The 114246-nt window shown below is 52.0% G+C and carries 113 protein-coding genes, 1 tRNA gene and 5 pseudogenes (1 of these 119 only partly in view); 53 read left to right on the forward strand and 66 right to left on the reverse strand.

Annotated features, from left to right (window positions below; genetic code table 11):
* Positions 1-1322: 1322 nt before the first annotated feature.
* The 8 genes from DBY68_RS10900 to DBY68_RS10935 form a co-directional block, all read right to left on the reverse strand.
* Positions 1323-1664 carry a type IV toxin-antitoxin system YeeU family antitoxin gene (locus DBY68_RS10900; protein WP_108476223.1) on the reverse strand — a complete coding sequence of 114 codons (342 nt, stop codon included), beginning with the start codon at positions 1662-1664 and terminating at the stop codon, positions 1323-1325.
* Positions 1665-1674: 10 nt separating this feature from the next.
* A complete protein-coding gene (radC, locus tag DBY68_RS10905) occupies positions 1675-2217 on the reverse strand; it encodes a DNA repair protein RadC (RefSeq protein ID WP_108476222.1) in 543 nt (180 codons plus the stop codon).
* A gap of 12 nt (positions 2218-2229) precedes the next feature.
* On the reverse strand, positions 2230-2673 hold the full coding sequence (locus DBY68_RS10910) for an antirestriction protein (RefSeq protein ID WP_017694583.1): 444 nt from the start codon (positions 2671-2673) through the stop codon (positions 2230-2232).
* 30 nt (positions 2674-2703) lie between these two features.
* On the reverse strand, positions 2704-3525 hold the full coding sequence (locus DBY68_RS10915; RefSeq protein WP_023343037.1) for a DUF932 domain-containing protein: 822 nt from the start codon (positions 3523-3525) through the stop codon (positions 2704-2706).
* Between the two features lie 119 nt (positions 3526-3644).
* Positions 3645-4118: a hypothetical protein gene (locus tag DBY68_RS10920; protein WP_023343036.1), complete on the reverse strand. Its 474-nt coding sequence runs from the start codon at positions 4116-4118 to the stop codon at positions 3645-3647.
* A gap of 71 nt (positions 4119-4189) precedes the next feature.
* Positions 4190-4642, reverse strand: coding sequence for a hypothetical protein (locus tag DBY68_RS10925; RefSeq protein ID WP_108476221.1), 453 nt, complete (start codon positions 4640-4642; stop codon positions 4190-4192).
* Between the two features lie 35 nt (positions 4643-4677).
* Positions 4678-5394: a WYL domain-containing protein gene (locus DBY68_RS10930; protein ID WP_057775073.1), complete on the reverse strand. Its 717-nt coding sequence runs from the start codon at positions 5392-5394 to the stop codon at positions 4678-4680.
* Between the two features lie 243 nt (positions 5395-5637).
* Positions 5638-6513, reverse strand: a complete 876-nt coding sequence (locus tag DBY68_RS10935) for a GTPase family protein (RefSeq protein WP_039268712.1) — start codon at positions 6511-6513, stop codon at positions 5638-5640.
* Between the two features lie 435 nt (positions 6514-6948).
* Between DBY68_RS10935 and DBY68_RS10940 the strand changes: the two genes are divergently transcribed.
* From DBY68_RS10940 to DBY68_RS10955, 3 genes and pseudogenes are all read left to right on the forward strand, one after another.
* Entirely contained in the window at positions 6949-7530 is a 582-nt protein-coding gene (locus DBY68_RS10940) for a ComF family protein (RefSeq protein ID WP_108476220.1), read from the forward strand.
* Positions 7531-7532: 2 nt separating this feature from the next.
* Entirely contained in the window at positions 7533-8087 is a 555-nt protein-coding gene (locus tag DBY68_RS10945; RefSeq protein ID WP_108476219.1) for a hypothetical protein, read from the forward strand.
* A gap of 278 nt (positions 8088-8365) precedes the next feature.
* Positions 8366-9808 (forward strand): annotated as a pseudogene (locus DBY68_RS10955) (IS1182 family transposase).
* A 366-nt stretch (positions 9809-10174) separates the two neighbouring features.
* Here the strand turns inward: DBY68_RS10955 and DBY68_RS10960 are convergent.
* The gene (locus DBY68_RS10960) at positions 10175-11092 is read right to left on the reverse strand and encodes a hypothetical protein (protein ID WP_012543045.1); all 918 of its coding nucleotides are present in this window, start codon (positions 11090-11092) and stop codon (positions 10175-10177) included.
* A 415-nt stretch (positions 11093-11507) separates the two neighbouring features.
* Between DBY68_RS10960 and DBY68_RS10965 the strand changes: the two genes are divergently transcribed.
* Complete coding sequence (locus DBY68_RS10965; RefSeq protein WP_108476218.1) at positions 11508-12086, forward strand: inovirus-type Gp2 protein; 579 nt, start codon at positions 11508-11510, stop codon at positions 12084-12086.
* Between the two features lie 107 nt (positions 12087-12193).
* Positions 12194-12403 carry an AlpA family transcriptional regulator gene (locus DBY68_RS10970; protein ID WP_072123577.1) on the forward strand — a complete coding sequence of 70 codons (210 nt, stop codon included), beginning with the start codon at positions 12194-12196 and terminating at the stop codon, positions 12401-12403.
* A 232-nt stretch (positions 12404-12635) separates the two neighbouring features.
* Here DBY68_RS10970 and DBY68_RS10975 read toward each other — a convergent pair whose 3' ends face one another.
* A complete protein-coding gene (locus DBY68_RS10975) occupies positions 12636-13244 on the reverse strand; it encodes a DUF1062 domain-containing protein (RefSeq protein ID WP_108476217.1) in 609 nt (202 codons plus the stop codon).
* A 295-nt stretch (positions 13245-13539) separates the two neighbouring features.
* Between DBY68_RS10975 and DBY68_RS10980 the strand changes: the two genes are divergently transcribed.
* From DBY68_RS10980 to DBY68_RS11005, 8 genes and pseudogenes are all read left to right on the forward strand, one after another.
* Positions 13540-13791: a zinc ribbon domain-containing protein gene (locus tag DBY68_RS10980; RefSeq protein WP_108476216.1), complete on the forward strand. Its 252-nt coding sequence runs from the start codon at positions 13540-13542 to the stop codon at positions 13789-13791.
* A 131-nt stretch (positions 13792-13922) separates the two neighbouring features.
* The gene (locus tag DBY68_RS23085) at positions 13923-14282 is read left to right on the forward strand and encodes a hypothetical protein (RefSeq protein ID WP_233503885.1); all 360 of its coding nucleotides are present in this window, start codon (positions 13923-13925) and stop codon (positions 14280-14282) included.
* A 148-nt stretch (positions 14283-14430) separates the two neighbouring features.
* Positions 14431-15078, forward strand: a complete 648-nt coding sequence (locus DBY68_RS10990) for a Qnr family pentapeptide repeat protein (protein ID WP_233503886.1) — start codon at positions 14431-14433, stop codon at positions 15076-15078.
* An 814-nt stretch (positions 15079-15892) separates the two neighbouring features.
* Entirely contained in the window at positions 15893-16270 is a 378-nt protein-coding gene (locus DBY68_RS10995) for an SH3 domain-containing protein (RefSeq protein WP_108476215.1), read from the forward strand.
* An 82-nt stretch (positions 16271-16352) separates the two neighbouring features.
* Positions 16353-16565, forward strand: a complete 213-nt coding sequence (locus tag DBY68_RS22770) for a hypothetical protein (protein WP_146745456.1) — start codon at positions 16353-16355, stop codon at positions 16563-16565.
* Positions 16565-16786: pseudogene (locus tag DBY68_RS23090) on the forward strand (MFS transporter); the annotation flags it as partial. The gene DBY68_RS22770 and the pseudogene DBY68_RS23090, both read left to right, overlap by 1 nt.
* Positions 16779-17465, forward strand: a pseudogene (locus DBY68_RS11000) (class I SAM-dependent methyltransferase); the annotation flags it as partial. The pseudogenes DBY68_RS23090 and DBY68_RS11000, both read left to right, overlap by 8 nt.
* A gap of 126 nt (positions 17466-17591) precedes the next feature.
* Entirely contained in the window at positions 17592-17780 is a 189-nt protein-coding gene (locus DBY68_RS11005) for a zinc ribbon domain-containing protein (protein WP_108476213.1), read from the forward strand.
* A gap of 126 nt (positions 17781-17906) precedes the next feature.
* Here the strand turns inward: DBY68_RS11005 and DBY68_RS11010 are convergent, their stop codons facing one another.
* Entirely contained in the window at positions 17907-18143 is a 237-nt protein-coding gene (locus DBY68_RS11010) for a hypothetical protein (RefSeq protein WP_108476212.1), read from the reverse strand.
* A gap of 460 nt (positions 18144-18603) precedes the next feature.
* Here DBY68_RS11010 and DBY68_RS11015 point away from each other — a divergent pair, with 460 nt between their 5' ends.
* The 6 genes from DBY68_RS11015 to DBY68_RS22775 all read left to right on the forward strand — a co-directional run bounded on the left by DBY68_RS11015 (position 18604) and on the right by DBY68_RS22775 (position 25319).
* Positions 18604-18990 carry a hypothetical protein gene (locus DBY68_RS11015; protein ID WP_108476211.1) on the forward strand — a complete coding sequence of 129 codons (387 nt, stop codon included), beginning with the start codon at positions 18604-18606 and terminating at the stop codon, positions 18988-18990.
* The gene (locus DBY68_RS11020; protein ID WP_108476210.1) at positions 18991-19410 is read left to right on the forward strand and encodes a hypothetical protein; all 420 of its coding nucleotides are present in this window, start codon (positions 18991-18993) and stop codon (positions 19408-19410) included.
* Positions 19411-19495: 85 nt separating this feature from the next.
* Positions 19496-21199, forward strand: a complete 1704-nt coding sequence (locus DBY68_RS11025; RefSeq protein ID WP_108476209.1) for an N-6 DNA methylase — start codon at positions 19496-19498, stop codon at positions 21197-21199.
* The gene (locus DBY68_RS11030; RefSeq protein ID WP_108476208.1) at positions 21196-23484 is read left to right on the forward strand and encodes a sensor histidine kinase; all 2289 of its coding nucleotides are present in this window, start codon (positions 21196-21198) and stop codon (positions 23482-23484) included. The genes DBY68_RS11025 and DBY68_RS11030 overlap by 4 nt, the downstream gene beginning before the upstream one ends.
* Before the next feature lie 9 nt (positions 23485-23493).
* A complete protein-coding gene (locus DBY68_RS11035; RefSeq protein WP_108476207.1) occupies positions 23494-24558 on the forward strand; it encodes a hypothetical protein in 1065 nt (354 codons plus the stop codon).
* 14 nt (positions 24559-24572) lie between these two features.
* Positions 24573-25319 (forward strand): hypothetical protein, encoded by a 747-nt coding sequence (locus DBY68_RS22775; protein ID WP_146745457.1) that lies wholly within the window; start codon positions 24573-24575, stop codon positions 25317-25319.
* Between the two features lie 83 nt (positions 25320-25402).
* On the opposite strand, the gene DBY68_RS11040 is transcribed toward DBY68_RS22775, so the two are convergent.
* Both DBY68_RS11040 and DBY68_RS11045 read right to left on the reverse strand, forming a co-directional pair.
* A complete protein-coding gene (locus DBY68_RS11040) occupies positions 25403-26665 on the reverse strand; it encodes an integrase arm-type DNA-binding domain-containing protein (protein ID WP_108476206.1) in 1263 nt (420 codons plus the stop codon).
* A 198-nt stretch (positions 26666-26863) separates the two neighbouring features.
* Positions 26864-26948: transfer RNA gene (locus DBY68_RS11045), tRNA-Leu, on the reverse strand.
* A 220-nt stretch (positions 26949-27168) separates the two neighbouring features.
* On the opposite strand from DBY68_RS11045, the gene DBY68_RS11050 reads away from it, so the two are divergent.
* Positions 27169-28188 carry an NAD(P)-dependent alcohol dehydrogenase gene (locus tag DBY68_RS11050; RefSeq protein ID WP_108476205.1) on the forward strand — a complete coding sequence of 340 codons (1020 nt, stop codon included), beginning with the start codon at positions 27169-27171 and terminating at the stop codon, positions 28186-28188.
* 37 nt (positions 28189-28225) lie between these two features.
* Here DBY68_RS11050 and DBY68_RS11055 read toward each other — a convergent pair whose 3' ends face one another.
* Positions 28226-29866 carry a dihydroxyacetone kinase subunit DhaK gene (locus tag DBY68_RS11055; RefSeq protein ID WP_108476204.1) on the reverse strand — a complete coding sequence of 547 codons (1641 nt, stop codon included), beginning with the start codon at positions 29864-29866 and terminating at the stop codon, positions 28226-28228.
* A 135-nt stretch (positions 29867-30001) separates the two neighbouring features.
* Between DBY68_RS11055 and DBY68_RS11060 the strand changes: the two genes are divergently transcribed.
* Positions 30002-31504 carry a helicase HerA-like C-terminal domain-containing protein gene (locus tag DBY68_RS11060; protein ID WP_108476203.1) on the forward strand — a complete coding sequence of 501 codons (1503 nt, stop codon included), beginning with the start codon at positions 30002-30004 and terminating at the stop codon, positions 31502-31504.
* A gap of 116 nt (positions 31505-31620) precedes the next feature.
* Here the strand turns inward: DBY68_RS11060 and lptG are convergent, their stop codons facing one another.
* Both lptG and lptF read right to left on the reverse strand, forming a co-directional pair.
* Complete coding sequence (gene lptG, locus DBY68_RS11065; protein WP_108476202.1) at positions 31621-32703, reverse strand: LPS export ABC transporter permease LptG; 1083 nt, start codon at positions 32701-32703, stop codon at positions 31621-31623.
* Positions 32703-33803: an LPS export ABC transporter permease LptF gene (lptF, locus tag DBY68_RS11070; protein WP_108476201.1), complete on the reverse strand. Its 1101-nt coding sequence runs from the start codon at positions 33801-33803 to the stop codon at positions 32703-32705. Before lptF ends, lptG begins: the two co-directional genes overlap by 1 nt.
* A 268-nt stretch (positions 33804-34071) precedes the next feature.
* Between lptF and pepA the strand changes: the two genes are divergently transcribed.
* The 4 genes from pepA to DBY68_RS11095 all read left to right on the forward strand — a co-directional run bounded on the left by pepA (position 34072) and on the right by DBY68_RS11095 (position 39715).
* Entirely contained in the window at positions 34072-35583 is a 1512-nt protein-coding gene (gene pepA, locus DBY68_RS11080; RefSeq protein ID WP_108476200.1) for a leucyl aminopeptidase, read from the forward strand.
* Positions 35584-35747: 164 nt separating this feature from the next.
* Positions 35748-36191: a DNA polymerase III subunit chi gene (gene holC / locus DBY68_RS11085; protein ID WP_108476199.1), complete on the forward strand. Its 444-nt coding sequence runs from the start codon at positions 35748-35750 to the stop codon at positions 36189-36191.
* Complete coding sequence (locus tag DBY68_RS11090) at positions 36191-39046, forward strand: valine--tRNA ligase (RefSeq protein ID WP_108476198.1); 2856 nt, start codon at positions 36191-36193, stop codon at positions 39044-39046. The genes holC and DBY68_RS11090 overlap by 1 nt, the downstream gene beginning before the upstream one ends.
* A gap of 165 nt (positions 39047-39211) precedes the next feature.
* Positions 39212-39715: a GNAT family N-acetyltransferase gene (locus DBY68_RS11095; RefSeq protein WP_108476197.1), complete on the forward strand. Its 504-nt coding sequence runs from the start codon at positions 39212-39214 to the stop codon at positions 39713-39715.
* 10 nt (positions 39716-39725) lie between these two features.
* On the opposite strand, the gene miaE is transcribed toward DBY68_RS11095, so the two are convergent.
* Together miaE and rraB are read right to left on the reverse strand one after the other, a co-directional pair.
* The gene (gene miaE / locus DBY68_RS11100) at positions 39726-40484 is read right to left on the reverse strand and encodes a tRNA isopentenyl-2-thiomethyl-A-37 hydroxylase MiaE (RefSeq protein WP_108476196.1); all 759 of its coding nucleotides are present in this window, start codon (positions 40482-40484) and stop codon (positions 39726-39728) included.
* A 49-nt stretch (positions 40485-40533) separates the two neighbouring features.
* On the reverse strand, positions 40534-40953 hold the full coding sequence (rraB, locus tag DBY68_RS11105; protein WP_108476195.1) for a ribonuclease E inhibitor RraB: 420 nt from the start codon (positions 40951-40953) through the stop codon (positions 40534-40536).
* A gap of 160 nt (positions 40954-41113) precedes the next feature.
* On the opposite strand from rraB, the gene argF reads away from it, so the two are divergent.
* Complete coding sequence (gene argF, locus DBY68_RS11110) at positions 41114-42118, forward strand: ornithine carbamoyltransferase (protein ID WP_108476194.1); 1005 nt, start codon at positions 41114-41116, stop codon at positions 42116-42118.
* Positions 42119-42170: 52 nt separating this feature from the next.
* Here the strand turns inward: argF and DBY68_RS11115 are convergent, their stop codons facing one another.
* Positions 42171-42623, reverse strand: a complete 453-nt coding sequence (locus DBY68_RS11115) for a YhcH/YjgK/YiaL family protein (protein ID WP_108476193.1) — start codon at positions 42621-42623, stop codon at positions 42171-42173.
* A 219-nt stretch (positions 42624-42842) separates the two neighbouring features.
* A pseudogene (locus tag DBY68_RS23100) lies at positions 42843-42908 on the reverse strand (hypothetical protein); the annotation flags it as partial.
* Between DBY68_RS23100 and pyrL the strand changes: the two are divergent.
* The 4 genes and pseudogenes from pyrL to ridA form a co-directional block, all read left to right on the forward strand.
* A pseudogene (gene pyrL / locus DBY68_RS11120) lies at positions 42888-43021 on the forward strand (pyr operon leader peptide); the annotation flags it as partial. The pseudogenes DBY68_RS23100 and pyrL sit on opposite strands and share 21 nt — an antisense overlap.
* Before the next feature lie 5 nt (positions 43022-43026).
* Positions 43027-43962 (forward strand): aspartate carbamoyltransferase, encoded by a 936-nt coding sequence (gene pyrB / locus DBY68_RS11125; RefSeq protein WP_108476192.1) that lies wholly within the window; start codon positions 43027-43029, stop codon positions 43960-43962.
* Positions 43963-43974: 12 nt separating this feature from the next.
* Complete coding sequence (gene pyrI, locus DBY68_RS11130) at positions 43975-44436, forward strand: aspartate carbamoyltransferase regulatory subunit (RefSeq protein WP_015966133.1); 462 nt, start codon at positions 43975-43977, stop codon at positions 44434-44436.
* Between the two features lie 73 nt (positions 44437-44509).
* The gene (ridA, locus tag DBY68_RS11135) at positions 44510-44896 is read left to right on the forward strand and encodes a 2-iminobutanoate/2-iminopropanoate deaminase (RefSeq protein ID WP_108476191.1); all 387 of its coding nucleotides are present in this window, start codon (positions 44510-44512) and stop codon (positions 44894-44896) included.
* A gap of 420 nt (positions 44897-45316) precedes the next feature.
* Here ridA and DBY68_RS11145 read toward each other — a convergent pair whose 3' ends face one another.
* From DBY68_RS11145 to mgtA, 3 genes are all read right to left on the reverse strand, one after another.
* The gene (locus DBY68_RS11145; protein WP_108476189.1) at positions 45317-45721 is read right to left on the reverse strand and encodes a hypothetical protein; all 405 of its coding nucleotides are present in this window, start codon (positions 45719-45721) and stop codon (positions 45317-45319) included.
* Positions 45714-46385 carry a hypothetical protein gene (locus tag DBY68_RS11150; protein WP_233503887.1) on the reverse strand — a complete coding sequence of 224 codons (672 nt, stop codon included), beginning with the start codon at positions 46383-46385 and terminating at the stop codon, positions 45714-45716. Before DBY68_RS11150 ends, DBY68_RS11145 begins: the two co-directional genes overlap by 8 nt.
* Before the next feature lie 132 nt (positions 46386-46517).
* The gene (gene mgtA / locus DBY68_RS11155; protein ID WP_108476187.1) at positions 46518-49226 is read right to left on the reverse strand and encodes a magnesium-translocating P-type ATPase; all 2709 of its coding nucleotides are present in this window, start codon (positions 49224-49226) and stop codon (positions 46518-46520) included.
* 389 nt (positions 49227-49615) lie between these two features.
* Between mgtA and treR the strand changes: the two genes are divergently transcribed.
* The 5 genes from treR to nrdG all read left to right on the forward strand — a co-directional run bounded on the left by treR (position 49616) and on the right by nrdG (position 56952).
* The gene (gene treR / locus DBY68_RS11160) at positions 49616-50563 is read left to right on the forward strand and encodes a trehalose operon repressor TreR (RefSeq protein ID WP_108476186.1); all 948 of its coding nucleotides are present in this window, start codon (positions 49616-49618) and stop codon (positions 50561-50563) included.
* A 131-nt stretch (positions 50564-50694) separates the two neighbouring features.
* A complete protein-coding gene (treB, locus tag DBY68_RS11165; protein ID WP_108476185.1) occupies positions 50695-52113 on the forward strand; it encodes a PTS trehalose transporter subunit IIBC in 1419 nt (472 codons plus the stop codon).
* Positions 52114-52164: 51 nt separating this feature from the next.
* Positions 52165-53820 carry an alpha,alpha-phosphotrehalase gene (treC, locus tag DBY68_RS11170; protein ID WP_108476184.1) on the forward strand — a complete coding sequence of 552 codons (1656 nt, stop codon included), beginning with the start codon at positions 52165-52167 and terminating at the stop codon, positions 53818-53820.
* Positions 53821-54202: 382 nt separating this feature from the next.
* Complete coding sequence (gene nrdD / locus DBY68_RS11175) at positions 54203-56341, forward strand: anaerobic ribonucleoside-triphosphate reductase (RefSeq protein WP_108476183.1); 2139 nt, start codon at positions 54203-54205, stop codon at positions 56339-56341.
* A 146-nt stretch (positions 56342-56487) separates the two neighbouring features.
* On the forward strand, positions 56488-56952 hold the full coding sequence (gene nrdG, locus DBY68_RS11180) for an anaerobic ribonucleoside-triphosphate reductase-activating protein (protein ID WP_108476182.1): 465 nt from the start codon (positions 56488-56490) through the stop codon (positions 56950-56952).
* A gap of 24 nt (positions 56953-56976) precedes the next feature.
* On the opposite strand, the gene DBY68_RS11185 is transcribed toward nrdG, so the two are convergent.
* The 13 genes from DBY68_RS11185 to pmbA form a co-directional block, all read right to left on the reverse strand.
* The gene (locus tag DBY68_RS11185) at positions 56977-58890 is read right to left on the reverse strand and encodes a PRD domain-containing protein (RefSeq protein ID WP_108476181.1); all 1914 of its coding nucleotides are present in this window, start codon (positions 58888-58890) and stop codon (positions 56977-56979) included.
* A 20-nt stretch (positions 58891-58910) separates the two neighbouring features.
* Positions 58911-60062 (reverse strand): lactonase family protein, encoded by a 1152-nt coding sequence (locus tag DBY68_RS11190; protein WP_108476180.1) that lies wholly within the window; start codon positions 60060-60062, stop codon positions 58911-58913.
* Between the two features lie 147 nt (positions 60063-60209).
* A complete protein-coding gene (locus tag DBY68_RS11195; RefSeq protein WP_108476179.1) occupies positions 60210-60950 on the reverse strand; it encodes a KDGP aldolase family protein in 741 nt (246 codons plus the stop codon).
* Positions 60947-62065: a DgaE family pyridoxal phosphate-dependent ammonia lyase gene (locus DBY68_RS11200; protein WP_108476178.1), complete on the reverse strand. Its 1119-nt coding sequence runs from the start codon at positions 62063-62065 to the stop codon at positions 60947-60949. The genes DBY68_RS11195 and DBY68_RS11200 overlap by 4 nt, the downstream gene beginning before the upstream one ends.
* On the reverse strand, positions 62049-63182 hold the full coding sequence (locus DBY68_RS11205; RefSeq protein WP_108476177.1) for an amidohydrolase/deacetylase family metallohydrolase: 1134 nt from the start codon (positions 63180-63182) through the stop codon (positions 62049-62051). The genes DBY68_RS11200 and DBY68_RS11205 overlap by 17 nt, the downstream gene beginning before the upstream one ends.
* 43 nt (positions 63183-63225) lie before the next feature.
* Positions 63226-63870 carry a DUF4310 family protein gene (locus tag DBY68_RS11210; protein ID WP_015966148.1) on the reverse strand — a complete coding sequence of 215 codons (645 nt, stop codon included), beginning with the start codon at positions 63868-63870 and terminating at the stop codon, positions 63226-63228.
* A gap of 13 nt (positions 63871-63883) precedes the next feature.
* Entirely contained in the window at positions 63884-64660 is a 777-nt protein-coding gene (locus tag DBY68_RS11215; RefSeq protein ID WP_108476176.1) for a DUF4311 domain-containing protein, read from the reverse strand.
* Between the two features lie 21 nt (positions 64661-64681).
* Entirely contained in the window at positions 64682-64981 is a 300-nt protein-coding gene (locus DBY68_RS11220; protein WP_015966150.1) for a DUF4312 family protein, read from the reverse strand.
* 2 nt (positions 64982-64983) lie between these two features.
* Positions 64984-65346 carry an SFCGS family glycine-rich protein gene (locus DBY68_RS11225; protein WP_008786042.1) on the reverse strand — a complete coding sequence of 121 codons (363 nt, stop codon included), beginning with the start codon at positions 65344-65346 and terminating at the stop codon, positions 64984-64986.
* Positions 65347-65356: 10 nt separating this feature from the next.
* The gene (locus DBY68_RS11230) at positions 65357-65695 is read right to left on the reverse strand and encodes a PRD domain-containing protein (protein WP_108476175.1); all 339 of its coding nucleotides are present in this window, start codon (positions 65693-65695) and stop codon (positions 65357-65359) included.
* A 351-nt stretch (positions 65696-66046) separates the two neighbouring features.
* The gene (locus DBY68_RS11235; protein WP_108476174.1) at positions 66047-66592 is read right to left on the reverse strand and encodes a DUF2726 domain-containing protein; all 546 of its coding nucleotides are present in this window, start codon (positions 66590-66592) and stop codon (positions 66047-66049) included.
* Positions 66593-66681: 89 nt separating this feature from the next.
* Positions 66682-67071 (reverse strand): cytochrome b562, encoded by a 390-nt coding sequence (cybC, locus tag DBY68_RS11240; protein ID WP_108476173.1) that lies wholly within the window; start codon positions 67069-67071, stop codon positions 66682-66684.
* Positions 67072-67136: 65 nt separating this feature from the next.
* Positions 67137-68489, reverse strand: a complete 1353-nt coding sequence (gene pmbA, locus DBY68_RS11245) for a metalloprotease PmbA (RefSeq protein ID WP_108476172.1) — start codon at positions 68487-68489, stop codon at positions 67137-67139.
* A 94-nt stretch (positions 68490-68583) separates the two neighbouring features.
* Here pmbA and yjgA point away from each other — a divergent pair, with 94 nt between their 5' ends.
* Complete coding sequence (yjgA, locus tag DBY68_RS11250; RefSeq protein WP_015966156.1) at positions 68584-69135, forward strand: ribosome biogenesis factor YjgA; 552 nt, start codon at positions 68584-68586, stop codon at positions 69133-69135.
* Between the two features lie 137 nt (positions 69136-69272).
* Here yjgA and DBY68_RS11255 read toward each other — a convergent pair whose 3' ends face one another.
* Positions 69273-69812, reverse strand: coding sequence for a GNAT family N-acetyltransferase (locus DBY68_RS11255; RefSeq protein WP_108476171.1), 540 nt, complete (start codon positions 69810-69812; stop codon positions 69273-69275).
* A gap of 81 nt (positions 69813-69893) precedes the next feature.
* Complete coding sequence (gene mpl / locus DBY68_RS11260) at positions 69894-71270, reverse strand: UDP-N-acetylmuramate:L-alanyl-gamma-D-glutamyl-meso-diaminopimelate ligase (protein ID WP_108476170.1); 1377 nt, start codon at positions 71268-71270, stop codon at positions 69894-69896.
* Positions 71271-71445: 175 nt separating this feature from the next.
* On the opposite strand from mpl, the gene fbp reads away from it, so the two are divergent.
* Positions 71446-72444 (forward strand): class 1 fructose-bisphosphatase, encoded by a 999-nt coding sequence (gene fbp / locus DBY68_RS11265; protein ID WP_108476169.1) that lies wholly within the window; start codon positions 71446-71448, stop codon positions 72442-72444.
* A 39-nt stretch (positions 72445-72483) separates the two neighbouring features.
* On the opposite strand, the gene yjfF is transcribed toward fbp, so the two are convergent.
* The 4 genes from yjfF to ytfQ all read right to left on the reverse strand — a co-directional run bounded on the left by yjfF (position 72484) and on the right by ytfQ (position 77144).
* A complete protein-coding gene (yjfF, locus tag DBY68_RS11270; protein ID WP_108476168.1) occupies positions 72484-73476 on the reverse strand; it encodes a galactofuranose ABC transporter, permease protein YjfF in 993 nt (330 codons plus the stop codon).
* Positions 73463-74488: a galactofuranose ABC transporter, ATP-binding protein YtfT gene (gene ytfT / locus DBY68_RS11275; protein ID WP_108476167.1), complete on the reverse strand. Its 1026-nt coding sequence runs from the start codon at positions 74486-74488 to the stop codon at positions 73463-73465. Before ytfT ends, yjfF begins: the two co-directional genes overlap by 14 nt.
* Positions 74489-74498: 10 nt before the next feature.
* Positions 74499-76001, reverse strand: a complete 1503-nt coding sequence (gene ytfR / locus DBY68_RS11280) for a galactofuranose ABC transporter, ATP-binding protein YtfR (protein WP_108476166.1) — start codon at positions 75999-76001, stop codon at positions 74499-74501.
* A 186-nt stretch (positions 76002-76187) separates the two neighbouring features.
* The gene (gene ytfQ / locus DBY68_RS11285) at positions 76188-77144 is read right to left on the reverse strand and encodes a galactofuranose ABC transporter, galactofuranose-binding protein YtfQ (RefSeq protein WP_108476165.1); all 957 of its coding nucleotides are present in this window, start codon (positions 77142-77144) and stop codon (positions 76188-76190) included.
* 392 nt (positions 77145-77536) lie between these two features.
* Between ytfQ and ppa the strand changes: the two genes are divergently transcribed.
* Positions 77537-78064, forward strand: coding sequence for an inorganic diphosphatase (ppa, locus tag DBY68_RS11290; protein ID WP_108476164.1), 528 nt, complete (start codon positions 77537-77539; stop codon positions 78062-78064).
* A gap of 238 nt (positions 78065-78302) precedes the next feature.
* Here the strand turns inward: ppa and DBY68_RS11295 are convergent, their stop codons facing one another.
* The 5 genes from DBY68_RS11295 to tamA form a co-directional block, all read right to left on the reverse strand.
* Positions 78303-78653, reverse strand: a complete 351-nt coding sequence (locus tag DBY68_RS11295; RefSeq protein ID WP_108476163.1) for a type II toxin-antitoxin system ChpB family toxin — start codon at positions 78651-78653, stop codon at positions 78303-78305.
* On the reverse strand, positions 78647-78898 hold the full coding sequence (locus DBY68_RS11300) for an AbrB/MazE/SpoVT family DNA-binding domain-containing protein (RefSeq protein WP_108476162.1): 252 nt from the start codon (positions 78896-78898) through the stop codon (positions 78647-78649). Before DBY68_RS11300 ends, DBY68_RS11295 begins: the two co-directional genes overlap by 7 nt.
* A 206-nt stretch (positions 78899-79104) precedes the next feature.
* Positions 79105-79449, reverse strand: a complete 345-nt coding sequence (locus DBY68_RS11305) for a gamma-glutamylcyclotransferase (RefSeq protein WP_108476161.1) — start codon at positions 79447-79449, stop codon at positions 79105-79107.
* Positions 79450-79451: 2 nt separating this feature from the next.
* Positions 79452-83231 carry an autotransporter assembly complex protein TamB gene (gene tamB / locus DBY68_RS11310; protein WP_108476160.1) on the reverse strand — a complete coding sequence of 1260 codons (3780 nt, stop codon included), beginning with the start codon at positions 83229-83231 and terminating at the stop codon, positions 79452-79454.
* On the reverse strand, positions 83228-84961 hold the full coding sequence (gene tamA, locus DBY68_RS11315; RefSeq protein WP_108476159.1) for an autotransporter assembly complex protein TamA: 1734 nt from the start codon (positions 84959-84961) through the stop codon (positions 83228-83230). Before tamA ends, tamB begins: the two co-directional genes overlap by 4 nt.
* A 268-nt stretch (positions 84962-85229) precedes the next feature.
* Between tamA and msrA the strand changes: the two genes are divergently transcribed.
* Positions 85230-85871 (forward strand): peptide-methionine (S)-S-oxide reductase MsrA, encoded by a 642-nt coding sequence (gene msrA / locus DBY68_RS11320; RefSeq protein WP_108476158.1) that lies wholly within the window; start codon positions 85230-85232, stop codon positions 85869-85871.
* 2 nt (positions 85872-85873) lie between these two features.
* On the opposite strand, the gene DBY68_RS11325 is transcribed toward msrA, so the two are convergent.
* Positions 85874-86923 carry a LacI family DNA-binding transcriptional regulator gene (locus DBY68_RS11325; RefSeq protein WP_108476226.1) on the reverse strand — a complete coding sequence of 350 codons (1050 nt, stop codon included), beginning with the start codon at positions 86921-86923 and terminating at the stop codon, positions 85874-85876.
* Positions 86924-87113: 190 nt separating this feature from the next.
* Here DBY68_RS11325 and DBY68_RS11330 point away from each other — a divergent pair, with 190 nt between their 5' ends.
* The 4 genes from DBY68_RS11330 (at position 87114) to DBY68_RS11345 (ending at position 91942) form a co-directional block, all read left to right on the forward strand.
* Positions 87114-88268, forward strand: a complete 1155-nt coding sequence (locus DBY68_RS11330; protein ID WP_108476157.1) for a Gfo/Idh/MocA family oxidoreductase — start codon at positions 87114-87116, stop codon at positions 88266-88268.
* 83 nt (positions 88269-88351) lie between these two features.
* Positions 88352-89419: a Gfo/Idh/MocA family oxidoreductase gene (locus DBY68_RS11335; protein ID WP_108476156.1), complete on the forward strand. Its 1068-nt coding sequence runs from the start codon at positions 88352-88354 to the stop codon at positions 89417-89419.
* Between the two features lie 10 nt (positions 89420-89429).
* Positions 89430-90452 (forward strand): Gfo/Idh/MocA family oxidoreductase, encoded by a 1023-nt coding sequence (locus tag DBY68_RS11340; RefSeq protein WP_108476155.1) that lies wholly within the window; start codon positions 89430-89432, stop codon positions 90450-90452.
* 149 nt (positions 90453-90601) lie between these two features.
* Complete coding sequence (locus tag DBY68_RS11345) at positions 90602-91942, forward strand: hemolysin family protein (RefSeq protein WP_108476154.1); 1341 nt, start codon at positions 90602-90604, stop codon at positions 91940-91942.
* 65 nt (positions 91943-92007) lie between these two features.
* Here DBY68_RS11345 and DBY68_RS11350 read toward each other — a convergent pair whose 3' ends face one another.
* Positions 92008-92214 (reverse strand): DUF1107 domain-containing protein, encoded by a 207-nt coding sequence (locus tag DBY68_RS11350; RefSeq protein ID WP_015966176.1) that lies wholly within the window; start codon positions 92212-92214, stop codon positions 92008-92010.
* A gap of 324 nt (positions 92215-92538) precedes the next feature.
* On the opposite strand from DBY68_RS11350, the gene DBY68_RS11355 reads away from it, so the two are divergent.
* Positions 92539-93096 carry a YtfJ family protein gene (locus tag DBY68_RS11355; protein WP_108476153.1) on the forward strand — a complete coding sequence of 186 codons (558 nt, stop codon included), beginning with the start codon at positions 92539-92541 and terminating at the stop codon, positions 93094-93096.
* Here DBY68_RS11355 and cysQ read toward each other — a convergent pair.
* On the reverse strand, positions 93086-93829 hold the full coding sequence (gene cysQ, locus DBY68_RS11360; RefSeq protein ID WP_108476152.1) for a 3'(2'),5'-bisphosphate nucleotidase CysQ: 744 nt from the start codon (positions 93827-93829) through the stop codon (positions 93086-93088). The genes DBY68_RS11355 and cysQ overlap by 11 nt on opposite strands.
* Before the next feature lie 218 nt (positions 93830-94047).
* Between cysQ and DBY68_RS11365 the strand changes: the two genes are divergently transcribed.
* Positions 94048-95991: a bifunctional 2',3'-cyclic-nucleotide 2'-phosphodiesterase/3'-nucleotidase gene (locus tag DBY68_RS11365; protein WP_108476151.1), complete on the forward strand. Its 1944-nt coding sequence runs from the start codon at positions 94048-94050 to the stop codon at positions 95989-95991.
* A 111-nt stretch (positions 95992-96102) separates the two neighbouring features.
* Here DBY68_RS11365 and DBY68_RS11370 read toward each other — a convergent pair whose 3' ends face one another.
* Positions 96103-96483, reverse strand: coding sequence for a helix-turn-helix domain-containing protein (locus DBY68_RS11370; RefSeq protein ID WP_108476150.1), 381 nt, complete (start codon positions 96481-96483; stop codon positions 96103-96105).
* An 88-nt stretch (positions 96484-96571) separates the two neighbouring features.
* On the opposite strand from DBY68_RS11370, the gene DBY68_RS11375 reads away from it, so the two are divergent.
* The 4 genes from DBY68_RS11375 (at position 96572) to ytfE (ending at position 100137) form a co-directional block, all read left to right on the forward strand.
* The gene (locus DBY68_RS11375; RefSeq protein ID WP_108476149.1) at positions 96572-97420 is read left to right on the forward strand and encodes an SDR family oxidoreductase; all 849 of its coding nucleotides are present in this window, start codon (positions 96572-96574) and stop codon (positions 97418-97420) included.
* Between the two features lie 81 nt (positions 97421-97501).
* On the forward strand, positions 97502-98326 hold the full coding sequence (locus DBY68_RS11380; protein ID WP_108476148.1) for an AraC family transcriptional regulator: 825 nt from the start codon (positions 97502-97504) through the stop codon (positions 98324-98326).
* Positions 98327-98401: 75 nt separating this feature from the next.
* Positions 98402-99379 carry a DMT family transporter gene (locus DBY68_RS11385; protein ID WP_108476147.1) on the forward strand — a complete coding sequence of 326 codons (978 nt, stop codon included), beginning with the start codon at positions 98402-98404 and terminating at the stop codon, positions 99377-99379.
* Positions 99380-99474: 95 nt separating this feature from the next.
* Positions 99475-100137: an iron-sulfur cluster repair protein YtfE gene (gene ytfE / locus DBY68_RS11390; RefSeq protein ID WP_108476146.1), complete on the forward strand. Its 663-nt coding sequence runs from the start codon at positions 99475-99477 to the stop codon at positions 100135-100137.
* A 69-nt stretch (positions 100138-100206) separates the two neighbouring features.
* On the opposite strand, the gene DBY68_RS22910 is transcribed toward ytfE, so the two are convergent.
* From DBY68_RS22910 to fklB, 3 genes are all read right to left on the reverse strand, one after another.
* Positions 100207-100359: a Hok/Gef family protein gene (locus DBY68_RS22910; protein WP_108476145.1), complete on the reverse strand. Its 153-nt coding sequence runs from the start codon at positions 100357-100359 to the stop codon at positions 100207-100209.
* Between the two features lie 269 nt (positions 100360-100628).
* Complete coding sequence (gene cycA, locus DBY68_RS11405) at positions 100629-102035, reverse strand: D-serine/D-alanine/glycine transporter (RefSeq protein WP_108476144.1); 1407 nt, start codon at positions 102033-102035, stop codon at positions 100629-100631.
* Positions 102036-102346: 311 nt separating this feature from the next.
* Complete coding sequence (fklB, locus tag DBY68_RS11410) at positions 102347-102967, reverse strand: FKBP-type peptidyl-prolyl cis-trans isomerase (RefSeq protein WP_199538664.1); 621 nt, start codon at positions 102965-102967, stop codon at positions 102347-102349.
* Between the two features lie 231 nt (positions 102968-103198).
* On the opposite strand from fklB, the gene DBY68_RS11415 reads away from it, so the two are divergent.
* Entirely contained in the window at positions 103199-103852 is a 654-nt protein-coding gene (locus DBY68_RS11415; protein WP_108476142.1) for a LysM-like peptidoglycan-binding domain-containing protein, read from the forward strand.
* Between the two features lie 38 nt (positions 103853-103890).
* On the opposite strand, the gene DBY68_RS11420 is transcribed toward DBY68_RS11415, so the two are convergent.
* The 5 genes from DBY68_RS11420 to rpsF all read right to left on the reverse strand — a co-directional run bounded on the left by DBY68_RS11420 (position 103891) and on the right by rpsF (position 106407).
* Complete coding sequence (locus tag DBY68_RS11420) at positions 103891-104823, reverse strand: DMT family transporter (protein WP_108476141.1); 933 nt, start codon at positions 104821-104823, stop codon at positions 103891-103893.
* 144 nt (positions 104824-104967) lie between these two features.
* On the reverse strand, positions 104968-105417 hold the full coding sequence (gene rplI, locus DBY68_RS11425; protein WP_015368607.1) for a 50S ribosomal protein L9: 450 nt from the start codon (positions 105415-105417) through the stop codon (positions 104968-104970).
* 41 nt (positions 105418-105458) lie between these two features.
* On the reverse strand, positions 105459-105686 hold the full coding sequence (gene rpsR / locus DBY68_RS11430; protein ID WP_000135199.1) for a 30S ribosomal protein S18: 228 nt from the start codon (positions 105684-105686) through the stop codon (positions 105459-105461).
* Positions 105687-105690: 4 nt separating this feature from the next.
* Positions 105691-106005 (reverse strand): primosomal replication protein N, encoded by a 315-nt coding sequence (gene priB / locus DBY68_RS11435; protein ID WP_015966189.1) that lies wholly within the window; start codon positions 106003-106005, stop codon positions 105691-105693.
* A 6-nt stretch (positions 106006-106011) separates the two neighbouring features.
* Complete coding sequence (gene rpsF, locus DBY68_RS11440; protein WP_015966190.1) at positions 106012-106407, reverse strand: 30S ribosomal protein S6; 396 nt, start codon at positions 106405-106407, stop codon at positions 106012-106014.
* Between the two features lie 340 nt (positions 106408-106747).
* Here rpsF and yjfY point away from each other — a divergent pair, with 340 nt between their 5' ends.
* Positions 106748-107023, forward strand: coding sequence for a DUF1471 family protein YjfY (gene yjfY, locus DBY68_RS11445; RefSeq protein ID WP_108476140.1), 276 nt, complete (start codon positions 106748-106750; stop codon positions 107021-107023).
* Positions 107024-107085: 62 nt separating this feature from the next.
* Here the strand turns inward: yjfY and DBY68_RS11450 are convergent, their stop codons facing one another.
* From DBY68_RS11450 to ulaA, 7 genes are all read right to left on the reverse strand, one after another.
* Positions 107086-107637, reverse strand: coding sequence for a DUF1440 domain-containing protein (locus tag DBY68_RS11450; RefSeq protein WP_108476225.1), 552 nt, complete (start codon positions 107635-107637; stop codon positions 107086-107088).
* Between the two features lie 139 nt (positions 107638-107776).
* The gene (gene ulaF / locus DBY68_RS11455; RefSeq protein ID WP_108476139.1) at positions 107777-108463 is read right to left on the reverse strand and encodes an L-ribulose-5-phosphate 4-epimerase UlaF; all 687 of its coding nucleotides are present in this window, start codon (positions 108461-108463) and stop codon (positions 107777-107779) included.
* Positions 108463-109317 (reverse strand): L-ribulose-5-phosphate 3-epimerase UlaE, encoded by an 855-nt coding sequence (gene ulaE, locus DBY68_RS11460; protein WP_108476138.1) that lies wholly within the window; start codon positions 109315-109317, stop codon positions 108463-108465. Before ulaE ends, ulaF begins: the two co-directional genes overlap by 1 nt.
* Before the next feature lie 9 nt (positions 109318-109326).
* Positions 109327-109977 (reverse strand): 3-keto-L-gulonate-6-phosphate decarboxylase UlaD, encoded by a 651-nt coding sequence (gene ulaD / locus DBY68_RS11465; RefSeq protein ID WP_108476137.1) that lies wholly within the window; start codon positions 109975-109977, stop codon positions 109327-109329.
* Positions 109978-109990: 13 nt separating this feature from the next.
* Positions 109991-110455, reverse strand: coding sequence for a PTS ascorbate transporter subunit IIA (ulaC, locus tag DBY68_RS11470; RefSeq protein WP_000776505.1), 465 nt, complete (start codon positions 110453-110455; stop codon positions 109991-109993).
* Positions 110456-110464: 9 nt separating this feature from the next.
* Positions 110465-110770: a PTS ascorbate transporter subunit IIB gene (gene ulaB, locus DBY68_RS11475; protein ID WP_108476136.1), complete on the reverse strand. Its 306-nt coding sequence runs from the start codon at positions 110768-110770 to the stop codon at positions 110465-110467.
* A gap of 15 nt (positions 110771-110785) precedes the next feature.
* Entirely contained in the window at positions 110786-112183 is a 1398-nt protein-coding gene (ulaA, locus tag DBY68_RS11480; RefSeq protein WP_108476135.1) for a PTS ascorbate transporter subunit IIC, read from the reverse strand.
* Between the two features lie 360 nt (positions 112184-112543).
* Between ulaA and ulaG the strand changes: the two genes are divergently transcribed.
* Positions 112544-113608 carry an L-ascorbate 6-phosphate lactonase gene (gene ulaG, locus DBY68_RS11485; protein ID WP_015966199.1) on the forward strand — a complete coding sequence of 355 codons (1065 nt, stop codon included), beginning with the start codon at positions 112544-112546 and terminating at the stop codon, positions 113606-113608.
* A 146-nt stretch (positions 113609-113754) separates the two neighbouring features.
* Positions 113755-114246, forward strand: partial view of an HTH-type transcriptional regulator UlaR gene (gene ulaR / locus DBY68_RS11490; protein ID WP_108476134.1) — the 5' portion only. 264 nt of this gene lie beyond the right edge of the window; 492 of the gene's 756 nt are visible here — the first part of the coding sequence; it begins with the start codon at positions 113755-113757; its stop codon lies off the right edge, out of view.

Genomic DNA, 114246 nt, shown 5'->3' on the forward strand with positions numbered 1-114246 from the left:
CCTATTAAAATAACATGCTATAACTATAACAAAGCATTCTTTACTATTTTATCTCACACTTCATGACTTTGAAGGAGTATTTATCATTATTCCTAGACGCAACCAGAACATTGCCATCACCTAAAAATGAAACCTTAGCATTCTTAATGTTGGCACATGGACTTTTATCAAACATCTCGAGTGTGTAAATCATCCCTTGAGATTTATTATTGATATATGATATATAATCATTGCCTATGAGTCGTGAAAATTGAAAAATAAAAGCACAATAAATTATTAAAGATATAACTTGGATTATTAAAGTGCTTTTATGCAAAAACCTCTGCTGATTAGGTTCATATCCTGGCATTAAAAATTTCTTAAGCTTATCGTCATACAAAAAAAACCAGCACCATATAGGTACTGACACCAAAATAACCGCGAACAGTAAGATCATACAAAGAGGCACGATCAAAGGAATCATCGAAGCCGCAATAAATATCAAAGAGTGAGGGAAGTTTGTTGGTGAAACTGAAGTTATATCATTGATCACCACACCTGAAAGACATAGGGCGAAATTCACACATAGCGTGCCTCCTAATATTAGGATCCATTTACCCAATGTTGTTTCATATGCTTTTTATAAATAATAATTAGACTATGGAATACCGAAAAGCTCCAGTAAATCAAAGTCAGTATAAAGAACCCCTTCCACAAACCGTCTAACCCAAGGAAATTTAGAAGAAAACAAATGACGACTGCAACAATAAGATTCCTTATTATTTTTTGAGACGTATCAAGTTTGGAGTTAAAGGTTACAAGTTTATTAACGGTAGTTTTTTTTATCATCTCACACCCTGTTTAGTTCTAATTTATCCCACAAGCACTGTCTTTTAGACCAACTAGAAATTAATTTCATGATATACCAATTAACTGAATTGATTCATATCTTCATCCTTTTTGATTTTAAGCATCTCATAATGAAATTACTAGATATCAGCACAATCATTTTCATGATACATCAGAGGGTTAACGGAGTAATGCTATAGTCAGAACTGTTGCTAATACTCTGAAACTAACCTAGTCCCTTTTTTCCACATTGACACAATCCTGAGTCTACCAATACCACTATTATCTCTGGTTTCCAGACAAGTCAGCAACGACCATTTACGGCAGGGCTGCAGCAGCCCTGCCGAGCTTAGATTTCAATCAACTCAGGGATCTCTAACGAACCATTGACTTCAATGCCAAGATATTGAACCTTACTTTCCAGTTTCTTATTAGCTAGGAGCCCTCCAGGATTATTCCAGGTAGAGTTTTCATATTTGCTCTTGTAGAGTTAGTTAACGTTGTACAGGATAAATGACGATATAGACGTAACCGTGTGAACCAAGTGTATCGGCTTCGCAGGTGAAACCGTTGTGGTACAGGGTGACGCAGTGGGCATAGCGAGGATTCATTTCACCAGTGGTCAACATCGATTCCATCTGGCTGATAAAACGTGGGAATACTTCATTCAACTTCAAAGATTCTGCGTTACTGAATTCACCGGTAATGCTGACCCGGTCAGCCAGATAGTGCAGTCGGTTTCCCTCCTGTACCAGACGAGCGCCAAAGCAAGGCGTTACATTACGATTCAGTCCCCACTGGAGAAATGTATCGTTCTCTGAGTCAGTAGATTTCATTGAAGTACCCTCATATCCAGCCTCGCTCTGCAAACGACACAATGCCATCTGATCCGATAACCAGATGATCGAGCGTGTTCACATCAACCAGTGCCAGCGCTTCTTTAAGCCTGCCCGTAATGTTGCGATCGCACTGGCTGGGCTCCGGATCACCGGATGGATGGTTATGCGCCAGCACGACAGCTGCAGCATTGAAGCGAAGCGCTGACTTCAATACTTCTCGAGGATGGACCCGGACATGGTTAATCGAACCGGCAAATAGCGTTTCACTCTCCAGTAAACGGTGCTGGTTATCAAGATAGAGCACCATAAACACTTCCCGTTCTTGTCCTGCCAGATGTAACCAAAGCCAGTCACGGGCAGCAGTACTAGAGGTAAAGGATATGCCAGGCTGGCGCAGATATTTATCCAGCAGGTTGATGGCACGACGAATGCTGCGTTGGGCATAGGGGGTTAATCCGGAGGTCGCGAGGAACAAACAACCATGCTGGGCCATAATCGCCAGAGGAAAGAGTTCAGGCTGATATGACAGCGGGGGTAATGCGGTATTCATGTTCGGTATCCCTCAGTCGATGAGATGTATAATGGCGCTGCACTCTGGATGGTTCAGTGCGTAGTCGCGTAAGCGATAATAGTGCTCAGTCATCGCGTCACTCTCGGTGCGACAGGCGTGGTGATTGTAAGCCATCAGACAGGCGACCATCCCTGCAGCTTCACTAGTAAGCTCTGCACCATTGCCGTTCATGCTGTTGAACAGTATCCACTTCTCATCGTGGTCTGACTCGGGAGCCATAAAAGCGCCGCCGTTGCTGAGTATCGAAAAGCGCCAGATACCACCGTGGTAATCGGCACACAGCCGCTCCATCCAGGCGAAAATGCGAGGTTCAAGGGTTATCCATTGTGGGATGGAACCAAAGTGCTGCGGCCAGAAGCCGATGCGTAACTCGTCTGGGACCACTGAGGCAGTAATTGCGGTAAGCTCCGCGAACTGATGATTTTGTGTATTCATTAAACTATCTCCTTATGCCGGAACTCTTGTTTAACGCCCGAAAAAATCGAGCATGTTTTCTGCCATAACCCACAGGGCGCGATTGAGCTTCACATCGCCATCAATACCGGTAACAGCACGGGTGCGGCTGCTTTTCCCCTGAGCGGTTCGACCCGACAATCCACCTTTCATCAGGTTCTCCTGCACGCGCTGGTATACGGTCCACAGGTCATCGCTGTAGTCCTCCCGGCGACGTGGGGTCAGCAACTGCGATACCGTGACCGGCTGGTGCTCCTCACCAAATCGATACTTCAGTGCGGCATTTGCCAGCGCGTGACGGGCCGGGGCTGGTAACGCCAGCGACTGCATTGCATCGCGTTTCTCATCCACCCGGTCAAAGACCCCGAGCACTTCGTAAGCCCCTTCAATCACCTTCTCGACGACATTACCTTTATGCGGTACCCGCACTTCTCCGAATGACTGACCGCAGACCAGGCCGTTGGTACAGACGCCACGAAACAGTCCCGGAAGCATCTGATAGCTCGAGGAGCCGTCATGACTGTTGAGCAAAATGATTTCCGGTACCTGATGCCCGGTCAGTTGACTGGCACGACGCAGGCGAAGCATGTGTTTGGTGTGCTCCCGCTTGCTCTGGTCGCGGACCTTCGTCTGGCAGGCAAAGAACGGCTCAAAGCCTTCACGCTGCAGGCTTTCGAGAATGGTGATGGTCGGGATGTAGGTATAACGGTCTGAACGAGATTCATGCTTGTCACTCCCGAACACGCTGGGTACATGACTCATCAGCTCTTCATGGGTCAGAGGCCGGTCACGGCGTATCTGGTTTATACGACCAAAGCGGCTGGCTAATCGCATGGCTAACTCCTTATCTGATAATGAATTAAAAACAAAAAGGCCATGTTCCCGAAGGAGCATGGCCTGTTGCTATCTGGTGTTGGTATGTTGTGGGGTGGAGAGGTCTGAAATGTAAGTAACTAATCGCTGTAGTGTGTGGTCCGGCATTCACTGAGGTCAGACAGCTCTTTTTGCGTATTCTTCAGCCCCGGACTGAAGGAGCCAACTTTATTATTGTTGACGTAAACATCGAAATTGGACGACTGACCCAGCGCGTCAATAAATGACACCCAGGCATTATCACCATTTCGCCAGCCGAGGGATGAAGGTAACGGATACTGGCTGCTATCCATGACTACCGTTATTTCTGTCCCGTCGTCATGAGAACTTACTGATGTTCCATCAGGCAGGGTGAGATTAACACCGTGTTGCAGAATATTCTGCGCATCCGGATTGCCAGTACAGTTCAGATTAAACACCACCTTATCCGGGCTGGTAATGATATATTCGGTCACGCCCATCCCAAAACCACTCGTCCACATATTGGGAATAGCCTGTGCTGTTGATACAGAAGCCAGCATAGCTAATGTAACTATTACGTAAGGCAGTCGCATAATGTTGTCCTCAAATCATGTAATAAAGCTTTTGTTGTTTAAAACAATAAAGTAATGAAAAAACAGTTGGATTATTTTATTTGTTTGTAGCGAAACGCTTCTTTCCCGGCATAAATCCCGACAAGATCGTCATAACGAGGGTCCTTTTTATTCGGGCGGAACGTTACTTTCATATCGGGACTGCACATATCCTTCATGGTGAGATTGAATTCTTTACCTGGCGTAATGGTATATCCTGTTGCCACATCGTCTTTACTGGGAGTGATCCACCCCCATATGCCACCCGGACAATCTCTGGAAGGTTTCGAGCGAACAACAATAAACCATCCCATTGAATCCACTTCCGTCGCTGTACACAGTTTTCTGACCTGTCGGTGGGCATCACACCAGAATATATTCCCGCTCTTATTATTCACTGCCGCAGGCAGGAACCCGCTATAAGGACGTGCTGCGTGAGCATTACCTGCGATAAGTAAGGTGAACAACATGACTGGCAGTAAAGACAATAATTTCAATTTTTTCATTGCATTAACCTTACATTTAATTATGGAGACCATCTCTAATCAGTTTGTCCGGATTGCCCCCGACTTTCTGATGGAGAAAATGAATTCAGCGACTGTTGAATAAAACGGAAATGAGGTAAGGCTGAGATAAAATGTTTGTCCTCCGACAGCTGATGGAGGAGCTCACTGCGAATAAATGTTTCCCGGGATGGCCTTACCAGATGAATCTCATCCAGCCGGAAGACACGTAATTGTCTGTTATGTTCAGCGACCAGATACCAGTAACCATCCAGGGCGATTAGCCTGTAAGGTGCAACGGCCTCATGACGCTCCCCTTCAGTCAGAATGGTGATGCGCTGACATCCCGAAATAGCTCTGACCAGCCTGTAGAAGCAGAGCTTTCCTGCCGGGGGATGAGGTCTGTCCTGATGCCATACCAGACAAGGTCGCTCATCACAGTCCAGCAGGCTGCTGACCAGTCGCCGGTCAAAGCCCGGGAAAACCCCGGCCAACCCCGTGCGGTGAGCAAAGGTCAGAATATCTATTTCCTGCCGCGTACTGTGAATATCTGAGCGCAGACTGCACTGCCCCTGGTAATAATCCAGGTCGAGATACATCAGACGTTCCCGAAAGTCACGACGTAACGTGCGCTCTGACACCCCGAATTCAGTTGCCAGTTTGCGAATAAACAGAGTTTCACCGGACACCAGGCGGCTAATAATCAACGACAACCTGACAGCAAGCCGGTCATGTCGCCGCTCCTGAAGCGTCATGAAAGATTTCTCCTGAGAAGTTAACTCTCTGAATTAATACTGATTACTTTAAAGGAAGGAGTGGACAGGGTATGGACAACATCGGAACTATTTTTTATGAGCAATCCGGGCTTGTGGGCGCTCGTCTGACAGATAATGATACTTCGCCTGATTTAATTGTTGGTAAAACTCAGTGGACAGGACATGTCCACAATCAACAAATCATTAACAACCAGTTCATCATTCGCATAGAAAATTGCGATGTCAGAAGAATATCCAGTCCCAGACGGCCCGAGCGACCGACACCACCGCATCACGCACGCTACGGATCACCGTTTTCAGCGATGCAGGCAGGAACGACGATGACTCAGCCGTATCAAAAACCCGGCCCACAGCGTCGCCGAAACTGTCACGGGCCTGCGACTTTACCGGCTCTGTGCAGTGTCTCCCGTGCAGTTGTGTCACCACCGGACTGGTGGCGCGGTCAGGCAGACAGCGCATCATGTTTGCCACCATCTCCTCAATGCCCCATCCAGTGCGGGCTGACACCACACAAACCGGATGATGCGGTTTAAACATAGCCATAATTGCAGCCTGCTTCGCTTTAAGATTTCCCAGTTGGTGCGGTGAAGGTTTGCTGGTAAGGGTATCCCATTCATGACAGGGTTCTATTTTGTCGGCCTGGTTAATCACAAACAGTACCTTTTGCCTGTAAGTTTGCATCACACCGTGCCAGAACTGCTCGTCCACGGTCAGTGCCCGATCATCGGCTTTAATGACCCAAAGCACCAGGTCCAGTTCCGGCAGCATACGACGGTACAGGGCCCGGTATTCATGATCCCGCTGCCCGTTTTCACCTACACCCGGTAAATCGACAATCATCAGACTGTGACTACCACTTCGTAGGCGAAAGCGCAGTACGTCGCGAGTGCAGGCATTCACGTCACTCACCGGAGACACTTCCCCCCGGAAAAGTTCGTTGCAGAGAGAGGATTTACCTGCACCACTTTTGCCCATGATGCCAATCACCGGCTCGTAATGGGTCAGGTTCTGGATACGTTCAAGAATAAGCTGGCGAAGCGTGTGCGGAAGCGACGCGAGCGGTTGTTCAAGGGCCTGAAGGCCATCAGGTTTATTCATACAGTAGTCTCAGCGTGAAGAATTAAAAACCCCGCGTTCCAGTCAGGAAGGCGGGGATTCACTGAGATAATATCTGTCTGAAATTATTTGGAATATTAGGTTAACACGTAAAGGAAATTGTGCAATCCAGAACTGAACGATGTCCGCTTAGTGCCATAAGCAGAAGTTGGAGTGCCAGAGGTTTTCTATAAATTGATGGTCGTTTTACAGGGATACTTACACTCACACCATCAAGAAAAGCAGCCCTAGCCAGAAGTGGTAAACGTCCAAATGGCAGCCGAAAGAAGTGTCTTTTACGCACTATTCCCGGTGTTCAGTAAAACCGCCTATGCGACAGAGCCTTCATCCCAGACGCTTTCATTAAAACCACACTTTAAGAATGTTCTTAATTGGCATATCTTCATTCATATCTTGTAACAAGTGAGGGAAACACCGATGGAAGTGAACATCAAAGACATTGTGGGCAACTGGAATCGTGGTGTGGTACTGGACAAGCACAGCAAGTACAGCGTGGTGATAGGGCAAAACGAGTGGGGCCATAACATTTACGACACTACGCGTACTGAAGTGGGCGAAGCTCTCTTTCAGCTTAAGTACAGGTCTGACTGGAGTCAGGTTCATCCGCTGGCTCAATGCCTTTATGATGAAGCATATCCACTGTTTGAAAAGGTTGGGTTCATCCTTCCTATGGCTGCTTCTAATGTCCGTGCACGACAACCTGTTACAGAGATTGCTCAGGCACTGGCAAACTTAGCCGGTGTTCCCTGTTCTGACAATCTCCTGTTGAAAGCTCCTGGTGGTGTTTCACTTAAGAATCTGCATACCAAAGAGGAAAAAGTTGAAGCCATTGGGAACAGCTTTTCCGTAAACCCTATTATCACCAATCAAGGACAATGGAACGTTTTAGTGATTGATGACCTATACCATACGGGAGCATCAATGGAGGCTGCTTGTGCGGCGCTACGCGGCTATAATAAAATCAGTAATATTTACGTTGCGGCTCTTACTTGGAGATAACCATGACGACGATTTTCGTTGCTGGCTCTATAACCATTAAAGAACTTGATCCGCTCATCATTGAGCGGTTGAAGAAGATTGTAGACAAAAAGTATCGTGTGGTTGTTGGTGACGCTAACGGCGTAGATTCATCAGTTCAGCGAGCGCTTGTTGCGTTGAATTGTGAAACCACTACAGTTTTCAGCAGTTCGCCAAAGCCGCGAAACAACTTAGGTGCGTGGCCCGTAAATGTTGTCAAAACAGATTACAAGCGCGGAACACGTGAGTTTTACACTGCTAAAGATATCCAGATGGCCGAGAACGCAGACTGTGGCCTGATGGTGTGGGACTGCAAGAGTCCAGGTACGCTTAATAACGTAGTAGAGTTGCTTCTGCGAAATAAGTATTCAGTGGTGTTCGTCAACAAAATGCGTGGCTTTATTAAAGTTAAAACGCCTGACGATATTGATACGCTGATAAAAATGATGAAAACTACCGATCTGGAAAAGGCAGAAGACAAAATCAGTTTAAGCGGCAAGCTGGCGCGTTTGAAAAACAATCAGATGTCTTTTCTGTAATCATTCACTTCAATTCAGACAAAACCGCCGTCTGGCGGTTTTTTTTACGCCCTTTTCCTGGTGTGCGATAAAGTACACGATAGTGACCTGCTCCCTGGTGATTCACACAGAATGGTGCCAGCAATGTCCGCAGATCGCTCAGGCTGTGTGAAAACACCTGAGCACTTTTTGGTCTAAGCGATGGTTTCATATGATCAACCATTCTTTATAAACCCATGCCGCGGACTTACTTTTCCATTAAAATTATAAACATACAAGTGAACACTGCGGGTACCGACATGACCAATCACATTCAAGGACATGGCAGGCACCAGATGACATTGCTCCCAGATGCACTGGATGATTTTGTCACTGAAGATAACCCAGTCAGAGTAGTTGATATATTTGTAGATGGGTTACAGCTTGATTCTCTTGGTTTCAGAAGAGTTAACGCAAAGCGAACCGGACGGCCCGGATATCACCCTGCCACCCTACTGAAGCTGTACATTTACGGATATCTCAACCGAATTCAGTCCTCCCGAAGACTGGAAAAAGAGGCCCATCGGAACGTTGAACTGATGTGGTTACTTGAACGATTAACGCCTGACTTTAAAACCATTGCAGACTTTAGGAAAGATAACGGTGAAGGTATCAGGAATGCTTGTCGGGCCTTTATTGGCCTGTGCCGGCAAATGCAAATGTTCACTGATGTTGTTGTTGCTATTGACGGCAGCAAATTCAAAGCAGTAAACAGCAAACCGAACAACTTTACATCCTAGAAAGCCAAAGACCATATTGAGCGCGTTGAGCAAAGTATTACTTATTATTTAAACAAGCTGGATGAAGCCGACAAGAATACCGGGCCCAATGCAAGCACAAAGTTAACAGCCACTAAACTGGCCTGGCTACAAAAGCGTTTACGTGAACTTCAGGCAATCCAACACGCAGTCGCACAACAGCCAGATAAACAACTCTCTTTAACCGACCCTGACTCTCGGTTGATGAAAACAAATAATATGAACCGGCAAGTTTGCTACAACGTTCAGACAGCCGTGGATACGAAGAACCATTTGATTGTTGCGCATGAAGTCACCAATACAACAGATCGGGGGCAACTTGGTTCAGTGGCAACACTGGCTCAGAAAGCTGTTGGCCGGAAGGACATAACAGTACTTGCCGATAAAGGGTATTACAGTCGCAGCGATATTAAAACAGTTCTGGATAGCGGAGCCGTGGCTTTGGTGCCAAAGGGAGATACCTCTGGTGCTGAACGTAAAGGGCTCTATAATCGCTCAATGTTCAGATATAACAGGGAAAAAGATGTTTATGTATGCCCAATGGGCAACGAGCTTCAGAATCGATTTACCTCAATAGAGGACGGTCTGGAGCAACAATTATACTTTAACAATATTGCCTGTCGCGATTGCAGCCAGCGCTCCAGGTGTACCACATCAAAACGCGATCCAAGGCGTATACGGCGCTGGGTTCATGAAGCTGAAATGGAAGAAATGCATGCCAGACTTGAGGCATTTCCTCAAGCAGTAGTCATGCGAAAGCAAACGGTAGAACATCCGTTTGGGACAATAAAAATGTGGATGGGTGCAACGCACTTCTTGATGCGGAAATTTAAAAACGTCAGTACAGAAATTAGTCTGCATATATTGGCTTATAACCTGAAAAGGATGCTATCAATATGGGGTACTGAAGGATTGATAATTCAGCTGCAGGAACAATACGGCTAACGGTTCCAGCCATTTTATCCTCCAGTAACAACAAATATCAGGTTCTTCCCCGCAATAAAAAATTCTGAGTCACCCGAATAAAATCACAGATTACCTCGTCAACTTAAACGACATTATTAAAGCACAGATGAGAAATATTGTTTGGCTATTTGAAGCTATGAGTTTTCACATAGCCTGCGCTCACAGCGGACCTTCAGATCAGTCAGTTTGTACGCTTCGAGCCAGAAGTAAAAGTTCTAACTTCCATGCCTCGGCTACGGTGCTCTGTACGTAACGGGCAAGAGAGAGACAGCTATAGAACCTTGGTCGATTAAGATTCATAACAATACTGAGAAATCAGACGAAGAAACCGCTGGGATCACAACGCTATTTAGCAGATCGCCGATAAGATTTCGCCGCTTGCCAGGCATGTTTCATCTTCTCAATAAACTCCAGCTTCTCTTCAGGTTGGACGTTCCACACATCTATAGCCGCAATAATCATGTCATAACGCATAGAGGTATTATAAGGGCGAAGATAGCCTGCTATTCGTCCTTTTCCTTTGAGATAGTCCCAGAGATAGACTAACTGAATTTCGTCATCACGTGACATCCAGTCAAAATCTGTCAGAAAAAAATCATATTGCTCAAGCCAGCGCTCATGCAGTTTTTTGAAATAAGAGATCTTATCTCCAAGTGAGCATGGCGCTTCATCAATGTACCTCATCACACCATTGATGAGTTCACGCTCAGTTACCGGAGTGGGGTTATACAGAGAGGTACTAGCTCCCGCGTTCAGATAAAATCGGGAGAAAACGCGTTTCGGTTTCTTTAAAGCAGTGGCCTGTGGATTTGTTATCAGGTCCCAATCTATATCGTCCAGGTCAGTATTCAAATTAGAGAAATCAAGATTTGTGAAGATATTATCGTCCATTAAAAGAGAATTAAAACTACCAGAACAACCGACGTCATTCCCCAACCCACCAAGCGTCAGCCCTGCAGATAATACTGGGTATTCAAAAATATAATGGTGAGCAAACCACAATGCTCTTGGTGTACCTTTGAAACAATCAAAATAATCTTTATCAATCAGTAGCAGCTCAGCCCATTCTTTAAGAGTTTTCCGACCAACTTTGATCCTGTCCTGATCGCCTAGGAAATGCCGTTCAAGGATCTCAGAGATTAAACGTCGAAACTGATCCGGCGAATCATAAGTACTCCACTGTAAGGAGTAATCAGTGTTGGAAAGCGCACCAAGCATTTTTAGATACATTATCTCGTAGCGGATCATATCGTAATGCAACATCGTCTCTTCCCTCTAATTCTGGCTCCTGGACACAGATTAGCATGAGCATCTTTTAGGTAGAGGGAGGCGGGTCACAGGCTGAGGAATGGCTGATTTTTTACTGATATCCCCCTGATTCTATTGTGATAATACTCTGACACCTTACTGCATTATTCCTGTGATTTTTACCCTAGGATCGTCCTCTGTTCACCTCATTAGCATCGTTCAACAGCAAATATGAACATTTGGGTTTTTAGTATAATTAAGGGGCACTCCCTGTTTCTATACCACTCTGATTACAGCGTCTTCCCCCAACAAGCAACCCTGTCTGTATTCCCCTGGATACACGGCTCCCTGTATCTGCAGTATCCCCGCTTCTCTTAAAAATTACATCTCATCCCAATCCTTTGTACTCCACCTGACAAAGGATAAATCAATGCACACACCTTACCCTTTTAACCCCAGATACACGATGAACTGGTTTCTACTGTCTCTACTCAATGACCACCTGAATCAGCTACTGAACCGATACTCCCGAATACAGGCACTCAGACTCGACCTGTTCTATCAGAAAAGTACAGAACGCTATAAACGTCATTCATGGAACGAAACAGAGCGAGAGGTGCGTATGCTGGTTGAACGCACCCTGCAGCACACAAATCTGGCAGGGTATTTCTGGGTACTCGAGAATTCTGTAGACCACGGCTGCCATGCCCATATCGTGTTCTATCTCGACAGGCACCTTAACCAGGCTACCTACCCAATAGCTGAGAGAGTCGGAACAATATGGCGGGAAATAACGCAACGAGAAGGCTATTACAACCGCTGCGAGTACAAAACCACTTATGAAGTCAGTATTGATAGGCCGGTGAACTACGGTGATACCGAAGCCATTGGTAACCTCCGCTACATAATCAGCTACCTTGCCAAAGAAGAGCAAAAGCACGGTCATTATCATTACGGAGCCAGCGAGGTACCGCCGCCCAGCGGACTGGGGCGGCCTCGCACGGTGTAACTCACGTTCTGCACTTTTTTACGTATTAATCCATTGATGTGGAAGGGCTGGTGGTAACGAGCGATCAACCACCAGCTCAGGATAATCCCACACTGGAAGACAGCATCATGACTGAACAAATTTCTTTGCTTGATGACCAACTGGTGGATATGCGGTTCATCACGAAGCTAACGGGGCTAACAGATAAGTGGTTCTACAAGCTGATAAAAGATGGCCTGTTCCCGAAGCCAATCAAACTGGGTCGCAGCTCCCGCTGGAAGAAAAGCGAAGTTGAATTATGGTTACAGCAACGCATTGCCGATTCACGCGGCCATTGATACAAACCATTCGTTATAAGCTACACCTTTCCCGATATCCCAATCCTTAAAGCACCATTAGACTCGGCATAATTCAAACGATATGCTCTATCACCCCATTCACTAAAGTTCTCAATTCAGAAGCTGAAAAACAGAAGCTGAAAAACAGAAGCCCACCCTATCCCTGGCCTATCCGTTATTATGTTGAACGGCTGCCATACTGACGTTGATTTCCTGGGTGAGCTTCTTATTTTTAACAACGTGTCAGAACAATCCTGCGCCGGGCATACAACGTTTCCGCAGACAGCTGGAATTCATATTCCGCTGCCTTTAGCTTTCTCGATTTAAGCATCTTCATCGTAACGCCCCAAATCTGACCTGCTTCCACCTTTCTCTGAATTTCACCAGCGCTCAGCATGAGCTGTTGCTTCAAAATCGACAGCAGGCTGACCTGAAATGAACGGGAAGTCCTGACACGAACGCGGACCCGCTGGTGGGCGGTGATGCTTAACGGCCAGCGCTCATGAACGTTAAAGCCAAGCCGACCCGATAGCTCTGCGTTGTTTCGCTTCAGCATCGCGATATCATTTGCAAAGTGTTGTACCGTGGCGGCATCGTTTGTCATTAGCCGATGAAAAAGCTGGCGGTCAATTTTGCTGACGTGCAGGCGCGAAAACAGGGAGATATTCCAGGTGTAATCACAGTGTGTGCATTTATAGATACTCCATACATCCAGCAGCTTCTTTTGAGAATTAACCCGAAATGCACCTGACGGCGTGAAGTCCCGTTTAATCTTGCAAGAAGGGCATCGTTTCGCAATGCGCTGATACCCCACGGGCGTGACGGTCCATGTTACTTTCATAACGTACCTTTTTTAACCCATACAAAACCTAATCCGTACGAAACGGACTATGAATGTTTATGTATGAAAAATATTTAAGAGATATTTTTCAGCGGGTTAAAAAAAAGATTTCCAACGCTATAATCCTGTAGGTGACCAAAAGATATACCGAGACTAGCAAAGCGGTAATTATCGGGTAAATGAGTTCAATCAATATTGATGATGATTACATCAGGATCTATTGATCTGACACGCTAAACGCCGCGCAGTTATTCTGTATATTTAGTAAACAATCAAACGACAGAAGGAGCGCATTATGACCCCGTACGAACGGTTTTGTCAGGCCTGCGGAATGCCGATGTCCGCACCCGATGCACACAGTGCCAGCAATCAATATTGCGCGTACTGCAGCGACAGCAACGGCAATCTTAAACCCTGGGAAGAGGCGGTATCAGGCCTGGCCAGCTTCCTTGATTCCTGGCAAAAAGTCGGCCCGGAAGAAGCACAGAAGCGTGCAAAACGTTATCTGACGGCAATGCCAGCCTGGGCTCATAAAGCGGACGAGTGAACCTCAGTTAAGTTACACAAACCGAATTGACTCTCATCCCGTATGAGGTGGCAACAGATGACCACGCCGATGTCTGCCGTAGAGAGTCACAATATTAATCAGCACCAACACTTTAAGTTGTTGATTTTATAATGCTTATGATGAATAAGGCTCCACAATTTCTCTGTAAGAGCACTGAACGTCCAGATCTAGAAACATCTTTCCTTGATGGTAGCTCCAGAAATTCAGTGATATTACTGTCATCCGCTATTGGTATTGGGACATACAATCCTGGATGGCGCTGTTCGCTTCACGCCGGAGCTATAACGGGTAAAACGTCAGAACGTCATATTGGCTTTATCATTTCAGGGGAGATGATGGTTCGTGACAGCTCCGGAAATGAAAGTCTTGTTCATGCCGGTGAAGCATTTGAAGTTGCTGAAAATCACGATGCCTGGGTTGTGGGTGATGAACCGTGCGTTGCATTAGATTTCACGCAGTTACCACACTGATTTGTCATCATATTGAAAATATCCGGTTATTCATCCGTCTTCCCTGAGCCAGAGCTGTTTAAAAACCGGCTTTCCTTTTAACATCTCTATACCCCCGGCCAAATCATGAAATTAATATGTGAGATTTAAATATAACCAGATGAATATAATGACAACGCAGAAATTTGAAGAACAAAAGTTCTCAGAAAGTCACTTTACTGGTGAGAAAGTTTCAGGCGTGAAGTTTTACGCATGTGATTTTTCGGAAACAGATCTGACAGAAACGCAATTCATTAATTGCCATTTCTGGCATCCGGATAAACAGGTTGGGGGTGACTTCAGCGGAGCAAAGCTGAAGGAGGCCAGCTTTATAAACTGTGATCTGACGATGAGCACATTTAAGAATGCAGACCTGTTTGGTATTGAAATCAGGGACAGCCGCGCAATGGGGTGCAATTTCCGTCAGGCACGATTTATGAAAAAAATCAGTCCCCGACTCTGGATATGTAGTGCCTTCATAACCAAAAGTAACCTAAGTTATGCTGATTTTTCAGGCGCGACACTGGAAGAGTGTGAGCTGTGGGAAAACTGCTGGAACGGGACCATTGTCACCGGTGCCAATTTTAGTGGCTCAGATCTGTCTGGTGGTGATTTCACCAACTTCAACTGGCGCTCTGCTGATGTGACGAACTGCGATCTAAGGGGAGCTGTTACAGGGGAACTAGATATCCGACGCACCAATCTTGAGGGAGTCAAAATTGATGACGAGCAGGCTATATCATTGATGGCTTATGTCGGTATCACAGTAACTGAGTAGTATGGGTTGTCAGCATGAGAACGATCACGCTGCATGCGCCTCCATACAGGAACCCGATGAGCCATTTCTGAACCACTCTTGAAACTGACGATTTGCTCATAACTGACGGCATATCTGTTGCAGTGCAAATGAGTTAATGTGTTTTAAACAATGACCTCCTTTCAGATAGCATTATTGCTCGTATTTTATATGGTAATAATGAAATTTTTTACGAATATTTATTACCCCCTTCCATGTAATATTAAGAATAATAAGGACTATATATTTCCCTGCCTTTAATTGAACTTTAACCCTTCACTTTCAAATTATTAAGCGCGCCTTATACTTAATTCCTGACCGGGTAGAGCGAGAGAATCTATTTATAAAAATGTGATATTCGCCATTGACTAAAAATATATTATTAAGTATTTTTTAGCCACTGGAGTAGATGTTTATACCCGTAATCACTACTCTCTGAGCTGAGCAAGAAAAAATATAATCCAGTGGCTCATGGGTTAAGTTTTAAAGCGTCATGTAGCAAAGGCTCCATACAGCAAAAAAATACAGTCTGGCAAGAAGTATGGAGTAACGCATGGTCAATACCTCTGCGTAATCAGTAACCTTCCGCACAGAGAAGAATAAGGTCAACACCGGAACAGACTGGTTAAAGATCCAGTTTTGAAAAGCAATCCAAGATAATAAGAAGAAAAATATTTATATTGCAGGCAGTGAATACTTATAATGAATGACTCTTCCTACCTCCCTGTTTAATGCCTCGTGTTCCGTGCAGCGAGGCACTTTTTATATTCTGGCACTCGCCAAAAAGGAGGCATATATGACAGCACCACTGAGGTTTATAGCCACTGACCGGCATATCAGCGAAAATCCTGATCCTGTCTCTTTCACTCGAGGGACTTATCTGACAATTCGAGAGAAATATGTGGGGGAGGAAGGGTGGGATAACTGGTTCTACTGCATCGTTCCCGGTGGTACCGGTGGCTGGGTGCCTGCACAGGTTTTCTTTAGATTCGAGGGGACTTTTCGGGGTATCGCAATGGAGGATTACACCGCCCGGGAGCTGGAGGTGAAGAAAGGTGATGAGGTTGACGGGTTGAGATCAATGAATGGCTGGATGTGGTGTGAACGACTTTCTGATGGGCAGACCGGCTGGGTCCCTCTGTCACTGCTGCATAAGCATGAAGGAAAAATCTGAATACCTTTACTGAAAACAGGACTTTTAATAAGGCAGACCCTTTATCAGCAGTTCGTGCTGAAATACAGGCGACTGAACTAGTGTGGCTCGCGCCGGTAACGGACCCTCAGCTCAGGAAGATCTGGGGGAGTGGTTTAATGCCCAGGTCATGCGTCATGGCGAAACAGCGTCACTGCTGGAAATCGCCCTCTTCGCCGCAGATAGCGTCTGGATGGGCCAGATGTACGGCGTTGTTCCCGGCCATTTTGAATGGCTCAGAAATTATCTCATTAACATGACGACTCCAGAAAAATGATATCAGGAAAAAATCCCTGGCTTGTGCTTGCTTTGGTATCCGTCGCTCTGTTTCTTGTGGTGGTGGATATGACGGTACTGAACGTAGCCCTCCCCGTACTGGCCCGCGAGCTGAACGCCACCAATGCAGAGAAGCTCTGGATGGTAAATACCTACTCTCTGGTGCTGGCCGGTCTGTTACCAGGCTGCGGCACCCTGTCCGACCGGATCGGTCACCGAAGAGAAGTACGCCACGCTTGGCCGCGTGCTGCGCATAAAACCGGAGACCCGCATTCTGGACCTCGGCAGCGGTTCGGGCGAGATGCTTTGTACCTGGGCCCGGGATCACGCCATTACCGGCGTCGGTATCGACATGAGCCAGCTGTTCAGCGAGCAGGCCAAACACCGCGCGGAAGAACTCGGCGTCAGTAGCCGAGTTGAGTTCATTCATAACGACGCCGCCGGATATGTGGCAGAAGAGAAATGCGATGTGGCCGCCTGCGTTGGCGCGACATGGATTGCCGGTGGGTTTGCCGGGACCGTAGAACTGCTGGCGCAAAGCCTGAAACCGGGCGGGATCATGCTCATCGGTGAACCCTACTGGCGTCAGCTACCCGCGACGGAAGATATTGCCCAGGCCTGTGGCGTCAGCTCGACAAGCGATTTCCTTACGCTCCCCGGGCTTATCAGCGCGTTCGACGACCTTGGCTATGACGTGGTGGAAATGGTGCTGGCAGACCAGGAAGGCTGGGACCGGTATGAGGCCGCGAAATGGCTGACCATGCGCCGCTGGCTGGAGGCCAACCCTGACGACGACTTCGCGGCGGAAGTCAGGGCCGAGCTAAACATCTCGCCGAAACGCCACGTAACGTACGCGCGGGAATACTTTGGCTGGGGCGTGTTTGCGCTCACCGCCAGGTAACAACAGGTTCCTGGTATTTCTGACTGGAGATACCGGGGGCTTCGCCTTTGCTTTGATCCGATGCATCACCTGCACAATACATATTCTGTATATTTATTAATCATAATGTCACCTAAGGAGCATCATATGTCACAACATGACCAGTTCTGCCAGGCCTGCGGAATGCCGATGTCCGCACCCGATGCACACAGTGCCAGCGATCATTATTGTGCATACTGCAGCGACGGAGACGGCAATCTGAAATTCTGGGAAGAAGCGGTATCAGTCTTAGCCAGCTTCCTTGATTCTTGGCGAAGAGTCGGCATAGAGCGATAACGGAACCAACTGCGGCTGATCCGCAGTACGAAGCAGGCCTGCCTTTCACTGGCATCGTAGCGAGCCTGTAAATCCCTGACCCATTGGCGTAGGCGTGCCAGTATCAGTTCTTTTTTTCAGCACATCCTACAGCATCGCTTTATCGAGGCTCAAATCAGCAAACGCTTCTTCAGCCGCAGGTATTCCTCTTCTAACAGCCTCATGTCCATTAGCTCTTTGGTCGAAATCCCACCGTATTGCTTCCGCTGCCTGTAAAACAAGGTGTCGACCCCATGCTTGCGACAGGCTTCCAGTACAGGTGTTTCCAGTTCCGCCTGCTTCAGAGCAAAAAATCTGCTCCTCGTTGAATCGTGACTTCTTCATCTGAACCGCCTCAATGGGGAGCGTTCATCATTCCGGAATTATATCGCTGAATGGAGCAAAATTTTTGGACAGGGTAACAACAATTATTTGCTCTTCATCATATTTCTCAGTAATAACAGAAGGTTGTACAATGATAGCGCCTAGAACGCATATAACAAAAAGATGGACTTTTCAATAGCATAGATACATCATTTGAAGGATTCTGAATACAAGGCGGCTCTTAGAAGGTATGATGGCGTCGCGAATTGAAAAGTACAATTTAGGCTTTATAACCTCATGCTCCTCGGTAACGGAGATGGGCGGTAGCATGCAAGCTCAGCATTACTCTACGCTCGTATCATCCATGCTATTAGTGAATTTAGCGTACTAACATTAGCAAAAATCAGTGTAAAATTCTCATCAAACACACTTGATAGCTTTAGCTGATTTCAAACAAATTTGAAACAGGGAATGAAATTAAATGGGAATAATTGAGTCGGTGCTTCTCTTTGCATTTGGCAAGAGCGAATCGATTGAAGGGGAATTTGCTATTCTAATCTTTTCATTAGCGGCATCCCTATATGGCCTATTGATTGTCCTCCTAGACTTTCTAACATCAAAAACAACAAAAAAAGCAAGTTTTCTCAAACTATCATATAGTGGTTTTGGTGCTATCTTAGTAATTTTGATGTGGGGCGCTGGTGCTGGAATTGGTGCTCTTATTGGTGCAGGCATTGGTATATTTGAGATAAAAAAAATATCATGTATTTTCGTTGGTGCAATTTGGCCAACAGTGATCCCGAGACTACTATCATCATCTAACAATGAACTTTCTAAAGAAAAAATAGACATACCGGAGGACAACTAAATGAAACTAGGGTTTCTTCTAGGGAGAAGAGAGTTCAGCTCCGAATCAGAGATAATCAACTCCATAAAAGACTTTGAACGCTTTCAACCTGATGAGTTATTAAATAAAGTTAGCACACTCTTAATTTTCAAAAGCGAAATACAACAGTGTTGGCTAGTATTCACCTCTCAAAGAATGTATTTCGTAATTGATGATATTGATAAAGATATAATTAAAACACTTTGGGCCCGAGATAAAGAAAATCTCATAGTAGACGGAAAGATAGCTCTTCACTTAAAAGAAGAAAACCATTCCAGAGAAAGTGGGAAATTATATTTTGGGAAAATGAATAATGGTATTTTATTTACTAAATCTCTATTTCGAAACAAATCAATATCCGGAACAATATTATCCTTACTTGGAAAACATATTTTAACTTAAATCGGGTATTAACTCAACCAGATTGGTATATACAATGCCTCCTTTTGAATATGTCATATCATCGCGATATATAATTGATGAATAAATGAAAAACATAACCATAAATAAACATTCTAAATCGCATAAGAAAGCACTTGGTGCGTACTATACCCCCATTAATCTAAGCAAAGTAATTTGCGAATGGGCTCTGAGAAAACCAAGTGATTATGTACTAGAACCCAGTTTCGGAGGTTGTGGTTTTTTAGAAGCAAGTGTCGAAAGATTAAAAGGGTTAGGCAGCATCGATGCTGTTTCTCAGCTTTTCGGAGTAGATATTGATCCCACAGCTTTTAATTTTCTTTCTGAAAAAATAGGGAAATATACAAACATTAACAAGCATTTTCTTTATAAAGATTTTCTACAAGTCTCAACTGCAGATTTTAAACCAATTGAGTTTGATGTCGTGCTAGGGAATCCTCCTTATGTTTCATTGCATAATATGTCCAAGGTTCAAAAAGAGAGTTGTTTCGAATTACTGAAAAAATCAGAATTTGCCAGAAGTACAATAGGAAGGAATGCCAGTCTTTGGGCTTTCTTTATTTTACATAGTCTATCATTTATTAAAGATGGTGGAAGATGTGCTTGGGTACTCCCGAGTAGTCTCTTACACGCTGACTATGCAAAATCGGTATTAAAAGTATTCAGCAATCATTTCTCTACACTTAAAGTCGTAAAATTAAATGAGAGATTCTTTCAGAAAGAAGATGCAGATGAAGTATCAGTAATATTATTTGCAGATGGATTCACGAGAGAAAAAAAACAAGCAGCGAATATTGGATACTCTTCTGTACATGGGGCTGATGAATTAGAACTTTTATGTAAAGACATATCACTCAACTCTGTAATAAGTGATAACTATAAATCCACATTAATATCAACTAATACTCTACTTGAGTTTGAAAAAATCATCACATCAGAAGTATCAGTGTCACTTGGTTCCTTATGCAAAATAGTTATTGGTATGGTTACAGGTGATAATAATTCATTCATAATTGATCAAAATACGGTTAAAGCGAATAATCTTCAAAATGAAGACCTTAAACCTGTAGTTGGGAGATTCTCCTTATTAACTGGGTTAATCCATACTAAAGCTAGACATAAAAGAGCTCAAAAAGAAAATCACAAGGCATATCTTGTTAGCCCTTGTGATATAAGCTTAAAAAATACGTCTATTAGAAAATACCTCGCAAAGGTCCCTAAAATAAATAGAAAGAATAATAGAACTTTTGCGAAGAGACCCCTATGGTATTATCCAGATGATAGTCGTTATCCTGATGCTTTTTTAACTTATATGATTCATAAATCCCCACGAATGGTAATTAATATATCAAAAATAAATTGTACCAACTCCATTCATCGGGTCTTTTTTCATGATAGTATTACTTTGCATGAGCGTAAAGCCGTTGCTATATCAATGCTATCATCATTTTCACAACTTTCTGCGGAAATCGAAGGCAGGGCATATGGATCAGGCGTGCTAAAATTGGAACCAAGCGCAGCTAAAAAAATCAAGATTCTACTGACACCTGATCTTGTATCAAATTTCAACTCACATTCCGTTTTTTTGGATAAAATGATATCCACAGGGCTATTTGAAGAGGCCCAGAGGTTTATAGATCAATTAATCATCGAATCATTAAATATCCCCCCAAAGACTATGAAATTATTCTCATCTGCTGTTGAGACATTAAGAGAAGAGCGATATATGGGGTTAAATAAGACTAAAATTGAAAGGAATGAATCGTTATGATCATCGAAGAAGATCTTAGTTTTTCAGTCGACGGACGGCTTTTATCAGAATTAGGTGAAAAATTAGTCACAAAGAACTATCTTGCGCTGTCGGAACTAATAAAAAATAGTTATGATGCAGACTCTGCATTTGTTGAAATAACATTAGAAAATGTCAAAGACATATCTCACATAAGTAAAATCATTATTAGAGATGAAGGTGAAGGTATGTCTTGGGATGATTTTAAGAATAATTGGATGCGAATATCCACGTCAAATAAAGAAAGATATCCAATTACTGAAAAATACGCAAGAAATAAAACAGGTAGTAAAGGTATAGGACGATTTGCTTGCCAAAAACTATCTGATACAATTCATTTGGAAACAACTAAATTAATCTCCCCAACAACATTTGAAGTAACATCTATAACCATTAAATGGGGAGATTTCAAAACAGAAAGTGAATTAGTAAAAGTCTCTTTTAAAGCTTCTCATTATTTAGTTACTGACCAACAACTACAAACCGGAACTAAAATTACGTTATCAGATCTTAAAGAAAAGTGGAATCAATTTTCTTATAAAGGTCTTTTGAAAGAATTAGCATCACTATCTTTATCAACCCCAATAAAGAGAGAAGGTTTTATTGAAGATCCTGGGTTTGAAATAAGAGTCCTTTCTGATGAATTTGGATCTGGAGATAATTTACATCTCAATGATGAAATTCTCAATGGTTCATGGGGGAGACTTAATGCTAATGTAACCTCAGAAGGTGAAATAGAGCTTATTTTAGAAGCAAAAACCTTAGGAAAACGTACATATCAGCTGTCAAAAAGGTATCCTGATTTAGCTAATATAACATTTGACATTGCATACTTCCCTGACAGAACTAGTTATTTGAGACGCCCCGATATTATACCCTTAAAGGTAATTAGGCCCATTAGAGAAGTTCATGCTGGGATTAAAATTTATAGTGAAGGATTTCGTGTATATCCATACGGGCAAGCTGGCGATGATTGGCTAAGTCTTGATAAGGACGTGGGCAGACGTAAAGCTAAAATCGATAATGAAGAATTGAGTTATATAGCGGAAAGCTATGGCTTAGACCCTAAAAGAACAATGCTCGATTTATTTCCTAATAAAATGTTAATCGGCAGTGTACAAATCGATGCCAATAACAGTAGTACTAAATTTCTTACAAAATTGAACAGAGAAGGTTTTGTTGAAAACAAAGCCTTTGAAGATTTGAAAGAAGCTTTGAGAGCTGCTATTGAATGGATGACAATACAATTCTCTTCTTTTAAACTTCTATATGCCGATGAAGAAGCGGAAAGAATAAGAACTGACTTTGATAAAGTTCTTGCTGATATCCAACCTTTAGATAAAGAAATTAATAGAGAGATTCGGGTTTCAGAAGCATTTAAAATTATTCGCAATGCTGTCAATTATGAACGCAAGCCAAATACACCGTTACCATTACCTCAAGACCAAACTATAGCAAAAGCTACAGAACTCTTATCTACAGAATTTAGTGTCAATGAAAAGGAATTGAATCTATTACGTTCCATTGCATCTGCTGGTCCACTATTTTTTGTTTTTGCTCACGAGTTTCGAGGACTAGTATCAAAACTAGATACAAATGCTGGTAGTATTGAACAATGGATTGTAAATAATAAAAAGGCCAATATTGATATCGATTGGCTTGCAGAAATAGCATCTTCAATGCGTCAAACCAGGGAAGATTTTGTTTCTTTAGAAAAGTTGATTGGTATATTTTCATCAACACACAAAATTGAGCAAAAACAGATTAGAGTTTTCGATGCAATAAATTCTGTATGTGATGGGTTTTCGTTTATTACTAAGTCTTATGGCATACAAATAGTTAAAAAAATTGATAACCAATTTCTGAAAACAAGTTTAATGCCTGAAGCTTCCTTCTACTCCATTCTAGTCAACTTGTTATCCAATGCTATTAAAGCTGTATTGGCAAGTAAAAACAGTGGGAAAAGAATGATAGAAGTAATTGCTAAACGTGAAAATAATTTAATAATATCGATATCAGATAATGGTGTCGGCCTAGATGCTTCATTATGGGATGATGTTTTCCGACCTTTGGTAACTGACCCTACAGGTGAAATTTATCGACAATTAGAAAGCACAGCAAATATCGATGATTTAGCTGTATTAGGGAAAGGTACTGGATTAGGATTAAATATTGTTAAAAGCATGGTGTCCCAAAACAAAGGGAAAGTAAACTTTATAGAGCCCGGAGACAGTTGGGCTACAACTGTAAAAGTACAATTACCTTAAGGAATAATCATGACACAACAATTTAAAATTTTTTTCATTGATGATGAACTTAATTCTTCCGATGAAACACAAGCCAATGTGCGTGTTGATTTAGTAAATCAACTGAATAAGGATACAAGATTCAATATTATTCCTTACCATCCTGTCGATTTTATAAATCAAAGCACCGAAGCGGAAATAAAAACATCACCTGACCTTATAATAATTGATTACAAACTAAGTGGTGGAAGTAACACTCAAAGCGAAAGATACCATGGGACAGGGTATTCAATGACAAGCTATTGTAAGGAGCGATTTGCTGACGTTCCCTGCTACTTAGTAAGCCAACTTATTGATGATGATGTGTCTGTAAGTGAACATTATGATAAGAAATTATCTCATGGATTTTTAACGAAACAAATTGGACGAGATACTTTAGCAAGTGACTGCAATGCTTATAGGATTTTAAAAAATTATTTAACTCAGTATAAAAACGGGCAGTTAATTATTTCAGCGTTAAATGTTCCAGCGGAGGAAGAGAATAATTTAAAGATCGCCATTCCTTCTGAGTTTTGGAATGAATTAGCCCTCAATGAACCACAAAAAATCGCCGATAGAGAATCCATTCTGATAAAATTCACTAAATGGATTAACAGTACGCTTTTAATAAAACGAGGGCCATTGATTAATTCTTTAGAATTAGCCACCCTTTTAGGTGTTACACAAGACTATTTTGAAAATGGCCATATAAAAAATACTCCTTTAAAGGAATTGTTTATCGAAAAAAGGTATACTGGGATATTTCATGAAAGTTTTCCAGAAAAATGGTGGGCACAGCAATGCTATAACGTAGCCATTGACATACTTGAAGGTGACGGGGGTGCTGAACCCTGGAAATCTATTCCTACAAAAATGAATATTCCCCAAGAACATTGGTCAATTTGCCCGGTATGCAATAAACATTACCCTGAAACAGTTGCTACAGATAAAGATAGTGGTCAAGATTTTCCTTGTCATTGGGCATGTAGCACCGCCGGGGAATTTAGTGACGATATCGTCGGATTTGAACCACAACTATATCTTGATATAGAATAAGATGGTCCATAAGCATGAACGATAAAAATACTTTCTACATTCGATATCGTGACAACCTACGACAATGCCTAGAATATATATCGAATAATCCCAGGCTAGGTTCGGTAATAGATGCAAGAATAATTTCTCGAATTAGATCAAACACACAACAATTAGCATCCAGTTCAAAACTAAAGAAGTTTAACATTCCATTTGGGCCATTCGAAATCAATGCGATTGATTTAATCAATTGTAAACATATACCATGTGCACATATATCTATCGGTGGGGAGATAAAGTTCGACAATATTGGAAATTTTTACCAAGCACTTTCCTTATGTATTATTGCAGAACCCAATTGCGATGTGACTGCTGAAGATGGTTTTTCCTTATGCCGGATGGATAATGGCAAAAGTTATATTATTAGGCGTTTTCATTTTGATATTGATGCGGAACAGATCAATGGTGATCGTCCTGTATTTCATCTTCAGTACGGTGGAAATATTCAGGAGCAACAAAAATCTAAACATCAATATGAACTAATCAGTAGCATTGACTTACCAAGGATACCAACTCTTCCTTTAGATTTAATACAAACCTTAAATTTAATATTTAGTCAAATAAATACGGAAATAACATCTGCTTTTCAAAACCCTCGCTGGAGAAATATTGTTCTAGAGAATGATAAAATTTGGGATGATATATATTTTTCTTCAATGAAAAAACGAACTCGTAAACAAACGCTATACGAAAGACTTTGCTCCCATAACGTTTTCATATAAATCACAATGAAAGTAATTAAGTGCTAAAGCGTCACCTATTTTAAGTTACTGGTAACGCTTTGGCATTTTATGTTAGATATATTTTATTTTTTGGCATTACCTTTCCCAAAATCAAACGGCCCCACTCCTTTCTCTCGATTTGCATCCAGATAATCCGCCCACCACTGCAACATCAACCTGCGTTCTCCCAAATGTTCCGCCTTATGGATGTAAGCTGCCCGTACAGAACTACGCTCCTGGTGACTCATCTGCCGCTCCACCGCATCCCTCGACCACAATCCCGATTCAATCAAAGAACTACATGCCATTGTCCTGAAACCATGTCCACAAACTTCCGTTTTCGTGTCATAGCCCATCACTCGTAGAGCCTTGTTCACCGTGTTCTCACTCATGGGTTTACGCGGATCGTGATCTCCTACGAAGATCAGTTCACGGTTCCCATTAATGCTTTTGATCTTTTCCATAATAGCCAGAGCCTGCCGCGACAAAGGAACAAGATGGGGCGTCCGCATCTTTGAACCACGCTGTGAATGTTTAACACCGTCCAGCGCTTCACGCTCACCGGGGATAGTCCACATGGCCGTTTCAAAATCCACTTCTGACCAGCGGGCAAAACGCAGCTCACTTGAACGGATGAAGACCAATAAAGTGAGTTCAACCGCCAGCCGGGTTAACGGCCTGCCAGAATAGCGATCGATGCGGTGAAGTAATTCAGGTATGCGGTTAAGTTCCAGAGCAGCACGATGCTGTCTTTTCGCCGTGGCAACCGCACCGGCAATTTCTTGTGCAGGGTTGTAGTCGATTAAACCGCTCTGCACAGCAAAGCGCATAATCGCGGTAGTCCGCTGTTGCAAACGAGCCGCAACTTCGAGTCGTCCGGATGATTCCACCGCTTTGATGGGTACAAGCAGATCCCGTGTCTTCAATTCAGCAATGTTCCGCTTACCGATGGCAGTAAAGAGATTATCTTCGAGGCTTTTCAATACACGAGCACTGTGCGATGCCGACCACTTCTGATTGCTGGCGTGCCACTCTCTGGCTACAACTTCAAACGTTATCGCCTCTTGCTCCTGCTCTACCTTAATGGCTTTCTTGTTCTCACTTGGATCTACGCCATTAGCTAACAGCTTACGGGCTTCATCCTTGCGTGCCCTGGCATCCGCCAGCGAGACTTCGGGGTATTTCCCTAAAGCCAGCATCTTTTCTTTACCGCCAAAACGATAACGAAGCCGCCAGTATTTGGAACCGTTAGGATGAACCAGCAAAACCATGCCTTCACCGTCAGTTAGTTTGTAGGCTTTTGCTTCAGGCTTAGCCGAACGAACCTTCACATCACTCAGAGCCATGATGAGTATCCTTTCAAGGGTCCTGTGTGGGTACAAACATTATCGAACCGGGATATACCCGCAGTTGTACCCGCATCAGTAAGTTGATGTAGATTGAATCAGGTTGACTTAGGTTGAGTGAAAAAGCGAGGAAAGCCTTGCGGATACTGGATTTCAGGCACAAAAAAAGACGTCCGTTGACGTCTATTGATGTTCCGATGGTGCCGAAGGCCGGACTCGAACCGGCACGTATTTCTACGGTTGATTTTGAATCAACTGCGTCTACCGATTTCGCCACTTCGGCACTGAAGGGTATGCGGAAAACGAGTGGATTATACCTGTCGCACGCCACCTTGCAAGCGGCACCGCGCGTTCTGCGCGCTAAGTGTTGAAAAAATCAGCGTTCCCTGAACCTGGTCACACTCTTTGCCCTTCACCAAACCATTTTCCTGGCCCATTCCGCTAAGCACCGCCCTGCCGCTTGCTCTACACTGTCAGTTCAACACCATAGTGAGGGAAGTACGATGTCCATCATCAAAAGCTACGCCGCGAAAAATGCGGGCGATACTCTGGAACTCTGGGAGTACGATGCGGGGGAACTTCTGCCGGAAGATGTGGAAGTTCAGGTTGATTACTGCGGGGTCTGCCATTCCGATTTGTCGATGATCGATAACGAATGGGGTATGTCCCAGTATCCGCTGGTTGCGGGTCATGAGGTGATTGGTCATGTGGTGGCGCTGGGTAGCGCTGCGCAGAATAAAGGCCTGAAAGTGGGCCAGCGCGTGGGCATTGGCTGGACGGCGCGTAGCTGTGGGCATTGCGATGCCTGTATCAGCGGCAATCAGATCAACTGTACGGAAGGGTCGCTGCCGACCATTCTGAATCGCGGTGGCTTTGCCGATAAGCTGCGCGCAGACTGGCAGTGGGTGATCCCGCTACCGGAGAACATCGATATCGAAACCGCAGGCCCGCTGCTGTGCGGCGGTATCACCGTCTTTAAACCGTTGCTGATGCATCACGTGACGGCCACCAGCCGCGTTGGGGTTATCGGTATTGGCGGGCTTGGGCACATTGCTATCAAACTGCTGCGCGCGATGGGTGCGGAAGTGACTGCGTTCAGCTCCAATCCGTCGAAAGAGCAGGAAGTGCGGGCGATGGGTGCCGATAACGTGGTGAACAGCCGCGATCCGGAAGCGCTGAAAGCGCTGGCGGGCCAGTTCGACTTAATTATCAACACCGTGAGCGTTGACCTCGACTGGCAGCCATACTTCGAAGCGCTGGCCTCTGGCGGTAACTTCCATACGGTTGGTGCGGTGCTGAAACCGCTGCAGGTGCCCGCCTTTACGCTGATTGGCGGCGACCGCAGTATCTCCGGGTCGGCAACGGGTAACCCGGCCGAACTGCGTAAGTTGATGAAGTTTGCCGGGCGTAGCGGCGTGACGCCGACGACCGAACTGTTCCCCATGTCGAAAATTAACGATGCGTTGCAGCATCTGCGCGACGGGAAAGCCCGTTACCGTGTGGTGCTGAAGGCTGATTTTTGATGCCATTCCGGCGGCGTTCTGCCGCCGGTTCTCTCGTTTAGCCTTTTGCCAGTGCGGCAAACACGTCTGCCACCGCCACAGCGCCCGGGTCGGTCACACCTGCGAGGTTCTGGCTGTTGACGTACGACGCTCGCCCCGCGCCTGCTTTTTGCATGGACGCGGTTTTCTCGGCCCCGGCTTTTGCGGCATGAGCGGCGGCAGGCAGATCTTTGTCACGCAGGGCCTCCAGCGCCGGTTGCAGGGCGTCGATAAGCGTGCGGTCGCCGAGATCGGCTCCGCCGTACTGTTTCATCTGCGCCAGCCCTTTCAATAGCGCATCCGCCAGCGCGTCGCCACGCTGGAGGGATTGCCCGGCAGCGGTAAAGAAGATGGACATCAGCACGCCGCTGGAACCGCCCATCACCGTAGCAAGCCGATCGCCTACCAGTTGCAGCAGTTGCGCGCTGTTGTTAAGCGGCAGTTCGCCCTTGTCGAGCAGGTCAGCGATGTCACGCGCGCCCAGCGCAAAGGTGGAGCCGGTGTCGCCGTCGCCGACTTTAGCATCCAGCGCGTTCAGACGGTTCTCCAGTTGGATAAGCGTTTGAACTATCTGACTTACTCGTGCGGCAACCGTCGGGTTATCGGACGGCCGAATGTCCAGGTCATCGTACACTTTGCTGTGTTTGACGGTTTTTACCAGCGCGAAGGCGACCGGTTTTAGCCAGCCTACCGTTTCCACATCCGCCTGTAAGGCGCGTTCAAAATCCGGTGTCAGTTTTAATACCGAAAGCGAGAAGCCTTTCATATCCAGCGAACTCACCAGCGGCGCCGGGCCAATCAGCCAGGCAATCTGTTCCTGTAATACCGAGTGCGCCAGCTCTTTGGTGAGCAGCGCCATCTCCAGCGCCGAGACGCCGCCGAGGTTGTTGATAAGCACCGCCACCCGAGCATCGCCAACCTGCGCTTTGAGTGGCTTAACCAGCATGTCGATCAGCGCTTTACTGTTGTGGCTTTCGACCACCGATGCGCCCGGTTCACCGTGAATACCCAGTCCCAGTTCCACTTGCCCCGGTTTAATGCGCCCTTGCGCGTCGTCGCTGCCCGGTAGGTTGCAGCTCTCCATCGCCACGCCCAGGCTGAAGACGTTGTCGCTTGCCTGTTGCGCGATGTCACGTACTTCACTAAGCGATTTACCGTGCTCAGCGGCGTAGCCCGCAATTTTATGCACCAGCGCGGTGCCTGCGATGCCACGCGGCTGTTTGTTGTCCGGCAGCGCGATATCATCGGCGACAATCACCATCTCGACCTTCAGACCGTAGCGTTTGGCTTTCTCCGCCGCCAGGCCGAAGTTGAGGCGATCCCCGGTATAGTTTTTGACGATTAAGAGGCAACCCCGGTCACCCGTCACCGCCACAATGGCGTTAAGTACTGCATCGACGCTAGGCGAAGCGAACAAATCACCGCACACCGCCGCCGTCAGCATGCCTTTACCAACGAAACCGGCATGCGCGGGTTCATGCCCTGCCCCCCCGCCGGAAATCACCGCTACCCGGCTTTTATCCCAGTCGCTGCGCGCGACAATCCGAATCGCCGGGTCAATATCGAGCCGCATCAGGTTGCCGTGCGGTGCGGATAACACTAAACCTTCAATCGCATCGTTGACCAGCTGTTTGCGATCGTCATAAAAGAATCTGGACATAACCTTCCAAAAAAATGCAAACCGTATGCAAAGCATAGTTCGCGCTGGATAAAGCGCCGCAAAGCTCAGAATTTCCTGCCGCCTTTTGCTGGCAATTTGCCTATACTCGACGCAGATAAATGGAGGAAAAATTAAATGAGCGCACCTTTGCTAATTGCACGCACGCAGGATAAAGAGCTGAATCTGTTGCCGGGAATGGCGAATCGTCACGGGCTAATCACCGGTGCGACCGGTACCGGGAAGACCGTCACCCTGCAAAAGATGGCGGAGTCGTTCTCAGAGATTGGCGTGCCGGTGTTTATGGCGGATGTAAAAGGTGACCTGACGGGCGTTGCGCAGGCAGGCCAGGCATCAGAAAAGCTTCAGGAGCGCCTGAGCAAGATTGGCGTCACGGACTGGGAGCCGCACGCAAATCCGGTGGTGGTGTGGGATATCTTTGCCGAGAAAGGCCACCCGGTGCGCGCGACAGTGTCAGATCTCGGCCCGCTGCTGCTGGCGCGTCTGCTGAATCTTAACGAAGTGCAGACCGGCGTGCTGAACATTATCTTCCGCATCGCCGACGACCAGGGCTTACTGCTGCTGGACTTTAAAGATCTGCGCGCCATTACCCAATACATCGGTGATAACGCGAAGTCATTTCAGAATCAGTACGGCAATATCAGTAGCGCGTCGGTGGGGGCGATTCAGCGTGGGCTGCTGACGCTGGAGCAGCAAGGTGCCGAGCATTTCTTTGGCGAGCCGATGCTGGATATCAAAGACTGGATGCGCACCGACAACAACGGTAAAGGCATCATTAACATCCTCAGCGCCGAGAAGCTCTATCAGATGCCGAAACTCTACGCAGCCAGCCTGCTGTGGATGCTCTCCGAGCTTTATGAACAGCTACCGGAAGCAGGCGATCTTGAGAAACCGAAACTGGTGTTCTTCTTTGATGAAGCGCACCTGCTGTTCAACGATGCACCGCAGGTGCTGCTGGATAAAATCGAGCAGGTGATCCGCCTGATTCGTTCAAAAGGCGTGGGCGTCTATTTTGTGTCGCAAAACCCGTCGGATATTCCGGATGCGGTGCTCGGCCAGTTGGGCAACCGCGTGCAGCATGCGCTGCGTGCCTTTACGCCAAAAGATCAGAAAGCGGTGAAAACGGCGGCGCAAACCATGCGCGCGAATCCGGCGTTTGATACAGAAAAAGCGATTCAGGAATTGGGTACCGGCGAGGCGTTAATCTCGTTCCTGGATGCCAAAGGCAGCCCGTCGGTGGTCGAACGCGCGATGGTAATTGCGCCATGCTCACGTATGGGGCCGGTTACCGACGATGAGCGTAACGGGCTGATCAACAACTCGCCGTTGTACGGGAAGTATGAAGATGCGGTCGATCGCGAGTCTGCATTCGAAATGTTGCAAAAAGGCGTACAGGCGAGCACCGAGCAGGCCAATGCGCCTGCGGCGAAAGGCAAAGCCGTTGAAGTGGATGACGGTATTCTTGGCGGGCTGAAGGATATTCTGTTCGGCACTACCGGGCCGCGCGGCGGTAAAAAAGATGGCATCGTGCAGACGGCGGCGAAAAGCGCGGTGCGCCAGGTGACCAACCAGATTGTGCGTGGGATGCTGGGGAGTTTGCTCGGGGGAAGACGGCGGTAAGGGGTTGTGCGGTCTGTTCCCCTCACCCTGGCCCTCTCCCGCAGGGAGAGGGGACGGTTCAGAGCAACAGGTTAGCCGGAAACAACAAGGGAGCTTTCGCTCCCTTTTTCAAAACGTTATGCTTTTCGCATCATCAGCCAGAGGCTAATCACGAAGAAGCTGGCGCTGGGCAGCAGCGCGCCAATCACTGGCGGGATGCCGTAGACCAGCGTCAACGGGCCGAAGATTTGGTCAAGCACATAGAACACAAAACCAAAGCTGATACCGGTGACGACACGCACACCCATCGGCACGCTACGCAGCGGGCCGAAGATGAACGACAGCGCCATCAGCATCATGACCGCCACGGAGAGCGGCTGGAAAACTTTGCTCCACATATTAAGCTGATAACGGCCAGAATCCTGGCCACTCGACTTCAGGTACTTCACATAGTTGTGCAGGCCGCTGATGGAAAGCGCGTCCGGGTCTAACGCCACCACGCCAAGTTTGTCAGGCGTGAGGTTGGTTTTCCAGGTGCCGCTTACGGTTTGCGCGCCGGTAATTTGCTTGCTGTCCGTCAGATTAGATTCATCCACCTGCGACAAACGCCACACCTTGTTTTCCGGATCAAATTTCGCGGAGGCCGCGTAGCGAACGGACTGCAGACGTTTCTCCGGGTTGAAGGAGTAAATGCTTACCCCACCCAGTTCGTCGTTACCTTTCACCCGTTCGATATAAACAAAGTTATGGCCATCTTTCGCCCACATCCCCTGTTGGGTTGAGAGCAACGAACCGCCATACATCGCCTGCGCACGGTAGTTACGCGCCATCTGCTCGCCCTGCGGAGCAACCCATTCGCCCATCGCCATGGTCAGCAGTACCAGCGGAATCGCCGTTTTCATTACGGACAACGCCACCTGCATACGCGTAAAGCCGGAAGCCTGCATCACCACCAGTTCACTGCGCTGCGCCAGCATCCCCAGACCTAACAGCGCCCCCAGCAGGGCGGCCATCGGGAAGAAGATTTGGATATCTTTTGGCATGCTGAGCAGGGTATACACCCCGGCGCCCAGCGCATCGTAGTTCCCCTGCCCGGCTTTTTTAAGCTGGTCGACAAACTTAATGATGCCGGAGAGCGACACCAGCATGAACAGCGTCATCATGATGGTGGTAAAGATGGTTTTACCGATATAGCGGTCAAGAACACCAAATGGCTGCATCACACCGCTCCTTTAGCCGAGAAACGCGCACGGAAGCGACGCATCGGGATGGTATCCCACAGGTTCAACACGATCGCCAGCGCCAGATAGGAGAGGTTCACCACCCACATCCAGATTGCCGGGTCGAGCTTGCCTTTGCCGCCATTTGATTTGAGCGAGGTTTGCAGCAGGAAGAAAACCAGATACAGCAGCATCGCCGGCAGCATCGACAGCACACGGCCCTGACGCGGATTGACCACGCTCAGCGGAACCACCATTAGCGCCATAATAGCCACCGTCAGCACGAGCGTGATACGCCAGTGGAATTCAGCGCGCGCGCGGTCATTGTTGGTGTTCCACAGGGTGCGCATGTCCATTTGATCGGTGTCGTTCGGATCCAGCGTCACTGCCTGATGACCGACAATCGCCTGGTAATCTTTAAAATCGGTAATGCGGAAATCACGCAGCATCGCGGTACCTTCAAAGCGGGTACCTTCGTTTAAGGTCACCACCTGAGAACCATCTTTCAACTGCGAGAGATGGCCGGAATCGGCCACTACAACGGAAGGACGCGCGTTACCTTTCGGGCGCAGCTGCGCAAGAAAAACATCTTTAAAACTGCTACCATCGACGCTTTCAATAAACAGCACCGAGTTGCCGTCCGTCGCCTGCTGAAACTGACCCGCCGCCAGCGCCGCAAGGCCTGGGTTGGCTTTCGCTTCCGCCAGCACTTCATCCTGGTGGCGAGAGGACCACGGCCCTGCCCACATGACATTCACTGCCGCGATAATACTGGTGAACAGCGCCAGTACCATGGCGGCTTTAATCAGCACGGCTTTACTGAGGCCGCAGGCATGCATCACCGTAATTTCACTTTCGGTGTAGAGTTTACCCAGCGTCATCAATAAGCCAAGGAACAGGCTCAGGGGGAGGATCAATTGCGCCATTTCAGGCACGCCCAGCCCCAGCAATGAGAGCACCAGGTTTGTCGGGATCTCGCCGTCTACCGCCGCGCCGAGGATCCTCACCAGTTTCTGACAAAAGAAGATCAGAAGCAGGATGAAGAGGATCGCAAGCTGGCTTTTAAGCGTCTCCCGCACCAGATATCTTATGATTATCACTATAAATACGCCCGTAAAAACCCGTCTTATTGCAGGAAAATAGCTTGTTTCATGGCTTAAACGTCATTTATTCTCTTGAGTCGTCGAAAACATCGCTAAGATTAGATGACTCAGCGGTTTCACGTTTCAGGACTTGCTTCTGACGTGCCAACACCGTAATAACGTTAAGATTAACACGAAGTCACCGCAACAGCGGAAATGAGTTACGAAAGCTTGCAATTCTAACTGTAGCCACCGCCGTTGTCTTTAAGATTCAGGAGCGTAGTCCATGGAGTTCAGTGTAAAAAGCGGTAGCCCGGAAAAACAGCGGAGCGCCTGCATCGTGGTCGGCGTTTTTGAACCGCGCCGTCTTTCCCCGATTGCCGAACAGCTCGATAAAATCAGCGACGGCTATATCAGCGCCCTGCTGCGTCGCGGCGAACTGGAAGGTAAACCTGGCCAGACGCTGCTGCTGCACCACGTTCCAAACGTGCTGTCAGAGCGCATTCTGCTGATTGGCTGCGGTAAAGAACGCGAGCTTGATGAGCGTCAGTATAAGCAGGTCATTCAGAAAACCATCAACACCCTGAATGATACCGGGTCGATGGAAGCCGTTTGCTTCCTGACCGAGCTGCACGTTAAGGGCCGCAACAACTACTGGAAAGTGCGTCAGGCCGTAGAAACGGCAAAAGAGACGCTGTACAGCTTTGATCAGCTGAAAACGAATAAAACTGAGCCGCGTCGTCCGCTGCGTAAAATGGTCTTCAACGTGCCAACCCGCCGTGAACTGACCAGCGGTGAACGCGCGATTCAGCACGGCCTGGCCATTGCCGCCGGGATTAAAGCCGCGAAAGATCTTGGCAATATGCCGCCAAACATCTGTAACGCCGCGTACCTCGCATCGCAGGCGCGCCAGTTGGCAGACAGCTACAGCAAGAACGTGGTAACCCGCGTGATTGGCGAGCAGCAGATGAAAGAGCTGGGTATGCATTCGTATCTGGCAGTCGGCCACGGTTCGCAGAACGAATCGCTGATGTCGGTGATTGAGTATAAAGGTAACACCTCCGAAGATGCCCGCCCAATCGTGCTGGTCGGTAAAGGCCTGACCTTCGATTCCGGCGGTATCTCCATCAAGCCTGCCGAAGGCATGGACGAGATGAAGTACGACATGTGCGGCGCGGCGGCAGTCTATGGCGTAATGCGGATGGTAGCGGAACTTCAGTTGCCGATTAACGTGGTTGGCGTGCTGGCAGGCTGTGAAAACATGCCGGGCGGGCGCGCATATCGCCCGGGCGACGTGCTGACGACGATGTCCGGTCAAACGGTCGAAGTGCTGAACACCGACGCCGAAGGCCGTCTGGTACTGTGCGACGTGTTAACCTACGTTGAGCGTTTCGAGCCGGAAGCGGTTATCGATGTGGCGACGCTGACCGGCGCGTGCGTGATTGCCCTGGGCCATCACATCACGGGCCTGATGTCGAACCACAATCCGCTGGCGCACGAGCTGATTGGCGCGTCTGAGCAGGCGGGCGATCGCGCATGGCGTCTGCCGCTGGCCGATGAGTTCCAGGATCAACTGGAGTCGAACTTTGCCGATATGGCAAACATCGGTGGCCGTCCTGGCGGCGCGATTACCGCGGGCTGCTTCCTGTCGCGCTTTACGCGTAAGTACAACTGGGCTCACCTGGATATCGCGGGTACCGCATGGCGCTCCGGTAAAGCCAAAGGCGCCACGGGCCGCCCGGTAGCGCTGCTGTCGCAGTTCCTGCTTAATCGCGCCGGGTTTAACGGCGAAGAGTAAATTAAGGCTTTAAGGGAAACACCCTCACCCCGCCCTCTCCCTCAGGGAGAGGGAGAAAACCAGAGCAGGTCTTTGAACTTTGCACTGTCAGTCCCCTCTCCCTGAGGGAGAGGGTTAGGGTGAGGGGTCCAACACATTTAAATCCACCACAAGAAGCCCCATATATGAAAAATGCGACGTTCTATCTTCTGGACAACGAAACCACCGTCGATGGCTTGAGCGCCGTCGAGCAACTGGTGTGCGATGTTGCCGCAGAACGTTGGCGCAGTGGTAAGCGCGTGCTGATTGCCTGTGAAGATGAGCAGCAGGCCATTCGCCTGGATGAAGCGCTATGGGCGCGCCCGGCGGAGAGTTTTGTGCCGCATAATCTCGCGGGCGAAGGCCCACGCGGTGGTGCGCCGGTCGAAATTGCCTGGCCGCAAAAGCGTAACAGTAGCCCGCGCGATATACTGATCAGTCTGCGACTCAATTTCGCAGATTTTGCCACCGCTTTCACAGAAGTGATAGACTTCGTTCCTTACGAAGATTCGCTTAAACAACTGGCGCGCGAACGATACAAAGCTTACCGCGTGGCTGGTTTCAACCTGAACACGGCAACCTGGAAATAATGGAAAAGACATACAACCCACAAGATATCGAACAGCCGCTTTACGAGCACTGGGAAAAGCAGGGCTATTTCAAACCGAATGGCGATGAAAGCCAGGAAAGTTTCTGCATCATGATCCCGCCGCCGAACGTCACCGGCAGTTTGCATATGGGTCACGCCTTCCAGCAAACCATCATGGATACCATGATTCGCTACCAGCGCATGCAGGGTAAAAACACCCTCTGGCAGGCGGGGACCGACCATGCCGGTATCGCCACCCAGATGGTGGTTGAGCGCAAAATTGCCGCTGAAGAAGGTAAAACCCGTCACGACTATGGACGCGATGCGTTCATCGACAAAATCTGGCAGTGGAAAGCGGAATCCGGCGGCACCATTACCCGTCAGATGCGCCGTCTCGGCAACTCTGTGGACTGGGAGCGCGAGCGCTTCACCATGGACGAAGGGCTTTCCAATGCCGTGAAAGAAGTCTTCGTACGCCTCTACAAAGAAGACCTGATTTACCGTGGCAAACGCCTGGTAAACTGGGACCCGAAACTGCGTACCGCCATCTCTGACCTGGAAGTGGAAAACCGCGAGTCAAAAGGCTCAATGTGGCACATCCGCTATCCGCTGGACGACGGCGCGAAAACCGCAGACGGTAAAGATTATCTGGTTGTCGCCACCACCCGTCCGGAAACCGTGCTGGGCGATACCGGCGTGGCCGTGAACCCGGAAGATCCGCGTTATAAAGATCTGATCGGTAAATTCGTTGTCCTGCCGCTGGTTAACCGCCGCATTCCGATCGTGGGCGACGAACACGCCGACATGGAAAAAGGCACCGGCTGCGTGAAAATCACGCCGGCGCACGATTTCAACGACTATGAAGTCGGTCGTCGTCATCAACTGCCGATGATTAACATTCTGACCTTTGATGGTGACATTCGCGAAACGGCGGAAGTGTACGACACCAAAGGTAACGAATCTGACGTTTACTCCAATGAGATCCCGGCAGAGTTCCAGAAACTGGAACGTTTTGCCGCGCGTAAAGCGATCGTTGCCGCCGTTGATGCCCTCGGCCTGCTGGAAGAGATTAAACCGCACGACCTGACCGTGCCTTACGGCGACCGTGGCGGCGTGGTTATCGAACCGATGCTGACCGACCAGTGGTACGTGCGTGCCGACGTGCTGGCGAAACCGGCGGTTGAAGCCGTTGAAAACGGCGACATTCAGTTTGTGCCGAAGCAGTACGAAAACATGTACTTCTCCTGGATGCGCGATATTCAGGACTGGTGTATCTCTCGCCAACTGTGGTGGGGTCACCGTATCCCGGCATGGTACGACAACGAAGGTAACGTCTACGTTGGCCGCACCGAAGAAGAAGTGCGTCAGGAAAACAACCTCGGCGCGGACGTCGCGCTGCGTCAGGACGAAGACGTTCTTGATACCTGGTTCTCTTCCGCGCTGTGGACTTTCTCCACCCTCGGCTGGCCGGAAAACACCGACGCCCTGCGTCAGTTCCACCCAACCAGCGTGATGGTGTCCGGCTTCGACATCATCTTCTTCTGGATTGCCCGCATGATCATGATGACCATGCACTTCATTAAAGATGAAAATGGCAAGCCGCAGGTACCGTTCCACACCGTTTACATGACCGGCCTGATTCGTGATGACGAAGGCCAGAAGATGTCCAAATCCAAGGGTAACGTAATTGACCCACTGGATATGGTTGACGGGATTTCGCTGGCAGACCTGCTGGAGAAACGCACCGGCAACATGATGCAGCCGCAGATGGCGGAGAAAATCCGCAAGCGTACCGAGAAACAGTTCCCGAACGGCATCGAGCCGCACGGCACTGACGCCCTGCGCTTCACCCTGGCGGCGCTGGCGTCTACCGGTCGCGATATCAACTGGGACATGAAACGCCTGGAAGGTTACCGTAACTTCTGTAACAAGCTGTGGAACGCCAGCCGCTTTGTGCTGATGAACACCGAAGATCAGGATTGCGGCTTCAACGGCGGCGAAATGACGCTGTCGCTGGCAGACCGCTGGATTCTGGCGGAATTCAACCAGACCGTGAAAGCGTACCGTGAAGCGCTGGATAGCTACCGTTTCGATATCGCTGCGGGCATTCTCTATGAATTCACCTGGAACCAGTTCTGCGACTGGTATCTGGAGCTGACCAAGCCGGTGATGACCGGGGGCTCTGAAGCGGAACTGCGTGGTACTCGCCATACGCTGGTGACCGTGCTGGAAGGTCTGCTGCGCCTCGCGCATCCGATCATTCCGTTTATCACCGAAACCATCTGGCAGCGTGTGAAAGTGATTTGCGGTATCACCGCCGATACCATCATGCTGCAGCCGTTCCCGGAATTCGATGCGTCTCAGGTGGATGAAGCGGCACTGGCCGATACCGAGTGGCTGAAACAGGCGATCGTTGCTGTACGTAACATCCGTGCAGAAATGAACATCGCCCCAGGCAAACCGCTGGAACTGCTGCTGCGCGGTTGCAGTAAAGATGCGGAGCGTCGTGTAAACGATAACCGTAGCTTCCTGCTGAACCTGGCGCGTCTGGAGAGCATCACCGTGCTGCCAGCCGATGAAAAAGGCCCGGTATCGGTAACCAAAATCATCGACGGCGCTGAGCTGCTGATCCCGATGGCTGGCCTTATCAACAAAGAAGATGAGCTGGCGCGTCTGGCGAAAGAAGTGGCGAAAATCGAAGGTGAAATCAGCCGCATCGAAAGCAAACTGTCGAACGAAGGCTTTGTGGCGCGTGCACCGGAAGCGGTGATCGCCAAAGAGCGTGAGAAGCTGGACGGTTACGCTGAAGCGAAAGCCAAGCTGATTGAACAGCAGGCGGTCATCGCCGCGCTGTAATGCCCTGAGGTTGTGCCTGTTTAGTTGCCGGATGCCGCATTGCGTATCCGGCCTCCACTCAGGCACGCACCCAATTTTCCTTCCTGAATTATCCTCGCTTGCACTCACCCGCCATGCGGTGTTATTAACTGCATATCTCCGTCACAAATTATTTCGAGTTTCGCTATGAGTGTTATATCCCCGGTCGCCGCCACGCTGCGCCCGCTCACCGCTGACGATAATCCCGCTATTGCCAGCGTTATTCGCCAGGTCTCCGCTGAATATGGCCTGACCGCCGACAAAGGCTATACCGTTGCCGATCCGAATCTGGACGAGCTGTATGAGGTTTACAGCCAGCCAGGTGCCGCGTATTGGGTGGTTGAGCAAGATGGTCAGGTGGTTGGCGGCGGTGGCGTTGCACCGTTAGGCTGTAGCGAACCGGATATCTGCGAATTGCAGAAGATGTATTTTCTTTCTTCTGTGCGCGGTCAGGGGCTGGCGAAGAAGTTAGCGCTGATGGCGCTCGATCACGCGCGTGAACAGGGTTTCAGGCACTGCTATCTCGAAACCACCGAGTTTCTGCGCGAAGCCATTGGTCTGTATGAGCACTTAGGCTTCGAGCATATCAGCGAACCGTTGGGCTGCACCGGCCACGTGGATTGTGAAGTGCGGATGCTGAAAGCGCTTTAATGCGTTCGATTCACATCGGCACGCCGCTATGAAAACGAAACTCGTCATCCGGCGTGCTAATTAATGCCGCTTCCACTTCACCGAAGAAGCGCACGCGCGGGGTAATATCCGTTTTCGATACCTGCTGCGCCAGCGCCAGATAATCCTGATAATGGCGGGCCTCAGAGCGAAGCAGTGAGAGATAAAACTTCTGCAATGGCTCATCGAGATACGGCGCCAGCGCGGCAAAACGCTCGCAGGAACGCGCTTCGATATAGGCCCCGCAAATCAGTTTATCAATCAGCGTCAACGGCTCGTGCGTGCGTACCTCTTTGAGCATGCCTTTCGCGTAGCGGCTGGCGGTGATCTTCACATAGGGGATCTGACGCGCGGCCATCGCTTCGCGGACCTGCCAGAAGTGATGCAACTCCTCTTTGATCAACAACACCATGCTGTCGATCAACGCCTGCCCCCACGGATCGTCGGTCTGCGGCATGACGCTTTTACTAATCTGCTTATGCAGCGCGACAAAATCCGGTTCCGGCCCATCGCGGAATGCAAACGCTTCATACGGCTGTAGCCACGCCAGCAAAAGCTCTGCGCCCTGTTTATCGGCGACATATTTGCGCACCAGCAACATGGCGGTTTGCGCGGCCTTGAGCTCGCACACCAGATGGTCGGTTAACAAAAGCGGCAGATTCGCCGGGTCACGGGCTTTATCAAGCCAGGCCTGCGGCGTGGTGCAGTGGAGGAAATTAAGAACGGGGGAAAGTATGTGCGGGTAATCCATGCTTTATCCTTGCCCCACGGCAGCAGGCGCTGCCGTGGGAGAGTGATGCTTAGTGACGTACACCATCATCATCTTCGTCGACGTCATCTTCGTCGTCGTCGCCTTCTTCGCCGTTAGGATCTTCGTAGTAAGTGCCCCAACCGTCATACTCTACTTCAAATTTCTCGGCCAGCGTCATCAGTTGCTCAACCTGTGCGTCGATCAGATCGGCATTCAGCGCGGATTCGCTCAGGATATCGCAGCAGATGACGGTGTCGCCCTCTTCCACTTCCAGCTCTTCCGGCTCGGTCACTTCATAGCCCATTTTGAAGGCTTCAACCGCAAACTTCTCCAGTGCTTCGAAGTCATCGGCAGAGAGGTGGTGTTCAATGGTATACAGCGCATCAGGATCGCTGCCGTCTTCCAGCAGTTCTTCGATGATCAGGCGCGTCTCTTCACGCTGCTCTTCCAGTAATTCCGGGTTTGCCATGGCTCGTTCCTCGTAATGTGGCGTTACTCTTATTGTCACATACCGCAAGCATTGCCTCCACCTTTACGAGAAAGATTTGTGTACCGGGGTTGCAATTGAATATTCATACATATAAATTGAATTTTAATTCAATAAGTGGCCTAAGCCATGCGAGGACAAGATGCCTAATTTTTATCATAAGCACTTTTTAAAATTACTCGATTTCACTCCTGCCGAGCTGAACGCACTGCTACAACTCGCCGCCCAACTGAAAGCCGACAAAAAAAGTGGCAAAGAGACGCCAAAACTGACCGGTAAAAACATCGCGCTCATCTTCGAAAAAGACTCAACCCGCACACGATGCTCTTTCGAAGTTGCCGCATACGATCAGGGCGCTCGCGTGACCTATCTCGGCCCAAGTGGCAGCCAGATTGGCCACAAAGAATCGATTAAAGACACCGCTCGCGTGCTGGGCCGGATGTATGACGGTATTCAGTATCGCGGCTACGGCCAGGAGATTGTTGAGACGCTGGCGCAATACGCGGGCGTACCGGTGTGGAACGGCTTGACCAACGAATTTCATCCAACACAATTGTTGGCTGATTTGCTTACCATGCAGGAGCATTTACCGGGTAAAGCCTTCAATGAGATGACGCTGGTTTATGCAGGTGACGCGCGTAACAACATGGGCAATTCGATGCTGGAAGCCGCCGCGTTGACCGGGCTTGATCTGCGCCTTATTGCCCCACAGGAATGCTGGCCGGAAGAGAGCCTGGTGACCGAATGTAAAGCGCTGGCGCTGAAGAATGGCGGTAACATTACCCTCACCGAAGATATTGCGGCGGGTGTGAAGGGCGCTGACTTTATCTACACCGACGTGTGGGTATCGATGGGCGAAGCCAAAGAGAAATGGGCGGAACGCATTGCGCTGCTGCGTGATTATCAGGTGAATAGCCAAATGATGGCGCTCACCGGCAACCCGCAGGTGAAATTCCTCCATTGCCTGCCTGCGTTTCATGACGATCAGACCACGCTCGGTCAAAAAATGGCCGAAGAGTATGGGCTGTACGGTGGGATGGAAGTCACCGACGAGGTATTTGAATCCCCGGCAAGCATCGTGTTCGACCAGGCCGAAAACCGCATGCACACTATCAAAGCGGTGATGGTGGCGACGTTAAGCCAGTAAGAGAATATCTCTCCGGCCTAGGTGCGCGAAGCATGTAGGCCGGAGAAGAGCTTTACTCGACCAGCATCTTCACAACAATTTTGCGTACTTTCGCTGGCGTCCCGACCGCACACAGCGGCTTATGCACTTCACCCGGATAGAAGACCACGAAATCGCCTTCGTTCAGAACGACCGTTTTCTCTTCATTTCCTTCCGGCAGGAAAGCGATGTCTTTATCTGCCAGCCAGTCGGTCTCCGGCGCGCCCGCGGGCAGCGTGCTGAAGGTCATACCTTCTTGCCCTTTCACCAAAATCTGGATATCCAGATAACGCGCGTGATACTCGGCACGGCGCTGTTCACACGGCTCGGTCATATCTTCCGCTACCAGATAAAAGGCGCGGTCGCCGTCGATGGGATGTTTGCCCAACGCGGTGGCATCAGTCACTTCGGCTTTAACATGCGCGATCGCCTGGCGCAGCGCTTCCGGCAGCCACGGCTGCACATTATGGATGTTGCCAACAATCATGGTAATACCTCAATTAAAACATCGTTTCATTTTTAGTTGTTATACGAGAATTCAGTCTGCCATACCACTACTTTTTGATGGGGATTTGCGCTGGCGCATAGTTATTGATTGATGTTGGGAATGAATGGGTTACAACTGCATACCAGCGACACTGACGTGCATTTTTATTCAAAGAAAATCGTTTTCGTCGCGTAAATTATGAATCTGATACTTGATTCAATAACAGACCTGCGTATAATCCCGTCCCGTTTGCCGGGAGGAATTATGGTTCAGTGTGTACGACATCGCGTCTTACCGCGTCTGAAAACAGACGCTGGCCTGCCGTTTTCTTTCCGTTGCTCACTCATTCTCGAAGCCCCTTATTTAAGGGGCTTTTTTTTTGCGCAGGCGTCAGGAGAAAAACATGGCTAATCCGCTGTATCAAAAACATATCATTTCCATTAACGACCTGAGTCGCGACGATCTGGAACTGGTACTGGCTACCGCTGCAAAGCTGAAAGCAAACCCGCAACCGGAACTGCTGAAGCACAAAGTGATTGCCAGCTGTTTCTTCGAGGCGTCGACCCGTACCCGCTTGTCGTTTGAAACCTCAATGCATCGTCTGGGCGCGAGCGTGGTCGGTTTCTCCGATAGCAACAACACCTCGTTGGGTAAAAAAGGTGAAACGCTGGCAGATACCATTTCTGTGATTAGCACCTACGTCGACGCCATTGTAATGCGCCATCCGCAGGAAGGCGCGTCGCGTCTGGCGACCGAGTTCTCCAGCGGCATTCCGGTGTTAAACGCCGGTGATGGCGCCAACCAGCACCCGACGCAAACGCTGCTCGACCTCTTCACCATTCAGGAAACGCAGGGCCGCCTGGAAAATCTCAACGTGGCGATGGTCGGTGACCTGAAATATGGCCGTACCGTTCACTCCCTGACCCAGGCGCTGGCGAAATTTAACGGCAACCGCTTCTACTTTATCGCCCCAGACGCGCTGGCGATGCCGCAGTACATTCTGGATATGTTGGACGAGAAAGGGATTGCCTGGAGCCTGCACTCCTCCATAGAGGAAGTGATGGCGGAAGTAGATATCCTTTATATGACGCGCGTACAGAAAGAGCGTCTGGATCCGTCGGAATACGCCAACGTGAAGGCACAGTTCGTGCTGCGCGCCGCCGACCTGGAAGGCGCCCGCAACAATATGAAAGTGCTACACCCGCTGCCGCGTATTGATGAAATCACCACGGATGTCGATAAAACGCCGCACGCCTGGTACTTCCAGCAAGCTGGCAACGGTATCTTCGCACGCCAGGCGTTACTGGCACTGGTTCTGACTCGCGACCTGGATCTGTAAGGGGAAATGACTATGACACACGATAATAAACTTCAGGTAGAAGCCATTAAACGTGGCACGGTAATCGACCATATCCCGGCACAGGTGGGCTTTAAGCTGCTGACTCTGTTCAAGCTGACCGAGACAGACCAGCGCATCACTATCGGCCTGAACCTGCCTTCCGGAGAGATGGGCCGCAAAGACCTGATTAAAATCGAAAATACGTTCCTGACTGATGAACAGGTTAACCAGCTTTCGCTCTATGCACCGCAGGCGACAGTTAACCGTATTGAAGAGTACGAAGTGGTTGGGAAATCACGCCCAAGCTTGCCGGAACGTATTGATAACGTACTGGTTTGCCCGAACAGCAACTGCATTAGCCACGCCGAACCGGTATCATCCAGCTTTGCAGTGAAAAAACGCGCAGATGACATCGCGCTCAAATGTAAATACTGCGAAAAAGAGTTTTCCCATTATGTGGTGCTGGCCAACTAATTGAGGTTGGTAATGAAATCCCGGCTGCTATAATGGCCGGGAACATTCTTAACGCTGTAATTCTGGAGAAAACATGAGCAAAGTACTCGCGACGGAAAATGCACCAGCCGCTATCGGACCTTACGTTCAGGGCGTTGATCTGGGTAGCATGATCATCACCTCCGGCCAAATCCCGGTAAACCCGAAAACCGGTGAAGTGCCGGAAGACGTAGCCGCTCAGGCACGTCAGTCGCTGGAGAACGTAAAAGCGATCGTTGAATCCGCAGGTCTGAAAGTGGGCGATATCGTGAAAACGACCGTTTTCGTGAAAGATCTGAATGACTTCGCGACCGTTAACGCCACTTATGAAGCGTTCTTCACTGAGCATAACGCCACCTTCCCGGCACGTTCTTGTGTGGAAGTCGCACGTCTGCCGAAAGATGTGAAGATTGAAATTGAAGCGATTGCGGTACGTCGCTAATCGCGCAAAGGACTCTAAAAATTAGAGTCCTTTCTTTTAGAAAGTTAATAGCATTGTACGAGCGGAACAATTACCTGCTTTCCCTGATTAACAACAGTGATTGATTGGCTATTGATATTATTAATAGACCATTGATTAAATGTGGTACTGTTATTTTCAATATCCTCAATCCTTTCAGATACACAGGAAATCCCTAACACCCATCGCCATCTTGTTTTATAGATATTGAGATAGACGTTCTCCTGCTCCTGAAATCGGAATGAGGGCATGATCTCAAGAGTATAAAACGTGTTCTCTTTGATGATGAGCTCAATAAGATGATTATACCGTTGTGCGGTATCTACCGAAAAAAAGCATAAAAACAGACAACAAATCATAATAATACACTTTATCTTTAGCGGTAGAGCTTTCAAGAAAACCTCACGAGGCATAATAATTAATCCCATGGATTATTTCATGATTATTTTTCAGACATTCAATCGTGATAACGGGTCTTCCCCTCTCTCTGTAATCCTTTAAATCCATTATTTTTTCATAAGAGTATCGATAAGGTTGAGATAAACTTTTACGACGAAAATCAACTTGACTAAGTATGATATTATCATTCTTTATATCGGCAAAGATGTACAGACCACGCGGGTGAGCCTCATTATTATATCCAACGTCACTCATATTATTCTGGCACCATTTTACGGCCAGAAGTTGTGAACTTTCTTTAATAGGTTGAAAACAGATGATTACAAGATGAACTGTATACAAAAGGAATAACCAAAAAACAACGTTCGCTGCTTTTTGGAGGTTGCGAGAAGTAAGTGAATCAATCATCCCAGCTCACCTCTTTTTCAATCACTCCCCGAATATTATATTCTCTGGCAAGACACCCCTGATGGAACTGCCCCATAAAGCTGTCAGTGACTGGTATATATCCACCTAAACGTACACCTGCATCCGGTTTAGTAACATTCCAGTTATATCTGTCAAAAAAATTGAATTTAAATTTAAGGTTATAGCGGCAACGAGTCTCCCTCGTCTTATCAGAAGAATGATAAATTTCTTTTATAACCACATATCCTTTTCCCCAATATTGATATCCTCCGATTGCGTAGAAGAGATCTGCATTATTAGATATAAAATCACCATAATTAACTTTTTTTGACGCGAAATAATGCTCTCCCGGCGGGAGTGTTCGACAGAACATGATAGCTTGATTTAATTCTTTTTGATATTCATCTCTTAACGAGGATGATTTTTGCATTATATCGGAGAGATCGACATGTAAATCCTCTCCCGTATTATTAAAATAATGCATAAGATGCTGCTGAGCATAAGGATATCGATATTTTAAAAAAAGATTACCATCCACAGCTCTTTTTAAATAATGCTCATAATAATAAAGCTTATCGGTAAAATGGCCCATACTGCACCATGGCCCACTACCTTCATCGCTTTTAAGTGGAGGGTCATTCCGGCTTAAATGATATTCAGACATAATATTCTCCTTTAACATTCAGCGAATGTTAAAGGAGATACACAAATTTTAATGATTGAACTGGGGAAATTATCTGATTTTCAGAATTCATTTAGGGATACCGTTAAGCATAACGCTATCCCTCATAATGTGTTACTGCCAACCATACCGACGGCTAAAGAACCCTTTCACCATCTGCGTCAGCGTCATATATCCCGCCAGAATTGCCACCAGCCACGGGAAGTAAGAGAGCGGCAACGCCTGCAACTGCAGATACCCTGCCAGCGGCGAGAATGGCAGTGCGATACCGACAACCATCACGACCAACGTCATGATAATCAGCGGCCATGCGGCGCGGCTCTGGATGAACGGTATACGGCGCGTACGGATCATATGCACAATCAGCGTCTGCGACAGTAACCCCACTACAAACCATCCGGACTGGAACAGGGTCTGCGCTTCCGGCACGTTGGCGTGGAAGACAAACCACATCACGCAGAAAGTTAAAATATCGAAGATGGAGCTGATCGGCCCGAAGAAGATCATAAAGCGCCCCAGTTCTGCCGGCTGCCAGCGTTGTGGTTTCTGGATCTGCTCGTCGTCAACGTTATCAAACGGGATCGCGACCTGGGATACATCGTACAGCAGGTTCTGAATCAACAGATGTAACGGCAACATCGGCAGGAACGGCAGGAATGCGCTCGCCACCAGTACGCTGAAGACGTTACCGAAGTTAGAGCTGGCCGTCATCTTGATGTATTTCAACATGTTGGCAAACGTCCGGCGGCCTTCGATAACCCCCTCTTCCAGCACCATTAGGCTTTTTTCCAGCAGGATGATGTCGGCAGCTTCGCGAGCGATATCCACCGCACCATCGACAGAAATACCGATGTCCGCCGCACGCAGCGCAGGCGCGTCGTTAATGCCATCGCCCATAAAGCCCACGACATGCCCTTCGCGGCGCAGCAGCGTTACGATGCGCTCTTTATGCATCGGCGTCAGGCGCGCAAACAGTGTGGTACGCAGCGCCAGTGCCGCCAGTTCATCGTCCGTTAATGTCTCGATATCGCTCCCCACCACCACATCGCCGACTTCAAGTCCGACTTCATGGCACACTTTCGCCGCCACCAGCTCGCTGTCGCCAGTGAGAATTTTCACGGTGATACCGCTCGCTTTCAGCGCTTTCAGCGCCGGTGCCGTCGTCTCTTTCGGCGGGTCGAGGAATGCGATGTAACCTTCGAGAATCAGGTCGGATTCATCAATACGTTGGTAGTCACCCACACGCGCGGGCAGATATTTGCTTGCCACTGCCACCACGCGCAGCCCCTGACGGTTCAGCGTGTCGGTGACGCGTTTGATGCGGCGCAGCATGGTTTCATCCAGCGGGACGATTTCGCCGTTATGACGCACCTGCGTAGAGACGTTGAGGATCTCCTGCAACGCGCCTTTGCAGATCAGTTTGTGCACGGACGGGCGTTCGCTCACAACGACCGACATGCGGCGACGCTCGAAATCAAATGGAATTTCATCCACTTTCTGCCACTGCCCGGAAAGCGCACGGGCGGCGTTTTCATCCACGCCTTCCAGCACGGCGGTATCCAGCAGATTTTTCAGGCCGGTCTGATAGTGGCTGTTAAGCCAGGCGGTATGCAGCACACGCTCGCTGGCCTTCCCGGAAATATCAGTGTGATTTTCCAGTACGATTTTATCCTGCGTCAGCGTTCCGGTTTTATCGGTGCAAAGGATATCCATCGCGCCAAAGTTCTGAATAGCATCAAGGTGCTTCACAATAACTTTCTGTTTTGAGAGCTTCACCGCCCCGCGCGCCAGCGTCGAAGTGACGATCATCGGCAGCATTTCCGGTGTTAAGCCGACGGCAACCGACAGCGCAAACAGCGCCGCTTCCCACCAGTCGCCTTTGGTATAACCGTTGATCAACAGCACGATCGGGGTCATCACCAGCATAAAGCGGATCAGCAGCATACTGACGCGGCTGATGCCTTTCTGGAACGCATTCGGCTCACTTTCCTGCTCGCTGACGCGCCCGGCCAGTTGACCAAACCAGGTGTGACCGCCCGTCGCCGTGACGATGGCCTGCGCCGAGCCGCTCACCACCGTGGTGCCCATAAAGCAGAGGGTATCGCACTCAAGCGGGTTCGCCTGTTGTGGGTCACGGCTGCGCGCGACTTTCTCGACCGGCAGAGATTCACCGGTGAGCGATGCCTGGGCCACAAAAAGGTCGCGCGCCTGCACAACACGCAGGTCTGCAGGGATCATGTCGCCCGCCGACAGTTTGACAATATCGCCCGGAACAAGCTGGTCGAGCGGTATTTCACACCAGCGGCTTTCGCCCTGAATATTCACCACCCGCAGCACAGTAGCGGTGTTGCTCACCATCGCTTTTAATGCGTCGGCGGCTTTGGTGGAGCGGGCTTCCTGCACAAAGTTAAGCAGTGTGGAAATCGCCACCATCAGCGCAATCACGCCAGCGGCGAAGAGATCTTCCGTCGAGTAGGACACGATGCCGAGCACCGTCAGCAGCAGGTTGAACGGATTGCGGTAGCAGCTCCACAGATGAACCCACCACGGCGCGGGCTTCTGCGCCGGGATCTGGTTATCGCCGTATTGCTCGCGTTTTGCCGCGACTTCGGCCTCGTTGAGCCCTTCAGGATGGGTGTCAAACGCATGCCAGACGGCTTCTTCCTCCATCATTGCCACTTTCAGGCAGTGCTGACTCAGAGAATCCGGCATCGGTACGCCAGAGAGATTTTTGCCATCCGGCATCGGGTCACGCTGGACTAAACGGCGTGGCAGGTGGCGGCTAAGCTGTGCAAGCAGCTGCCGGGTCATATTTTTCAGCATAAAACGTCCCCCGCATCCGTAAAATACGGACGCAGCTCGGCTGACAGGCGCAACAAATTCTTGCCTGTCAGGCACTTAATTTTTTTACAGGGACATCGGGGATGTCACTGCCTCACGTGCTCGGTAAGGCAGCGAAAACTGACTTACCGGAAAATTACGCTCCCGTGTGGGAGAGGGGTGGGATCGGGATCCATACGGCCTCCGGTAAGATGAATGATGAAATATGCCGCACATTATAGGTATAAAACCATAATGTTTGTGACGGTTCGAGCGGTATAATACCTCCCGGCAACTAAACCGAACGTAAACCAGACTTTGCTCATTGCACATTGTTTGCGTAGGATGAAACACTGAGTCTGAAATAACATTTTATTAACACGGGAAACGAGATGCAGAACCGGCTGACCATTAAAGATATCGCACGCCTGAGCGGAGTGGGGAAATCGACCGTCTCCCGCGTGTTGAATAATGAAAGCGGCGTCAGCGATCGTACCCGTGAACGTGTTGAAGCGGTGATGAATCAACACGGTTTCTCCCCTTCCCGCTCCGCGCGCGCTATGCGTGGGCAGAGCGATAAAGTGGTCGCCATTATCGTCACGCGCCTTGATTCACTTTCCGAAAACCTGGCGGTACAGACCATGCTGCCCGCCTTTTATGAGCAGGGTTACGACCCCATCATGATGGAAAGCCAGTTCTCACCCGAGAAAGTAGAAGAGCACCTGGGCATGCTGAAGCGACGTAACATCGACGGCGTGGTGCTGTTCGGCTTTACCGGCGTCAATGAAACCATGCTGGCGAACTGGCAGTCGTCGCTGGTGATGGTGGCGCGCGACGCGAAAGGTTTCGCCTCCGTATGTTATGACGACAAAGGCGCCATCAGCATCTTAATGCAGCGCCTCTACGACCAGGGGCATCGTCATATTAGCTATCTGGGCGTGCCCCACAGCGACGTCACCACCGGCAAACGCCGCCACGATGCCTATCTCGCTTTCTGTAAAAAAAACAAACTGAACCCAGTCGCCGCGCTGCCCGGTCTCGCCATGAAGCAGGGTTTTGAATATGCCAGCAAAGTGATGACGCCGGACACCACCGCCCTGCTGTGCGCCACCGATACGCTGGCGCTGGGCGCGAGCAAATATTTCCAGCAGGAACGCATGGATTCCGTGCAGCTTGCCAGCGTCGGTAATACGCCGCTGATGAAGTTTCTGCACCCGGAAATAATCACCGTCGATCCCGGTTATGCCGACGCAGGACGCCAGGCGGCAGAACAGCTGATAGGCCAGATAACCGGACGCGCCGAACCGCGTCAAATTATTATTCCCGCCAACCTCATCTAAGCCTGAACGCGTAAATTATGTGATCCTCGCTGCGTTTCGGGAACGTTCCCATTTTCCAAAAATCCGTTAACGGATAGGCTACAGCTCAGGTCATCAACACAATATCTCTCCTCGGCACTGAGGTTTTCATAATGAGTAAAATAAATCAGCAGAACATCGATAAACTTATCGAGCTGGTCGGCGGGCGCGATAACATCGCTACCGTCAGCCACTGCATTACCCGCTTACGCTTTGTCCTCAACAACCCGGCAAAAGCCGATCCGAAAACCATCGAAGAACTGCCGATGGTGAAAGGCTGCTTCACCAATGCCGGTCAATTTCAGGTCGTCATCGGTACCGAAGTCGGCGATTACTACAGCGCGCTAATCGCCTCAACCGGCCAGGCGGCGGCAGATAAAGAGCAGGCCAAACTGGCGGCGCGCCAGAACATGAAGTGGCATGAACGTATGATCTCGCACTTCGCGGAGATCTTCTTCCCGCTGCTGCCGGCGCTGATTAGCGGGGGTTTGATCCTCGGTTTCCGCAACGTAATCGGCGATCTGCCGATGAGTAACGGTCAGACACTGGCGCAAATGTACCCGTCGCTGCAAAGCATCTACGATTTCTTATGGCTGATTGGCGAGGCCATCTTCTTCTATTTACCGGTGGGTATCTGCTGGTCGGCGGTGCGCAAAATGGGCGGTACGCCGATTCTGGGTATCGTACTCGGCGTTACGCTGGTCTCCCCCCAGTTGATGAACGCCTACCTTCTGGGTCAACAGGTGCCGGAAGTGTGGAACTTCGGCCTGTTTACCATTGCGAAAGTCGGCTATCAGGCGCAGGTGATCCCGGCGCTGCTGGCGGGCCTGGCGCTCGGCTATATTGAAACGCGCATGAAGCGCATCGTGCCGGATTACCTCTATCTGGTGATTGTGCCGGTCTGCTCGCTGATTCTGGCGGTCTTCCTTGCTCACGCCTTTATCGGCCCGTTTGGCCGCATGATTGGCGACGGCGTCGCCTTTGCTGTGCGTCACCTGATGACCGGCAGCTTCGCACCGGTTGGCGCTGCGCTGTTTGGCTTCCTGTACGCGCCGCTGGTGATCACCGGCGTTCATCAGACGACGCTTGCCATCGACATGCAGATGATTCAGAGCATGGGCGGCACGCCGGTGTGGCCGCTGATTGCGCTCTCTAATATTGCGCAGGCTTCGGCGGTCGTGGGGATCATTATTTGCAGCCGTAAACAGAACGAGCGTGAAATTTCCGTACCTGCCGCCATCTCCGCTTTCCTCGGCGTAACCGAACCGGCCATGTACGGCATCAACCTGAAGTATCGTTTCCCGATGCTGTGCGCCATGGTCGGTTCCGGCCTCGCGGGTCTGCTGTGCGGCCTGAGCGGCGTCATGGCAAACGGAATTGGCGTCGGCGGCCTGCCGGGCATTCTTTCCATCCAGCCAACCTACTGGCAGGTCTTTAGCCTGGCGATGCTGATTGCCATTGTTATTCCAATCATTCTCACCTCGGTGGTTTACCAGCGTAAACACCGTCAGGGCACCTTGCAGATTGTTTAATGTTTTCACTTTGGGGCGCCCTTGCGCCCCTTCGCATTTCAGGACAGCACTATGAATATTCTTCCCCACTGGTGGCAGAACGGCGTTATTTATCAAATTTATCCGAAGAGTTTTCAGGACACGACCGGCAGCGGCACCGGTGATTTACGCGGCGTAACCTACCGCCTCGACTATCTGAAAAAACTGGGCGTTGACGCCATCTGGCTGACCCCTTTCTATGTCTCACCGCAGGTCGATAACGGCTACGATGTGGCGAACTACACCGCCATCGATCCGGCCTACGGCACGCTGGACGATTTCGATGAACTGGTGGCCGAGGCGAAAGCGCGCGGTATTCGCATCGTGCTGGATATGGTGCTCAACCACTCCTCCACGCAGCACGCCTGGTTCCGCGAATCGTTGAATAAAGCGAGCCCATACCGCGAATTCTACATCTGGCGTGACGGCGAACCGGGCATCCCGCCCAACAACTGGCGCTCGAAATTTGGCGGCAACGCCTGGCAGTGGCACGCGGAGAGCGAGCAATATTATCTGCACCTGTTTGCGCCGGAGCAGGCGGATCTCAACTGGGAAAACCCGGCAGTACGTGCCGAGCTGAAAAAAGTGTGCGAGTTCTGGGCCGATCGCGGCGTCGACGGCCTGCGTCTCGATGTAGTGAACCTGATTTCAAAAGATCAGGCTTTCCCTTCTGACCCGGACGGCGATGGTCGTCGTTTCTATACGGATGGCCCGCGTGCCCATGAGTTTTTGCAGGAGATGAGCCGTGATGTCTTTACGCCGCGCGAGTTAATGACCGTCGGCGAGATGTCGTCAACCTCGCTGGAAAACTGCCAGCAGTACGCCGCGCTGGATGGGCGTGAGCTCTCGATGACCTTTAACTTCCACCACCTGAAAGTCGATTATCCCGGCGGCGAAAAATGGACGCTGGCGAAGCCGGACTACGTCGCCCTGAAAGCACTGTTCAGCCACTGGCAGCAGGGCATGCATAATCGCGCCTGGAATGCGCTGTTCTGGTGTAACCACGATCAGCCGCGCATTGTTTCGCGCTTTGGCGATGAAGGCGAGTATCGCCTGCCCGCCGCCAAAATGCTGGCCATGGTGCTGCACGGTATGCAGGGCACGCCTTATGTTTATCAGGGCGAAGAGATTGGCATGACCAACCCGCATTTCACGCAGATCACCGATTATCGCGACGTGGAAAGCCACAATATGTTCGCCGAGCGGTTAGCGCAGGGCCAGGATGCGCAAACCTTACTGGCGATCCTCGCCAGTAAATCACGCGATAACAGCCGCACGCCGATGCAATGGAATGGCGACGCGCACGGCGGGTTCACCACCGGTACGCCGTGGATCGCCCTGTGCGACAACTATGAAGCGATCAACGTCGATACAGCGCTGAACGATCCGAATTCGGTGTTCTACACCTATCAGCAATTGATCGCGTTACGTAAAACCACGCCGATTCTGACGTGGGGTGATTATCAGGATCTTCTGCCCGATCGCCCCGCTTTGTGGTGCTATCGCCGTCAATGGAAGGGGCAAACGCTGCTGGTTGTCGCCAACCTTAGCGCAGAACTTCAACACTGGCAGCCAGACGCCGCTCACGGCGAATGGACGGCATTAATCAGCAACTATGACGAAGTGGCAAGTGCACCGTCTGAAATGACGCTACGGCCTTTTGAAGCGGTCTGGTGGCTACAAAATTAACCCTCTCAACCGGCGACTCCCGGTCGCCGGCTCCCGACAAATCCTACTGTTTTTGTTGAATTTTTAAGCAAAACTCAGCACTGCAATATTTACATTAGCCGTAGCGCCCGCCATCTGTACGCTTCGATTTTTACTTTGTCCTACATCAATAAAATCGCAAACTTGTTTGATGCAAATCACTATATATAGACCTTAGAATGCTCGCCGACCCAACATATTGGGTTTATCGTCTACAATATCACCATACCCTTCCAATGAAGAAAGGGGGTGAGATGTGGATAAATTTGACTGGAGAAGCGCTAACACGCGGGCAGGCTTTGTAAATCTCGCCCCCGCCCCGACTTCAGTTCTGTGGATAACCTGTTTTTATAATGGAGTGATCATGACACCGCATGTGATGAAACGCGATGGCTGTAAAGTGCCGTTCAAATCAGAGCGCATCCAGGAAGCTATCCTGCGTGCCGCTAAAGCAGCGGGAGTCGATGACGCAGACTATTGCGCCACCGTCGCGGCAATCGTAAGCGAGCAGATGCAAGGCCGTAGCCAGGTTGATATCAACGAGATCCAGACCGCGGTTGAAAACCAGCTGATGTCTGGCCCGTATAAGCAGCTGGCGCGCGCCTATATCGAATATCGCCATGACCGCGATAGCCAGCGTGAAAAGCGTGGCCGTCTGAACCAGGAAATTCGCGGTCTGGTTGAGCAAACCAACTCGGCGCTGCTCAATGAAAACGCCAATAAAGACAGTAAAGTGATCCCTACCCAGCGTGACCTGCTGGCCGGTATCGTCGCGAAGCACTACGCCCGTCAGCACCTGCTGCCGCACGACGTGGTGATGGCGCACGAACGCGGCGTTATCCACTATCACGACCTTGATTACTCCCCGTTCTTCCCGATGTTCAACTGCATGTTGATCGATCTGAAAGGAATGCTAACGCAGGGCTTTAAAATGGGTAACGCGGAAATCGAGCCGCCGAAATCCATCTCTACCGCGACGGCCGTTACCGCGCAGATTATCGCGCAGGTGGCCAGCCACATTTATGGCGGCACCACCATTAACCGTATCGATGAAGTTCTGGCCCCGTTCGTGACCGCCAGCTTCAATAAACATCGTCAGACCGCTGAAGAGTGGCAGATTCCGGACGCCGAAGGCTACGCGCACTCCCGCACCGAGAAAGAGTGCTACGACGCCTTCCAGTCGCTGGAATATGAAGTCAATACGCTGCATACCGCCAACGGCCAAACGCCGTTCGTCACCTTCGGTTTTGGTCTCGGCACCAGTTGGGAATCACGCCTGATTCAGCAGTCCATTCTGCGTAATCGCATTGCGGGCCTCGGCAAAAACCGTAAAACCGCCGTGTTCCCGAAACTGGTGTTCGCCATCCGCGACGGCCTGAACCACAAACCGGGCGATGCCAACTACGACATCAAACAGTTGGCGCTGGAATGCGCGAGCAAGCGCATGTACCCGGACATCCTCAACTACGACCAAGTTGTGAAAGTTACCGGTTCGTTCAAAACGCCAATGGGTTGCCGCAGCTTCCTCGGCGTGTGGGAAAACGAAAACGGCGAGCAGATCCACGATGGCCGTAATAACCTCGGCGTGATCAGCCTGAACCTGCCGCGCATCGCGCTGGAAGCGAAAGGCAATGAAGACGCGTTCTGGAAACTGCTGGACGAACGTCTGGTGCTGGCACGTAAAGCGCTGATGACCCGCATCGCGCGTCTGGAAGGCGTGAAAGCGCGTGTGGCCCCAATCTTGTATATGGAAGGCGCATGCGGCGTGCGTTTGCAGGCTGACGATGACGTGTCTGAAATCTTCAAAAACGGTCGTGCGTCTATCTCGCTGGGCTACATCGGTATTCACGAAACCATCAACGCGCTGTTTGGTAATCAGCACATTTATGACAATGAAGCGCTACGCGCCAAAGGCACTGCCATTGTTGAACGTCTGCGCCAGGCCGTCGACCAGTGGAAAGAGGAAACCGGCTACGGCTTCAGCCTCTACAGCACACCAAGTGAAAACCTGTGTGACCGCTTCTGCCGCCTTGATACCGCCGAATTCGGCGTGGTACCGGGCGTGACCGATAAAGGTTACTACACCAACAGCTTCCACCTGGACGTTGAGAAAAAGGTTAACCCGTACGACAAAATCGATTTTGAAGCCCCCTATCCGCCGCTGGCGAACGGCGGTTTCATTTGCTACGGCGAGTACCCAAACATTCAGCACAACCTGAAAGCGCTGGAAGATGTCTGGGATTACAGCTATCAGCACGTGCCGTACTACGGCACCAACACGCCGATTGATGAGTGCTATGAGTGCGGCTTTACCGGTGAGTTCGAGTGCACCAGCAAAGGCTTTACCTGCCCGAAATGCGGCAACCACGACGCGTCCCGCGTGTCGGTCACCCGCCGCGTGTGCGGCTATTTAGGCAGCCCGGATGCGCGTCCGTTTAACGCCGGTAAGCAGGAAGAAGTGAAACGCCGCGTGAAACACCTCGGCAACGGGCAGATCGGTTAAACGGCTGCCCCTCACCCCGTCCCTCTCCCCAAGGGAGAGGGAGAAAACCACGACGACCTCTATGATCTGCCCGGTCGGTCCCCTCTCCCTGCGGGAGAGGGTTAGGGTGAGAGCCACAACCCGCACCATACTCAATAAGAAAAACCATGAATTACCATCAGTACTACCCTGTCGATATCGTCAATGGCCCCGGCACGCGCTGCACGCTGTTTGTGGCGGGCTGCGTACATGAATGCCCGGGCTGTTATAACAAAAGCACCTGGCGCGTGAATTCCGGCATGCCGTTCACGACTGAAATGGCCGACCGTATTATCGCCGATCTCAACGACACACGCGTGAAACGTCAGGGGATTTCACTCTCCGGCGGCGACCCATTGCATCCGCAAAACGTACCGGAAATTCTCAAACTGGTTAAACGTATACACACGGAATGTCAGGGGAAAGATATCTGGGTGTGGACCGGCTACAAGCTGGACGAACTGAACGCTGCGCAAATGGAAGTAGTCGATCTCATCAACGTGCTGGTCGACGGTAAATTTGTGCAGGATTTAAAAGACCCGGCCCTTATCTGGCGCGGCAGCAGCAATCAGGTAGTGCACCACCTGCGTTAAACAAGGGGCGTCGCCCGCCCCTCTTCAAAACCGACTCACACACTCCATTGCCACTGTCTTGAAATCCTCGAAATCCCGGCAGCTGCACAGCCGCGCCATTGCGCGTTCGCGCAGGAAGGTGACGAAAATATCGTAGATCGCCATCGCCTCTTCATACTCGCGTTTGCTGATCGCAAGCAGGAAGATGACGTGCGCGGTTTCCTCGCCCCATGCAATTCCCTGCGGCGCCAGCACCGTGTAGACCACTGTTTTTTGTGCCAGCAATCCCAGGGCGTGAGGCAGCGCGATGCCGTCGCCGAGCATGGTGCTGACGATGGCTTCACGTTCTACAACTGAAGCGTGGAACTCGGCGTCAACAAAGCCTTCATCATGAAGCTGAGCGCAAAGTTCGCTAAATAAGGTCTGTTGGTCGATATCGCCGTCGATAATGCGAAAATGTGCCGCATCGAAATATTTGTTCAGCATCCACGGGCGGGTGCGGTCTACCAGCACCAGTTTGCCGATCTGTTCAAGCTGGAACTCGGTCGGGAACGGCGCAATCGTGACTACCGGTTTATCTTTTTCATTGATGCGCGCGGTCGAGATAACGAAGTCTTCACTGATGCTTTCCCGCTGTTCGTAATCACGCAGCGAAAGCACATCGGTCACGTCAATCTGCGGATATTTACGCTGCAGCACCGCTTCAATCATGCGCACCATCGCCGTACTGGTGTCGCACACCAGCAAGACGCGCGGCTGGCGCTGATAGCCAATGTTGTAGTGCCGCTCCAGCCCTACGCCGATGTGCAGTACCAGGAACCCAACTTCGTTTTCACTGATGGTGTACGGCGTGTATTTTCCCCAGCTCGATACCGCCGCCAGGGTCATATCCCACGCCATCGGGTAGTGCTGTTTGATGTTATCCAGCAACGGGTTAGGAATCATGATTTGATAGCGCACGCGGGTGATCATGGTTTTAATATGGGTGAGCAGATCCGCATGCAACTGGTCGTCGTTTTGCAGGTTATAGTTATAGTGGCTGTTGATGTAGCTGAGGATATAGTCCACCAACGCTTCGGCGTCGTCGGCGCTGATAGCGCTTGGCGAAACCTGCTGCGTCTGACGTGCGGAAATATGCACGCACAGCCAGGCTTTTTCAGAGTCGGCCAGCGGTTTACCGGCAAGCGCCTGAATTGCTGCGGCAATATCCCGCGCCGCGTCGCGCACGTTCTGCGATACCTCTTCTTCTGCCGCAAATTCTGCCAGCGGGAATCCTTCACTGATGCGGCGTACCGCCACCGCGCAGTAAAGACGAATGAAGCGTTCACCTTCGTCGGTCAGGCGAATCGCATAGCGAGTGAGCGTTTCCTGCAACGTCGCGGTAAGCGAGGTGATGGCCCCCGCATTAAGCGCTTCCGCCATCAGTTGCGCATTAAATCCTTCCTGCTGAGGCAGTTCCCAGAGGATATCCGTCAGGCACGCGCGAATAGAGACTTCACTGCCAAACAGCTTCATGCCGTGACGCGGACGCGTCTCGAGCGTCAACTGATAGCGCTGAAAACGCTCACGCACGGCGATCATGTCATTTTGCAGCGTGGCGCGGCTGACAAACCACTCATCCGCCAGATCTTCCAGCTTGAGAGAAAATGCGGACGTAAGAAAGCGCACCGCCAGCGAATGTTCGCGCTCGCTGGCGGTACGTGGAATACGCAGCGTACTCGGCGCGCTCTCTTCCAGTTTTTGGTAACGATTGGGGTCACTGATATTGAGCTGATAACCGCTGCCGCGCGTCAGCGTAAACTGCGCGCCATAGCTCTCCAGTAAGGCATTAAGCGCCGAGATATCGGCGCGAACGGTACGGGTGGAAACGGACAATCGTGCAGCCAGCTCATCCTGCGGCAAAACTTCGTTTTGCAGTAAATTGAACAGTTGGGCTAAACGTTGGTTGGGGAATCGCACGTCAGTTTCCTTATTACGCCTCAGGGGTTAAACGAAATCACCATCTGCGATGGGCTGCCGACCGATGTGTATTCAGGGACAAATGTCAGCGTGCCATCGTCAGGCGCGACGCGAAAACGGGTGATGTTATCGCTGCGCTGATTCATTACGTACAGCCAGCGGCCCTCGCTATCCAGCGTCAGGCTGCGCGGGTAGTCGCCTCGCGTCCATATATTATCATTATGAATCAATGAGCCATCATTCATAACCGTGAAGTGAGCAATACTGTTGTGCAGACGATTGGCAACATAGAGCTGTTTTCCGTCAGCGCTGATTGCCAGCCCGGCGGCGAAGCTGGTTCCCTGATACGCTTTCGGCAGCGATGACACCGTTTTCCCTTCCTGAAGTTGCCCGGTTGCTGCATCCAGGTGGTAATGCGTCAGCGTAGAAGACTCTTCGTTGATCACAAAAAGCCCATCGCCTTTTGCTGTAAACACAAAATGACGCGGCCCCGCGCCCGGTGACGACGCATTGATGAACGGCGGCGTGTTGGGGATCAACGTGCCGTTCTTTTCATCCAGACGATACTGGTAGATCCGATCGAGGCCCAGATCGGTAGAAAAAACATATTTCCCGCTGGGATCGGCGGCGATCATGTGTGCATGCGGGCCGTTATGATCGCTGGCGGCAAAACTGCCTTTGACCGCAGCCGTCGGTTTCGCGGCGCCTGGCTCGCCTGCATCCTGATGAAAATCGCTGGCCTCCGCCAGACTGCCATCGGCTTTCACCGGCAACATCGCCACGGAGCCGCTGACGTAATTCGCCACCAGCAGATGTTTTCCGCCAGGCGTCAATGAGAGATACACCGGGCCCGCGCCGCCGGATGAAACCTGATTTAGCTCTTGGAGCGCGCCCTTCTCATCCACCCGCAGCGCCTGCACCACGCCTTTCTCTTCTTCGCTTGCGACATACAGGGTTTTGCCATCGGCAGAGACGGTAAGCTGTGCAGCGTTGGGTAACGTGCTGACCAGGGTTTTGTCGCTTAACGCCCCGGTTTTGCTGTCGAGGGTGAAGCGGTAAACGCCTTCGCCGTTGGGGTTGTAGGTGCCCACCCACGCGTATTGCGTCTGCGCGATGGCGGTGGTGGCAAGCAGAGAAAGTGAAGCGACAAGCAGGTGGCGGGATGGGTGCATGGTGGCTCCTTGGGAATGGTGTGGTGAGTTCCCCCCTCACCCCGGCCCTCTCCCACAGGGAGAGGGTGAAAACCAGCGCAGGTATTTCACATTTGCACTGTCCGTCCCCTCTCCCTGTGGGAGAGGGTTAGGGTGAGGGGGCCCTTATTACTTCACTAACGCCTTCGTCATCTCCAGCAGCGCGCGCACGTCGTCCGGGCGAGTGTTGCCGCTGGCTTTATCAATAATAGAACTGTAGATGTGCGGGATGATTTTGCTTACGCCGGCATCAAGGGCAATTTGCAGGATCTCGCTGAAGTTCTCCAGATCGATCCCCCCCGTTGGTTCCAGCCAGAAGTCATGACGCGCGCAGGCTTCTGCCACCGCTTTATACTCATCACGGCACTTCAGGCCGCCCATCGGGAAGTATTTGATTGAGCTGCCGCCCATATCTTTCAGCAGGGCGATCGCCGTTTCGACCGGCACGATGCCATCCGGCGCGGTGCTGCTCAGTGGCCCGGTGGAGATTTTCACCATGCCCGGCGTGCCGGTTGGCGAGACAAGACCGTTCACTACGGTGTCATTTTGCCCCAGCAGCGCACGGCTGGTTCCGACACCGGTGAAGACCTGGTTGACGTGCTGCGGCTGCACTTCAGCGGAGATGGCACTGACCATTGCCGACTGATTCGGGTCGCCCGCGCCCAGGCCAACGGAGAGCGCATTATCAATCCGCGCCGCGTAATCACGCATATCCGCTACGGCACTTGCCACATCCGGGTAATTTTTGGAGAGCACGCCCACCAGCACATGACCTTCCGCCGCTTCATAAATCTCGCTGGCGTTCTCTTTGCTGCCTGCCAGAACGTTCAGGCAGACACGGTCACGGTAAAAGTTTGGGGTCAGTTTCATGCGTTAATCTCCTGTTTAATCACTTCAGCAATACGGCGGGCAACAATATCCAGTTGCGCCTGGTCAACACTGCGCACGTCGGCTTCGATAATGCCTTCGTTGGCTTTATAGCCACGGAAGTAGATGGCGTATTGCCCCTGCTTGAGCGCATCGACCAGCTCGCCCGTGCCAATACCGGTAACGGCTTCATCGAATTTAATTTCGGTACGCGCGATATCACGCCCGGCGCTATCCCAGACCACGCGAGCGGACACGCCATTGAGCGTATTCAGTGCCTCGATAAACGGCGTCATCTTCGCCACCATTTCAGCACCGCTCTCTTTCGTTGCGGTAAGGTAATGTTCAATGGCGCAAGTCAGGCCGAGAATGCCCTCTTTGCCCACTTTCATCGCGCGGCCAATGCCCGCTGACTGGCGTTTTACCCACTCGACATACTGGGTTTTGCCGATCACCAGCCCGCTGGTCGGCCCTTCGATGGCTTTCGCGCCGCTGTAAATGACCAGGTCTGCACCCGAACGGTAGTAGCACTGCAGGTCTTCTTCCGCCGCCGCATCGACGATCAACGGTAGATTGTGTTTGCGAGCGACAACAACCGCCTGCTCAACGCTGAGCATGCTTTTCTGCACGCAGTGGTGAGATTTGATATACAGGATAGCCGCCGTGCGCGGGGTAATTGCCGCCGCCAGCTGTGCTGCGGAACATTCGTTAGCGTAGCCTGCTTCCACCAGCTTGCCGCCGCCCAGCGCAACCATGGTGCCCACCGGCGCACCGAAGTTGACGTTATGACCTTTGGGCAGGACGATTTCGTTGTTCTCAATCGGCGTGACGTGCAGGTTTTCCAGCAGCCAGTCGCTGTCTTTAACGAGCACCGCCGCCACGGACTGCGCAATGCCTGCCGACGCACAGGAGACGACCGTCGCCCCTTCCACATCCAGCAAATTAGCAATGTACTCGCCGGTTTTATTGACCAAGTCTTTCATCTCGAAATACTGGTTCATGCCGTCCATCGCCGCCTGTACCACTTCCGGGCGTGGGGTTGAAACACCCAGCGCGGTCATGCGGCCAGAGGTGTTAATCACTTGCTTTAAATTGTATTTCTCAAAAATCGAAGGCATTTTCTGCACTCCCTTGTTCGGTCATATAGCCCTTGCCTGCACGCACGGCAGCCAGCGGCACCAGAATTTTGTCAGCCTGAAGCGAAACGTTTTCCGCATCGGTCAGGCTCATCGGTTGATCTTTCACGGTGAAGATCGTCAGATCCGCGTCCATCCCCGGCGCCAGGCGACCTTTGCGGGTCAAGCGCAGCCCTTCAGCGGCATGCGTGGTCACGCAGGCAATCACCTGCGGCAGCGACAGGCCAATGGCGAGGAATTTGGACATCACCAGCGCCAGCGAACGTACCGGGCCGTCGATGCGGTTACGGCAGTAGATATCGGAACTGATGGTGTGCGGCAGAATGCCCATCGCGATGGCGCGTTTCGCTACCTCAAAGCTAAAGCTGGCGGTACCGTGGCCGACATCGAGACGGACGCCACGCTTGAGCGCACGCGTAATCGATGCGCGCAGTTCGCCTTCCGGCGTCAGGATGCGGTTCGGTTTGCCGTTGTAGCAGTGGGTAATGATGTCGCCAGCACTCAGCAGGTCGGCAATTTCATCCAGATTCGGCGGGTTGTTGCCGATATGCACCATCAGCGGCAAATCGCCGTTGGCTTTCTGCATCGCTTTCGCATGTTCCAGCGGCGTAATACCGTTTTCACCCACGACGCTGCTGCTCATGCGCGCCTTCAGCCCGACGATAAAATCAGGGTGGCGTTTCACCGCCTGGTGTACCGCGTCGGCGTCGATATTGGCCATATTGGCCAGCTCGTTCTGAGCAATCAGCCCGACGCGCGAGATATTCAGCAGCGCGTAAACGTCAGTCGCCGCCTGGCGAGTGAGTTCATAGAATTCATCCACGTCATCTGCCCCGGTGCTACCGGCATCGATAACGGTCGTCACGCCAGTGGCGATGCCTACGCTATCGGGTTCGTCGTGATAAATCGGTGATTTCGGGTAGCAGTGAACGTGGGAGTCAATCCAGCCCGCGCTGACGTAGTAGTTGCCGTGCAGATCAATGGTTTTCTTTGCGGGTGACGTCAGGTCACCCAGCGCGTGGATTAAGCCATCCTGAATGGCGATATCGGTCAGGGTATCGTCGACGAGGCGCGCACCGCGCAGGAGTAAATCAAACATCTCATTCTCCTGAGAGAGCGGGCGTTTTCACGCCCGCGGGGAGTTAGCTAATCGCGATTGGGAACAGTGCACCAAACAGCATTGCACCCAGAATCGCACCGCCGGTAATCGGCTTTTGCCAGAGGTAGAAAAGCAGCGCGCCAAGCAGGGAACCGATACCGATTGGAATGGAGGCGGTCATCGCGCTGAGAATAATCAATGGGCCAAGGAAGCGGCCAGAGGCGTTACCTGCGCCCATCATCACGTCGGCCCCGTAGGTCGAGTCGCTCTGATTAATGGTGAACTTACGCGCCAGAATAATGACGTAACCAATCGCCAGGCCAATCACCAGGCCGGTAATCAGTGAAGCGATAAAGTTGGTCACCGGGAACATGATGCCCGCGCCCAGCAGCAGCGCCGGAACGCCGAGGCCGACGCCGGTTTGGATCGCGCCGCCGATGTCCAGAATCCCCACCAGCGAGCCTTCGATGATGCGGGCAAACAGGAAGCTTGCGCCAAACGCCGCCACCGCGCCGTAAGCACCGGTATCAATCCCGGCGCGCAGCATGGAGACAAACGCCACTTCGTTAAATGCGCCGATGCCGTAGAGGTAGTACATGTGCGTCCCGGCGAACACGCCGGAGGAGAGCAGACCAACAAAGATCGGGAACGACCAGTCGGCATACCAAAAACCTTTATTCTGTTCCATTTCGGGGCTCCCGTTATTTGCCGCTGAGCGAGTTGTGGATCAGATCGAGCCAGTTCGGCACGGTCAGATGGAAGGATTCGATCATCTTCATGTCGAAGCCGCGGAAGAAGGCGCTCAGGACAAACAGCACCACGATGGCGCTCATCATCACTTTGGTGATGCGGTTCCAGCCGCTCTCTTCAACACCTTTACCAATCAGAATACCCAGCACCAGACCCGGTACGGCGTTCCCCATGATCATCTGCGCCGCGCCGCCAAAGACGGTGGCCCAGAAGCCGGATTTTTTACCCGCGTCGATCGCCGCCAGCCAGAAGATAACCGGCATCACCGTATTCACCAGCAGGTTCGCTGCCGGAACCAGTACCTTCACAGCGGTCACCTGGAGTGATTCGGGTACTGAGGAAGCGGTTAAGTTGAGGAAGGTGACAACCAGCATGCCGATCACGCCGCAGGCAATCGCCATTTTCTTCGGATCGTGCAGCGTCTCGCCAACGTTACGGTTTTTGATCATCAGTGCCGCCGCCCCCCAGTTCGGGATGATGCGGTGGTCAACGTCCTGGGTAAATGAACCTGCTGCAACCGAAGAGGCCCAGGCGTTAAAGAAGAAGCCAAGGCCAAAGGAGAAGTGTGACGCCGGGTCGCCTTCACAGGAGTTCAGCTCCCCCAACGTACGAAACGCGCCCATACCTTGCGTGGTAGGCGCATGGAACATGCGTGCAGCACCGGCCCCTACGCCGACACCAACCAGGCCGCCGATAATGAGCGATTTTATTAATATAATTAAGAACATCAGTCTGCCCTTCTGTGTGATTTAGCTCTGCGTGACGAAATCCACGTTGTCGAGATTGATGGCGGTCACGTTGACGGTCACGTCCAGCTCCACGCTGTAGGTGCGTCGTTCCCGGCGCAAAAAGAAGAATAAGAACGCTTCTTTGCGCACCGCTTCATACGCATGAACAACCTGCACATCCTGTGGCTCAATACGCAGTAAGATGTGCGGTGTATCTTTCATCACCGCGGCCTGGACATGGTTTAGCGCGTCGGCAAAGGCGCGCGCTTTGGCGTCGCCTTTCCCTTTGACTCTCACCGTTTTGGTGAATTGTTGTTTCATACTCACGCGCCGTACTTCTTCTGCCACGCCTGTACCAGACGCTCGCCCAGCTCTTCTTTATCCATAAAACCGAAGCCCAGCACGTTGCAGCCTTCATTAATCGCGGTGACGCCTTCATCAACAGAGCGCATGCCGTATTTGGCTTTGTAGCCATATTTGGTCTGGGCGGTGATTGCACCTGCACCGCCGCTGCCGCAGAAAGAGATACCAAAAGTGGCGTTTTCCGCTTTCATGACATCGCCCAACTTCATATCTGCCGCCACGCCCGGGACAACAACCGCACGACCACCGGCTTTCTCAACGCCTGCGGCCACTTTCTGGCCTTTGCCTAAACGATCGCCAATCACAACGGTAATCTGTTCCATGTTTTGCTCCTTAAAGGTTTTCTTTTGCGACTTCGAAGTGAACGGAAAGCAGCCAGGACTCTTCGTCAGGAAGATTGCCAAACTGCGCGACCACTTCGCGGGCAAGTTGCATTGATTCTGGTGAAATTTCGTCGAACAGGCTGGCATCTACCTCTGGCAGTGGCTCACCGGTCACAGACCGATGCGCCATTGCGCGCAGGTGGGAAGTCAGCATCTGTTCCTGTACGTCGTTGGGGATAATGTTGTGGCTGCGTAACAGGGCGAAAACCTGCTTCAGCATGGTGTCGGCAAGCTGTTCTGTTTGCGCTGCCGGTTCCACATCATTGTTCACTACCGCTGCATTCATCACTCGTCTTACCCCGTTAATGGCTCTGGGTTCAAAGTAACGATGCGCGTTGCAGGTTTGTAGCGAGTTGTTTTCCACTTCAAAGTGGAAAGGCGAAGGAGGCCAGTGATCTGTGCCACAAAATTTGCGGTTTTAACGATTTATCGGCGGAAAAGCGTGATATTCATCACGCGAATATGTCCTGAAATGGAAATTTAATGGGGGAAGTGGTCTTGTGAATTTGTACGAAAATGTGAGGTGGATAAGGTTTGCTTATGTGCGGTGTCATTGCCGGATGCGCTTCGCTTATCCGGCCTACGAGGGCGGTGATTTGTAGGCCGGATAAGCGAAGCGCATCCGGCATAAAAACGAGCGCTATTTTGGAATTTGCAAAATAATATTATCCAAATCCCTGTCGCTGTATTTATCAGTAAGCTCAATAAAAGCCACCCCCGCTTTTCGGCAGGCTTCCTTTTTTACCGCATCGCGCTGAATGGCATTTCCCTGATAATGGCCACTCCCCTGATACTCAATGACCACGAGCGGATCGCCATAAGGCGAAATAATAACAAAGTCGACGCGTTTATTATTGACGCAGAAATAGGCGCTTTTATTCGGGGAACTAATAATTTCCCCCATACTGACCTGCGTAAAAAGTCGATAGCCCGGTCGGTTAGCCTTTAGCAGCGGCTCCAGGCGAACAAAGAGTCCATACTCCTCTTTGTTCATCAGTTTACTTTTGTGGAAGTCACTACGGGCGACAATATCGAGTTGGTTTTCAGATTGCTTAACAGTTTTTCGTTTTCTTTTTGGGGATATTTTATTAGTGATAGCTATTAATAATAAAGCACCAATAAATATAAAGAATAATTTTGAATATAAAGCCGTGGTAAATAGTTTAAGTGCTTCCAGTCCATTCATGTTAAATGACTTAATCCGTTTAAGATTAATATATATTAACAGAGAACAACAAAAATAAAAAAGGCGGTGATATCACCGCCTCCCTGGAATTAACGAAACTTCTTGTGGTTTTCGTTGCGCGTGGCTTTAAAGTCTTCCGCCGCCGCTTTGGCTTCCTGCACTTTGCCTTCATTCACCAGCTTCAGCGCGCCATCAATTTGCCCGACCAGAACATCAAAGCCGTGACGATAATCTTTCATCTCGGCGCTATCAGCCGCTTTGCTTTCCAGCTTCGGTGGGGTCTCTTTCTGGGCATCCAGCGCGGCGGTACGCATTTCGGTGAGCGCCGCCTTCAGCTCAGTCGCATCTGAAGTGCTCTCGACCACTTTGAGGTTTTTCGCCAGCGTGTCCATATCCTCTTCGAGATCGGCGAACGCAGGTGCTGCCGCGCCCAACGCAAGAGAGGATACGGCCAACATTGCTAAGAGTTTTTTACGCATTGCTCACTTCCTTTTTTATTATTAAGCAATCAGACGCGGCAGGGCGCGTCCGTAAAAACCGGGCGTTATTGCCCGGCGATTTTCATCTCCGGCAGAAGCACGGAGCCACACTGGATATTGCTGCGCGTTTCGATATCGTCAGCAATCGTGACGATATTACGCCACATATCTTTCAGATTTCCTGCGATCGTAATCTCACTGACCGGATACTGGATCTCGCCATTTTCGACCCAGAAACCGGATGCACCGCGAGAATAGTCGCCGGTAATACCGCTGACACCTTGTCCCATCAATTCCGTGACGACAAGACCTGTCCCCATCTCTTTAAGCAACTTTTCAAAACTCAGGCCGCGACCGGCGATGCGCCAGTTGTGGATGCCGCCCGCGTGACCGGTGCTCTTCAGGCCCAGCTTACGCGCAGAGTAATTCGTCAGCAGCCACTGCATCAGCACGCCATCCTTGATGATGTCGCGGCGCTCAGTGCGCACACCTTCACTATCGAATGGCGTGGAGGCCAGCCCTTTCAGCAGGTGCGGGTGTTCTTCAATGGTGAGCCACTCCGGCAGGATCTGCTTACCGAGAGAATCGAGCAGGAAGGTCGATTTGCGATACACCGAACCACCGGCAATCGCACCGACCAGATGTCCAAACAGACCGGTTGCCACTTCGTTGGCGAAAATCACCGGCGCTTTCATGGTAGAGAGTTTACGCGGCGACAGACGTGCCAGCGTGCGGCGGGCACACTCTTCACCAACGGCTTCCGGCGTTTGCAGATCGCCCAACGCACGGCCAATGGTATAAGCGTAATCGCGTTCCATATCACCGTCGGCTTCGGCTATCACACAGCTGGAGAGCGAGTGGCGCGTCGAGCAATAGCTTTGCAGCATGCCGTGGCTGTTACCAAACACTTTGATACCGTAGTGGCTGTTAAAGCTGCCGCCTTCGGTATTGGTGATGCGTTTGTCAGCCTTCAGCGACGCCTGTTCCGCACGCGCGGCGTATTCGATGGCTTCATCCGGCGTCACTTCAGCCGGATGGAACAGGTCAAGATCCGGCGCATCGAAGGCCAGCAGATCTTTATCCGCAACGCCCGCGCACGGATCTGGTGAGGTATAGCGCGCAATATCCAGCGCCGCCTGAACCGTTCGCGCGATGGCGTCCGGGCTGAGGTCAGTGGAGGACGCGCTGCCTTTACGATTCTGGTGATAGACGGTGATGCCAAGCGCACCATCGCTATTAAATTCAACGTTTTCCACTTCACCATAACGGGTGCTGACGCCAATGCCCGTGGTCTTACTCACCGCGACTTCAGCACCATCTGATTTGCCTGATGCCAGTTCCAGTGCGGTGGAGACAGCTTTTTCCAGCGCAATACGCTGTTCTGCAACTTGTGTGATTACTTTCATCGCCAATGCCATAATGTTAGGTAAAGTTACCTGAAGTCTAACAGAGAACCCTTTCTCAGTGTGCGCCCAAGCTGTTAGTATTAGCCTCTTTTTTAAGGAGCCTGAAATGACAAAGCAGCCCGAAGACTGGCTCGACGACGTGCCCGGTGATGATATCGAGGACGAAGATGATGAAATTATCTGGGTCAGCAAGAGTGAAATTAAACGTGATGCCGAAGAGCTGAAGCAGCTTGGCGGTGAGATCGTAGACCTGGGTAAAAACGCGCTGGATAAAATCCCGCTCGATGATGACCTGCGTGCCGCCATTGAACTGGCGCAGCGCATCAAGAAAGAAGGTCGCCGCCGCCAGATGCAGCTGATCGGTAAAATGTTGCGTAGCCGCGACGTCGAGCCGATTCGCCAGGCACTGGATAAGCTGAAAAACCGCCACAATCAGCAGGTTGCCCTGTTCCATAAACTGGAACAACTGCGCGATCGTCTGATTGATAACGGTGATGAAGCGATGGATGAAGTCCTGAATCTGTGGCCGAATGCTGACCGTCAGCAACTACGTTCACTGATCCGCAACGCGAAGAAAGAGAAAGAAGGGAATAAGCCGCCGAAGTCTTCGCGTCTGATTTTCCAGTATCTGCGCGAACTGGCGGAGAACGAAGGGTAAGGCGGGAGCAGGTTTGTTCCCCCTCACCCCGGCCCTCTCCCGCAGGGAGAGGGAGAAAACAGGTGCGGACTGTTCCCTCTTCCACAGGGAGAGAGAGAAAACAGGTGCGAACTGTTCCCTCTCCCTCAGGGAGAGGGTTAGGGTGAGGGTTGTTTCAGCCCCATCACCACCCCGCACAACCCCTCATTAAACCGCTGATACCCCGTCGCATCGATCCCCTGCGGGTAACTCAGCACCACCAGCTCATGGTCGGCAATCCCCTGATGATACGTCGGGTGCGCGTGCGCCCACGGGTTCGCGACAAAACCCATTGATTGATAAAACCGCAGCCGCCGATGAGCAACCTCCGTGGTAAGCGGGTCGATCTCCAGCACCGTTAACGGGGCACGGCTCAAAAGTTCAGCCAGCAAAATCTTGCCGTAACCTTTTGAACGTAAAGCGCTATCAACCGCCAGATGCTCAATATAAAGCATCTCTCCCAGCCGCCAGCTACCGCTCATCCCCACAAATTGTTCATCGTCAAACCACGCTTCCAGCGCATAGCGCGGGTCGTTAAGTGCCTGCGCTTTCGCCGCAGGTTCACGCTGTTCATGCCACGGAAAAGCCTGCACGTAGAGCGCATCGACGCGCGCAAAAAGCGCCGAGTCTGTTGAAGTGAGTTTATGTGCCGAAAGCATCCACGTTCTCCGCTGAAATTTGCCAATAAAAAAGCCAACCGGTTTCCCGGTTGGCTGCGCAGAAACCTGACCTGAGTGAGGTTACTGTTGTTGCTGTTCCGCTTTTTTCGCCAGGCCGTCCAGCAGTTTCTGGTGGATACCACCAAAGCCGCCGTTGCTCATCACCAGAATGTGATCGCCCGGATGCGCGGTTTTCAGCACCATGTCCACCAGCGTATCGACGTCGGCGCTCCAGTGCGCAGGCTGCACGCAGGCTTCCGCCACTTCGGCCACCTGCCACGGAATGTGCTGCGGCTGAAGCAGGAAGACTTCATCCGCGCGGCCCAGCGACGGGGCGAGATCGTCTTTGCAGACACCCATTTTCATGGTGTTGGAACGAGGTTCCAGCACCGCCAGAATGCGTGCTGTGCCGCCGACTTTACCGCGCAGCGCCTGAAGCGTGGCGAGGATGGCTGTCGGGTGGTGCGCGAAGTCATCGTAAACGCTCACGCCGTTGGCTTCACCACGCAGTTCAAGGCGGCGACGGGCGTTGATGAACGAACCCAGCGCGTTCGCCGCATCCGCAGGCGTAACGCCGACGTGACGCGCAGCAGCAATCGCCATCAGGCCATTGTGCATGTTGTGCTCGCCCACCAGGCCCCATTTCACCTGACCGACAACGTCGCCATCGAGCAGCACTTCCCACTCGGAGGCATCAGCATTCAGTTTTTTCGCCTGCCAGTGGCCCTGTTCGCCCACCAGTTCCTGCTCGCTCCAGCAACCCATCGCCATCGTCTGTTTCAGATTGATGTCGTTTTCCGGCCAGATAATGCGCCCCTGCCCCGGTACGATGCGCACCAGGTGATGGAACTGTTTCTGAATCGCTTTCAGGTCATCAAAGATATCCGCGTGATCGAACTCAAGGTTGTTGAGGATCAGCGTGCGCGGGCAGTAATGCACGAATTTAGAACGCTTATCGAAGAAGGCGCAGTCGTATTCATCCGCTTCAATCACAAAGAACGGGCTGTCACCCAGACGCGCGGAAACGTCGAAGTTGCCCGGCACACCGCCGATCACAAAGCCCGGCTTGTAGCCGCACGCGTCGAGGATCCAGGTCGCCATGCCGGCCGTGGTGGTTTTACCGTGCGTACCGGCAACGGCCAGCACCCAGCGGTCGCGCAGGACGAAATCATGCAGCCATTGCGGGCCGGACATGTACGGAATGTTCTTTTCCAGCACCGCTTCAACACACGGATTCCCGCGCGTCATGGCGTTACCGATGATCACCAGATCCGGCTGCGGGTCGAGCTGGCTGGCGTCGTATCCCTGAATTAAATCAATGCCCTGGTTCTCAAGCAGCGTGCTCATTGGCGGATACACATTCGCATCCGAGCCCGTTACTTCATGGCCGAGGGAGCGAGCCAACATTGCCAGTCCGCCCATGAAAGTGCCACAAATTCCCAAAATATGAATGCGCATACGTCACTATCCTTCTTTTATCTACCGCACATTTTACCCACATGTTCGCCAGCAGAGAAATGCATTTCAGGATATTCCGTACTTTGCTGGCGCGATTCACCTGTGCGCATTCTTTTTATTCTTTGTTAAGATTGTTGCAGTCGCTTTACTCCACATTAACTGCAGGGAAAGTGTTATGAAAACGTTAGGTGAATTTATTGTCGAGAAACAGCATGAGTTTTCTCATGCGACCGGTGAGCTTACCGCTCTGCTGTCGGCAATAAAGTTAGGTGCCAAAATCATCCACCGCGATATCAACAAAGCAGGTCTGGTTGATATCCTGGGTGCCAGCGGTGCTGAAAATGTTCAGGGCGAGGTGCAGCAAAAACTCGATCTGTTCGCCAACGAAAAACTGAAAGCCGCACTGCGCGCCCGCGATATCGTCGCTGGCATCGCATCCGAAGAAGAAGACGAGATTGTGGTCTTTGAAGGGTGTGAACACGCGAAATATGTGGTGTTGATGGATCCACTGGACGGCTCCTCCAACATCGATGTGAACGTCTCTGTCGGGACGATTTTCTCTATCTATCGCCGCGTGACCCCTGTCGGTACGCCGGTCACTGAAGAAGATTTCCTGCAACCCGGTAACAAGCAAGTCGCTGCGGGTTACGTGGTTTATGGCTCCTCAACCATGCTGGTTTACACCACCGGTTGCGGCGTCCATGCCTTCACCTACGACCCATCACTGGGCGTGTTCTGCCTGAGCCAGGAGCGCATGCGCTTCCCGCAAAAAGGCAAAACTTACTCCATTAACGAAGGTAACTACATTCGTTTCCCGGCTGGCGTGAAAAAGTACATTAAGTTCTGCCAGGAAGAAGATAAATCTACGCAGCGCCCGTACACATCGCGCTACATCGGTTCTCTGGTGGCGGACTTCCATCGCAATCTGCTGAAAGGCGGCATTTACCTCTACCCAAGCACCGCCAGCCACCCGGAAGGGAAACTGCGTCTGCTGTATGAGTGCAATCCGATGGCATTCCTTGCGGAGCAAGCGGGTGGCAAAGCCAGCGACGGCGTGAATCGTATTCTGGATATCGTGCCGGAAACCCTGCACCAGCGTCGTTCATTCTTCGTCGGTAACGACCATATGGTCGACGATGTAGAACGTTTTATCCGTGAGTTCCCTGACGCGTAAATTCGCCAAAAAATGAAAAGGGAGCCTCGCTCCCTTTTTTTATAGCTTCGTCGCCACCCTTGTCACTGGCGCATTCTGCCGATTCTCCCACAGCACGGTCAGCGCACGTTGCAGCGCGATAAAGACAAACAACAGAATGCCGATGGCGATTTTCGTCCACCATGAACTGAGCGTACCGTCAAAGTTGATGTAGGTCTGAATCAAGCCCTGAATCCCCACGCCAAACAGGGTGCCGAGCACAGTTCCAACTCCGCCGCTTAACAGCGTGCCACCGATGACAACCGACGCAATCGCGTCCAGCTCTACACCGACGCCCGCCAACGCATAGCCCGCCTGGGTGTAGATTGAGAAGACAATACCCGCCAGCGTCGCCAGCCCGGTGGAGAGCATATAGATGCGGATTGTTGTACTGCGGGTGGAAATGCCCATCAGGTTTGCTGACGTTGCGCTGCCGCCGATGGCATAAACCTGATTACCAAATCGCGTGCGATGGGCGAGAAAAATCCCGACCACCACCACCATCAGCATCAACAGCCCCATCGCGCTTAAGCGCCCGCCGCCGGGGATCATCCACGCGAGGCTTGAAAGTGTGTCATAAACGGGATGGTTAATCGGAATCGACTCTTCAGACACCAGATAGCTGACGCCGCGCAGGAAGAACATCCCCGCAAGCGTAATGATGAACGCCGGGATTTTCAGCGCATCAATCAGCAGCCCCATAAATGCACCAAACGCACAGCCCATCACCAGCACCAGCGGAAAAGCCAGTAGCGGCGAGATCCCCCAGAAGCCGATCGCTTTGGCGAGGAATACGCCGGTAAAGGCGATCACCGACCCGACCGAGAGATCGATCCCACCGGAAAGGATCACAAACGTCATGCCGACCGCAATGATCCCCAGAAAGGCATTATCGGTGAGGATGTTGCAGATCACGCGCGTCGAGGCGAAGCCGGGAAACTGGGTCAGGCAGTAGAGATAACCGAGGATGAAAACGCCGAGCGTGATCATCAGCGGTAAATTACGTTTTATCATGGCCGCGCATCCCCTTCAGTAAACTAATAAAGCGCGGTGACTGAACAATCAGCACACACAGCACCACCACCGCTTTGACTACCTGGTTGAGCTCCGGCGGGAAACCCGAGAGCAAAATTCCGGTGTTCATCCCCTGAATAATCAGCACCCCCACCACCGACAGCAACAGGTTAAAACGCCCGCCCATCAGCGACCCACCGCCAATCACCACCGCCAGAATGGCGTCCAGCTCCAGCCAGAGCCCGGCGTTATTGGCATCCGCACCGCGAATATCCGCCGCCACAATCACCCCGGCAATGGCTGCGCACACACCGCTCAGGACGTAGGTCAGCATCACCACAATGCGCGTGTTTACCCCGGCATTTTTCGCCGCACGGATGTTAATGCCGACCGCTTCGATAAACATGCCCAGCGCCGTTTTGCGGGTAAACAGCCAGAAAATCAGCAATGTCACCAGCGCGATAATTACCGGCGTCGGGAACAGCAGCAGCGAGCCGCTGCCCAGCCACGCCAGATGCGGTGAATCAAAGGTGACAATCTGCCCGGTAGTGATCAGTTGCGCGACGCCACGCCCGGCGACCATCAAAATTAACGTCGCCACAAAGGGCTGAATTTTGAGGATGGCGACCAGGATACCGTTCCACAGCCCCGCCAGCGCCCCTGAGGCAAGCGCTGCGAGCAGCACAATCGGCAGGCTGTGCCCGGCAACGGTCATCGAGGCCGCCGTCGCCCCGGCAATCGCCATCACCGCCCCCACAGAAAGGTCGATCCCGCCGGTCGCAATCACCAGCGTCATACCGATCGCCAGTAGCGCAACGGGGGCGGCGCGATTGAGGATATCAATCGGGCTACCAAACAGGCGTCCATCCTGCAACACCACCTGTAAGAAGTGTGGCGAGACGAGGCTATCAACCAGCAGCACCAGGATAAGCGCAATAATTTGTGGCGTTCCCGTCGGCCATTTAAAGCGGCGTTTGGGCTGGCCAGCCTGGGGTAGAGATTGTGGCATCACGGTTTACTCCTTATGCCGCAATAGCATTCATAATGGCCGGAACGGAGAGCTTATCGAGCGGGATCTCCGCCACCTGTCGGCGATCGCGCATGATGATTACCCGGTCGGCATAACCCACCAGTTCTTCCAGTTCAGATGAAATCACCAGCAGCGCCAGCCCATCAGCGCACAGGGTTTCGATCAGGCGGATGATCTCAGCATGCGCGCCGACGTCGATCCCGCGCGTGGGTTCGTCGAGGATCAGGAACTGCGGGCGCGTCAGCAGCCAGCGTGAGAGCAGAACTTTTTGCTGATTACCGCCGGAGAGAAATTCGATCGGCTGTTCAGCGCTCGGTGTGCGAATGCCGAGCTGGCGGATAAAGCGCTCGGCAATCTCGTTTTGTTCTTTGCGCGGAATCGGCCTCAGCCAGCCGCGCTGCGCCTGAAGCGCCAGAATGATATTTTCCCGCACCGACGCGGCGGCAATAATGCCGTCGGTTTTGCGATCTTCCGGGCAGAAGCCGATTCCCAGGCAGGACGCCTGATGCGGCGATCGCAGGGTTTGGCGTTTACCTTTGATCGTCGCGCTGCCGCTGTCAGCGGGTTTGATGCCGAAGATCACCTCCGCCGTTTCGGTTCGCCCGGAACCGAGTAATCCGGCCAGCCCGACGATCTCTCCGGGGCGCACCTGGAGATCGAACGGTTCGATGGTGCCCTTTTTGCCGAAACCTTCAAATGCGGCGATCGGTTTGTCGCTTAACAATGTGCGGCCTGCGCGATGTAAGGCGTGAGTATCCAGTTCGCGGCCCAGCATCATTTTTACCAGATCGATTTGCGGCAATTCGCGGGTTTCCCGGCAGCCCACAAACGCGCCGTTGCGCAGCACGGTAATGCGATCGCTCACCGCGTACACCTGATCGAGAAAGTGGGTGACGAAGATCAGGCTGACGCCTTGATCGCGCAGTTGCCGCATCAGGGTGAACAGCATTTCCACTTCTTTGGTGTCGAGGCTGGCGGTGGGCTCATCAAGGATCAGCACTTTGGCAGAGAGATCGATAGCACGGCAAATCGCCACGATTTGCTGCATCGCCACGGAAAACCGGTTGAGCGGCTCGCGGACATCCAGCGAAAACCCGTAAGATTCCATCAGCGCGGTGGCACGCTTTTCCATCTCTTTACGGCGCAGAAAACCGAAGCGTTTCGGCTCGCGGCCAATAAAAAGATTATCCGCCACTGACATATTGGGCAGCAGGTTCACTTCCTGATACACAGTGCCGATACCCAGCTGCTGGGCGTGGGCGGTGTTTTTGGGCGAGATGGTGTTGCCATCCAGCCAGATTGTGCCGCGATCGGCATGGTAAACGCCGGTTAAGGCTTTAATGAGCGTCGATTTCCCCGCACCATTTTCGCCGAGCAGCGCCATAATTTCGCCGCGCCGCAGGCTGAAATCAACGTTATCCAGCGCTTTGACGCCGGGGAAGAATTTGCTTAATCCTTCAGTGCGGAGGATTTCCTGGTGTTGGTTAGTGGTCATGGTTTCCCCCTCACCCTAACCCTCTCCCACAGGGAGAGGGGATGGATTGTGCAAATGGTAAGATTCTGTCCCGTTTTTCCCCTCACCCTAACCCTCTCCCGCAGGGAGAGGGGACGGATAGCGAGGATGGTTAGGTTCTGCTTTTGTTTTCTCCCTGTGGGAGAGGGCCGGGGTGAGGGGCCAAACTCAATACCCCATATTTTTCTTCTTCTCTAACTCTTCTTTCGCCGTATCCGGCAGGTAAAGCGTTGATTTGGTGACGGTGACTTTTTCCGGCAGGGTGCCGTCTTTTTTGAATTTCTCCAGCGCATCAAACGCCGGGCCGGCCATGTTTGGCGTCAGTTCAACACTGGCGTTTGCTTCCCCGGCAATCATCGCTTTATAGATATCCGGCACGCCGTCGATTGAGCCGGTGAGGATATCTTTGCCCGGTTTCAGCCCCGCTTCTTTAATCGCCTGAATCGCGCCGATCACCATGTCATCGTTATGCGCGTAAACCATGCAGATGTTCTTGCCGTTGTTCTCGGCCTTGATGAAGCTCTCCATCACCTCTTTACCCTTGCTGCGGGTAAAGTCACCGGATTGAGAACGGATAATTTTGATGTTTGGCGCTTTGGCGATGGCTTCTGCAAAGCCTTTCTTACGGTCAATCGCCACGCTTGCGCCCACTGTGCCTTGCAGCTCAACAACGTTACATGGCTTGCCGTCGACGGTTTTGGTAAGCCATTCCCCAATCAACTGCCCTTCGAGTACGTTATTTGCCGTGACGGTCGTCATGTAGAGTGATTTGTCTTTCACATCAATCGAGCGATCAAGCAGGAAGACCGGGATTTGCGCGTCTTTCGCTTCTTTTAACACCGGTTCCCAGCCTGTTGCGACCACTGGCGCAATGAAGATGGCATCCACACCCTGGGCGATGAATGAGCGTACCGCTTTGATTTGATTCTCTTGTTTCTGCTGACCATCGGCGATTTTAAGGGTGATACCGCGTTTCTGCGCTTCACTCTTCGCAACGTTGGTTTCCGCTGCGCGCCAGCCGGATTCAGAACCGACCTGCGAAAATCCCACTGTTAAAGGGGCAGCCATGACCATAGACGACATGGCTGCGGAAACTGCTGTGACAAGAAGTAAGCGCTTCCACATAAAGTTATCCTCGTAGGGTTATTGTTGGTGAAAAACACGCCTGCGAACAAACTATAGACAATCCCAAATGTAACAGAATGCGTTACATCACAATTCAAGAAAGTGAATACAATGTTAATTGTCAGTATTAGCAAGAGCTGAGGAGGAATCAGGGATAGGACAATGATTGATATTGCAGAATTTTCGTACGATTTGGGGACTATCACTACGACAATGTAAACGGTTTCACAATTTTATTCAGGATGCGGCTAACTTTATGGATTTTAGAGCTATCGGAAGGCACTGAAAAAGGCGCTCTGGATGAGAGAAGAGATAAAACAGGTCAAGACTTTCGCGATGAGTTGGCTATAATACCCGCCACTTGTTTGCCATACATTTTAAAGGAAACAGACATGAGCTTACTCAACGTCCCAGCGGGTAAAGATCTGCCGGAAGATATCTACGTCGTTATCGAGATCCCGGCGAACGCGGATCCTATCAAATACGAAGTCGACAAAGAGAGCGGCGCACTGTTCGTTGACCGCTTCATGTCCACTGCGATGTTCTATCCGTGCAACTACGGCTACATCAACCACACCCTGTCTCTGGACGGCGACCCGGTTGACGTACTGGTTCCGACGCCGTACCCGCTGCAGCCGGGTTCTGTGATTCGCTGCCGTCCGGTTGGCGTGCTGAAAATGACCGACGAGTCTGGCGAAGATGCCAAACTGGTTGCGGTTCCGCACACCAAACTGAGCAAAGAATACGATCACATCAAAGATGTGAACGACCTGCCGGAACTGCTGAAAGCGCAGATCACCCACTTCTTCGAGCACTACAAAGACCTCGAAAAAGGCAAATGGGTTAAAGTTGACGGTTGGGACAATGCTGAAGCGGCTAAAGCGGAAATCATTGCTTCCTTCGAGCGTGCGAAGAAATAAGCTTTCTTTTTGCGTGATAAAAGACACCGCTTCGGCGGTGTTTTTTTATGTCTGAGTATCAGCATTGCCGGATGCGGCTAACGCCTTATCCGGCCTACAAAGTAGTTCAAATTCAATATATTGCAGAAATCTTGTAGGCCTGATAAGCGTAGCGCATCAGGCAATGTTGCATTCGTCATCACTCTCACACCGCTTCGGCGGTGTTTTTTATGCCCGAAGGCATCACCGCGTAGGCCGCCTAATCCAGAATCGCCTGCGCCCGAAGTAACACATCCTCCATAACTTCCGCGCTCGCCTCGCCCATTTTCTTCGCACCGCGCGCGCGTAAGTCCATCATGCGGAACTGATTAACCAGCACAACACCGCTAACATCGCCCTTTTTGCAGCCCAGCGGAACGGTAAATCCGGCATAACGCGCATAGTTTCCCCCCTGCGTAATGGGTGCTACCAGCACCATCCCGAACCGGTTAAAGGCGCTGACGGAAAGCACGAGCGCTGGGCGCCCCACACCTTTTTGTTCGTGCCCGCTCGCGGGATCAAAACCCACCAGCACGATATCTCCACGTGAAAATTCCGTGCTTTTTACCATGCTTCATCGCCTTGCGGAGCGCTCTTCCCCCAAATGTCATCTTCGCCTGGCGCAGGCGCATTGATGTCGCATTCGGCCAGCAAAGCGTCTAATGAATAGTGCCGCTTTAGCGGTGTCAGGATAATTTGGTTTTCTTTCACATTGACCTCCATGTTCTGCCCGGCAGACAGATTCAGCTCTTTGACGACGGTGCCTGGAATGACCATCCCCATACTGTTTCCCCATTTCTTGATGGTTACATGCATATCGCCTCCTGAAGTTATACAAAGTATAACTCAGTAGGTTCCCGACGAGTTTGCCTTTTCTGTATAAAACGCGCCAGCACGCTTTCTCGCGTTTTTATTAATCTGGAAAGAGTCATGTGAAGTGAAGAGAAAACGAAGATGAGTTGCAGAATAAGCACGCTGCAGCGCACAAAAAACAACGCCACCCGAAGGTGGCGTTATAAGGATTAATACTGGTCTTTGTCTAACCAGTCTCCGCTTTCTATCAGCGGTAGCCCATCGACCGGGCGCTGATAGACGTACATCCAGGCACTACCGTATGGCGTTTGGATAAGGTGACGAGCATATTCACCCGCTTTGGTGCGTAGCTCGTCAAGTTCAGCCATCGTCGCCGCATCAACCCGGTAAACTTCACCGTGTACTGTGCCCGTTCCCGGCACGGCGCCTGGATAGTGGCCCAGGCTGTACAGTTGATAATCGTCTACGCTGTGCTGGCCCAGCAACTGGGCGTTGGTCATCCAGTGGCTGTTGCCTTGTTTACGCCGCAAACTGCCGTATACAAATATTCGCATTGCTAAAACTCAAACTGATAGAGCAAATCAAGCGCCTGGTCGATACCAGACACCGCTTCCAGATATAGCTTAGGCATCAGGCGATAGCGTAACGTGAGTGTCGCTAAGGAGTCAAAGATCCCTACACCATATTTCACCTGCAGACCCGGCAGTACGTAGCCGCTGACCACGACCTGGGATGAGTCGCCCACCCCTTGCGTGTCCAGTGCCAGATTGCTTACGCCAAATGTCTCGCCGATTTTACCCACAACCTGACCACTTTGTGCAACCCCCAGGCCAATAAGCATGGATGTCATCGCGGCACTGTCGCTCTGATCGCTGTCCAGCCCCTGTCCACGAACCAGGTAAGAGAGCGCCATTTGTTGCGACATCGCCGGGTCGGAGAAGACTTCGGCTTTCGGCTGGTCTGCCGGGCCGGTAACGCGAATACCTGCCGTCACATCATCTTCGGTGGCGTCCGGGTTACGGATCGCTTCGATGTTCAGCAGCGGCTGGTCCGGCGGGCCGGAGAAGAGCAGCTCACCTTTACGCACAATCAAATCCTGGCCGTAGGCGTGGAAGCGCCCTTCCGGAATATTGATTTGCCCGTTCAGGCCGAGCCCCTGTTTATCCTGCGCCACTTTCAGGTCGCCGGTGAGTCGCGCTTTCAGGCCAAACGCATCCAGACGCACGTTGTTGCCGACGTGAATGGTCAGGTTACTGTTAATCGGGATCGACGCAGTTTTCGGGTTTTCCGGCTGTAGCTGGTCGTTGAGCATCACTTCATCGCTGGAGACGCCCACCGCGCTTTCCGGTACGTCATGTACCACGATGCGCGCCCACGGCACATCGACGCTGCCGTCGAGCGTAAACAGGCTCGGCGTGGCGTTAAATACCACGTCCGGCGAAACGTCGAGACGCACCATCGGCGGCACGGTAATGCGTACCCGGCTGCCTTTCGCCGCCACGCTGGCGCGCCAGTTGTCGATCTGCGTCCAGTCGGCGTTGCCGCTCAGGCTAATGCGCCCCTGCTGCGTCACCACTTCCCCTTGCAGGGTCGAGCGCGTGCCGTTGAAGTTCATCGCAATCTGGCTCGGCTGCATGTCGAACGGCATGAAGTTGGCGTCGAGATCGACACCGTTCAACTGCATTTGGCCAAACAGCTGTGGCCCCTGAACGTCGCCACCGAGACGCAGGTTGGCGTTCAGCGTGCCCGCCGCTTTCTCGCCTTTTGCGAAGATAGGGTTAATCATCGCCAGCGAGAAGTTGCGGATGTTGACGTTGCCGCCCAGATTACGCCGCCCCTGCGGATCGGTGACCTGTACCTGGCCATCAAGCTGCCCGTTATTGGTCAGGCGAATCATCCAACCCAGCTCGGCGCGGTTGTTGTGCAGGTCTGCATTGAGATTAAGCGTATCGAATGCCACCGGCAGCGGTGCGTCGTTCACGATTTGCGTGACCTTCACGTTGCGGCCATTAAGCGTCACTTTACCCTGTGGCAAGCCCTCTTTTGTGGTGTCCCAGCTCACGTCAGCGTTCCCGCTAAACACGCCGCTGGCCTGCGTCTCTTCCGGCATAAACGGTTTGAGCATCGCCAGGTCGAAACGGTTGAGGTTCACCTGTGCACGGCCCGTTGCTCCGGCATCGATGGTCTGCGGCACGCAGAGCTCAGCGTTCGGGTTAGTCCAGCAGTGCGGGCCCACGCTGATTTTCTGCTCTTTGTTACGGTAATCGAGCGCGATCGCGCGAGACAGCGACCACAGGCCGACCGGCGTCTGGAAACGGGTGTCGCTCAGCGCGCCTTTCCAGCGCTCTTCTTTGCGATCAAAACTGCCCGCCAGCGCCAGTTGCCCGGAGACCGGTTCACCGTTGATGCGCAGATTCAGCGTGTGCTGTTTCTCGCTACCTTTGGCACTGATATCCACCAGGCGGATATCCACGCCAGGCTGCGCAATGCGCTCCACACGCACATCAAGATTGCCCGCAATCTGGTCGGTGGATTTCACATCGCCTTCCACGCGTACCTGACCGACAGTCAGCTCCTGCCAGCGCAGGCCGCGCGCGGTGATATCCGCCAGCAACTGCGGCGCTTCCACCGTACCGCGCACTTTCACCAGGCCTTTCGCCGTACCGCCCAGCCCCGGCAAGGCGTTATCCAGATTAGGTGCATCAATAGTGGCGTCGAGATTGAGATCTTTAACGCCCAACTCACCTTTCACGTCCGCACTGTTGCGCCCCAGTTCAAGATGCAGGCCTGGAATGGTCCACTGCATGTAGCTGTTGCCCTTCAGGGAGCCATCAACGTTGACTTTGTTCTGTTTCACGTTGCCGGTGATTTTCAGCGACGGCACATCCATCTGCCAGGTACCGCCGTACAGGCTGCCCTGAGTTTTGATCAGGCCATCCAGCTTCGACGGCCAGTCCGGCACCTCTTTTGCCGTGTTGATGCCGTGCAATGCCAGCTCACCGCGCCAGCTGATCGCCTGCTGCCAGTCGAGCAGAGCTTTCAGCTCGGTGGTGCCTTCCAGCGCCGCCACGGTGAGTTTGTCGAGGTTGACCTGAAGTTCGTTGCCTTTCGCATCCAGCTTAATGTTGGCAGGCGGTACGCCCTGACCTTTCACCGCCGTCGCGAACGACAGGGTGTAGTCGGTCATTTTACCGCTGAGTTTCAGTTTCAGATCGTCAGCCTGGAACTGCTTCTCGCCGGTAAACGGCCAGTAAAGCTGTTTGCTGGTGACTTCGAGATTCAGTGGGAGACCGGCTTCAGCCAGTTGCGTTTGCGCGCGCAGTGACATATCGACCGGGCCAGAGAGATTCACGCCCAGCGCCAGTTGCTTACGCACATCACCGCCCAGCTTGAGCTTGATTTTCTCGCCCTTCAACGGGTCGATATTGAGCGTACTGTTAAGGGTAATATCCACCGGCCAGTCGTTGGTCAGCTGCGCGGTGCCGGTGGCATTCACCGTTCCCTGACTGGAGTCGATATCCAGCGTATCCAGCTTCATGTTACCGTCGATGCTGCTCACCTTCAGCAGCATTTTGTAGACGGTCAGATCCGTATCACCGGTTACGCGTAACTGCTCGCCGCTGAAAGATTCGATATTCAAATTGAGCGGCAGATGCACATCGGTCATCTCCGGCAGCACCGGTTTCGAGAAGAGATCTTTCATCGTCTCGCCGAGCGGTTTCTCTTGCGGCTGCGGGTTCTCTATCTTCGGTTCAACCACCTCTTTCTGCGCCACATCCGCCACTTTCGGCAGAGCGATCAGCAGCCCTTGCAGCGTGGTTGGCGTCAGCGTCAGGTTTTTCTCCTGCCAGTTCAGCCCGGTCATGAAATCCATCACCGACACGGTAGTGTCGTCGATTTTGATATTCACATTGTTGAGCGACACGCGGCTAAGCGTAATGGGGTACGGCGTAGAGAGATTCAGCGGGCCGCTCTCTTCCTCTTCTGCCGCCGGGGAGGACGGCGGCATTTTGCTGCTGTCGATGGCGACGTTGACGTCACGCAGGCCGATATCATCCACGCACAGGCTGCTGCTCCACAGGCATTCGGTTTTCACCGCCAGGTGGAACTCACCCGCATTCACCGCCACACCCGGCTGGGTGTAGCGCACATTTTTCAGCGTCAGATCGCGCCAGCCGCCGGTCACCTGGCCGATTTCCAGCCCCGGCACCCAGCGGTTCGCCGCGTTGAATAACAGATGCAAACCTTTGGTGGTGCCAATCAGGAACGCCACCGCCCCGATAAGCAACACGATAAAAATCAGTACGCCGAGGCTTATCTTCTTCCATAAACTCATAATTCAGGCCCCAGACCGATGTAGAACTGTAAACCGTGCTCGTCTTTATCGCCCAGCGGCGCGGCAACGTCGAGCTTGACCGGGCCAACGGGCGACTGCCAACGAACACCTACACCCGCGCCGGTTTTCCAGTCGCTGCGGCGGATATCGCTCACCGCTTCACCGCCATCCATGAAGACCGCGCCCCACCATTTACCGGTGACGTTGTACTGGTACTCAACCGAGCCCGTCGCCAGTTTCGAGGCCCCTTTCAGCTTGCCGTCATCGTATTCCGGCGAGATTGACTTGTATTTATAGCCACGAATACTGCGGTCGCCCCCGGCGAAGAAACGCAAGTCCGGTGGTACTTTGTCAAAGTCGCCCGTTTCAATCCAGCCGAGGTTGCCGCGCATCACAAAGCGGTGTTTGTCGTATAAAGTTCGAATCCAGACGTTTTGCGCCTGCCAGACGCTGAAGTCGACGTCTGAGCCCCAGGCGGTGTTGGAGTAGTCGATAGAGTAACGTTGGGAATCGCCCCACGTCGGCATCAGGCCGCCGCGCGAGCGGGTACGGCTGATCATCACCCCCGGGTACAGCAGCATGGTGGTGTTGGTGACGTTACCCTGGGTAAAGTGGTCGAAGCTCCAGCGCAGGTTAATCGCCCGCTGCCAGCCGCTGGAAAGATCCCAGTAGCGCGAGAGTGCAAGCGTGGTGGAGTCGGCTTCCGTATCGTTCAGGTCGGTGCGTTTAAAGCCCCCTTGCACCAGATAATACTGTTCAAGCGGGTTCTTCAGGAGCGGCATCTTGTAGCTGAAATCGAGGATCTGCTCAGGCGATGAGATGCTGGCGCTGGTCGTCAGGCTATGCCCATAGGAGTTGATCCACGGTTTTTTCCACGTGGCCTTCACGCGCGGCCCGACGTCCGTCGAATAACCAATACCGGTTTCGATGGTGTTTTCACTGCGCGGCGACACCACGCCATGCAGCGGTAACACTTTCGTTTTGCGTGATTTTTCGAATTCTGGCGCGACCACCACCGATTTAAACCAGCCGGTTGCCGAGAGGCGGCGGTTCAGCTCTGCCAGGTCACTGGACTGGTAATAATCGCCCTGCTTAAACGGCACGAGGTTTTGCAGGTACTCTTCACGAATCTGCGAGCCTTCAAAGGTGACCGGGCCGAAGCGATAGCGCTCGCCGCTGTCATAATCGATATCCCAGAACGCCTGATGACGATCGAGCGCAATACCGAGCTGGCTCTTTTTGAATTCGCTATCAAAATAGCCGCGACGCAGCGCAACGCTGGTTAAGCCTTTTTTGAAATCGTCGTAATCGCTGTGATCGAGAATAGTGCCTATCGCCGGACGCGTTTTCAGCAGCGCGAGATAATCTTTATCGGTACGCGCACCGCCGCGCAGAATCACGTCGGTGCCACCAATGCGCACCGGTTCGCCCGGCGTGACTTTCGCCAACAACACCTGACGCCCTTTTGCCGGCGGCGGCTTAAGTTCAAAATCGATAGTCGGTTCGTAATAACCGAGGGCTTTTAAGCCTTCACGGATGGCGTCATCGACGCGCGCGCGAAAACGGCGATCTGGCGTGACCTCATCACCCTGAATCGTCGAGAGCTGCGCTCGAACGTTTTTTTCCAGTTGCCCTGAAAGTCCTTCAACCTGCAAACGTATATTCGCTGCACTGGCAACACCGCTGGTCAGCAGTAAACCGACCACACATAACTGGCGGATTTGTCGCACATTTTCTCCTGAATATCCTGTTTCCACCCCTGATGGAAACGAAAGCCTTTCCACGGCAATAACGGCGTCGGATACGTATCAACCGATTCCCTGCTCATACGTATGGCGCTCTGTTTTTAATAACCCTAAACATTCTCGGGTTGAAAAAGAGACAACACCCCAAATTATTCTTATGTTTAAATCTAGACGTATTCGGCGTGTTTATTGTGTTAAAACTCACGCCTGGTTACAACCTTAACCGCTCATCCCGTAATCAGGAGACCGTCCTATGAGCTTATTTGAGAAAAATCACCTTGTGTCTCAATCGGATGCGCTCCCAGGACGCAATACACCGATGCCCGTAGATACGTTACACGCCGTTAACGGTCACTCAATGACGAATATTCCGGATGGAATGGAAGTGGCTATCTTCGCGATGGGATGCTTTTGGGGCGTTGAACGCCTGTTCTGGCAGCTTCCTGGCGTATACAGCACGGCGGCTGGCTACAGCGGCGGTTACACGCCGAATCCGACCTACCGCGAAGTCTGTTCCGGGCAGACCGGACACGCCGAGGCGGTACGCGTGGTCTATGACCCGTCCGTTATTAGCTACGCACAACTGTTGCAGGTGTTCTGGGAAAATCACGACCCGGCGCAGGGCATGCAGCAGGGGAACGACCACGGTACGCAGTATCGCTCCGCGATTTATGTGCTGACGCCGGAGCAGGAGCGCGAAGCGCACGCCAGCGCCGAACGCTTCCAGGCCGCAATGAAAAGTGCGGGCGACAATCGTCGCATCACCACGGAAATCGCCGCCGCCAAACCATTTTACTATGCAGAAGATGACCACCAGCAGTATCTGCACAAAAACCCGTACGGTTACTGCGGTATCGGCGGAATTGGTGTCTGTCTCCCGCCTCAGCAGGCGTAACGTTACGAAAACATCGCCACGCGGGCTGTATGCCGCGTGGCGCTGACCACGCTGCCCGCTTCGCGCATTTTCCCCTGCAACAGCAGGTTAAAGATGGGTGCCTGCGGGCGGTTCAGGCGGGTTTGCAGCAGATGAACGGCCTCAATCCCGAGCTCACGGCACGGCACTTCGACGCCCGTCACCGAGGCGTTTTTCAGGTGCCAGCCAAAATCGGTGGTCATTAACGATATATCCTGCGGTACACCCAGGCCATGACGCGTCAGCACCCGCTGCACGCCCACCGCCATCCCTGAACTTCCAGGGAAAATCGCTTCCGGCCAGCGATCGCGTGGGTGACAACTCAGCCAGCCATCCAGCGCCTGTTCCGCTTCGTGCGCGGAAAATCCTTCCGTCACAATCAGAGACTGCTCTGGATCAAACGGAACATGGTAGTCGCGATAAGCCTGTTTTATCCCTTCCAGACGCGTATAGAGCGTTTCGCGCCGCAGGCAGGTGAGCGATAAGACGCGCCGATGCCCGTTCTCAAACAGATGACGCAGCGCACTGTAACCAATGGCGTGGTGATCCGGCGACACCGCATCGAGCGCCATCTCTTTGTCATGCGAGTTAATCAGCACGCAGGGTTTATTCAGACTGGCGGCGAGCTTAAAGATTGTGGGGTCGTCGGTGCCGATAATAATGATCGCGTTGATGTGCTTACTGCCGGTCTTATCGAGAAACAGGCGAATGTCCGCCTGCCGCTCCTCGAGCCCGCACCAGGAGAGATAGACATCATGCGGGGCCACTGCGTCAGCAATGCCTTTGGTCACTTCCTGATAAAAAGTGTCGCCGTTAGCGGTAAACGTACGCGCCGGCGCAAACACGGCGATGCCGTTAATCAGCAAACGCCCGCTCGCCATCTCTTCCAGCACGCCTAAACGCCGCGCGCATTTCACTATCGCCGCGCGTGCTTTTTCGCTGGTGTACGATTTTCCGCTCAGCACCCGAGAAACGGTGCTGATGGAGTAGCCCGTTTGGGTGGCGATCTGCTTCATTTTCAGCTTGCCGGACATGGTGTGATCTCGCTCGCAATCAAATTCTGCAAATATTTGCAGAATCAGTTTGCTGATTTTAAAACCTTTTTTTGCCCTTTCGCCCATATTCCTGCTTTCCCTGCGAGCATTCTCACAAAATCCGTTTGTCGCCCCGTTTCGCCTTTTCTATGTTGCAGACATCAACCCTTTTTACGACGCAAGGTGCAGCATGAAGAAGGTACGGTTTGGCATTATTGGTGTGGGGAATATCGGCACGGTTCACGCCCGCTATCTGCTGGCGGGTACGGTCAAAGAGGCCTGCCTGACGGCGGTGTGCGATAACAATCCTGAAAAACACGCGACCATTCGCGCGTTAGTGGGCGAAGAAGTCGCGCTGTTTAGCGATGCGCAGGAGATGCTGCAAAGCGGGCTGATTGACGCGGTGATTGTCTCTACGCCGCACTACGAGCATCCGCGTTTGTCGATGATGGCGATGCGCCAGGGCATTCATACGCTGTGCGAAAAACCGGCTGGCGTCTACACCGCGCAGGTACGCGAGATGAATGAATTCGCGCGCGGCTGTAACGTGGTGTTCGGCATGATGTTCAACCAACGCCCTAACCCGCTGTATCAGAAAGTGAAAGATCTGATCGACAGCGGCGAACTGGGCGAAATTCGCCGTTCTAACTGGATAATCACCAACTGGTATCGCTCGCAAAGCTACTACAACTCCGGCGGCTGGCGCGCCACCTGGAAAGGCGAAGGCGGCGGCGTGCTGCTCAACCAGGATCCGCACCAGCTCGACCTCTGGCAATGGCTGGTCGGTATGCCCGTCCGCGTGCGCGCGTTCTGCCAGTTCGGTAAACATCGCCAGATTGAAGTCGAAAACGAAGTCACCGCCTACGCGGAGTACGCCAACGGCGCGACGGGCGTGTTTATCACCACTACCGCAGAAGCCCCCGGTACGAACCGCCTGGAAATCGCCGGCGATCGCGGCAAAGTGGTGGTTGAAGAGGGCAAGCTCCGCTTCTGGCGACTGCGCGAATCGGAAACCGAATTCAACGCCCGCTGGCAGAACGGCTTTGGCGAGCCGGAGTGCTGGGAAGTGACCATTCCGGTGGCACCGGAGTGCAGCGATCATCATGTAATCACCACTAACTTTGCCGCCGCCGTGCTGCACGGCACGCCGCTACTGGCACCGGGTCAGGAAGGGATTCGCGGCCTGACGCTCTCAAACGCAATGCACCTTTCCACCTGGACGGACAATTGGGTCGACCTGCCGCTGGATGAAGCGCTGTTCAAACAGCTTTTAGATGAGCGCATTGCAACGTCAGTGGATAAAAACGTCGAGAGTAAAACCCTGGACGCGTCCGGAACCTGGTAAGCCCTCACCCCGGCCCTCTCCCACAGGGAGAGGGTTAGGGTGAGGGGGAAAATCCTGCACCGCAGCCATAAAGGAACACAACAATGAGCATCAAAGACGGTATGAACTACGCCCCGGTGGGCAAACCGCAGCCGGTCGTTGCACCGGGCGAATTTATCATTGCCGCCGCCGCGCTGGACCACGGCCACATCTACGGCATGTGTAACGGCCTGATTGAAGCGGGCGCAACGCTGAAGTGGGTGTTCGATCCCGACCCGGCTAAAGTGGCAAAATTCGTCGAGCAGTATCCGCAGGTGAAGGTGGCTGACGCTCTGGAAACCATTCTTAACGACGCCAGCGTACAGTTGGTTGCAGGTGCTGCCGTGCCTTGCGAGCGCTGCCCGCTGGGCCTGAAAGTGATGGATGCAGGCAAAGATTATTTCACCGATAAAGCGCCGCTGACCACCCTGGCGCAACTGGAACAGGCAAAACGCAAAGTGCGGGAAACCGGGCGTAAATACGCGGTCTATTACAGCGAGCGTCTGCACGTTGAAAGCGCCGTCTTCGCCGGGCAACTGGTGGAACAAGGGGCGATTGGCCGCGTAATGCAAACGCTGGGCGTTGGGCCGCATCGCGAAGGCGAAGGCCGCCCGGAATGGTTCTACGATAAAGCGCTATTCGGCGGCATTCTGTGCGATATCGGTAGCCATCAGATTGAGCAATTCCTCTTTTATACCGGCAACCGCAACGCGCGCGTGGTGGCAAGCCAGGTGCGCAACGTCAATCATCCGCAGTATCCGCTATTTGAAGATTTCGGCGACGCGATGCTGGCGGGCGATAACGGTGCAACCGGCTATTTCCGCTGCGACTGGTTTACGCCAGACGGCCTTTCAAGCTGGGGCGACGGTCGCCTGACGTTGCTGGGCACCGACGGCTATATCGAAATTCGCAAGTATGTCGATATTACCCGTCAGGAGCAGGATGTGGTTTATCTGGTCAACAAAGAGGGCGAATTCCGCTATCCGGTGGCGGGTAAAGTGGGCTTCCCCTACTTCGGCCAGTTGATTCTCGATTGCCTGAACCGCACCGAAAATGCCATGACCCAGGAACACACGTTTAAAGCCGCCGAGCTGTGCGTGAAGGCGCAAATGCTGGCCAATGCACAGGCCTAATGGAGGCATTATGGAACCCATTCATGCCGCGATCATCGGCGCTGGCGCTATTCACGGTTGTCATGCAGAGCCGATACGCCAGCATCCGCAAGCCCGGCTGTACGCACTTGTTGATACGGATGTCGACAAGGGCCGGGCGTTGGCAGAAAAGTATCATTGCCGCTTTTACGCCGACTACCGCGACCTGCTGGCCGATGCGAAGGTCGATGTGGTGCACATCTGTACACCCCATCACCTGCACCGGGAGATGATCATCGCCGCACTGGCGGCGGACAAACACGTCTTTAGTGAAAAGCCTGTCGTCATGAATGGGAGTGAACTGGCGCAGATCCAGGCTGCCGTCGAGCGTGCCGATACGCAGCTTGCGGTCTGCTACCAGAATCGCCTAAACCCCACCAGCCAGCGCATCCGCCAGATTATTCAGGATCGAACGCTTGGCAACATGTTGAGCATCAAAGCGAACCTCACCTGGCATCGCCACGGCGCGTACTATAACGACAGCCCATGGCGTGGCCGCTGGGCCACGGAAGGCGGCAGCCTGTTAATTAATCAGGCGATTCATACGCTGGATTTGATGCAGTGGTTTGCTGGCGGCGTGCGGCGCATTAAGGGCGTGGTGGAAACGAGCCTGCTTGAATCGCTTATCGAAACCGAAGATTCAGCGATGGCAACGATGGCGTTTAACAACGGCGCGCGCGGCATTTTCTACGCCACCAACTGCTACACCACCGATTCCCCGCTGGCGCTGGAGATCCATTTTGAGCGCGGTTTTCTCCAGTTGGAACGCAATACACTCTGGCAGGTCATTGATGAACAACGCACGGCACTCATTAACGATGAACTGCCGCACGGCAACATTAAACGCTACTGGGGCGATAGCCACCGCCAGGCCATCAACGATTTCTACGCGGCACTCCTCGACCCTACGCAGTACGGTGGGGCCGATATTCACGATGCGGCGGTCTCGCTGCAAATGGTCAACGCCCTTTATCAATCCTCGGCGCAGCGCCGCTGGATAGACCTTCCCCGTTAAGCAAAATTCGCCCACTGGCGAATTTACACTCTTTTACGCTATACTAGCTGCGAATTCGCCGGTCCAGTGCCTTCGGGCCGGTTTTTAGTGTATTCCACACGACGTTCAACTTCCCTTCCGAGGATCTGGCCTTAACGGTCGGATAAGATATGTTAAACAGTATTTTAGTAATACTTTGCCTGATTGCCGTCAGCGCCTTTTTCTCGATATCTGAGATCTCGCTGGCTGCCTCCCGTAAAATCAAACTCAAGCTGCTGGCCGATGAAGGCAATGTGAATGCGCAACGCATCCTGAAAATGCAGGAAAATCCCGGTATGTTCTTCACCGTGGTGCAAATTGGCCTTAACGCGGTCGCCATTCTCGGCGGTATCGTGGGCGATGCGGCATTCTCACCGGCGTTCCACAGCCTGTTTTTAAATTACATGTCTCCTGAGCTCGCCGAGCAGCTGAGCTTTATTCTCTCCTTCTCGCTGGTGACCGGCCTGTTTATTCTGTTCGCCGACCTGACGCCGAAGCGCATCGGTATGATTTCGCCAGAAGCCGTGGCTTTGCGCATCATCAACCCGATGCGCTTCTGTCTTCTGGTCTTCCGTCCGCTGGTCTGGTTCTTCAACGGCCTCGCTAACGTCATCTTCCGTATCTTTAAACTGCCGATGGTGCGTAAAGATGACATCACCTCTGATGACATTTATGCCGTGGTGGAAGCAGGCGCGCTGGCGGGCGTGCTGCGTAAACAGGAACACGAACTGATTGAAAACGTGTTTGAGCTGGAATCACGTACTGTGCCCTCTTCCATGACGTCGCGCGAGAACGTGATTTGGTTTGACCTGCATGAAGATGAGCAGAGCCTGAAAAACAAAGTGGCCGAGCATCCGCACTCTAAGTTCCTGGTGTGTAACGAAGATATCGACCACATCATTGGTTATGTCGATTCGAAAGATCTGCTGAACCGCGTGCTGGCAAACCAGAGTATGGCGCTGAACAGCGGCGTGCAGATCCGCAATACCCTGATTGTGCCGGACACGCTTACCCTTTCTGAAGCGCTGGAAAGCTTTAAAACGGCGGGTGAAGACTTCGCGGTTATCATGAACGAATACGCGCTGGTGGTGGGTATCATCACTCTGAACGACGTGATGACCACCCTGATGGGCGACCTGGTCGGCCAGGGTCTGGAAGAGCAGATCGTGGCGCGCGATGAAAACTCATGGCTCATCGACGGCGGCACGCCGATTGACGACGTGATGCGCGTGCTGGATATCGACGACTTCCCGCAGTCTGGCAACTACGAAACCATCGGCGGCTTCATGATGTTTATGCTGCGTAAAATCCCGAAACGCACCGATGCGGTGAAGTTCTCCGGCTACAAGTTCGAGGTGGTGGATATTGATAACTACCGCATCGACCAGTTGCTGGTCACGCGAATCGATAATAAGCCGACGGTGTTAGTGCCAAAACAGGCTGAAATCGAAGAGAAAGGTACAGCGGCTTAAACACGTCTCTGAAAACATCAACGGCTCCCATTGGGAGCCGTTTGCTTTTCTGCCGCTAGCTGCCGTTATGCCATCTCGGTTTGCAGACGCATAACGTGGCGGTTGACCTCGGACATCACAGAATAGTGCTGCTTGTCCTTAATCTTGGGGAGCAAAATTTTCCCCTTATCAAACTCAAAAGCACCAACGTCCTTGATGTACAACCGTCCACGGAACAGGATTTTTACGTACTTTGCCACCTGAAGCGGGTTGTAGCGTTGGAAAATTTTCATTCTTATCTCCTGCGAGTATAACGCCCTTGTTGATTCCAAATTTGGTTCAACGCTCCGGGGCGCAATGTTAAATACCCGTTAACTATAGTCCATAACCACAGAGCTACCCTAGTATAGGGAGCTTTATTTACCTTTTTATTACAATAATTGAGAATTTTCTTTTCAGCTATACGATGAATACAGTATAAGCCTTCGATTTACTGCGGTTATGTGCGTTCCCCCACAAAGTGGCACTAACCTTGCGGGAAAAACATATCAATAGCACTTATGCTTAAAAGCATCGGCCAAGTGGTCGGATCACCTGCATAAAAAGAAGGACACACCATGACCTTACGTTCTCTGTTGGCCATTTCATGCCTGTTAATGCCGTTGATGGCGTCCGCTCACGCGTTTAAAGAGGGGGAACGCGTACCTGCGGTAGGCGTTGCCGATCGCGGTGAATTGATGCTCGACAATGATAAGTTTAGCTACAAAAACTGGAATAGCGCGCAGCTTCCTGGAAAAGTGCGAGTGGTGCAACATATTGCCGGGCGCACCTCTGCCAAAGAGAAGAATGCCGGGCTAATAGAAGCCATTAAAGCGGCGAAATTACCCCATGATCGTTATCAAACCACCACCATTGTTAATACCGACGATGCCATTCCGGGCACTGGCATGTTTGTGCGTAACAGTCTGGAGAGCAATAAAAAGCTCTTCCCATGGTCGCAGATTGTGGTCGACAGCAACGGCGTGGTGAAGAAAGCCTGGCAACTGGAAGAAGAGAGTTCAGCCATTGCGGTACTGGATAAAGATGGCCGCGTGCAGTGGGCGAAAGATGGGGCCTTAACCCAGGACGAAGTGCAGCAGGTGGTGACCCTGCTGCATAAATTACTTAAAAAATAGCGACGCGGAAGCCGGGGTTGAGGAAGGATTCACGTGGCGTGTAGTCAAGGGTTTTCCCCTGCCAGTCGTGAACCCGCGCCCCGGCGGCAACGGCCACCGCGTGCCCTGCTGCGGTATCCCAGACACAGGTCGGCCCAAAGCGTGGGTAAAGCTGTGCCTGCCCTTCCGCCACCAGGCAGAACTTGAGCGAGGAGCCGATAGAGGTGGTCTGATGCTCACCCAGTTGTTGTAAATATTCCACGAGTTCCGGATCGTTACTGTGTGAGCGGCTGATCACTACCAGCGGCGGGCGGGCATCGCGGGCGTGAATTTGCTTACGTACGCCGCATTCGTCTTTCCACGCTTTGCCTTCCGCTGCGCTGTACATCACCTGCGTGACCGGCGCGTACACCACGCCCAGCACCGGTTTACCGTGCTCAATCAGGGCAATATTGACGGTGAATTCACCGTTGCGCTTAATAAATTCTTTGGTGCCATCCAGTGGATCCACCAGCCAGTAACGCTGCCAGTGCTGACGCACATCCCAGCCCGGAGGATCCTCTTCCGACAGAATCGGAATGTCAGGCGCCAACGCCTGTAAGCCGTTAACAATCACATGGTGCGCTGCGATATCCGCTGCCGTGACGGGAGAATCGTCTTTCTTGCTGGCAACGTCCATCGGTAGCGCTCCATCATAAACCTGCATAATGGCATCGCCCGCATTCCGTGCAAGCTGACATACTTGTTCTAACATTCTCCACCTCGTTAAAATTACAGTGGTGTTAACTCGTTGTTTTATTTATATCGCATCGTCACGCATTGCGCCATGCCCATCGGCGCCGCCGGGTCAGGATATCTGTGAAGCGTTGCCGGTTTCCGCTCATCCTTTTCTGGCATGATTCACATTCTCGTAAGCAATAGAATGTACATACATTTTCTTATGTGCCCTGGATCTGAAAAGGACGCCTCCCGATGATTAAGTTTAGCGCAACGCTCCTGGCCACGCTGATTGCCGCCAGCGTCAATGCCGCCACGGTCGATCTCCGCATTATGGAAACTACTGATTTGCACAGCAATATGATGGATTTCGACTATTACAAAGATTCTGCGACAGAGAAATTCGGACTGGTCCGCACGGCCAGCCTGATCAACGCCGCCCGCGCGGAAGCAGTAAATAGCGTGCTGGTTGATAACGGCGATGTCATTCAGGGTAGCCCAATGGGTGATTATGCGGCAGCAAAAGGCTTAAAAACCGGGGATATCCATCCGGTTTATAAGGCGATGAACACGCTCGATTACGTGGTGGGAAACCTGGGGAACCATGAGTTTAACTATGGGCTGGACTTCCTGCATAAGGCCATCGCCGGTGCAAAATTTCCGTACATTAACGCCAATATCATTGATGTTAAGAGCAAGAAGCCGCTTTTTACTCCCTATTTGATAAAAGAAATCACGGTGAAAGATAACGACGGCGCAACACATACGCTGCGTATCGGCTATATCGGTTTTGTCCCGCCGCAAATCATGACCTGGGATAAAGCCAACCTTGACGGCAAAGTGACGGTTAACGACATCACTGAAACCGCCCGCCGCTATGTGCCGGAGATGCGTAAAAACGGCGCGGATGTGGTGGTAGTAATTGCTCACTCCGGGCTTTCAGCCGACCCGTATCAGGCGATGGCCGAGAACTCCGTTTACTACCTGAGTGAAGTGCCGGGCGTCGATGCGATTATGTTTGGCCACGCGCACGCCGTTTTCCCGGGGAAAGATTTTGCGGATATCAAAGGCGTCGACCTTGATAAAGGGACGCTGAACGGTGTGCCTGCGGTGATGCCGGGGATGTGGGGCGACCATCTGGGCGTGGTCGATCTGGTGCTGAATAACGACAGCGGCAAATGGCAGGTGACGTCGTCGAAAGCGGAAGCACGCCCGATTTACGATACCGCGGCCAAAAAATCGCTGGCGGCGGAAGACCGCAAGCTGGTTGAAATCTTAAAAACGGATCACGACGCCACACGCGAGTTTGTCAGCAAGCCTATCGGAAAATCGTCCGACAATATGTACAGTTTCCTGTCGCTGGTACAGGACGACCCGACCGTGCAGGTCGTCAATATGGCGCAGAAAGCCTACGTCGAGCACTACATTCAGGGTGACCCGGACCTGGCAAAACTGCCGGTGCTTTCCGCCGCCGCGCCGTTTAAAGCCGGTGGACGTAAGAACGACCCGGCGAGCTATGTCGAGGTCGAGAAAGGTCAACTGACATTCCGTAACGCCGCCGATCTGTATCTCTATCCGAACACATTGGTCGTGGTGAAAGCCAGCGGTAAAGAGGTTAAGGAGTGGCTGGAGTGTTCCGCCGGACAGTTTAACCAGATTGACCCAACCAGCACGAAACCGCAGTCGCTCATCAACTGGGATGGCTTCCGCACCTATAACTTTGACGTTATTGACGGCGTGACGTATCAAATTGATGTCAGCCAACCGGCACGCTACGACGGCGAATGTCAGACGGTGAACCCAAAAGCGGAACGCGTGAAAGATCTGAAATTTAACGGGAAGCCGATCGACCCGAACGCAACGTTCCTGGTGGCGACCAATAACTATCGTGCCTACGGCGGGAAGTTCGCGGGCACGGGCGACGGACATATCGCGTTTGCCTCGCCGGACGAGAACCGCTCCGTACTGGCCAGTTGGATAAGTGCCGAATCGAAACGCGCGGGTGCCATTCACCCGGCAGCGGATAACAACTGGCGCTTAGCGCCGATTGCCAGCAAGGCCGCGCTGGATATTCGCTTTGAAACCTCGCCATCTGAGAAAGCAGCGGCGTTTATTAAAGAGAAGGCACAGTACCCGATGAAACAGGTGGCGACCGATGATATCGGGTTTGCGGTTTATCAGGTGGATTTGAGGAAGTAATGCCCCTCACCCTAACCCTCTCCCACAGGGAGAGGGAACCGATAGTGCGGTATTAACGTTCTGCGCCAGTTTTCTCCCTCTCCCTGTGGGAGAGGGCCGGGGAGAGGGGCATCAGCCCACACGCTCATCCCGCCCAGCCAGCACCTCTGGCAAATTCAGTTCAATCCAGTCGGCCAGCGCGGCGACCTTCTCGCTTACCTGCTCGCCCAGCGGCGTGAGGCTATACTCCACATGCGGCGGTACCACAGGATAAGAAACACGGTTGAGAAAACCATCCTGCTCCAGCGCCTGTAACGACTGGGCGAGCATCTTTTCACTCACCCCGCCCATTTTGCGGCGCAAATCACTGAAGCGATGCGTACCTTCGCGCAGTGCGACCAGAATCAATACGCCCCAGCGGCTGGTGACATGTTTCAACACATCACGCGACGGGCACTGCTCAGCGAAGAGATTTCCCTCTTTAAGCTGCTGCGACAGGCTCACCTGACTCATTTCATACTTACCTTTTTGTGCGTACTTACTAAAAGTAAGTTTAGGTGTTAGCGTAATCAAACACAAGACAAACAGATGGAGACTCCCCATGATCGCAATTACCGGCGCTACCGGCCAACTGGGCCACCATGTTATCGAATCCTTACTGAAAACCGTTCCCGCCAGCACTATTGTGGCGATTGTGCGTAACCCGGTAAAAGCGCAGGCGCTGACCGAACAAGGTATTAACGTTCGCCAGGGCGACTACGGCGATACGGTCGCGCTGAAGTCAGCCCTTCAGGGTGTGGAAAAACTACTACTGATCTCTTCCAGCGAAGTCGGTCAGCGTGCGACCCAGCACCGCAATGTCATAAATGCCGCTAAGGCTGCGGGCGTGAAATTTATCGCTTATACCAGCCTGCTGCACGCAGATAAATCACCGCTCGGCCTCGCCGAGGAACATGTTGCAACAGAGAAAATGCTGGCCGATTCCGGCATCGCATACACCCTGCTTCGCAACGGCTGGTACACCGAGAATTATCTCGCCAGCGCCCCGGCAGCGCTGGAACACGGTGTATTTATTGGCGCGGCGGGCGACGGCAAAATTGCGTCGGCGACACGTGCCGATTATGCAGCCGCCGCTGCGCGTGTCATTAGCGAAGCCAATCACGAAGGCAAGGTGTATGAACTGGCAGGCGACAGCGCCTGGACGCTGACGCAGTTAGCGGCAGAGTTGACCAAACAGAGCGGCAAACCGGTGACCTACCAGAACCTGAGCGAAGCCGATTTCGCTGCTGCGCTGAAAGGCGTCGGGCTGCCGGCTGGCCTGGCGGACATGTTGGCGGATTCCGATACGGGCGCATCGAAAGGTGGTCTGTTTGATGACAGCAAAACGCTGAGCAAAGTGATTGGCCGCCCGACCACCACGCTTGCTGAGAGCGTCAAAAACATCCTGTGAAGGTTACTCATGGGTTAAATTTTATAGCGTCCTTCCGGGTCATCTTCGATAATGAAGAGATGATACCGGAGGAGCCAAGCCGTGCAGGGCGTACCTGACCACTTCACAGACGAAAAAGATAGCGCCAACTTCCGGCACCTGGCACAGGTGCCGGGGGTTGAGTTGTATCACGCGCATATCTCCCGCTACGCTTTCGAACCACATACGCATGAAGCCTTCGGCATCGGTACTATTGAGCAGGGCGCGGAGCGTTTTCGCTATCGCGGCAGCCAGTATGTCGCGTCGGTGAACTCGATTGTCACCATGAACCCCGACGAACTCCATACGGGTGAGGCGGAAACTGCCGACGGCTGGCGTTATCGCATGATTTACCTCGACCCGACGCAGCTTGAAGAGATCACCGGCGTTCGTCACTGGTGGTTTAGCGATGTGTTGCGCCATGACCCGCAGCGCTCGCAGCTTATCGGCCAGCAGATATATCAGTTGTGGCATACCCGCGATCCGCTGGCCCAACAAGGCGTTCTGCTCGATCTTATTGATACCTTCCGCCCCTTCGCCCACCACGCGCCGCAGAACGCGGAAGCCAGCCATCGCTTCGACCAGGTTCGCGACTATCTGCACGATAACTACATGCACCCCGTAACGCTTGATGAGCTGGCGCATGTCGTATCCCTCAGCCCGTATCATTTTCAGCGCCAGTTTAAAGCCCATTTCCACGTCACCCCGCATCAGATGCTGATGGCAATCCGCCTGTGGCGCGCGAAAGCATTCCTCACCCACGGCATGCCTGCGGCCGAGGTGGCGGCGGCCACCGGCCTTACCGATCAGTCGCATCTCACCCGCGCCTTTACCCGTCGCTATGGGATTACCCCGGTGCGCTACCAGAAACAGGTTTCCCGGCGCTAATGCGCAATCCGGTACAATATTCCCGCCCTGCGCCCACCTACACTGTGGCGAACAGTGGTCAATGTGGATGTGAAAATGATTAGTGGTGTGCTGTATGCTCTGCTGGCGGGGTTGATGTGGGGTTTGATTTTTGTCGGGCCGTTGATCGTGCCGGAATATCCCGCGGTTTTGCAATCGACCGGGCGTTATCTGGCGCTGGGACTTATCGCCGTGCCACTGGCATGGCTCGGCCGCGCGCGGTTAAGACAGCTCAATCGGCGCGACTGGTTTACCGCACTGGCGCTAACCATGATGGGCAATCTGATTTATTACGTGTGTCTGGCAAGCGCCATTCAGCGCACTGGTGCGCCGGTGTCGACCATGATCATCGGTACCTTGCCTGTGGTTATTCCGGTTTTCGCTAATCTTCTTTATAGCCAGCGCGACGGCAAACTCGCCTGGTCAAAACTGGCTCCGGCGCTTATCTGTATTGGTATTGGTCTGGCGTGCGTGAATATCGCCGAGTTAAGCCACGGCTTGCAGGACTTTAACTGGATACGCTACGCATCGGGTATCGCGCTGGCGTTAGTCTCGGTTGTATGTTGGGCGTGGTATGCCCTGCGTAACGCGCGCTGGCTGCGGGAAAACCCGGATAAACATCCGATGATGTGGGCCACCGCACAGGCGCTGGTGACACTGCCGGTGTCGCTGCTGGGTTATGTTGCCGCCTGCGGCTGGCTGAGCACCCAGCCTGAAGGTTTTCCGCTGCCGTTTGGCCCACGTCCGCTCGTTTTTATCACACTGATGATTGCCATCGCCGTACTCTGCTCATGGGTGGGCGCGCTGTGCTGGAATATCGCCAGCCAGCGTTTACCTACAGTGATCCTTGGGCCGCTTATCGTGTTCGAGACGCTGGCCGGGTTGCTTTATACCTTCATACTTCGCCAGAATGTACCGCCGCTGCTGACCCTGAGCGGCATTGCCCTGCTGGTGCTAGGCGTGGTGATTGCGGTACGCGCGAAGCCCGTTAAGCCAGCGCTGCGGGAGCTGAGCAAAGAGGCAAAAAATATGTGATAGCGCATCTTACGAAACACCCCCAAAGGGGTATATCTTCGCCATAAAGATGCATTTAAAATGCATCTTATATTATCGATGACGAGGTAACGACCATGGCCTTTCGCGACCAACCTTTAGGTGAGCTGGCGCTCTCCATCCCACGCGCATCCGCGCTGTTTCGTAAATACGATATGGACTACTGCTGCGGCGGTAAGCAAACCCTGGCTCGCGCTGCGGCTCGCAAAGAACTCGACGTTGAAGTGATTGAATCTGAGCTGGCAAAACTGGCTGAGCAGCCGGTTGAGAAGGACTGGCGTACCGCTCCGCTGGGTGAAATCATCGATTACATTATTCCGCGCTACCACGACCGCCACCGTGAACAACTGCCGGAACTGATTTTACAGGCCACCAAAGTTGAACGCGTACACGCCGATAAACCAAACGTGCCAAAAGGGCTGGCTAAATATCTGACGATGCTGCATCAGGAGCTCTCCAGCCACATGATGAAAGAGGAGCAGATTCTTTTCCCGATGATCAAACAGGGCATGGGCAGCCAGGCGATGGGGCCCATCAGCGTAATGGAAAGCGAGCACGATGAAGCGGGTGAACTGCTGGAAGTGATTAAGCACACCACCAACAATGTCACCATTCCACCTGAAGCCTGCACCACCTGGAAAGCGATGTATAACGGCATCAATGAAATGATCGACGATCTGATGGAACACATCAGCCTCGAAAACAACGTGCTGTTCCCGCGCGCGCTGGCGGGTGAATAAAAAAGGTGCCTTAGGTTCCTCTCCCAGGAATCGGATCCGACTATGCGGGGATTGCTCCCCGCATAACGGCTATTTCTTCGTTTCGCAAGCGAGAACAGCCTTAAACTCAATACCGCGCTCCTTGACGCTCAATTCGCAGAGCGAACCTCCCATCATTAACGCCAATCCCAGCACCGTAAAACAGAGCACTATGATTGCCACAAGGGCGTATTTTGTCAGCATCGCGTTGCCTCCATGCGAAGAAGAGGCTACTATCCGATTGTTAGGGTCGGGTAGTCAGCCTCAGGTTGATAGTTAACATCTTCCTGGGGCCTCCTCTCTCCGACCTCCGCAGTAGCCTGAAGTCAGAAAGCCTCAGGCACCCGCCAGCAATCATACCCCTCGCCGCGCAAAACACTGTTTATTTATACAGCCAAATATAATTTTCGGAATACGTTTAGACGGGCATAAAAAAGGTGCCGTTAAGCACCTTTTTGACATTTTCCATCCGCTTATTTAGCGATGGCTTTCTTTCTCAGGAACATCCAGCCCAGCCCCAGAATCACGAACCACAGCGGGGTGACGATCAGCGCCTGACGGGTATCGGTTTCCAGCGTCAGCAGAACGATTACGAACGCAAAGAACGCCATGCAGACCCAGCACATTACTTTACCCAGCGGCATCTTATAGATCGATTTCTCGTGCAGATGCGGACGCTGTTTGCGGTAGACCAGGTAAGAACACAGAATAATCGTCCACACGAACATAAACAGGATCGCAGAGACGGTGGTGATCATGGTAAACGCCGCGATCACGCTTGGGTTCACATACAGCAGCACCACGCCGCCCAGCAGGCAGATACAGGAGAAGGTCAGCCCTTTCGCCGGTACCGCGCGTTTAGAGAGCTTGGCGAACGCTTTCGGCGCTACGCCGTCCTGTGCCAGGCCGAACAGCATACGGCTGGTTGAGAACACGCCACTGTTTGCGGAAGATGCCGCTGATGTCAGCACTACAAAGTTGATGATACTTGCCGCGGCCGGTAGACCGACCAGCACAAACAGTTCAACGAACGGGCTCTTCTCAGGCACCACAGAACTCCACGGGGTGACCGACATGATGATGATCAGCGCAAAGACGTAGAACATGATGATACGAATCGGAATCGAGTTGATCGCACGCGGCAGGGATTTTTCCGGATCTTTCGTTTCCGCAGCCGTTGTCCCCACCAGTTCGATCCCCACGAAGGCGAAGACCGCTATCTGGAAGCCAGCGAAGAAGCCGCTAATGCCTTTCGGGAACCAGCCACCGTCATTCCAAAGGTGTGCAAAGGAAGCTTCGGTGCCGTTTGGCGACTGGAAGTGCATCAGCACCATCACCAGGCCCACAACAATTAGCCCCACGATGGCGACGATTTTGATCATCGCAAACCAGAACTCCATCTCACCGAACATCTTCACGGTAGCGAGGTTCAGGCTCAGAAGCAGCACAACAACGGCGAGCGACGCGACCCAATCCGACAGCCCAGGGAACCAGAACTGCGCATAGGCGGTTATCGCCACAACGTCGGCCATGCCGGTGACCACCCAACAGAACCAGTAAGTCCAGCCGGTGAAATAGCCCGCCCATGGGCCAAGCAGGTCGGCGGCGAAGTCGCTGAAAGATTTATATTCGAGGTTGGATAAAAGCAGTTCGCCCATCGCACGCATCACGAAGAAGAGCATGAAGCCGATTATCATATAAACAAAAATAATCGATGGGCCGGCAAGGCTAATGGTTTTTCCGGAACCCATAAACAGCCCGGTACCAATTGCGCCACCAATTGCAATAAGCTGAATATGCCGGTTAGTAAGGTTTCGCCGCAGCGATTGTTCGGCCGGAGCCTGTTCTTCGTCGGCTGCGACTTTTATCTGATCTACCATGTGATTTTCTTCCTGTTGGTTCTGTCTGTGTTGTGCAGGCTCTTGTGGCCTTTATTTCATCTAATGAGACGATCCCATAATAGGATGACTCGATATTAGGTAAGAATCGGCGGGATGAATACTATGATTTGAATATAATGTTAATTATATGTTGAAAGTGAGTGTTATATCACTCCAACTATGGGAAACACGTCACAAAAATACACGCAATAGATGTATTTGCAAGATAAAACGCCAGCAAATGTCTAACTTAAGGATTAACCACTGATTTTAATCATCCCCTCACCATAAGGAGAGGGGATGACAGAAGCTTACAGGATTTCCAGCAGCTCGACTTCAAAGACCAGGGTACTGAACGGCGGGATGGACGCGCCAGCGCCGCGCTCGCCGTAGGCCAGGTTATGAGGGATAGTCAGTTCCCATTTGGAGCCAACCGGCATCAGGGTCAGCGCTTCGATCCAGCCTGCGATGACGCCATTAACCGGGAATTCAGCCGGTTCGCCGCGGGCAACGGAGCTGTCAAATACGGTTCCGTCGATCAGTTTACCGGTGTAATGCACGCGAACGTGATCGGTGCGCGACGGAATTGCACCTTCACCCTGAGTCAGAACACGGAACTGCAGACCCGATTCGGTGCTGTTTACGCCCTCTTTCTCACGGTTTTCTTCCAGGTATTTCACACCGTCTGCCGCCATCGCCGCAAAACGTTCTTTACGCACCGCATCAGCACGTTCGTGGATTTCACGCAGCGCACGGTGTACCGCTTCAACCGGCACGGCAGGCTGTTTGCCTTCCAGTGCGTCGGCGATGCCGGCAACCAGTGCTTCCGGCAGCAGGCCCTGCAAACCGGACTCGCTCAGCTGCTGTCCTACCTGCAGGCCGATGCCGTAGCTTGCCTGTGCTTCGATGGTGTCAAAAGTCGGGGTGGCCATTGTCTTTCCTTTCTTCGGGTATAAAGTAGCGGGCAGCATAACAGCCATGCTCTGTACGGTAAACTTTGTGTCAGGAAAGATGACAAATCGCGGGGAAAAAGAAACAATAGGCTGAGAGAATGATCTTGCCTTAGGATGTGTTGCGAAAGCGCGCTTTGCCTCGCCGTTCAGGCAGTTAGCCAGCTATACTCGTGACGAGGATAATAAAAGACGCGGAGCAGGAGGAAAACCATGCCCGGGCGATTTGAGTTGAAACCTACGCTGGTGAAGATTTGGCATGCGCCGGATAATCTTCGCATCATGGATCCGCTACCGACCATGCACCGCCGTGGCATTATTATTGCAGCGCTGGCGGTGGTCATCGGCTTTCTGCTGCCGTCCAACGACGACACTACGCCCGATCCGGTAAGCCGCACTGCGCAGCTCGATGTGCAGTCACAATCACGCCCACAGCCCGATAACGCGCCAATGCAAACGCAACTGGTGACGCCGAGCAACGATCCCGGTCTGGTTGCCCCCGTTGAACCGGAACCCATTCCTGAAGAACAGCCGCAGGAGCAAGAGCAGCCACAGGCGCAAAGCCAGCCGCAAACGCAGCCGTTCCAGGAGAATCAGGGCATCGACCAACAATGGCGATCCTATCGGGTAGAATCGGGTAAAACGCTGGCGCAACTGTTCCGCGACCATAATCTTCCGGCAACGGATGTTTACGCAATGGCACAGGTGGAGGGCGCAGGCAAGCCGCTGAGCAATCTACAAAACGGTCAGATGGTACAAATTCGCCAGAACGCCAGCGGTGTCGTAACGGGGCTAACCATTGATACCGGAAATGGACAAGTGCTGTTTACTCGCCAGCCGAACGGCAGCTTTATTCGCGCGCGGTAATTTACTCGCCCGATGATAACGGCATCATCGGGCTGACCTTATTTCTTACTGACTTTATTTACCCACCAAATCCCCGAACACACCAACACCAGCGCCACGGCGTATTTCACTTCAAGAATATTTTCGCCGAGGAAAATAGCCGAAAGCACCGTCCCCGCAACCGGAATGACAAAGTTAAACGGTGCAATCATGCTGACGCGGTTGTATTTGAGAATCACGCTCCATAGGGCGAAAGCGACGGAGGAGAGGAACACCAGATAGGCGAGAATAGCCAGCGCCGTTGTGCTCTCAATCGCCAGATGGCCGCCCGTAAGATAGCCGCCCACGACTAACGCGCCACCACCGATTGCCAGTTGCCAGCCCGTCATCACCGTCGGGTCGACCGTTTGTGAGATACGCTTACCATAGAGCGTAGCCGCCGACAGGATAAAGGCGGCCAGGACGACAAAACCATCGCCCTGCCAGACAAAGCTGAAATCCGCCAGCGAGTGGTTGAAATTCACCAGCATCACGCCGATAAAACCCAGCACGCAGCCGATGGTTTTGTTATAACTCAGGCGGTCATTCTGGTAGATAAAGTGCGCCAGCAGCACGCTAAAGAAAGTGCCCGTCGCATTCATGATTGAGCCTTTCACGCCAGTAGTAAACGCAAGTCCGATGTAGAAGAAGGCGTACTGAATCGAGGTTTGCGTGAGCCCCAACAGCGTGAGCTGACCGAACTGGCGACCGCTCAGGCGTGCGATAGGTTTACGCTGTGCCAGCGCGAAAAGCAGCAATACCAGCCCGGCAAACAGGAACCGATAGCCAGCAAAGACAATTTTCGACGGAATATCGTCAGTCGCAATGTGAAAGAGTTCATAACCGTTTTTGATGGCAGGGTAAGAACTTCCCCATAACAGGCAACATAGCGTTGCGCAGGCATATGCAACATGTTTACGGGCAAAGACAGGAGCCGGGCAGGCAGTTTCCATTCCATACACCAGAGTTAAAATAACGTTTCATTTATTATCATGGATTGTATGAGAAATAGCTACCATACCAGCATTAACGCGGGGGCGATAAAAAGCAAAACGCCGGCACAGGGCCGGCGTCTTGTCGTGGTGATGAGTAATTAATTACTCAGCAACAACGTTTACAACCAGTTTAGCGAATACTTCGCTGTGAACCTGGAAGTCAACTTCGTGCTCACCAGTGGTACGCAGAACGCCGTTCGGCAGACGAACTTCGCTCTTAGCAACAGCAACGCCAGCAGCAGAAACTGCATCAGCGATGTCGCGAGTACCGATGGAACCGAACAGTTTACCTTCGTCGCCAGATTTAGACGCGATGGTAACAGTGCCCAGTGCGTTGATTGCTTCAGCGCGTGCGTTAGCAGCAGCCAGAACGTCAGCCAGTTTAGCTTCCAGTTCAGCACGGCGTGCTTCGAAGAACTCAACGTTTTTCTTGGTAGCAGGAACAGCTTTACCCTGTGGTACCAAGAAGTTACGAGCATAGCCCGCTTTAACGTTAACCTGATCACCCAGGCTACCCAGGTTTGCTACTTTATCAAGCAGAATAACTTGCATTACCTTATCCTCTCAAAGTCGTATTAATGGACCGTGACCGATTACTGATGACGATCAGTGTACGGCAGCAGGGACAGGTAGCGAGCGCGTTTGATAGCGCGAGCCAGCTGACGCTGGTATTTTGCACGGGTACCGGTGATACGGCTTGGGACAATCTTACCGCTTTCGGTGATGTAGTTTTTCAGCGTAGCGATATCTTTATAGTCGATCTCTTGAACGCCTTCCGCGGTGAAACGGCAGAACTTGCGACGACGGAAATAACGTGCCATATGGCTAGTCTCCAGAATCTATCAATTCAATCTGCTCGGCATGCAGAACCATTTTTGTCAGGCCATTCTTTGCTTTGTGGCAAGAGATAAAACCCTGAACGGTGACTGCGCTACCGACCGTTATACTGTGAGTAATGGCCTGGTTTTCGTGTCCGCTAATAATAACGGGCATTTGGCACCACGCCTGCCGGTGAAAGCCGGCTTCCTCTTGCACAGAACGATGCTCAAGCACGAACTGGCAGTGAGGAATTCCTGATGGACTGACCTTTCGAAGGGGAGCCCTGCACACGGTGCCGGACAGCGCCAGACGGTTGGTCATCAGAAATTACTCTTCAGAATCCCCAGCTTCAGCATCATCTGCGGTTTCGTTTGCGAAATCATCGCGACGTTCACGACGCTCGTCTTTCGCTTTAACCATCGGAGATGCTTCGGTAACAGCGTGTTTGGTACGCATAACCATGCTGCGGATAACGGCATCGTTGAAGCGGAAGTTAGTTTCCAGCTCATCGATCGCTTCCTGCGGCGCTTCAACGTTCAGCAGAACGTAGTGAGCTTTGTGCAGTTTGTTGATCGGATAAGCCAGCTGACGGCGGCCCCAGTCTTCCAGACGGTGGATCGTACCTTCTGCTGCAGTGATTGCACCAGTGTAGCGCTCGATCATGCCCGGAACCTGTTCGCTCTGGTCAGGATGGACCATAAAAACGATTTCGTAATGACGCATCGAATTGCTCCTTACGGATTATTCAGCCTCCTGTCTGGGTCAGCCGCGGCCCATGGAGGCAAGGAACGTGTTAAAGGGCGGCTGAAAAATTGACGCGTCATAATACTTGTACGGCCTGTGAAACTCAAGGTGATTGCACAAATAATTCGCACAAAGCGTAAAGCGGGTCTAAGGCGATGATTTAGAATCAAACAGCATCAGACACGCTGCTTTTTTGAACAACCCCATCAAAAATGGTCACGATTTGCACGACGAGAAACGATTACACTTTAATCAGAGAATAACCGTTTTGAGAGGAGCAAAGTTTCCGTAACGTCAGTGCTGAAGTGGAGCGTACAGGATGAAAAACATCACCATTGCCATTCTCGCGGCGCTGTTTCTAAGTGCGAACGTCTCCGCCGCCATCAAAATCGACGCCCGCCAGGCTCGCAATATGGACGATGTGCAGAGCTTAGGGGTCATTTATATCAACCATAATCTCGCGACGGTCAGCGAGGCCGAGCTCGCGCTGAATGAAGAGAGCGACGCTCAGGGCGCGACATATTTCCGCCCGATATTAATGCATGAGCCGGGGAGTAATGGCGTGATACATGCCAGTGCCGATATTTATCGTTAAGCACCAGTGATATGCCAGAAAATGCAGTTGTCCGGTTTGTCCGAACAACTGCATTTTACATTTTACGGTAACGCAACCTCTGGGTCAGGCTCATGCGTTATGCGATTACGTAAATCACGTCTTATCAGCTCAATGACCCAAAACCAAAAAACATGCCCCAATATTTCAGAAACATACTCATCGATTGGTAGTTCCGTTAACGGTGGCGTCAGATTTAATACTGGGCAAAATATCCCATGCACGGCAACCGTCACGATTAACCCGGCAAGGACGCCCTGCCAGAGCTTCACTTTTGGGAAGCACTCTGCAACAACGCAATATCCAATCGCAAAAACAAGCGAAAAAATAATGTGCGTTACCATCACAGGATTAATCACATGTTCAGAGAAGGTATAGACTGTTTGAGTAGGATCAATGCCCATATAATCTCGTAAGAATATATAAGGCGGATTAAATTCATCCCGACCGCCAGAAAAAGTACGCGGTGGCAAAGGGACTTCTGCCCCCCACTTCACAAAGGCCGACATGATACCTGCGGCAAATCCAACAAAGGTCGCCACACCATAGCGACGACGATCAGGATCGGTTCTCACAAAAAGTCCTTTAAGCGCCATAGAAACCCCGCAATATTCCATATACAAAGACGAATAAGGGTCTGTCTTTTATCCCTGGCAGGCCGCTTTATTACTAAAAAAAAGGCCCCGTCGCCTGACCGATGACATCCCTGAGGAGACTCAACGACGGGGCGCTTAGTTACTTCTGCCCGTAATAGGCGTTGGGGCCATGTTTCCGCATGAAGTGTTTGTTCATAAGGTAGCCGTCGATGGGATTCAACTGCGGGTTAATACCGCGCGCAATCCACGCCATCTTCGCCACTTCTTCCATCACCACCGCGTTATGCACCGCGTCGTGAGCGTCTTTACCCCAGGCGAATGGCCCGTGCTGGTACACCACAATCCCCGGCGTATGCAGCGGCTCGGCGTCACCCAGCGTTTCGATAATCACTTTGCCGGTGTTCAGTTCATACTCACCCTGCACTTCTTCTTCGCTTAATCCACGCGTACACGGGATATCGCCAAAGAAGTAGTCGGCGTGCGTGGTGCCTAGCGCCGGAATTGCCAGCCCCGCCTGCGCCCATGCGGTAGCATGCGTGGAGTGGGTATGAACAATGCCGCCAAGCGACGGGTAACGACGGTAGAGTTCGAGATGCGTCGCGGTGTCGGAAGACGGACGATACTGACCGTCTACGACCTTGCCGCTCATATCGACCACCACCATATCGGCCGCTTGCATGGTTTCGTAGGCGACGCCGCTGGGCTTGATCACCACCAGCCCGCGTTCACGGTCGATGGCGCTGACGTTGCCCCAGGTAAAGGTCACCAGCCCGTAACGCGGCAGATCCATGTTGGCTTCAAAAACTTGCTGTTTGAGCTTTTGCATTATGCCGCCTCCACCATGCCCGCTTTCGCCATGCGCGCTTTCACCCAATCACGCGCTTTCGCCACTTCCGCCGCCGGGTCTTCCGCCGTTTCGCTCCACATCTCAATCAGGTAAGGCCCGCAATAACCACTCTGTTTGAGCGTTTCGAAGCAACGTTCGAAATCCACTACGCCTTCACCAAACGGCACGTTTTTGAAGACACCCGGTTTGGTGTCTTTCACATGCACCGCGACGATGTGCCCGATTCCGGCCTGCAATTCCATCTGTACGTCGTTATCCCACGCCGACAGGTTGCCAATGTCCGGATAAAGCTGGAACCACGGATTGTTGAGATAGTGCGCGTAGCCCAGCGCCTTGCTGATGGAGTTCATCAACGGATAATCCATGATCTCCATCGCCAGCGTCACCTGCGCGCGGCTCGCCATCTCAACGCTCTCTTTCAGGCCATCACGAAAACGACGACGCGTTTCGTTATTGGCTTCCTGGTAGTAAACGTCGTAGCCCGCCAGTTGGATCACGCGAATGCCGACATCCTGGGCAAACTGGATAGCTTTACGCATAATCTCCACCCCCTGCGCCCGCACCGCGTCATCTTCGCTGCCCAGCGGGAAACGACGATGGGCAGAAAGACACATAGACGGCACGCGCACGCCGGTTTCAACAATTGCATTCACCAGCGCCAGACGCTGCTCGCGGCTCCAGTCGAGGCGCGACAGACGCTCGTCAGTTTCATCGACTGACATCTCGACAAAGTCGAAGCCCAACGTTTTTGCCAGTTGCAGGCGTTCCAGCCAGCACTCCCCGGCGGGGAGCGCTTTTTCATAGATGCCAAGCGGGATTTGTTTGGACAACATATCCGCTCCTTAGCCCCACAGTTGGGCGATGGAACGTTTGAACTGACGCGCGGCTTCAACCGGAGAGGCGGCATCACGGATGCTACGGCCAGCGATAAAGACATGAATGGGAATGCCTTTGAACAGTGGCAGATCTTCCAGCGCCAGGCCACCGGTGACGGTTACTTTGAAGCCCATGTCGGAAAGGCGTTTGATCGCGGTAATATCCGCTTCGCCCCACGCCACGCCTGCGGCCTGCGCGTCACGGCTGCGGTGATAAACCACCTGCCCAATGCCTGCGTCACGCCACTGCTGCGCCTGTTCCCAGGTCCAGTAGCCAGTCAGTTCGATCTGCACGTCGCCGTTAAACTCTTTCGCCACGTCCAGCGCACCTTTGGCGGTGTTGATATCCGCACAGCAAATCACGGTCACCCAGTCAGCGTTAGCTTCGAAGCACATACGAGAAAGAATTTTTCCCGCATCGGCGATTTTGGCGTCAGCCAGCACGATTTTGTGCGGATAAAGCGCTTTCAGGTCACGAACCGCACGTACACCTTCGCCCACACACAGAATGGTGCCCACTTCGATAATGTCGACTTCTTCGGCAATCAGGCGAGTGGTTTCGTAGGCGCTGTCCATAGTCTGGTTGTCCAGCGCGACTTGCAACATGGGTAATGACATCTTCAATTCCTTCTTAAGCAGCCGCGTTGGTGCGGTCAATGAGATCCAGTACTTCCTGCTCGGTACGGCAGGCGCGTAAACGGTCGAAATTCTCTTCATCTTCAAACAGGTTGACGATTTGCATGATGCCCACTTCCTGGTGAGTGTTGGCATCGACCGCCGCCATGGTGATGAGGATATCCACCGGGTCGTTATCTTCGTGGTTGAACTCCAGCGGCTTTTTCAGCGTCACCAGCGCAAAGCCGGTTTTCTTAACGCCCTCTTCCGGACGCCCGTGCGGCATTGCCAGGCCTGGCGCGAGCACAAAGTACGGGCCGTGCTGTTCAACCGCATCCAGAATCGCCTGGTAGTAACGCGGCTCGACAACATCCGCCGCCACCAGCAGATCAACGCCGATTTTCACCGCGTCCTGCCAGGTTTCAGCTTCGGCCTGAAGACGGATAGATTTATTTTCCGCCAGCGAATCACGTAATTTCATGGCGCGTCCTTACTTCACGTCCTGCGGGAAATGTTCTTTGATCACTTCCAGCAATTTCGGGCCAAAGTCAGCCGGAGAGAGCATGTTGCGCACGCCAACCACATATTTGTTGCCAGTGACGGAGATCTCGCCCGCAATGTGCGTTGATGCGATGATGATATCCGCGCCGTTCAGTTCACTTTTGTACTCGCCAACCGCGCAGCTATTTACCGTGTGGTCGATGTTCGACTGGGTTAAAAACTGGTCCACTTTCATCTTCATGATCATGGAACTACCTTGTCCGTTGCCACACACAGCCAGAATACGTACGGTCATAATCAAAACTCCTTATTAAGCAGACTGTTCTGCCAGTTGTTTTTCTGCATCTTCTTCAGCACGCAGCGCGCGGCCCGCGAAGAACATATAAACCAGTGCAATTACAATGATGACGGCCATAAAGGCGATACCGATGGAGAAGAAGCCCTGCATCATCGGCGGTGCCAGAATTGACCAGTCGGCCATGCCCATCCAGGCGCTCATACCGGTGAGTTTCACCGCCCAGACACAGCCAAAGATTTCAATCATCCCCATCACCAGACAAATCTTCAGCGCCGCACGCCAGCCGCCGAAGTGGTTAGCGAACACGCCGATGGTGGCGTTGGAGAAGAACATCGGGATAAAGCCAGGAATAATCAGGATCGAAGAGCCGCAGGCGACCAGGATGCCAACCGCAATCAGCTGACCGATGGTGCCCCACATAAAGCCCCAGACCACAGCGTTTGGCGCGAAGCTATAGATAGCGGCGCAGTCAATCGCCAGAACCGCCCCCGGGATCAGGCGCTGGGAGATACCGTTAAACGCTTCAGAGAGTTCCGCCACAAACATGCGCACGCCCTGAGTGATGATGAAAATCGCTACCGCAAAAGAGAAACCGGTTTGCAGGATGTAGACCGTCCAGTGCACCTTGCCAGCCATTGCCTGTACGGTGTCGATACCGAAGGAGAGCAGAATGGCGCCAAAGAAGATAGTCATCACAATCGCCGTGGAGACGATGTTGTCGTGGAAAATGTTCAGCCAGCCAGGCAGTTTGAGGTCTTCAACGCTCTCCTCTTTTTTGCCAAGGAATGGTGCGACTTTATAAGCAATCCACGCGGCAAACTGTTGCTGGTGTCCGATGGAGAAACCGCAACCATCGGTGACGATTTGCGTCGGCTTGTACATCATGTTGGAGGTAATGCCCCAGTAGAGCGAAACCATGATCGCGGTGCAGATAATGGTCGTCCACATGGAGTAGCCGAAGATAAACAGCGTAACGGCAATCAGCCCCGCCTGCTGGAACATGATGTGACCGGTGAGCATGATGGTACGAATACCGGTAATGCGACGCAGCAGCACGTAACTGATGTTCAGCGCCAGCGCTAACAGCACGGCGTAACCCACCCAGCTATAGGCATCGCCCATGCGGTCGATGGTCGCCATCATTGACGCATAAGTATCTGAAATTGCGCCATTAATTCCGTAAACCTCCGACATTTTCGCCACCACCGGTTTGAAGGTGCTGGTCAGAATGCCGGAACCGGCCTGAAGCAGCATAAAACCGATAATCGTTTTGATAGTGCCTTTGATAATTACACTGACGCTTTTACGCAGCAGGATGTAACCCAGACAGGTCACGATACCCAACAGCAGTGGGGCATTGGTCATGACCTGATTAAAAAACACGGTAAAGATGTTGTAGAGGATATCCATAACGCTCTCCGAAAATGAAGGCGCTGCGGTCAGCGCACGTCCGTCTGTTAGTTCGCACACTCTAATAATCAAAAACAATCACAACAAGATTCAATTTGATTAAATGTGACTTACGCCGCAATAATAATCATACAAACAGTGTGCTTTTCACGCACGGTAAAGCACTCAGGATATATCCTTTTATAATCAATGAATTAAAAATAACGCACTTTGATTCATCAAGTTACAAAAGTCTTATCTCGTCAAATATTCATACAAAAGCGCACAAAAACAGCCATTGCATTCCTGAAAAAATCACGTCATTATCAATCACAACAAATCACCGCATGACGTATTTTGAATATTTTAGAGGGATAAATCATGAGTAAAGTAGAAACCATCACACGTGAATCCTGGATCCTGAGCACTTTCCCGGAATGGGGCTGCTGGCTGAACGAAGAAATTGAGCAGGAGAAAGTAGCGCCGGGAACATTTGCAATGTGGTGGCTGGGCTGCACGGGTATCTGGTTAAAATCAGAAGGTAATACCAATGTCTGCGTCGATTTCTGGTGTGGCACCGGTAAACAAAGCCACGGCAATCCGCTGATGAAACAGGGTCACCAGATGCAGCGCATGGCGGGCGTAAAAAAACTCCAGCCTAACCTGCGCACCACGCCGTTTGTTCTTGATCCGTTTGCTATTCGTCAGATCGACGCCGTACTGGCCACGCACGATCACAACGATCATATTGATGTAAACGTCGCCGCCGCCGTGATGCAGAATTGCGCTGATGATGTGCCGTTTATCGGGCCGAAAACCTGCGTGGATTTATGGATTGGCTGGGGCGTACCGAAAGAGCGTTGCATCGTGGTCAAACCAGGCGACGTGGTGAAAGTAAAAGATATCGAAATTCATGCGCTTGACGCATTTGACCGTACTGCACTGATTACCCTGCCTGCCGATCAAAAAGCGGCTGGCGTCCTGCCGGATGGCATGGACGATCGCGCGGTGAACTACCTGTTCAAAACGCCGGGCGGCTCCCTGTATCACAGCGGCGATTCCCACTACTCTAACTACTATGCGAAGCATGGAAACGAGTATCAGATCGATGTGGCTTTAGGCTCCTATGGAGAGAACCCACGCGGTATTACGGACAAAATGACCAGCGCCGATATGCTGCGTATGGGCGAAGCGCTGAATGCGAAAGTCGTTATCCCGTTCCACCACGATATCTGGTCAAACTTCCAGGCCGATCCACAAGAGATCCGCGTACTGTGGGAGATGAAAAAAGATCGTCTGAAATATGGCTTCAAGCCGTTTATCTGGCAGGTAGGCGGTAAATTTACCTGGCCGCTGGATAAAGACAACTTCGAATACCACTATCCGCGTGGTTTCGACGACTGCTTCACCATTGAACCGGATCTGCCGTTCAAATCGTTCCTGTAAGCTTTTGTTCTGCCGGATACGCTTCATGTATCCGGCATGCAACACTTTTCTTTGCCGGATAGAGACTATCCGGCTCTCTCCCGACATAGTATTTTCGTGACATTTCAAATATCATCTTTGCTCATCATTTTTTATCGGATTAGCTCATGACGGAAGCGCAAAGGCATCAAATATTACTCGAGCTGCTGGCGCAGACAGGCTTTGTCACCGTGGAACAGGTGATGACCCGACTGGGGATTTCACCCGCCACCGCACGCCGGGACATCAATAAGCTTGATGAAAGCGGCAAACTGAAAAAAGTGCGCAATGGCGCCGAAGCCATCAATCAGCCGCGTCCACGCTGGTCACCGATGAATATTCATCAGGCGCTGAATCACGACGAGAAAGTGCGAATTGCCAGAGCCGCGTCACAACTGGTGATGCCCGGTGAAAGCGTGGTGATTAACTGCGGTTCTACCGCATTTTTACTGGGGCAGGAAATCTGCGGCAAACCGGTGCAAATCATCACTAACTATCTGCCACTGGCCAATTACCTGATCGAGCAGGAACATGACAGCGTGATCATCATGGGCGGGCAGTACAACCGCAGCCACGCCATTACGCTCAGCCCGCAGGGCAGCGAAAACAGTCTCTACGCG

This window comes from Pseudocitrobacter sp. RIT415, from assembly GCF_003057695.2.
Taxonomy (GTDB): Bacteria; Pseudomonadota; Gammaproteobacteria; order Enterobacterales; family Enterobacteriaceae; genus Pseudocitrobacter; species Pseudocitrobacter faecalis.

Excerpts from the sequence above, each read along its gene's own strand:
- DBY68_RS10900 (WP_108476223.1), bottom strand. The coding sequence starts at position 1,664 with ATGAAATCTACTGACTCAGAGAACGATACATTTCTCCAGTGGGGACTG.
- radC (WP_108476222.1), bottom strand. The coding sequence starts at position 2,217 with ATGAATACCGCATTACCCCCGCTGTCATATCAGCCTGAACTCTTTCCT.
- DBY68_RS10910 (WP_017694583.1), bottom strand. The coding sequence starts at position 2,673 with ATGAATACACAAAATCATCAGTTCGCGGAGCTTACCGCAATTACTGCC.
- DBY68_RS10915 (WP_023343037.1), bottom strand. The coding sequence starts at position 3,525 with ATGCGATTAGCCAGCCGCTTTGGTCGTATAAACCAGATACGCCGTGAC.
- DBY68_RS10920 (WP_023343036.1), bottom strand. The coding sequence starts at position 4,118 with ATGCGACTGCCTTACGTAATAGTTACATTAGCTATGCTGGCTTCTGTA.
- DBY68_RS10925 (WP_108476221.1), bottom strand. The coding sequence starts at position 4,642 with ATGAAAAAATTGAAATTATTGTCTTTACTGCCAGTCATGTTGTTCACC.
- DBY68_RS10930 (WP_057775073.1), bottom strand. The coding sequence starts at position 5,394 with ATGACGCTTCAGGAGCGGCGACATGACCGGCTTGCTGTCAGGTTGTCG.
- DBY68_RS10935 (WP_039268712.1), bottom strand. The coding sequence starts at position 6,513 with ATGAATAAACCTGATGGCCTTCAGGCCCTTGAACAACCGCTCGCGTCG.
- DBY68_RS10940 (WP_108476220.1), top strand. The coding sequence starts at position 6,949 with ATGGAAGTGAACATCAAAGACATTGTGGGCAACTGGAATCGTGGTGTG.
- DBY68_RS10945 (WP_108476219.1), top strand. The coding sequence starts at position 7,533 with ATGACGACGATTTTCGTTGCTGGCTCTATAACCATTAAAGAACTTGAT.
- DBY68_RS10960 (WP_012543045.1), bottom strand. The coding sequence starts at position 11,092 with ATGTTGCATTACGATATGATCCGCTACGAGATAATGTATCTAAAAATG.
- DBY68_RS10965 (WP_108476218.1), top strand. The coding sequence starts at position 11,508 with ATGCACACACCTTACCCTTTTAACCCCAGATACACGATGAACTGGTTT.
- DBY68_RS10970 (WP_072123577.1), top strand. The coding sequence starts at position 12,194 with ATGACTGAACAAATTTCTTTGCTTGATGACCAACTGGTGGATATGCGG.
- DBY68_RS10975 (WP_108476217.1), bottom strand. The coding sequence starts at position 13,244 with ATGAAAGTAACATGGACCGTCACGCCCGTGGGGTATCAGCGCATTGCG.
- DBY68_RS10980 (WP_108476216.1), top strand. The coding sequence starts at position 13,540 with ATGACCCCGTACGAACGGTTTTGTCAGGCCTGCGGAATGCCGATGTCC.
- DBY68_RS23085 (WP_233503885.1), top strand. The coding sequence starts at position 13,923 with ATGCTTATGATGAATAAGGCTCCACAATTTCTCTGTAAGAGCACTGAA.
- DBY68_RS10990 (WP_233503886.1), top strand. The coding sequence starts at position 14,431 with ATGACAACGCAGAAATTTGAAGAACAAAAGTTCTCAGAAAGTCACTTT.
- DBY68_RS10995 (WP_108476215.1), top strand. The coding sequence starts at position 15,893 with ATGACAGCACCACTGAGGTTTATAGCCACTGACCGGCATATCAGCGAA.
- DBY68_RS11005 (WP_108476213.1), top strand. The coding sequence starts at position 17,592 with ATGTCACAACATGACCAGTTCTGCCAGGCCTGCGGAATGCCGATGTCC.
- DBY68_RS11010 (WP_108476212.1), bottom strand. The coding sequence starts at position 18,143 with ATGAAGAAGTCACGATTCAACGAGGAGCAGATTTTTTGCTCTGAAGCA.
- DBY68_RS11015 (WP_108476211.1), top strand. The coding sequence starts at position 18,604 with ATGGGAATAATTGAGTCGGTGCTTCTCTTTGCATTTGGCAAGAGCGAA.
- DBY68_RS11020 (WP_108476210.1), top strand. The coding sequence starts at position 18,991 with ATGAAACTAGGGTTTCTTCTAGGGAGAAGAGAGTTCAGCTCCGAATCA.
- DBY68_RS11025 (WP_108476209.1), top strand. The coding sequence starts at position 19,496 with ATGAAAAACATAACCATAAATAAACATTCTAAATCGCATAAGAAAGCA.
- DBY68_RS11030 (WP_108476208.1), top strand. The coding sequence starts at position 21,196 with ATGATCATCGAAGAAGATCTTAGTTTTTCAGTCGACGGACGGCTTTTA.
- DBY68_RS11035 (WP_108476207.1), top strand. The coding sequence starts at position 23,494 with ATGACACAACAATTTAAAATTTTTTTCATTGATGATGAACTTAATTCT.
- DBY68_RS22775 (WP_146745457.1), top strand. The coding sequence starts at position 24,573 with ATGAACGATAAAAATACTTTCTACATTCGATATCGTGACAACCTACGA.
- DBY68_RS11040 (WP_108476206.1), bottom strand. The coding sequence starts at position 26,665 with ATGGCTCTGAGTGATGTGAAGGTTCGTTCGGCTAAGCCTGAAGCAAAA.
- DBY68_RS11050 (WP_108476205.1), top strand. The coding sequence starts at position 27,169 with ATGTCCATCATCAAAAGCTACGCCGCGAAAAATGCGGGCGATACTCTG.
- DBY68_RS11055 (WP_108476204.1), bottom strand. The coding sequence starts at position 29,866 with ATGTCCAGATTCTTTTATGACGATCGCAAACAGCTGGTCAACGATGCG.
- DBY68_RS11060 (WP_108476203.1), top strand. The coding sequence starts at position 30,002 with ATGAGCGCACCTTTGCTAATTGCACGCACGCAGGATAAAGAGCTGAAT.
- lptG (WP_108476202.1), bottom strand. The coding sequence starts at position 32,703 with ATGCAGCCATTTGGTGTTCTTGACCGCTATATCGGTAAAACCATCTTT.
- pepA (WP_108476200.1), top strand. The coding sequence starts at position 34,072 with ATGGAGTTCAGTGTAAAAAGCGGTAGCCCGGAAAAACAGCGGAGCGCC.
- holC (WP_108476199.1), top strand. The coding sequence starts at position 35,748 with ATGAAAAATGCGACGTTCTATCTTCTGGACAACGAAACCACCGTCGAT.
- DBY68_RS11090 (WP_108476198.1), top strand. The coding sequence starts at position 36,191 with ATGGAAAAGACATACAACCCACAAGATATCGAACAGCCGCTTTACGAG.
- DBY68_RS11095 (WP_108476197.1), top strand. The coding sequence starts at position 39,212 with ATGAGTGTTATATCCCCGGTCGCCGCCACGCTGCGCCCGCTCACCGCT.
- miaE (WP_108476196.1), bottom strand. The coding sequence starts at position 40,484 with ATGGATTACCCGCACATACTTTCCCCCGTTCTTAATTTCCTCCACTGC.
- rraB (WP_108476195.1), bottom strand. The coding sequence starts at position 40,953 with ATGGCAAACCCGGAATTACTGGAAGAGCAGCGTGAAGAGACGCGCCTG.
- argF (WP_108476194.1), top strand. The coding sequence starts at position 41,114 with ATGCCTAATTTTTATCATAAGCACTTTTTAAAATTACTCGATTTCACT.
- DBY68_RS11115 (WP_108476193.1), bottom strand. The coding sequence starts at position 42,623 with ATGATTGTTGGCAACATCCATAATGTGCAGCCGTGGCTGCCGGAAGCG.
- pyrB (WP_108476192.1), top strand. The coding sequence starts at position 43,027 with ATGGCTAATCCGCTGTATCAAAAACATATCATTTCCATTAACGACCTG.
- pyrI (WP_015966133.1), top strand. The coding sequence starts at position 43,975 with ATGACACACGATAATAAACTTCAGGTAGAAGCCATTAAACGTGGCACG.
- ridA (WP_108476191.1), top strand. The coding sequence starts at position 44,510 with ATGAGCAAAGTACTCGCGACGGAAAATGCACCAGCCGCTATCGGACCT.
- DBY68_RS11145 (WP_108476189.1), bottom strand. The coding sequence starts at position 45,721 with ATGATTGATTCACTTACTTCTCGCAACCTCCAAAAAGCAGCGAACGTT.
- DBY68_RS11150 (WP_233503887.1), bottom strand. The coding sequence starts at position 46,385 with ATGTCTGAATATCATTTAAGCCGGAATGACCCTCCACTTAAAAGCGAT.
- mgtA (WP_108476187.1), bottom strand. The coding sequence starts at position 49,226 with ATGCTGAAAAATATGACCCGGCAGCTGCTTGCACAGCTTAGCCGCCAC.
- treR (WP_108476186.1), top strand. The coding sequence starts at position 49,616 with ATGCAGAACCGGCTGACCATTAAAGATATCGCACGCCTGAGCGGAGTG.
- treB (WP_108476185.1), top strand. The coding sequence starts at position 50,695 with ATGAGTAAAATAAATCAGCAGAACATCGATAAACTTATCGAGCTGGTC.
- treC (WP_108476184.1), top strand. The coding sequence starts at position 52,165 with ATGAATATTCTTCCCCACTGGTGGCAGAACGGCGTTATTTATCAAATT.
- nrdD (WP_108476183.1), top strand. The coding sequence starts at position 54,203 with ATGACACCGCATGTGATGAAACGCGATGGCTGTAAAGTGCCGTTCAAA.
- nrdG (WP_108476182.1), top strand. The coding sequence starts at position 56,488 with ATGAATTACCATCAGTACTACCCTGTCGATATCGTCAATGGCCCCGGC.
- DBY68_RS11190 (WP_108476180.1), bottom strand. The coding sequence starts at position 60,062 with ATGCACCCATCCCGCCACCTGCTTGTCGCTTCACTTTCTCTGCTTGCC.
- DBY68_RS11195 (WP_108476179.1), bottom strand. The coding sequence starts at position 60,950 with ATGAAACTGACCCCAAACTTTTACCGTGACCGTGTCTGCCTGAACGTT.
- DBY68_RS11200 (WP_108476178.1), bottom strand. The coding sequence starts at position 62,065 with ATGCCTTCGATTTTTGAGAAATACAATTTAAAGCAAGTGATTAACACC.
- DBY68_RS11205 (WP_108476177.1), bottom strand. The coding sequence starts at position 63,182 with ATGTTTGATTTACTCCTGCGCGGTGCGCGCCTCGTCGACGATACCCTG.
- DBY68_RS11210 (WP_015966148.1), bottom strand. The coding sequence starts at position 63,870 with ATGGAACAGAATAAAGGTTTTTGGTATGCCGACTGGTCGTTCCCGATC.
- DBY68_RS11215 (WP_108476176.1), bottom strand. The coding sequence starts at position 64,660 with ATGTTCTTAATTATATTAATAAAATCGCTCATTATCGGCGGCCTGGTT.
- DBY68_RS11220 (WP_015966150.1), bottom strand. The coding sequence starts at position 64,981 with ATGAAACAACAATTCACCAAAACGGTGAGAGTCAAAGGGAAAGGCGAC.
- DBY68_RS11225 (WP_008786042.1), bottom strand. The coding sequence starts at position 65,346 with ATGGAACAGATTACCGTTGTGATTGGCGATCGTTTAGGCAAAGGCCAG.
- DBY68_RS11235 (WP_108476174.1), bottom strand. The coding sequence starts at position 66,592 with ATGAATGGACTGGAAGCACTTAAACTATTTACCACGGCTTTATATTCA.
- cybC (WP_108476173.1), bottom strand. The coding sequence starts at position 67,071 with ATGCGTAAAAAACTCTTAGCAATGTTGGCCGTATCCTCTCTTGCGTTG.
- pmbA (WP_108476172.1), bottom strand. The coding sequence starts at position 68,489 with ATGGCATTGGCGATGAAAGTAATCACACAAGTTGCAGAACAGCGTATT.
- yjgA (WP_015966156.1), top strand. The coding sequence starts at position 68,584 with ATGACAAAGCAGCCCGAAGACTGGCTCGACGACGTGCCCGGTGATGAT.
- DBY68_RS11255 (WP_108476171.1), bottom strand. The coding sequence starts at position 69,812 with ATGCTTTCGGCACATAAACTCACTTCAACAGACTCGGCGCTTTTTGCG.
- mpl (WP_108476170.1), bottom strand. The coding sequence starts at position 71,270 with ATGCGCATTCATATTTTGGGAATTTGTGGCACTTTCATGGGCGGACTG.
- fbp (WP_108476169.1), top strand. The coding sequence starts at position 71,446 with ATGAAAACGTTAGGTGAATTTATTGTCGAGAAACAGCATGAGTTTTCT.
- yjfF (WP_108476168.1), bottom strand. The coding sequence starts at position 73,476 with ATGATAAAACGTAATTTACCGCTGATGATCACGCTCGGCGTTTTCATC.
- ytfR (WP_108476166.1), bottom strand. The coding sequence starts at position 76,001 with ATGACCACTAACCAACACCAGGAAATCCTCCGCACTGAAGGATTAAGC.
- ytfQ (WP_108476165.1), bottom strand. The coding sequence starts at position 77,144 with ATGTGGAAGCGCTTACTTCTTGTCACAGCAGTTTCCGCAGCCATGTCG.
- ppa (WP_108476164.1), top strand. The coding sequence starts at position 77,537 with ATGAGCTTACTCAACGTCCCAGCGGGTAAAGATCTGCCGGAAGATATC.
- DBY68_RS11295 (WP_108476163.1), bottom strand. The coding sequence starts at position 78,653 with ATGGTAAAAAGCACGGAATTTTCACGTGGAGATATCGTGCTGGTGGGT.
- DBY68_RS11300 (WP_108476162.1), bottom strand. The coding sequence starts at position 78,898 with ATGCATGTAACCATCAAGAAATGGGGAAACAGTATGGGGATGGTCATT.
- DBY68_RS11305 (WP_108476161.1), bottom strand. The coding sequence starts at position 79,449 with ATGCGAATATTTGTATACGGCAGTTTGCGGCGTAAACAAGGCAACAGC.
- tamB (WP_108476160.1), bottom strand. The coding sequence starts at position 83,231 with ATGAGTTTATGGAAGAAGATAAGCCTCGGCGTACTGATTTTTATCGTG.
- msrA (WP_108476158.1), top strand. The coding sequence starts at position 85,230 with ATGAGCTTATTTGAGAAAAATCACCTTGTGTCTCAATCGGATGCGCTC.
- DBY68_RS11325 (WP_108476226.1), bottom strand. The coding sequence starts at position 86,923 with ATGTCCGGCAAGCTGAAAATGAAGCAGATCGCCACCCAAACGGGCTAC.
- DBY68_RS11330 (WP_108476157.1), top strand. The coding sequence starts at position 87,114 with ATGAAGAAGGTACGGTTTGGCATTATTGGTGTGGGGAATATCGGCACG.
- DBY68_RS11335 (WP_108476156.1), top strand. The coding sequence starts at position 88,352 with ATGAGCATCAAAGACGGTATGAACTACGCCCCGGTGGGCAAACCGCAG.
- DBY68_RS11340 (WP_108476155.1), top strand. The coding sequence starts at position 89,430 with ATGGAACCCATTCATGCCGCGATCATCGGCGCTGGCGCTATTCACGGT.
- DBY68_RS11345 (WP_108476154.1), top strand. The coding sequence starts at position 90,602 with ATGTTAAACAGTATTTTAGTAATACTTTGCCTGATTGCCGTCAGCGCC.
- DBY68_RS11350 (WP_015966176.1), bottom strand. The coding sequence starts at position 92,214 with ATGAAAATTTTCCAACGCTACAACCCGCTTCAGGTGGCAAAGTACGTA.
- DBY68_RS11355 (WP_108476153.1), top strand. The coding sequence starts at position 92,539 with ATGACCTTACGTTCTCTGTTGGCCATTTCATGCCTGTTAATGCCGTTG.
- cysQ (WP_108476152.1), bottom strand. The coding sequence starts at position 93,829 with ATGTTAGAACAAGTATGTCAGCTTGCACGGAATGCGGGCGATGCCATT.
- DBY68_RS11365 (WP_108476151.1), top strand. The coding sequence starts at position 94,048 with ATGATTAAGTTTAGCGCAACGCTCCTGGCCACGCTGATTGCCGCCAGC.
- DBY68_RS11370 (WP_108476150.1), bottom strand. The coding sequence starts at position 96,483 with ATGAGTCAGGTGAGCCTGTCGCAGCAGCTTAAAGAGGGAAATCTCTTC.
- DBY68_RS11375 (WP_108476149.1), top strand. The coding sequence starts at position 96,572 with ATGATCGCAATTACCGGCGCTACCGGCCAACTGGGCCACCATGTTATC.
- DBY68_RS11385 (WP_108476147.1), top strand. The coding sequence starts at position 98,402 with ATGATTAGTGGTGTGCTGTATGCTCTGCTGGCGGGGTTGATGTGGGGT.
- ytfE (WP_108476146.1), top strand. The coding sequence starts at position 99,475 with ATGGCCTTTCGCGACCAACCTTTAGGTGAGCTGGCGCTCTCCATCCCA.
- DBY68_RS22910 (WP_108476145.1), bottom strand. The coding sequence starts at position 100,359 with ATGCTGACAAAATACGCCCTTGTGGCAATCATAGTGCTCTGTTTTACG.
- cycA (WP_108476144.1), bottom strand. The coding sequence starts at position 102,035 with ATGGTAGATCAGATAAAAGTCGCAGCCGACGAAGAACAGGCTCCGGCC.
- fklB (WP_199538664.1), bottom strand. The coding sequence starts at position 102,967 with ATGGCCACCCCGACTTTTGACACCATCGAAGCACAGGCAAGCTACGGC.
- DBY68_RS11415 (WP_108476142.1), top strand. The coding sequence starts at position 103,199 with ATGCCCGGGCGATTTGAGTTGAAACCTACGCTGGTGAAGATTTGGCAT.
- DBY68_RS11420 (WP_108476141.1), bottom strand. The coding sequence starts at position 104,823 with ATGGAAACTGCCTGCCCGGCTCCTGTCTTTGCCCGTAAACATGTTGCA.
- rplI (WP_015368607.1), bottom strand. The coding sequence starts at position 105,417 with ATGCAAGTTATTCTGCTTGATAAAGTAGCAAACCTGGGTAGCCTGGGT.
- rpsR (WP_000135199.1), bottom strand. The coding sequence starts at position 105,686 with ATGGCACGTTATTTCCGTCGTCGCAAGTTCTGCCGTTTCACCGCGGAA.
- priB (WP_015966189.1), bottom strand. The coding sequence starts at position 106,005 with ATGACCAACCGTCTGGCGCTGTCCGGCACCGTGTGCAGGGCTCCCCTT.
- rpsF (WP_015966190.1), bottom strand. The coding sequence starts at position 106,407 with ATGCGTCATTACGAAATCGTTTTTATGGTCCATCCTGACCAGAGCGAA.
- yjfY (WP_108476140.1), top strand. The coding sequence starts at position 106,748 with ATGAAAAACATCACCATTGCCATTCTCGCGGCGCTGTTTCTAAGTGCG.
- DBY68_RS11450 (WP_108476225.1), bottom strand. The coding sequence starts at position 107,637 with ATGGCGCTTAAAGGACTTTTTGTGAGAACCGATCCTGATCGTCGTCGC.
- ulaF (WP_108476139.1), bottom strand. The coding sequence starts at position 108,463 with ATGCAAAAGCTCAAACAGCAAGTTTTTGAAGCCAACATGGATCTGCCG.
- ulaE (WP_108476138.1), bottom strand. The coding sequence starts at position 109,317 with ATGTTGTCCAAACAAATCCCGCTTGGCATCTATGAAAAAGCGCTCCCC.
- ulaD (WP_108476137.1), bottom strand. The coding sequence starts at position 109,977 with ATGTCATTACCCATGTTGCAAGTCGCGCTGGACAACCAGACTATGGAC.
- ulaC (WP_000776505.1), bottom strand. The coding sequence starts at position 110,455 with ATGAAATTACGTGATTCGCTGGCGGAAAATAAATCTATCCGTCTTCAG.
- ulaB (WP_108476136.1), bottom strand. The coding sequence starts at position 110,770 with ATGACCGTACGTATTCTGGCTGTGTGTGGCAACGGACAAGGTAGTTCC.
- ulaA (WP_108476135.1), bottom strand. The coding sequence starts at position 112,183 with ATGGATATCCTCTACAACATCTTTACCGTGTTTTTTAATCAGGTCATG.
- ulaG (WP_015966199.1), top strand. The coding sequence starts at position 112,544 with ATGAGTAAAGTAGAAACCATCACACGTGAATCCTGGATCCTGAGCACT.